91 protein-coding genes, 1 tRNA gene and 1 pseudogene are annotated in these 115,343 nt (G+C 73.7%); 51 read left to right on the forward strand and 42 right to left on the reverse strand.

Features of this window, described 5'->3' with window-relative positions; translation table 11 throughout:
• Positions 1 to 185: 185 nt before the first annotated feature.
• A complete protein-coding gene (locus tag BUE45_RS15950) occupies positions 186 to 1,934 on the reverse strand; it encodes a GAF domain-containing sensor histidine kinase (protein ID WP_073380127.1) in 1,749 nt (582 codons plus the stop codon).
• 330 nt (positions 1,935 to 2,264) lie between these two features.
• Here BUE45_RS15950 and BUE45_RS32555 point away from each other — a divergent pair, with 330 nt between their 5' ends.
• Both BUE45_RS32555 and BUE45_RS15960 read left to right on the forward strand, forming a co-directional pair.
• Complete coding sequence (locus BUE45_RS32555) at positions 2,265 to 3,080, forward strand: hypothetical protein (RefSeq protein ID WP_073380128.1); 816 nt, start codon at positions 2,265 to 2,267, stop codon at positions 3,078 to 3,080.
• Between the two features lie 270 nt (positions 3,081 to 3,350).
• Positions 3,351 to 4,499, forward strand: coding sequence for a hypothetical protein (locus BUE45_RS15960; RefSeq protein ID WP_073380129.1), 1,149 nt, complete (start codon positions 3,351 to 3,353; stop codon positions 4,497 to 4,499).
• Between the two features lie 203 nt (positions 4,500 to 4,702).
• Here the strand turns inward: BUE45_RS15960 and BUE45_RS15965 are convergent, their stop codons facing one another.
• The 3 genes from BUE45_RS15965 to BUE45_RS15975 form a co-directional block, all read right to left on the reverse strand.
• A complete protein-coding gene (locus BUE45_RS15965) occupies positions 4,703 to 6,616 on the reverse strand; it encodes an LCP family protein (protein ID WP_073380130.1) in 1,914 nt (637 codons plus the stop codon).
• Between the two features lie 432 nt (positions 6,617 to 7,048).
• Positions 7,049 to 7,720, reverse strand: a complete 672-nt coding sequence (locus tag BUE45_RS15970) for a hypothetical protein (protein WP_073380131.1) — start codon at positions 7,718 to 7,720, stop codon at positions 7,049 to 7,051.
• 190 nt (positions 7,721 to 7,910) lie between these two features.
• A complete protein-coding gene (locus BUE45_RS15975; protein WP_073380132.1) occupies positions 7,911 to 9,101 on the reverse strand; it encodes an ROK family transcriptional regulator in 1,191 nt (396 codons plus the stop codon).
• A 206-nt stretch (positions 9,102 to 9,307) separates the two neighbouring features.
• Here BUE45_RS15975 and zwf point away from each other — a divergent pair, with 206 nt between their 5' ends.
• The 3 genes from zwf to eda are packed head-to-tail and all read left to right on the forward strand — an operon-like array spanning position 9,308 to position 13,274.
• Positions 9,308 to 10,795: a glucose-6-phosphate dehydrogenase gene (gene zwf, locus BUE45_RS15980; RefSeq protein WP_073380133.1), complete on the forward strand. Its 1,488-nt coding sequence runs from the start codon at positions 9,308 to 9,310 to the stop codon at positions 10,793 to 10,795.
• Positions 10,792 to 12,615, forward strand: coding sequence for a phosphogluconate dehydratase (gene edd, locus BUE45_RS15985; protein ID WP_073380134.1), 1,824 nt, complete (start codon positions 10,792 to 10,794; stop codon positions 12,613 to 12,615). Before zwf ends, edd begins: the two co-directional genes overlap by 4 nt.
• 26 nt (positions 12,616 to 12,641) lie before the next feature.
• The gene (gene eda / locus BUE45_RS15990; protein WP_073380135.1) at positions 12,642 to 13,274 is read left to right on the forward strand and encodes a bifunctional 4-hydroxy-2-oxoglutarate aldolase/2-dehydro-3-deoxy-phosphogluconate aldolase; all 633 of its coding nucleotides are present in this window, start codon (positions 12,642 to 12,644) and stop codon (positions 13,272 to 13,274) included.
• A 242-nt stretch (positions 13,275 to 13,516) separates the two neighbouring features.
• Here the strand turns inward: eda and BUE45_RS15995 are convergent, their stop codons facing one another.
• Positions 13,517 to 14,227 (reverse strand): class I SAM-dependent methyltransferase, encoded by a 711-nt coding sequence (locus BUE45_RS15995; RefSeq protein WP_073380136.1) that lies wholly within the window; start codon positions 14,225 to 14,227, stop codon positions 13,517 to 13,519.
• A 173-nt stretch (positions 14,228 to 14,400) separates the two neighbouring features.
• Positions 14,401 to 14,997 (reverse strand): DNA-3-methyladenine glycosylase I, encoded by a 597-nt coding sequence (locus BUE45_RS16000; RefSeq protein ID WP_073380137.1) that lies wholly within the window; start codon positions 14,995 to 14,997, stop codon positions 14,401 to 14,403.
• 495 nt (positions 14,998 to 15,492) lie between these two features.
• On the opposite strand from BUE45_RS16000, the gene BUE45_RS16005 reads away from it, so the two are divergent.
• Complete coding sequence (locus BUE45_RS16005; RefSeq protein ID WP_245833266.1) at positions 15,493 to 15,972, forward strand: HD domain-containing protein; 480 nt, start codon at positions 15,493 to 15,495, stop codon at positions 15,970 to 15,972.
• 200 nt (positions 15,973 to 16,172) lie between these two features.
• On the opposite strand, the gene BUE45_RS16010 is transcribed toward BUE45_RS16005, so the two are convergent.
• The 5 genes from BUE45_RS16010 to BUE45_RS16030 all read right to left on the reverse strand — a co-directional run bounded on the left by BUE45_RS16010 (position 16,173) and on the right by BUE45_RS16030 (position 22,698).
• The gene (locus BUE45_RS16010) at positions 16,173 to 17,927 is read right to left on the reverse strand and encodes an ABC transporter ATP-binding protein (RefSeq protein WP_342746026.1); all 1,755 of its coding nucleotides are present in this window, start codon (positions 17,925 to 17,927) and stop codon (positions 16,173 to 16,175) included.
• Positions 17,924 to 20,101 carry an ABC transporter transmembrane domain-containing protein gene (locus BUE45_RS16015; protein WP_143173378.1) on the reverse strand — a complete coding sequence of 726 codons (2,178 nt, stop codon included), beginning with the start codon at positions 20,099 to 20,101 and terminating at the stop codon, positions 17,924 to 17,926. Before BUE45_RS16015 ends, BUE45_RS16010 begins: the two co-directional genes overlap by 4 nt.
• A 397-nt stretch (positions 20,102 to 20,498) precedes the next feature.
• Complete coding sequence (locus tag BUE45_RS16020; protein ID WP_073380140.1) at positions 20,499 to 21,158, reverse strand: hypothetical protein; 660 nt, start codon at positions 21,156 to 21,158, stop codon at positions 20,499 to 20,501.
• Positions 21,155 to 21,775 carry a hypothetical protein gene (locus tag BUE45_RS16025; protein WP_073380141.1) on the reverse strand — a complete coding sequence of 207 codons (621 nt, stop codon included), beginning with the start codon at positions 21,773 to 21,775 and terminating at the stop codon, positions 21,155 to 21,157. The genes BUE45_RS16020 and BUE45_RS16025 overlap by 4 nt, the downstream gene beginning before the upstream one ends.
• A 350-nt stretch (positions 21,776 to 22,125) precedes the next feature.
• Positions 22,126 to 22,698: a TetR/AcrR family transcriptional regulator gene (locus BUE45_RS16030; protein ID WP_245833269.1), complete on the reverse strand. Its 573-nt coding sequence runs from the start codon at positions 22,696 to 22,698 to the stop codon at positions 22,126 to 22,128.
• Between the two features lie 107 nt (positions 22,699 to 22,805).
• Between BUE45_RS16030 and BUE45_RS16035 the strand changes: the two genes are divergently transcribed.
• From BUE45_RS16035 to BUE45_RS16045, 3 genes are all read left to right on the forward strand, one after another.
• Positions 22,806 to 23,243, forward strand: a complete 438-nt coding sequence (locus tag BUE45_RS16035; protein ID WP_073380142.1) for a DoxX family protein — start codon at positions 22,806 to 22,808, stop codon at positions 23,241 to 23,243.
• Positions 23,244 to 23,324: 81 nt separating this feature from the next.
• On the forward strand, positions 23,325 to 24,707 hold the full coding sequence (locus tag BUE45_RS16040) for a sensor histidine kinase (protein ID WP_073380143.1): 1,383 nt from the start codon (positions 23,325 to 23,327) through the stop codon (positions 24,705 to 24,707).
• Positions 24,704 to 25,390 carry a response regulator gene (locus BUE45_RS16045; RefSeq protein ID WP_143173379.1) on the forward strand — a complete coding sequence of 229 codons (687 nt, stop codon included), beginning with the start codon at positions 24,704 to 24,706 and terminating at the stop codon, positions 25,388 to 25,390. Before BUE45_RS16040 ends, BUE45_RS16045 begins: the two co-directional genes overlap by 4 nt.
• Positions 25,391 to 25,400: 10 nt before the next feature.
• Here BUE45_RS16045 and BUE45_RS16050 read toward each other — a convergent pair whose 3' ends face one another.
• The 3 genes from BUE45_RS16050 to BUE45_RS16060 all read right to left on the reverse strand — a co-directional run bounded on the left by BUE45_RS16050 (position 25,401) and on the right by BUE45_RS16060 (position 29,864).
• On the reverse strand, positions 25,401 to 27,842 hold the full coding sequence (locus tag BUE45_RS16050; protein WP_073380144.1) for an ABC transporter permease: 2,442 nt from the start codon (positions 27,840 to 27,842) through the stop codon (positions 25,401 to 25,403).
• Positions 27,842 to 28,591, reverse strand: coding sequence for an ABC transporter ATP-binding protein (locus tag BUE45_RS16055; RefSeq protein WP_073380145.1), 750 nt, complete (start codon positions 28,589 to 28,591; stop codon positions 27,842 to 27,844). Before BUE45_RS16055 ends, BUE45_RS16050 begins: the two co-directional genes overlap by 1 nt.
• A gap of 283 nt (positions 28,592 to 28,874) precedes the next feature.
• Positions 28,875 to 29,864 carry a TetR/AcrR family transcriptional regulator C-terminal domain-containing protein gene (locus BUE45_RS16060; RefSeq protein ID WP_073380146.1) on the reverse strand — a complete coding sequence of 330 codons (990 nt, stop codon included), beginning with the start codon at positions 29,862 to 29,864 and terminating at the stop codon, positions 28,875 to 28,877.
• Positions 29,865 to 30,044: 180 nt separating this feature from the next.
• Here BUE45_RS16060 and BUE45_RS16065 point away from each other — a divergent pair, with 180 nt between their 5' ends.
• From BUE45_RS16065 to BUE45_RS16075, 3 genes are read left to right on the forward strand one after another with little or no spacing between them, the layout of a single operon-like run.
• A complete protein-coding gene (locus BUE45_RS16065) occupies positions 30,045 to 31,274 on the forward strand; it encodes an FAD-dependent monooxygenase (protein WP_073380147.1) in 1,230 nt (409 codons plus the stop codon).
• 29 nt (positions 31,275 to 31,303) lie between these two features.
• Positions 31,304 to 31,768, forward strand: coding sequence for a VOC family protein (locus BUE45_RS16070; RefSeq protein ID WP_073380148.1), 465 nt, complete (start codon positions 31,304 to 31,306; stop codon positions 31,766 to 31,768).
• Between the two features lie 56 nt (positions 31,769 to 31,824).
• The gene (locus BUE45_RS16075; protein WP_073380149.1) at positions 31,825 to 32,865 is read left to right on the forward strand and encodes a hypothetical protein; all 1,041 of its coding nucleotides are present in this window, start codon (positions 31,825 to 31,827) and stop codon (positions 32,863 to 32,865) included.
• A gap of 50 nt (positions 32,866 to 32,915) precedes the next feature.
• Here BUE45_RS16075 and BUE45_RS16080 read toward each other — a convergent pair whose 3' ends face one another.
• The 4 genes from BUE45_RS16080 to BUE45_RS16095 all read right to left on the reverse strand — a co-directional run bounded on the left by BUE45_RS16080 (position 32,916) and on the right by BUE45_RS16095 (position 36,827).
• Entirely contained in the window at positions 32,916 to 33,380 is a 465-nt protein-coding gene (locus BUE45_RS16080; protein WP_073380150.1) for a hypothetical protein, read from the reverse strand.
• The gene (locus BUE45_RS16085) at positions 33,377 to 35,662 is read right to left on the reverse strand and encodes a molybdopterin oxidoreductase family protein (RefSeq protein ID WP_245833306.1); all 2,286 of its coding nucleotides are present in this window, start codon (positions 35,660 to 35,662) and stop codon (positions 33,377 to 33,379) included. Before BUE45_RS16085 ends, BUE45_RS16080 begins: the two co-directional genes overlap by 4 nt.
• Before the next feature lie 468 nt (positions 35,663 to 36,130).
• Positions 36,131 to 36,219: transfer RNA gene (locus BUE45_RS16090), tRNA-Ser, on the reverse strand.
• A gap of 89 nt (positions 36,220 to 36,308) precedes the next feature.
• A complete protein-coding gene (locus tag BUE45_RS16095; RefSeq protein WP_073380152.1) occupies positions 36,309 to 36,827 on the reverse strand; it encodes a SigE family RNA polymerase sigma factor in 519 nt (172 codons plus the stop codon).
• A 362-nt stretch (positions 36,828 to 37,189) separates the two neighbouring features.
• On the opposite strand from BUE45_RS16095, the gene BUE45_RS16100 reads away from it, so the two are divergent.
• Both BUE45_RS16100 and BUE45_RS16105 read left to right on the forward strand, forming a co-directional pair.
• Positions 37,190 to 38,161, forward strand: coding sequence for a hypothetical protein (locus BUE45_RS16100; RefSeq protein WP_073380153.1), 972 nt, complete (start codon positions 37,190 to 37,192; stop codon positions 38,159 to 38,161).
• 1 nt (position 38,162) lies between these two features.
• The gene (locus BUE45_RS16105) at positions 38,163 to 39,173 is read left to right on the forward strand and encodes a MauE/DoxX family redox-associated membrane protein (protein ID WP_073380154.1); all 1,011 of its coding nucleotides are present in this window, start codon (positions 38,163 to 38,165) and stop codon (positions 39,171 to 39,173) included.
• A 185-nt stretch (positions 39,174 to 39,358) separates the two neighbouring features.
• On the opposite strand, the gene BUE45_RS16110 is transcribed toward BUE45_RS16105, so the two are convergent.
• Positions 39,359 to 40,126 (reverse strand): hypothetical protein, encoded by a 768-nt coding sequence (locus BUE45_RS16110; RefSeq protein WP_245833272.1) that lies wholly within the window; start codon positions 40,124 to 40,126, stop codon positions 39,359 to 39,361.
• Positions 40,127 to 40,234: 108 nt separating this feature from the next.
• Between BUE45_RS16110 and hisC the strand changes: the two genes are divergently transcribed.
• Complete coding sequence (gene hisC, locus BUE45_RS16115; protein ID WP_073380155.1) at positions 40,235 to 41,317, forward strand: histidinol-phosphate transaminase; 1,083 nt, start codon at positions 40,235 to 40,237, stop codon at positions 41,315 to 41,317.
• A 108-nt stretch (positions 41,318 to 41,425) separates the two neighbouring features.
• Here hisC and BUE45_RS16120 read toward each other — a convergent pair whose 3' ends face one another.
• From BUE45_RS16120 to fbaA, 7 genes are all read right to left on the reverse strand, one after another.
• Positions 41,426 to 42,676 (reverse strand): transcriptional regulator, encoded by a 1,251-nt coding sequence (locus BUE45_RS16120; RefSeq protein WP_245833275.1) that lies wholly within the window; start codon positions 42,674 to 42,676, stop codon positions 41,426 to 41,428.
• 266 nt (positions 42,677 to 42,942) lie between these two features.
• Positions 42,943 to 44,238, reverse strand: a complete 1,296-nt coding sequence (gene murA / locus BUE45_RS16125; RefSeq protein WP_073380157.1) for a UDP-N-acetylglucosamine 1-carboxyvinyltransferase — start codon at positions 44,236 to 44,238, stop codon at positions 42,943 to 42,945.
• A 385-nt stretch (positions 44,239 to 44,623) separates the two neighbouring features.
• Complete coding sequence (locus BUE45_RS16130; RefSeq protein WP_073380158.1) at positions 44,624 to 45,529, reverse strand: phosphoribosylaminoimidazolesuccinocarboxamide synthase; 906 nt, start codon at positions 45,527 to 45,529, stop codon at positions 44,624 to 44,626.
• A gap of 39 nt (positions 45,530 to 45,568) precedes the next feature.
• The gene (purD, locus tag BUE45_RS16135) at positions 45,569 to 46,819 is read right to left on the reverse strand and encodes a phosphoribosylamine--glycine ligase (protein ID WP_073380159.1); all 1,251 of its coding nucleotides are present in this window, start codon (positions 46,817 to 46,819) and stop codon (positions 45,569 to 45,571) included.
• A gap of 52 nt (positions 46,820 to 46,871) precedes the next feature.
• On the reverse strand, positions 46,872 to 48,155 hold the full coding sequence (locus BUE45_RS16140; protein ID WP_073380160.1) for an adenylosuccinate synthase: 1,284 nt from the start codon (positions 48,153 to 48,155) through the stop codon (positions 46,872 to 46,874).
• A 525-nt stretch (positions 48,156 to 48,680) separates the two neighbouring features.
• On the reverse strand, positions 48,681 to 49,097 hold the full coding sequence (locus BUE45_RS16145; protein ID WP_073380161.1) for a DUF3151 domain-containing protein: 417 nt from the start codon (positions 49,095 to 49,097) through the stop codon (positions 48,681 to 48,683).
• 182 nt (positions 49,098 to 49,279) lie between these two features.
• Positions 49,280 to 50,302, reverse strand: a complete 1,023-nt coding sequence (gene fbaA / locus BUE45_RS16150; RefSeq protein WP_073380162.1) for a class II fructose-bisphosphate aldolase — start codon at positions 50,300 to 50,302, stop codon at positions 49,280 to 49,282.
• A gap of 407 nt (positions 50,303 to 50,709) precedes the next feature.
• Between fbaA and BUE45_RS16155 the strand changes: the two genes are divergently transcribed.
• Positions 50,710 to 51,093, forward strand: coding sequence for a RodZ domain-containing protein (locus tag BUE45_RS16155; RefSeq protein WP_084737396.1), 384 nt, complete (start codon positions 50,710 to 50,712; stop codon positions 51,091 to 51,093).
• 129 nt (positions 51,094 to 51,222) lie between these two features.
• Here BUE45_RS16155 and pyrE read toward each other — a convergent pair whose 3' ends face one another.
• Positions 51,223 to 51,756 (reverse strand): orotate phosphoribosyltransferase, encoded by a 534-nt coding sequence (pyrE, locus tag BUE45_RS16160; RefSeq protein WP_073380164.1) that lies wholly within the window; start codon positions 51,754 to 51,756, stop codon positions 51,223 to 51,225.
• A 68-nt stretch (positions 51,757 to 51,824) separates the two neighbouring features.
• On the opposite strand from pyrE, the gene cutA reads away from it, so the two are divergent.
• The 4 genes from cutA (at position 51,825) to BUE45_RS16180 (ending at position 53,957) form a co-directional block, all read left to right on the forward strand.
• Positions 51,825 to 52,193, forward strand: a complete 369-nt coding sequence (cutA, locus tag BUE45_RS16165; protein WP_073380165.1) for a divalent-cation tolerance protein CutA — start codon at positions 51,825 to 51,827, stop codon at positions 52,191 to 52,193.
• A complete protein-coding gene (locus BUE45_RS16170) occupies positions 52,190 to 52,780 on the forward strand; it encodes a hypothetical protein (RefSeq protein ID WP_073380166.1) in 591 nt (196 codons plus the stop codon). Before cutA ends, BUE45_RS16170 begins: the two co-directional genes overlap by 4 nt.
• Before the next feature lie 93 nt (positions 52,781 to 52,873).
• Positions 52,874 to 53,533 (forward strand): GNAT family N-acetyltransferase, encoded by a 660-nt coding sequence (locus tag BUE45_RS16175; protein ID WP_073380277.1) that lies wholly within the window; start codon positions 52,874 to 52,876, stop codon positions 53,531 to 53,533.
• A gap of 103 nt (positions 53,534 to 53,636) precedes the next feature.
• Positions 53,637 to 53,957, forward strand: coding sequence for a hypothetical protein (locus tag BUE45_RS16180; RefSeq protein ID WP_073380167.1), 321 nt, complete (start codon positions 53,637 to 53,639; stop codon positions 53,955 to 53,957).
• A 20-nt stretch (positions 53,958 to 53,977) separates the two neighbouring features.
• Here the strand turns inward: BUE45_RS16180 and BUE45_RS16185 are convergent, their stop codons facing one another.
• The 4 genes from BUE45_RS16185 to BUE45_RS16200 form a co-directional block, all read right to left on the reverse strand.
• Positions 53,978 to 54,568, reverse strand: coding sequence for a hypothetical protein (locus BUE45_RS16185; protein ID WP_073380168.1), 591 nt, complete (start codon positions 54,566 to 54,568; stop codon positions 53,978 to 53,980).
• 48 nt (positions 54,569 to 54,616) lie between these two features.
• On the reverse strand, positions 54,617 to 55,981 hold the full coding sequence (locus BUE45_RS16190; protein WP_245833278.1) for an RDD family protein: 1,365 nt from the start codon (positions 55,979 to 55,981) through the stop codon (positions 54,617 to 54,619).
• 16 nt (positions 55,982 to 55,997) lie between these two features.
• The gene (gene eccCa / locus BUE45_RS16195; RefSeq protein ID WP_073380169.1) at positions 55,998 to 59,975 is read right to left on the reverse strand and encodes a type VII secretion protein EccCa; all 3,978 of its coding nucleotides are present in this window, start codon (positions 59,973 to 59,975) and stop codon (positions 55,998 to 56,000) included.
• A 121-nt stretch (positions 59,976 to 60,096) separates the two neighbouring features.
• On the reverse strand, positions 60,097 to 61,620 hold the full coding sequence (locus BUE45_RS16200; protein ID WP_245833281.1) for a DUF6177 family protein: 1,524 nt from the start codon (positions 61,618 to 61,620) through the stop codon (positions 60,097 to 60,099).
• Positions 61,621 to 61,974: 354 nt separating this feature from the next.
• Between BUE45_RS16200 and BUE45_RS16205 the strand changes: the two genes are divergently transcribed.
• The 7 genes from BUE45_RS16205 to BUE45_RS16235 all read left to right on the forward strand — a co-directional run bounded on the left by BUE45_RS16205 (position 61,975) and on the right by BUE45_RS16235 (position 69,173).
• Complete coding sequence (locus BUE45_RS16205; protein ID WP_073380170.1) at positions 61,975 to 62,253, forward strand: hypothetical protein; 279 nt, start codon at positions 61,975 to 61,977, stop codon at positions 62,251 to 62,253.
• A gap of 108 nt (positions 62,254 to 62,361) precedes the next feature.
• Positions 62,362 to 62,733: a DUF6507 family protein gene (locus BUE45_RS16210; RefSeq protein ID WP_073380171.1), complete on the forward strand. Its 372-nt coding sequence runs from the start codon at positions 62,362 to 62,364 to the stop codon at positions 62,731 to 62,733.
• A gap of 185 nt (positions 62,734 to 62,918) precedes the next feature.
• A complete protein-coding gene (locus BUE45_RS16215) occupies positions 62,919 to 65,471 on the forward strand; it encodes a hypothetical protein (protein ID WP_073380172.1) in 2,553 nt (850 codons plus the stop codon).
• On the forward strand, positions 65,471 to 66,124 hold the full coding sequence (locus tag BUE45_RS16220) for a hypothetical protein (RefSeq protein ID WP_073380279.1): 654 nt from the start codon (positions 65,471 to 65,473) through the stop codon (positions 66,122 to 66,124). Before BUE45_RS16215 ends, BUE45_RS16220 begins: the two co-directional genes overlap by 1 nt.
• Before the next feature lie 69 nt (positions 66,125 to 66,193).
• Positions 66,194 to 67,348, forward strand: coding sequence for a hypothetical protein (locus tag BUE45_RS16225; RefSeq protein WP_073380173.1), 1,155 nt, complete (start codon positions 66,194 to 66,196; stop codon positions 67,346 to 67,348).
• Positions 67,349 to 67,418: 70 nt separating this feature from the next.
• Positions 67,419 to 68,255 (forward strand): immunity 49 family protein, encoded by an 837-nt coding sequence (locus BUE45_RS16230; RefSeq protein ID WP_245833284.1) that lies wholly within the window; start codon positions 67,419 to 67,421, stop codon positions 68,253 to 68,255.
• Positions 68,256 to 68,294: 39 nt separating this feature from the next.
• Entirely contained in the window at positions 68,295 to 69,173 is an 879-nt protein-coding gene (locus tag BUE45_RS16235; RefSeq protein ID WP_073380175.1) for an immunity 49 family protein, read from the forward strand.
• 55 nt (positions 69,174 to 69,228) lie between these two features.
• Here the strand turns inward: BUE45_RS16235 and BUE45_RS16240 are convergent, their stop codons facing one another.
• Positions 69,229 to 70,278 (reverse strand): glycoside hydrolase family 26 protein, encoded by a 1,050-nt coding sequence (locus BUE45_RS16240; RefSeq protein ID WP_073380176.1) that lies wholly within the window; start codon positions 70,276 to 70,278, stop codon positions 69,229 to 69,231.
• Positions 70,279 to 70,520: 242 nt separating this feature from the next.
• Between BUE45_RS16240 and BUE45_RS16245 the strand changes: the two genes are divergently transcribed.
• A complete protein-coding gene (locus BUE45_RS16245) occupies positions 70,521 to 71,543 on the forward strand; it encodes a LacI family DNA-binding transcriptional regulator (RefSeq protein WP_073380177.1) in 1,023 nt (340 codons plus the stop codon).
• A 430-nt stretch (positions 71,544 to 71,973) separates the two neighbouring features.
• On the opposite strand, the gene BUE45_RS16250 is transcribed toward BUE45_RS16245, so the two are convergent.
• Both BUE45_RS16250 and BUE45_RS16255 read right to left on the reverse strand, forming a co-directional pair.
• Positions 71,974 to 72,300: a hypothetical protein gene (locus tag BUE45_RS16250; RefSeq protein WP_143173380.1), complete on the reverse strand. Its 327-nt coding sequence runs from the start codon at positions 72,298 to 72,300 to the stop codon at positions 71,974 to 71,976.
• Positions 72,297 to 72,509, reverse strand: a complete 213-nt coding sequence (locus BUE45_RS16255) for a hypothetical protein (protein WP_073380178.1) — start codon at positions 72,507 to 72,509, stop codon at positions 72,297 to 72,299. The genes BUE45_RS16250 and BUE45_RS16255 overlap by 4 nt, the downstream gene beginning before the upstream one ends.
• Before the next feature lie 946 nt (positions 72,510 to 73,455).
• On the opposite strand from BUE45_RS16255, the gene BUE45_RS16260 reads away from it, so the two are divergent.
• On the forward strand, positions 73,456 to 74,007 hold the full coding sequence (locus tag BUE45_RS16260) for a hypothetical protein (protein WP_073380179.1): 552 nt from the start codon (positions 73,456 to 73,458) through the stop codon (positions 74,005 to 74,007).
• Between the two features lie 598 nt (positions 74,008 to 74,605).
• On the opposite strand, the gene BUE45_RS16265 is transcribed toward BUE45_RS16260, so the two are convergent.
• The 4 genes from BUE45_RS16265 to BUE45_RS16280 all read right to left on the reverse strand — a co-directional run bounded on the left by BUE45_RS16265 (position 74,606) and on the right by BUE45_RS16280 (position 79,507).
• Entirely contained in the window at positions 74,606 to 75,391 is a 786-nt protein-coding gene (locus BUE45_RS16265; protein WP_073380180.1) for a S1 RNA-binding domain-containing protein, read from the reverse strand.
• Between the two features lie 520 nt (positions 75,392 to 75,911).
• Entirely contained in the window at positions 75,912 to 76,343 is a 432-nt protein-coding gene (locus BUE45_RS33415; protein WP_143173381.1) for a hypothetical protein, read from the reverse strand.
• A 20-nt stretch (positions 76,344 to 76,363) separates the two neighbouring features.
• Positions 76,364 to 79,048 carry a hypothetical protein gene (locus BUE45_RS16275; RefSeq protein ID WP_073380182.1) on the reverse strand — a complete coding sequence of 895 codons (2,685 nt, stop codon included), beginning with the start codon at positions 79,046 to 79,048 and terminating at the stop codon, positions 76,364 to 76,366.
• Between the two features lie 78 nt (positions 79,049 to 79,126).
• Entirely contained in the window at positions 79,127 to 79,507 is a 381-nt protein-coding gene (locus BUE45_RS16280; RefSeq protein ID WP_073380183.1) for a DUF6507 family protein, read from the reverse strand.
• 581 nt (positions 79,508 to 80,088) lie between these two features.
• Here BUE45_RS16280 and BUE45_RS16285 point away from each other — a divergent pair.
• The 6 genes from BUE45_RS16285 (at position 80,089) to BUE45_RS16310 (ending at position 86,685) form a co-directional block, all read left to right on the forward strand.
• Positions 80,089 to 80,418 carry a hypothetical protein gene (locus BUE45_RS16285; RefSeq protein WP_073380184.1) on the forward strand — a complete coding sequence of 110 codons (330 nt, stop codon included), beginning with the start codon at positions 80,089 to 80,091 and terminating at the stop codon, positions 80,416 to 80,418.
• A 34-nt stretch (positions 80,419 to 80,452) separates the two neighbouring features.
• Positions 80,453 to 80,746 (forward strand): pore-forming ESAT-6 family protein, encoded by a 294-nt coding sequence (locus tag BUE45_RS16290; RefSeq protein WP_073380185.1) that lies wholly within the window; start codon positions 80,453 to 80,455, stop codon positions 80,744 to 80,746.
• Positions 80,747 to 80,807: 61 nt separating this feature from the next.
• Positions 80,808 to 81,785 (forward strand): TNT domain-containing protein, encoded by a 978-nt coding sequence (locus BUE45_RS16295; protein ID WP_073380186.1) that lies wholly within the window; start codon positions 80,808 to 80,810, stop codon positions 81,783 to 81,785.
• 105 nt (positions 81,786 to 81,890) lie between these two features.
• Positions 81,891 to 83,216, forward strand: a complete 1,326-nt coding sequence (gene eccD, locus BUE45_RS16300) for a type VII secretion integral membrane protein EccD (RefSeq protein WP_073380187.1) — start codon at positions 81,891 to 81,893, stop codon at positions 83,214 to 83,216.
• A gap of 11 nt (positions 83,217 to 83,227) precedes the next feature.
• Positions 83,228 to 84,109, forward strand: a complete 882-nt coding sequence (locus BUE45_RS16305; RefSeq protein WP_073380188.1) for an ATPase — start codon at positions 83,228 to 83,230, stop codon at positions 84,107 to 84,109.
• A 1,055-nt stretch (positions 84,110 to 85,164) separates the two neighbouring features.
• The gene (locus tag BUE45_RS16310) at positions 85,165 to 86,685 is read left to right on the forward strand and encodes a hypothetical protein (RefSeq protein ID WP_073380189.1); all 1,521 of its coding nucleotides are present in this window, start codon (positions 85,165 to 85,167) and stop codon (positions 86,683 to 86,685) included.
• Positions 86,686 to 86,940: 255 nt separating this feature from the next.
• On the opposite strand, the gene BUE45_RS16315 is transcribed toward BUE45_RS16310, so the two are convergent.
• Positions 86,941 to 87,651 carry a nucleotidyl cyclase domain-containing protein gene (locus tag BUE45_RS16315; RefSeq protein ID WP_073380190.1) on the reverse strand — a complete coding sequence of 237 codons (711 nt, stop codon included), beginning with the start codon at positions 87,649 to 87,651 and terminating at the stop codon, positions 86,941 to 86,943.
• A gap of 190 nt (positions 87,652 to 87,841) precedes the next feature.
• On the opposite strand from BUE45_RS16315, the gene BUE45_RS16320 reads away from it, so the two are divergent.
• From BUE45_RS16320 to BUE45_RS16345, 6 genes are all read left to right on the forward strand, one after another.
• The gene (locus tag BUE45_RS16320) at positions 87,842 to 90,655 is read left to right on the forward strand and encodes a sigma-70 family RNA polymerase sigma factor (RefSeq protein WP_073380191.1); all 2,814 of its coding nucleotides are present in this window, start codon (positions 87,842 to 87,844) and stop codon (positions 90,653 to 90,655) included.
• 195 nt (positions 90,656 to 90,850) lie between these two features.
• On the forward strand, positions 90,851 to 92,500 hold the full coding sequence (locus BUE45_RS16325) for an NYN domain-containing protein (protein ID WP_073380192.1): 1,650 nt from the start codon (positions 90,851 to 90,853) through the stop codon (positions 92,498 to 92,500).
• Positions 92,501 to 92,532: 32 nt separating this feature from the next.
• Positions 92,533 to 93,096: a hypothetical protein gene (locus BUE45_RS16330; protein WP_073380193.1), complete on the forward strand. Its 564-nt coding sequence runs from the start codon at positions 92,533 to 92,535 to the stop codon at positions 93,094 to 93,096.
• Between the two features lie 291 nt (positions 93,097 to 93,387).
• Positions 93,388 to 93,663: a hypothetical protein gene (locus BUE45_RS16335; RefSeq protein WP_143173382.1), complete on the forward strand. Its 276-nt coding sequence runs from the start codon at positions 93,388 to 93,390 to the stop codon at positions 93,661 to 93,663.
• A 933-nt stretch (positions 93,664 to 94,596) separates the two neighbouring features.
• Positions 94,597 to 97,158, forward strand: a complete 2,562-nt coding sequence (locus tag BUE45_RS16340; RefSeq protein ID WP_073380195.1) for a ribonucleoside-diphosphate reductase subunit alpha — start codon at positions 94,597 to 94,599, stop codon at positions 97,156 to 97,158.
• A gap of 117 nt (positions 97,159 to 97,275) precedes the next feature.
• The gene (locus BUE45_RS16345; protein ID WP_073380196.1) at positions 97,276 to 98,358 is read left to right on the forward strand and encodes a ribonucleotide-diphosphate reductase subunit beta; all 1,083 of its coding nucleotides are present in this window, start codon (positions 97,276 to 97,278) and stop codon (positions 98,356 to 98,358) included.
• Between the two features lie 384 nt (positions 98,359 to 98,742).
• On the opposite strand, the gene BUE45_RS16350 is transcribed toward BUE45_RS16345, so the two are convergent.
• Complete coding sequence (locus BUE45_RS16350) at positions 98,743 to 100,107, reverse strand: NsdA family TPR-like regulatory protein (RefSeq protein WP_084737379.1); 1,365 nt, start codon at positions 100,105 to 100,107, stop codon at positions 98,743 to 98,745.
• A 198-nt stretch (positions 100,108 to 100,305) separates the two neighbouring features.
• On the opposite strand from BUE45_RS16350, the gene BUE45_RS16355 reads away from it, so the two are divergent.
• From BUE45_RS16355 to BUE45_RS16370, 4 genes are all read left to right on the forward strand, one after another.
• The gene (locus tag BUE45_RS16355; protein WP_073380197.1) at positions 100,306 to 102,072 is read left to right on the forward strand and encodes an asparagine synthetase B family protein; all 1,767 of its coding nucleotides are present in this window, start codon (positions 100,306 to 100,308) and stop codon (positions 102,070 to 102,072) included.
• A gap of 47 nt (positions 102,073 to 102,119) precedes the next feature.
• On the forward strand, positions 102,120 to 102,533 hold the full coding sequence (locus tag BUE45_RS16360; protein WP_073380198.1) for an NUDIX domain-containing protein: 414 nt from the start codon (positions 102,120 to 102,122) through the stop codon (positions 102,531 to 102,533).
• A 42-nt stretch (positions 102,534 to 102,575) separates the two neighbouring features.
• On the forward strand, positions 102,576 to 103,895 hold the full coding sequence (locus tag BUE45_RS16365; RefSeq protein WP_073380199.1) for a UDP-glucose dehydrogenase family protein: 1,320 nt from the start codon (positions 102,576 to 102,578) through the stop codon (positions 103,893 to 103,895).
• A gap of 575 nt (positions 103,896 to 104,470) precedes the next feature.
• Positions 104,471 to 104,674 carry a DUF397 domain-containing protein gene (locus BUE45_RS16370; protein WP_084737380.1) on the forward strand — a complete coding sequence of 68 codons (204 nt, stop codon included), beginning with the start codon at positions 104,471 to 104,473 and terminating at the stop codon, positions 104,672 to 104,674.
• Between the two features lie 23 nt (positions 104,675 to 104,697).
• On the opposite strand, the gene fxsT is transcribed toward BUE45_RS16370, so the two are convergent.
• Positions 104,698 to 107,232: an FxSxx-COOH system tetratricopeptide repeat protein gene (gene fxsT, locus BUE45_RS16375; RefSeq protein ID WP_073380200.1), complete on the reverse strand. Its 2,535-nt coding sequence runs from the start codon at positions 107,230 to 107,232 to the stop codon at positions 104,698 to 104,700.
• A gap of 246 nt (positions 107,233 to 107,478) precedes the next feature.
• Here fxsT and BUE45_RS16380 point away from each other — a divergent pair, with 246 nt between their 5' ends.
• The 6 genes and pseudogenes from BUE45_RS16380 (at position 107,479) to BUE45_RS33425 (ending at position 113,885) form a co-directional block, all read left to right on the forward strand.
• Positions 107,479 to 108,117, forward strand: coding sequence for a putative glycolipid-binding domain-containing protein (locus BUE45_RS16380; protein WP_073380201.1), 639 nt, complete (start codon positions 107,479 to 107,481; stop codon positions 108,115 to 108,117).
• A gap of 38 nt (positions 108,118 to 108,155) precedes the next feature.
• Positions 108,156 to 108,986 carry an ammonia-dependent NAD(+) synthetase gene (gene nadE / locus BUE45_RS16385; RefSeq protein WP_073380202.1) on the forward strand — a complete coding sequence of 277 codons (831 nt, stop codon included), beginning with the start codon at positions 108,156 to 108,158 and terminating at the stop codon, positions 108,984 to 108,986.
• A 292-nt stretch (positions 108,987 to 109,278) separates the two neighbouring features.
• Positions 109,279 to 110,604 (forward strand): acyltransferase family protein, encoded by a 1,326-nt coding sequence (locus BUE45_RS16390; protein WP_073380203.1) that lies wholly within the window; start codon positions 109,279 to 109,281, stop codon positions 110,602 to 110,604.
• Positions 110,605 to 110,701: 97 nt separating this feature from the next.
• Positions 110,702 to 111,538 carry an alpha/beta fold hydrolase gene (locus BUE45_RS16395; RefSeq protein WP_073380204.1) on the forward strand — a complete coding sequence of 279 codons (837 nt, stop codon included), beginning with the start codon at positions 110,702 to 110,704 and terminating at the stop codon, positions 111,536 to 111,538.
• A gap of 166 nt (positions 111,539 to 111,704) precedes the next feature.
• Positions 111,705 to 112,916, forward strand: a pseudogene (locus tag BUE45_RS33420) (AGE family epimerase/isomerase); the annotation flags it as partial.
• 45 nt (positions 112,917 to 112,961) lie between these two features.
• A complete protein-coding gene (locus tag BUE45_RS33425; RefSeq protein WP_084737398.1) occupies positions 112,962 to 113,885 on the forward strand; it encodes a carbohydrate kinase family protein in 924 nt (307 codons plus the stop codon).
• On the opposite strand, the gene BUE45_RS16410 is transcribed toward BUE45_RS33425, so the two are convergent.
• Positions 113,880 to 115,016, reverse strand: a complete 1,137-nt coding sequence (locus tag BUE45_RS16410; protein WP_073380205.1) for a carboxylate-amine ligase — start codon at positions 115,014 to 115,016, stop codon at positions 113,880 to 113,882. The genes BUE45_RS33425 and BUE45_RS16410 overlap by 6 nt on opposite strands.
• Positions 115,017 to 115,343 lie beyond the last annotated feature (327 nt).

A 115,343-nucleotide genomic window follows, 5' to 3' on the forward strand; every position in this document is an offset into this window, starting at 1 on the left:
GCCCCCCTGCGGTGCCCCGCAGGCGGACCGGCGCGAAGCGGGCACGGCGTCCGCGACGGGACCCCGCCCGCCCCCGCCCCTCGGAGGACGCTCCGCGACCGTGCCGTGGGCGCGCCGCCGGCACGGTGCGGGGCCCGCGGCACCGGAGGGCGTGCGAACGGCGGGGCCCGACGGCCCGGCCCCCGTCACTGGAAGGTGTCGAACGGCGGGGTCCCGTCGTCGGGCACCGGAACCTTCCAGGTGAGCACCGTGCCCCCGGTCTCCCCGCGCCGCGCGGAGAACCCGCCGCCCAGCGCCCTGGCCCGGTCGTCCAAGTTGCGCAGGCCGCTGCGCCGCCCCTCCTCGGGCAGGCCCACGCCGTTGTCGGTGACGGTGAGCGCCAGCGTCGTGGGACGCCCGGTCGTCGCCGTCTCCTCCACCGAGACCGACACGTGCACCTCCGTGGCGTGCGCGTGCCGGGCGACGTTGCTCAGCGCCTCCCCGAGCACGGCGAGCAGCTGCTCGCCCACCTCGTCGGGGACCGAGGCGTCGATCGGCCCGTCCAGGCTCACCCCCGGGTGGCAGCCCAGGCTGTGCGCGGTGTTCTCCGCCAGCTTGAGGATGCGCCCGCGCAGCGAGGTGTCCTGGCGGCTGGGCGGGTTCTGGAGCGCGAAGATCGTCGAGCGGATCTCCCGGATGGTCGCGTCCAGCTCGTCTATGGTGCGCTGCACCCGCTCGCCCGCCTCCTGCGAGGTGATCAGCCGCATCGTGCTCATCAGCGTCATCGCCGACGCGAACAACCGCTGGATGACCACGTCGTGCAGGTCCTTGGCGATCCGGTCGCGCTCCTCCAGCACCACCAGCCGCTCGGTGTCGCGCCGCGCCTCGGCCAGCTCCAGCGCGATGCCCGCCTGCACCGAGAACGAGTGCAGCATCCGGCGGACCGCCGCCGGGAACGGCGCCCGCTCCGACAGCTTGCCCAGCAGCAGTACGCCCCTCGTGTTGCCCGGGGTGCCCAGCGGCACCAGCAGCCCCGGCCCGTAGCCGCGGTGGGTGAGCATCGGGCAGTTGGCCTGGCGCAGGTCGGGGACGCTCATCGGCTCACCCGACTCGTACACCTGCCCGCAGGCCGACGTGTGGATCTCCACCGGTGTGCCCAGGATCTCCTGGGCGACCGGGCCGTCCGCGATCTCGGCGAACAGGTGGCCCCGGGCGCGCGGGTCGGGCAGCAGCACCACCGCGGTGTCGGCGCCGCCGATCTCGCGGGCCTGTTCGGCCAGGTAGGCCAGCACCTCGTCGGCGGCCGCACCCGACAGCAGGCGCGTGGTGATCTCCGTGGAGGCGGTCAGCCACCGCTCGCGCAGCCGGGCCTCCTCGTACAGGCGCGCGTTCTCGATGGCGACCCCGGCCGCGGTGGCCAGGGCGGTGACCACCGCCTCGTCCTCCTCGTCGAACTCGCCGCCGTCGGTCTTCTCGGTGAGGTAGAGGTTGCCGAACACCTCGCCGCGCACCTGGATCGGCACCCCGAGGAAGGTGGACATCTGCGGATGGCCCTCGGGAAAGCCGCCGAAATCGGCGTGGTCGCGCAGGTCCGACAGCCGCAGCGGGGAACGGCCGTACAGCGGTGCGGCCAGGACGCCCTTTCCGTGCGGGAACCGGGCGATCTGCTCGCCCTGCTCGCGGGTGATCCCCACGGGGATGAATTCGCTGAAGCCGCCGTCCTCGTCGACCACCCCCAGGCCCGCGTACCGGGCGCCCGCCAGCCGGGCGGCCATCTCGGTGAGCCTGCGCAGCACGGTCGCCAGGTCGAGGTCGCCCCCGATGGTCAGCACCGCCTGGAGCAGGGAGCGCATCCTGGCCTGGTCGGACATGCCGGGGCTCAGGCCGTTGACGTCGGTGAGGAGGTCTTCCAGACGGCCGGGGGACAGCCGGGGACTCTGGGGGAGCTCGGTCATGTGTCGGTCAACCTCCGCAGAGCCGGTCGGGCGGTCTCGCAATGCGTGCTTTTCCTTGGGTGTATATAGGTGAATTGTCGTTGTTTTTTTGCCGGTTTGCCACATCTGTTCGTGGAAACATGGCTTCACCTGGTCCGGAATTCCCGCGGAATCGCTCCGCGGCCGTCTCAATTCATGCTAACGTCGCCGTCAGTCGACGCAGGAAGGACCGGCGAGGTCCCCGCGTCCACCACATCCCCTCCGGGCCCCGCTCCTCGCGGCGCCCCCGCGCCGGCGGCCTCCCGCCCCGGTCGCGTCGAAGCCTCCCGACCCACGGTGGAAGGATCCCCGGTGTTCACAGTCCACGGTAGTGCGAGCGCCGGTGGCGCCCGTACCGCCGTGTGCCCGGCACCGGTCCGGCGGGCGCTGCTGCTCGCCGCCCTCGTGGCCGGCGCGCTGTGCGCCCTGTGGCTGGCCGGGGCCGCCCCGGCCGGGGCGGCCGAGGGGTCGGGCGCCGGCATCGCGGTGCCGGCCGGGCCCCTGGACCCGCACGCGGGCGCGGTCGCCGGACTCGGCGGCCCGCTGGCCGAGACGGTCGCCACCGTCGGCGGCGGGGTCGACCAGGCCCGCCGGACGCTGGAGGAGCCCGCCGCCGCGCAGGCACCCGCCGACCCCGAAGAGGTGGCCCGCCACCTCGACGAGACCGTGCGTCAGGTCGTCACCGCGCCCGTCGCGGAGACGGTGCGGCTTCCCGAGCCCTCCGAGACCACCGTGCCGGAGCCCGCATTGCGGGCCCCGGAACCCGACGACGCCCCGCGTCCGGAACCCGGCACCCGCGACACCCGGGTCGAGCCGGCCACGGCCCCCGCCTCCGCGGCGGAGCCCGCGGTCGCCGCTCCGCCCGCCGCCGGGCACCCGGCGGCCGAGGCCGAGCGCGCCGCCGACACCGAGGACGCGATCGCCGCGTCCGCCCTCGGCTCCAGCGCCCCCACCGCCGCGCCGACCGCCCCCTCGGGCACCGCGGCGCAGGCCGGCGGGTTCATCGCGGGCTACCTGCCCGTCGCCGCGGCCCCCTCCCCGGCCCCCGGCCTGTTCCAGGCCGCCCGGCACGTCCTGCGCTCGGTTCCGGCCGAGGACGCGGACGAGCCGACCTTCTCGCCCGACTAGGGCGGCGTTCCCGGTCGCACTCCGACCGCTCTCCTGGCACACCCCTCCCAGCCGCGGAACGCCCGGATCCACTACTCCGAGTGATCGCTTCCGCACCCTCTGGGGATTGATGTGAGCAGCCGCGCCCGCCCGCGGCGTTCACATCAGTCGACGGCCCGCCAGGTCGCCCGCTGAGAAACCGAGCACCTCCCTCGTGGCCAGGGGAGAGGCTCCCCTGAACACAGAGACGGACCAAGCGCCGCGCAACGCGGCAACTCCGGAAGGACACCCATGAACACCACCGCCCGCACTTCCGCCAAGACCCTGCTCGTGGCAGCCGGCGCGGCTGGATTCATCGCCTTCGGCTCCGGGTTCTCCTGGGCCGACACCCTCGGCGGTGCGACCGACGGCCTCCCCCTGAACGACCTGGGCGGCCAGGTGCCCGCGGTCCTGACCGAGGGCATCGGGTCCCCGGTCGGCGAGCTGGCCAGCGTCCGGCCCGGAACGATCTCCGCCGCCCCCGAGGTGCAGCACAACTCCGCCCCGACCGGCTCGCTCACCGACGCGCTGCCCGTCGAGGCCCCGCTCGCCCTCGACGGCAACAGCACCGACGTGGGACTGGACACGCTCGCCGACTCCCTGACCGGTACCGCCCCGGCCGTCCCGCAGAGCGGCGCCCTCGACCCCGTGACCGGTGCGGTCGGCGGGCTGGGCCTGCTGGACGCGGTCGGCCTGGGCACCGGTGGCGGCACCCTGCCGCTGAGCCACTCCGCGCGCAGCCCCCTGCCCCTGGAGGGCACCGTGACCGGGCTGGGCACCGGCGTCGGCCAGGGGGCCCACGAGGTCGGCACCGGCCTGACCGAGCTGGACGCCGCCGACCTGGGCGCCACCCTGCCCATGAACGGCCCGGTGATGCCGGTCAACGGCCGGAACACCGACATCAGCGGGGGCGCCGCCGGCATCGTCTCCGACCTGGTCCTGGGCGAGGGCGCCGCCACGCTGCCCCAGTCGGCGCCGGCCGACGCGCTGCCCGTCGGCGGGCTGGACACGGTCACCGGGGCGCTCTCCCAGGTGGCCCCGGCGGACGCGCTTCCGGAGCTGCCCGCGGCGCTGCCGCTGTCCACGGACGTGCTGCCCCAGGCGGCCCCGGCGGACGCGCTGTCCGCGGACGCGCTGGGCGGCGTCACCGACGTGCTGCCGGTGTCCGCCCCGACGCTGCCCCAGGCCGCGCCGGTGGACGCGCTGCCCGTCGGCGGGCTGGACGGCGTCACCGACGTGCTGCCCCTGGCCGCGGCGTCCGACTCCCTGCCCGGGCTCGGCGACGTGACCTCGGCCCTGCCCGCCACCGACTCCCTCGGCGGCGACCTGGTCGGCGTCAACGGCCTGCCCACCGTGGGCGAGCCCACCGTGGACGGCGCCCCGCTCGGCGCGCTGGTCTAGAGCCTCACCGGGAAGTGCGCCCGCAGGTCGTGGCGGGCGCACACCGCCCGGGACGGCGGGGCCGATCCGCGCCGGCGGCACCGAAGGACTGTGGGGGTTCCTCGGCGCACGCGGCGCGGTGAACGGAGGGCCCCACCGCCCCGGGCGCACCGCGGCCCCGGACACCGACGGGTGTCCGGGGCCGTTCTCCGTGCTCCGGCGCGTCAGTACGCCTCGTCGCCGGTCCCGAAGCCCAGGCCGTCCGAGCACGGGTTCGAGGTGGCGTCGCGCCCCTCGCCCGGCAGCGCGGCGGGTGCGTCGTCCGACGGGGAGGCCGCGTCGGTCGGGCTGTCGACCGGGCTCGGCGAGGCGCCCGGCGGCTCCATCGGCGCCGCCGCCTCGTCGGCCGCCATCAGCGGCGGCAGCGGGCGGTCCTCGCGCACCGCGGCGAACAGCTCCTCGGCCCGGTCCTCGTACCAGAGGATGCGGTTGGGGTCGAAGGGCGCCTGGTACCAGGGCACGGTGTGGAACTCGATGTCGCCCAGGTCCACCTCGGACAGGGACACCGCGATCGACAGCATCCGGTCCAGGGTGAGCCCGCTGTCGGTGGCGCTGTGCTCGGCCACCGCGCTCAGGAGCCCGTGCAGCCGCGAGGGGTTGCCGAGCACCTCGGGGCGCATGGCCTGGTCGGCCAGCGCGGCCATGAACATCTGCTGCCGGTCGATGCGGCCGATGTCGCCGCCGTCGCCGATCTCGTAGCGGGCCCGCACGAAGGACAGCGCCTGGTCGCCGGTGAGCGTCTGCTCCCCGGCGGGGATGTCGAGCTTGGAGCGCTCGTCCTTCATCGGCTCGGGGACGCAGATGTCCACCCCGCCGATGGCGTCCACCACGTCGCGGAAGCTCATGAAGCTCAGGTGCACGAAGTGGTCGACGCGGACGTCGGTGAGCGACTCGATGGTGCGCACCACGCAGGGCGGGCCGCCGTGGTACATGGCGGCGTTGATCATGCCGAAGTAGCCGTAGGTGCCCTCGGCGGTGCCGTAGGCGTCGCACTCCGGCAGGTTCACCAGGGAGTCCCGGGGGAAGCTGATCACCGAGACCCGGTCGTCGGGCGAGATGTGCGCCAGCATGATCGAGTCGGAGCGCTCGCCCTCGAACTCGCTGCTGTAGGCGGTGCTGCCCTCCTCGTAGCCGTCGGAGCCCATGAAGAGGATGTTGACCGCGTCGCTGATCTTCTCGGGCCGCTCGCCCTCGTCGAGGGCGGCCTCCAGGTCGTGCTGGACCATGCCCGAGCGCAGCGACTGGAAGTAGACGTAGCCGGTGGCGATCCCGGCGGTCAGCACCAGGGCCAGGCCGGCGGCGGTCCAGACGGCGATCCGGCGCAGGCGCCGCCGCTTCCGGCCGTCTCCACCGGAAGCACCGCCCCCGCCGGAAGCGCCGCCCCCGCCCGAGCCCCCGGAGCCGTCCGAGCCCCCGGAGCCGCTCCCGGCGGCGGAGTCCTCACCGTCCCCGCCCGCGCGGGCGGCGAAGGCCGCGGTGCCGTCGGCCGCCGCCGCGGCGGCCGGTCCCGGACCGTCGCCGGCGTCCGCGGAGCCCTCGGCGGGCTCCGCGCCGCCCTGGGAGTCCGCGGCCTCTGCGGCCGTCGTGCCGAAGGCCGTGGCAGCCCCGTGCGCGTCCGCGCGCTCGTCCGGCGTGTCCGGGGAGGCCGGGGCCGCACCTTGCGCCCCGGCGGGCGCGGCGGCCTCCGGGGCGCCGCCCGTGTCCCGCGCCTGCTCCGCGGCCGTGTCCGCCGCCTCGGCGGGCTCGCCGCCCTTTCGAGCGTCCATGGTGTCCTCCGACGTCTGGTCGGTCGCGTCGTCCGCGGTGCCGGCTCCCGTGGCGGGCCGGTCGGCGTCCGGTGCGGCGCGGGGCGGCGTGACGGCGTTGACCAGTGCCATCACGTCGTCCTCGTCCTCCGCGGCCGGCTCCTCGCGGCCGACGCGTTCCAATCGGCCGGACCGGCCGATGCGCCATACGGGTTCGGTGCGCCCCTGGGCGCCCGCCTCCCGTCCGGCGGTGTGCTCCGGGCCTCTCGCGGGGCCCGGTTCCGGTGTGGTGTCCGCTCCTGCTTCGGTGGCGGCGTTCTCGTCAGCGGGCATCGTGCAATCTCGGTGAGTTCGGACGGCGGGACGTGCCAACGGTCGGACACCGACCCGGAGAAGGGGCCATGGGTCCGTGCTCGGGGGAGGGTGGCGGTCGCGCACGCTGGGGACGCGGGGTGCCATGGGGTACGGCATCGTGACGTGCGGCGCCCTCGGGGGACGGGGATCTGCGGCACGGAGGGCACGAACGACGGGGAAACCCGCGCGTGCTGGAGATCCTAGGTGAAGTTCTCGCGGAGTGCGCGCTCGAGATGTCCGAGCGCGGGGCTGGTGACCACAATTGCGCCGCACAATTCCTTCGCCGGAGCACGACGTCGGTCGACGTTCGCATGCCCGACTTTCTCATTTTTGTCCGTAAAAAGCACTTATGACCCGCCGTCCTGGCCGGGACTCGGCGCGGGGCGGCGGGCCGCGGCGGCCCTCAGGGACTCAGTCGTCCCAGAACGCGCTGCCCTCCTTGGCGGGCTGCTCCTCCGCCTTGGCCCCGGACTTGGCGGTGCCGCGCCCGGTCGCCTTGGTGGTCTTGCGCGCGGTGGTCCCGCCGGAGGCCTTGGTCCCGGTATGCCGGGGACGCGCCGTGACCTGGCTCTTGGTGATGGGCTCGGACGGGACGGCGGGACGCGGCTTGTCGCCGGAGCGGATGCTCAGCGCCTCCTCCTCCACCCGGAGCATCTGCTTGACATCGCCGGGCACCTCCGGCAGCCGCTCCGAGCGCAGGTGGGCGCCCAGGACCTCCAGGGCGTGCTCGCTCAGCAGGCGGCGGGCCCGCTCGGCCTTGACCCCGCTCAGCTCCTCCAGTTCGGGCAGTGCCCGCTCGCGCAGCAGGCGCAGCACGGAGGCCAGCCGCTCGCGGGTCTTGCGGTCGGTCATCGACATGACGGTGATCTCGGCCTCGGCCAGGAACCCGTCGGCGGAGTCGTCGGAGTCGCGCTCGGAGATGAACGCGCTGGTGAGCCTGCGGGCCGATGCCCGGGACGCCTCGCGGACGTCGTTCCTGCGCAGCAGGCGGGCCTGGACGCCGGTCACGACGACGCTGGTGGCCAGGCTGATCACGGCGCCGATCAGGATGAGGAGGATCGGGTTCTCTAGGAGGGCTGGCACGGTTCGAATGACCTTTCCGGGCGGGGGTCCGCACGGTGGGGAGTCAGGGAGTGTGCGGGGCGGGGGCCGGGTGGTGGGTGACTATTCGGTACGGGAGGGGTGCTTGTCAAGTGGCGCCGCGGGCACGCGGCGCGACCGCGACGGCGTCGTCGCAGGTGGGCCGTGAGGGTTGTTCCCCCCTGTGTGGGATCTATCCCGCCAGGTATTTGTTCACGGCCTCGGGGGAGAGGATCTCCTCGGCGACCATGGCGGCGCAGCCGCGCACGCCGGCGTCGTCCCAGAGGCTGCTGGCCACCACCCGCAGCTGCCGGGTGGCCAGCGCGGTGCACCGCTGGAACACCATCTCGCGCACGCCCGCCACGAGGTGGTCGTAGGCCTCGGACAGGTCGCCGCCGAGCACGACGACCTCGGGGTTGAGCAGGTTCACCGCCCCGGCGAGCGCCTCGCCCAGGCGCCGCCCGGCCCCGCGGACGAGGGTGACGGCGACGGGGTCCCCCGCGGCGGCCAGGGCCACCAGCTCCTTGACCCCGGAGACCTCGCGCCCCTCCTCCGCGGCGAGTTCGAGCAGCCGCGGCCCGCCCGCCACGGCCTCCAGGCAGTCGGTGTTGCCGCAGCGGCAGGGCAGGCCCTGGCCGTCGCGGACGGGGATGTGGCCGATCTCCCCGGCGGCGCCCAGGGACCCGCGCAGCAGGCGTCCGCCGGAGATCAGCCCGGCGCCGATCCCGGTGGACACCTTGACGAAGACCATGTCGGAGGGGTGCCCGTGCCCGCCCGCCAGGTGCTCGCCCAGGGCCATCACGTTCACGTCGTTGTCGACCATGACGGGGACGGGGAAGCGCTCGGCGACCAGCGGCGCCAGCGGCACGCCCGCCCACTTGCCGAGCAGGGGGCGGTCGTCGGCGCGCCCGGCGTGGAACTCCACGGTGCCGGGGAGCCCGATGCCCGCGCCGCGCACCTCGGAGGGGGCGCGGTCCAGGGAGGCGAGCTGCTCGGACCAGGTCTCCAGCAGCCAGGGGACGGTGGCGTCGGGGCCGGAGGCGATGTCGGGGGAGCCGGGGGTGCGGACGAGGATCTCACCGGCCAGGTCGCAGACGGCGGCCTGGCTGCGCGCCATGCCCAGGGCGGCGGTGAGCAGCAGCCCGTTGTCGGCGTTGAACTCCAGCAGCGACGGGGGGCGCCCGCCGGTGGAGGTGCTGCCGGTGCCCTCGACCACCAGGCCGCTGTCGACGAGTTCGGCCAGGCGCAGGGCGACGGAGGGGCGGGACAGGCCGGTGGCGCGGGAGAGCTCGGACCGGTTGGTCGCCGTCCCGGTGCGGATGAGCTCCAGGATGTGGCCGCTCGTGGTGGCAGCGGAGGACAGGCGTCCCGGGGTTCTGGCCATAGCTCATTCAACCACTCAGTCAGGTTTCCGAACATGGGATCTTATGTAAAGAAGTGTTCGGAAGTGTGCTTGGTTTTTTACCATATCCGGCCTTAAGGTCGAAAGGGACGAACGGACCACGCTTCAGGGGAAACCCCCGCACCCGGCGTACCCCGCACCCTCCGCAGTCCCTTCCGTCATTCCCCGCCACGCTGGAGCACTCCGACATGCCGCAGCAGTCCGCGCCCCGCCCCACCGACCTGGTGGTCTTCGGCGGCACCGGCGACCTGTCCATGCGCAAACTCCTGCCCTCCCTCTACCTCCTGGACCGCGACGGCCACCTCGACCCGGGGACCCGTGTCATCGCCGTCTCCCGCGACGGCCTCACCGACGCCGACCTGCGCGGCAAGGCCGAGGCCGCGGTCCAGGGCCACCGGGCCGTCCGCGTCGCCGAGCCCGCCGTGCTGCGCCGCTTCCTGGGCCGCCTCTCCCACATCACCGTGGACGTCGGCGGCGACGCCTCCGGCTGGGCCGACCTGGCCGCCTCCCTGGCCGGCCCCCCGGAGCCCGGCCGCGACCGCGTCTTCTACCTGGCCGTTCCGCCGATGATCTCCGGCGCCATCTGCCGCGGCCTGGCCGACGCCGGGCTGGTCACCCCGGACTCCCGGGTCGTCATGGAGAAGCCCCTGGGCCGCGACCTCGCCTCCGCGCGGGCCGTCAACGCCGAGGTCGGCGAGATCTTCTCCGAGGAGCAGACCTACCGGATCGACCACTACCTGGGGAAGGAGACGGTGCAGAACCTCCTGGTGCTGCGCTTCGCCAACGTCTTCCTCGAACCCCTGTGGAACTCCCGGTGGATCGACCACGTCCAGATCACCGCCGCCGAGACCGTCGGCGTCGGCGGCCGCAGGGGCTACTACGACACCGCCGGGGCCATGCGCGACATGGTCCAGAACCACCTGCTCCAGCTGCTGTGCCTGACCGCCATGGAGCCCCCCGCCAGCTACGGCCGCGAGGCCGTGCGCGACGAGAAGCTCAAGGTCCTCCAGGCCCTTGAACCGCTCACCGGGGACCGCGTGCGCCAGGACACCGCGCGCGGACGCTACGGGCGCGGCACCGTCCAGGGCTCGGAGGTGCTCGGGTACCTGGAGGAGCCGGGCGGACCCGCCGACGGCACCACCGAGACCTACGTCGCCCTGCGGGCCGAGATCGCCAACTGGCGCTGGGCGGGCGTGCCCTTCTACCTGCGCACCGGCAAGCGCATGGACCGCGCCCGCTCCGAGATCGTGGTGCGCTTCCGCGACGTCCCGCACACCATCTTCCCGGGGGCCGCCACCGGCGGCGGCAGCCTCGTCATCCGCCTCCAGCCGGACGAGGGCATCCACCTCACCATGCTGGCCAAGGTCCCCGGCGCGGGCGCGCTGCGGCTGCGGCCGGTCCCGCTGGAGCTGAGCTTCGCCGACACGTTCGCCACCCGCTCGCCCGAGGCCTACGAGCGGCTGCTCATGGACGTGCTGGCCGCGGACTCCACCCTGTTCATGCGCCGCGACGAGGTCGAGGCGGCCTGGCGCTGGACGGACCCCGTCATCGCCGCCTGGGCCGACCCGGACCTCGTCCCCGAGACCTATCCGGCCGGAAGCGCCGGCCCCGCGGGCGCCGACCGGCTCATCGGCCGCACCGGCCGCACGTGGTACGAAGAGGAGCAACCCCGATGACCGCGCACGCCCCCGCCGTCCACCCCGTCGTCGCCGAGGTCACCCGCGGCCTTGCCGAGCGCAGCGCGGCCTCCCGCGCCGCCTACCTGGAACGGGTCCGCTCCGCCGTCGACCCGGCCCGGCCCGCCCGCACGGCCCTGGGCTGTGCCAACCTCGCCCACGGGTTCGCGGCCTGCGGCGTCTCCGACAAGCTCGCCCTGGCCGGGGACGTCACCCCCAACCTGGCGATCGTCTCGTCCTACAACGACATGCTCTCCGCGCACCAGCCGCTGGAGGCCTACCCCGCGATCATCAAGGCCGCCGTCGCCGAAGCGGGCGGCACCGCCCAGTTCGCGGGCGGGGTGCCCGCCATGTGCGACGGCGTCACGCAGGGCCGGGCGGGGATGGAGCTGTCCCTGTTCAGCCGGGACGTCATCGCGATGGCCACCGCGGTCGCGCTCTCCCACGACATGTTCGACGGCGCGCTCATGCTCGGCGTCTGCGACAAGATCGTGCCCGGCCTGCTCATCGGCTCCCTGTCGTTCGGCCACCTGCCGGTGGCCTTCGTCCCGGCCGGCCCGATGCCCTCGGGCCTGCCCAACAAGGACAAGGCACGGGTGCGCCAGCGCTTCGCCGAGGGCAGGGCCGACCGGCGCGAACTCCTCCAGGCCGAGTCGTCCGCCTACCACTCGCCGGGCACCTGCACGTTCTACGGCACCGCCAACTCCAACCAGATGCTCATGGAGGTCATGGGCCTGCACCTGCCCGGGGCCAGCTTCGAGCAGCCGGGGACGCCGATGCGCGAGGCGCTCACCGCGGAGGTCGGCCGCCGCGTCCTGGCCAACACCGGCCTGGGCGACTCCCCCGTCCCCCTGGGCGAGCAGGTCGACGAGCGCGCGGTCGTCAACGCCGTGGTTTCCCTGCTCGCCACCGGCGGCTCCACCAACCACACCCTGCACCTGGTGGCGATCGCCCGTGCCGCCGGGATCGATCTGACCTGGGACGACTTCGCCGCCCTGTCGGAGGTCGTGCCGCTGCTCACCCGCATGTACCCCAACGGCGCCGCCGACGTGAACGCCTTCCACGAGGCGGGCGGCATGGCCTTCCTCATCGGCTCCCTGCTGGACGCCGGGCTGCTGCACGAGGACGTGCACACCGTCATGGGGCGCGGACTGAGCGCCTACCGCCAGGTCCCGCAGCTGAACGACGGCGTCCTGACCTGGGTGGACGGCCCCAAGGAGAGCGGGGACACCTCCGTGCTGCGCGGCGCCGGCGACCCGTTCGCCCCCGACGGCGGCCTGCGGATGCTCCACGGCAACCTGGGCCGGGCCGTCATCAAGGTGTCGGCGGTGGACGCCTCCCGGCACGTGGTGGAGGCCCCCGCGCGGGTCTTCGCCGACCAGGCCGAACTCCAGGCCGCCTTCACCGCGGGGGAGCTGACCGGCGACTTCGTCGCCGTGGTCCGCTTCCAGGGCCCGCGCGCCAACGGCATGCCCGAACTCCACAAGCTCACCCCGCCGCTGGCCGTCCTCCAGGACCGCGGTCAGCAGGTCGCCCTGGTGACCGACGGCCGCATGTCGGGTGCCTCGGGCAAGGTGCCCGCCGCCATCCACGTGTCCCCCGAGGCCGAGGCCGGGGGGCCGCTGGCCTACGTCCGCGACGGCGACACCGTCCGCCTCGACGCCCGTGCGGGCACACTGGAGGTGCTCGCCGACCTGTCCGGGCGCGAGCCCGCCCGGCCGAGCGTCGACTCCTCCGCGGGGACCGGACGGGAGCTGTTCGCCGCCCTGCGCGGAGCCGTCGGCCCCGCCGAGGCCGGCGCCGGGGTCTTCGGCCACTGACCGCGATCGAACAGGAGAACCTCCCCATGACGACGACACCCCGTACGGGCGGCGACGTCCTCGCCCTGGCCCCGGTGATGCCGGTGGTCGTCCTGCACGACGCGGAGGCGGCCGTGCCGCTGGCCCGCGCCCTGGTGGCGGGCGGCCTGCCCGGCATCGAGGTGACGCTGCGCACGCCCGCCGCGCTCGACGCCATCGAGCGGATCGCCGCCGAGGTCCCCGAGGCCGCGGTCGGCGCGGGCACCGTGGTCACGCCCGACCAGGCCGAGGCCGCCGCAGAGGCGGGCGCCCGGTTCCTGGTCAGCCCCGGCTGCACCGCCACCCTGGCCGACGCCATGGCCGGCACCGGACTGCCGTTCCTGCCCGGGGTGTCCACGGTGTCGGAGGCGCTGGCGCTGCTGGAGCGCGGTGTCACCGAGCTGAAGTTCTTCCCGGCCGAGGCCGCGGGCGGCGCCGGGTTCCTGAAGTCCCTCACGGGGCCGCTGCCGCAGGTGCGGTTCTGCCCGACCGGCGGCATCACGCCCGCCTCGGCGCCGTCCTACCTGGCGCTGCCCAACGTGGGCTGCGTGGGCGGCAGCTGGCTGACCCCGGCCGACGCGGTCGCCGCCGGGGACTGGGACCGGATCACCGGGCTGGCGCGGGAGGCCGCCGCGCTCTGACGGCCCGCGTGCGACGCCCGCCCCCGCCGCGCGGGGGCGGGCGTCCTGCTTTCCGGGTCCGGGCCGCGGGTCCGGGCGTCGCGCGTTCCGCGGTGAGACCGTGCGTTCCGCGGTGAGGACGCGCGGCCGGGTGTCGCGCGTCCCCGCCGCCGCGGGGCCGGGCGTCCTGTGTTCCGGACCGGGGCCGCGGGGGCGGGTGCCGCGCGCTTCGGGCTCAGGCCGCGCGGCCGGGTGTTCCGGGTTCAGGCGGCGGGCATCCGGAAGTAGATCATCGGGTTGCGGGTGCTGTCGCGCACGGGCTCGTCCAGCCCCAGTTCCTCGCGCAGCTCCAGCAGCGCGGTGTAGGGGGCGGGGGCGCGCCTGCGGGAGACGGTGAGGTACTCCGTGCCCGTCCGGCGCAGCCACGACAGCACGACGGCGCCCTCGGTCAGGGGCAGCGCCCGCCTGCCGTGGAACACGTCGTGGACGCTCACGGGGGTGCCCGCCGCGACCCGGGGGAAGAGCTCGGCCAGGTACCAGCGCGCGAACCGGGCGTTGTGGGCGGCGTCCACGAACAGGTAGCCGATGTCGCCGGGGACCTCGCCGAGGTTCTCCCGCACGTCGCCCCGGTGGAACCGCCAGCGCCCCTCGGACAGGGACGCGGGGACGTTGGACACCACGTTGTCGACGATGTCGAAGGAGTGCAGGGTGCCCGTCCCGTTGTCGCGCAGCGCCGACAGGATCCAGGTGGTGGACCAGCCGTGGAAGGTGCCCAGCTCCATGACGGTCCCGGGCCGGGTCTCCCGCAGCAGCAGGTAGGTGATCTCGGCCTCCAGGTCGTCCAGCTGGGGCGTGAGCCTCCCCCGGGTCTCCCGCAGGAACTCGCGCTGCGCCTTGCGCACCTGTGCCAGCGGCTCGCGGTACTTCCGGTACAGGTCGCCGACCAGTGACAGGTCGATGCTGGCTTCCCCCATGGCCGTCCCCTTGTCGTTCACCGGCGCCCGGTCACCGCGTGTGAGGGCGCGCCCCCAGTATCCAACGGAGCGGCGCGCGCCGCCGCGTCCCGTCCTCCCGGCGATTCCGTACGTATTCACCGCCCGTCCCTCCCGGCGGGCCGGTCAGGCGGGCGGGGCCGACGGGCGGACCGTCAGGCGGGCGGGGCCGCGGGGGACCCGGCGTGCCCGACGGGTTTGGCCGGGCAGCCCACCAGGTGGTCGTCCACCACCCCTGCGGACTGGAGGTAGGAGTAGACGATGGTGGTGCCGACGAAGGAGAAGCCGCGCTTCTTCAGGTCCCTGCTCACCCGGTCCGACAGCGGCGTGCTCGCCGGGACCTGCGCCGGTTCGGTGAAGTGGTTGACCAGGGGCGTGTCCTCGGTCCAGGACCACAGGTAGGTGGCGAACGTGCCGTACTCTTCGCGGACCTCCAGGAACGCCCGGGCGTTGCGGGCCAGCGAGGCGACCTTGAGCCGGTTGCGGATGATCCCGGGCTCGGCCAGCAGCTCCTTCTCCCGCTCCGCGCCGTAGGCGGCGATCCTGGTGTAGTCGAACCCGTCCAGCAGGGCGCGGTAGTTCTCGCGCTTGTTGAGCACCGTGGCCCAGGAGAGCCCCGCCTGCGCGCCCTCCAGCACGAGCATCTCGAACAGGTGGGAGTCGTCGCGCGAGGGGCGTCCCCACTCGGTGTCGTGGTAGGCGGTCATCGCCTCGGACGCGTTCCGCGCCCAGGCGCAGCGCCGGTCGGTCATGGGTGCCCTGCCCTTCTCGTGGGTCTGTTCCGGTCCTGGGGCCGCCCGGGGGCTCCCGGGACGCCCGGCCCCGCGGCGCCCCGGCTCGGGCGCGACGCCGCCCGCCGCGGGCCATCGTCCCCTCCCGCACGGACGTTCGGCCGGGTTCCCGGCCCGCGTGCCCGCCCCCGCACCACCGGTGCCCTCGCCCGCGGCCCGGTAGCGCGCGGCGCCGGTCTCGGCAGCCCCTCCCGCCCGGCGTCCGGCCGGGTTTCCGACCCGCGTGCCCGGGGATACGGTGGCAGCCTTCGCCCCACGGCGGTCCGGCCGCACGCGGGCCCCCGGCCGCGGCGCGTCCCGTGAACGGGACCGGACCGCGGCGGTGCCGCGGCGGCCCGGCCGCCGCCCCCGCCCGGAAAGAGGTGCGCCATCATTCCACGTCCCCTGCCCGCCCGTGCGGAGGAGCTGTTCGACGCGTTCCGTGCCCCGGCACGGCTGGTCGCCCACTGCGCCCTGGTGCACGACACCGCCGCCGACCTCCTCGACCGCCTCCTCTCCGACCACCCCGGCCTGCCGCTGGACGCACCGGCGGTGCTCTTCGGGGCGGCCGTGCACGACATCGGCAAGACCGTCCACCCCGAGGAGCTCACCGGTCCGGGGAACCGGCACGAGGAGGCCGGACGGCGCCTCCTCCTCGACCACGGCGTCCCCGAGCACCTCGCCCGCTTCTGCGCCACCCACGGCGACTGGGCGGCCCCGGACCGCACCCTGGAGGACCTCGCGGTCACGCTCGCCGACAAGGTGTGGAAGGGCGCCCGCGTCGGCGACCTCGAAACCCTGGTGGCGCGCCGGATCGCCGCCGCCGCGGACCTCGCCGCGTGGGAGGCGTACGCCTCCCTGGACGACCACCTCACCGCACTGGCCGAGGCCGCCGACCCGCGCCTCGCCCACCAGAACTCCCACCCCCTCACCCCCCGCGCGGGGGAGCCGTCCTGACCGCGCCGGTTCGCGCTGTGGGCGCAGGCCTTCACCGCTCCGGAGGGGCTTCCCACCCGGCCCTGCACGCCTCCTGCGCGGGGAGCCGTCGTGACGGCCCCCGCCCCGCCCTCACTCCCGGGTCGGCCCCCGGCCTCCACCGCACAGGATGGGCCCGCGGGGCCGTGGACGGCCCGAGCCTTCTCACACGGTCACCGCTCTCATCCCGCCCGGTCCCCGTGCCAGGACCGCCACAGCGCCGAGTACGGCCCGCCCGCGTCGACCAGGTCGTCGTGCGAACCCGACTCGGTGATGCCGCCGTCCTCCACCACCGCGATCCGGTCGGCGTCGTGGGCGGTGTGCAGCCGGTGCGCGATCGCGATCACCGTTCGCCCGGCCAGCACCGCCGCCAGCGAGCGCTCCGCCTGCCGGGCCGTGGTCGGGTCCAGCAGCGAGGTCGCCTCGTCCAGCACCACCGTGCGCGGGTCGGCCAGCACCACCCGGGCCAACGCCACCTGCTGGGCCCGGGCGGGGTCCAGTGCGACCCCGCCCGGGCCCAGTGGTGTGTCCAGACCGAGCGGCAGCCCGGCCGCCCAGCCGGCGTCCACCGCCTCCAGTGCCGCCGCCAGGACGTCGTCCCCGGCCTCCTCCGCCGCGATCGCCAGGTTCTCGCGCAGCGTCCCCGCGAACACGTGGTGCTCCTGGCTCACCAGCACGATCCGCTCGCGCAGCTCCCGCGGTCCCAGGTCCGCGACCGGCACACCGCCCACCAGCACCCGTCCCGAACGCGGTGTGTCCACCCCCGCCAGCAGCCGGCCCAGCGTGGTCTTGCCCGCCCCCGAAGGCCCCACGACCGCCCACCGCTCGCCCGGCCGCACCGTCAGCGTGATCCCGCGCAGCACGTCCCGCCCGTCCACGTAGGCGTAGTGGACGTCGCGCACCTCGATCCGGTCGTCCACCGGCACCGGGCCCGGCGGAGGCGGTGCCGCGGCGGCCGACCCCACCCCGAACACTCGGGCGAACGAGGCCCCACTGCGCTGGAGCAGTTCGATCCAGACCATGATCCACCCGGCGCCGTCCTGCACCCGCAGCATGTACAGGCAGCAGGTCACCACCACGCCCAGGTCCGCCCGGCCGTCCAGGTACAGCAGCCCGCCGACCAGCAGCACCACCACCGCAGGCAGCGCGAACGCGAGGTCCGTGACCGGGTACAGCACCGACCGCAGGTACAGGGTGCGCCGCCGCGCCCGGTACACCTCCACCGCGTCGAGGTCCGCCCGCTCCACCCGCCGCGCGCCCAGCGCGAACGCCTCCACGGTGCGTCCGCCCCGCACGGTCTCCGTCACTCCTTCCACCGACGCGGAGGTGGCCGTGCCCTCCGCGAGGTAGGCGTTCCGCGACCGGCGCAGGTACCAGCGCACCGCCAGCCAGGCCGGCGGCACCCCCAGCAGCACGGCCGCCCCCATCGGCGGGCTGAGCCAGAACACCGCGGCGAGCAGGAAGAGGATGCGCAGCGCGGACGGCACGATGTCGGGCACCGCCGTCCGCAGCGTCGCTCCGGCGGTGGCGACGTCCGCCGTCACCCGGGTGGTGAGGTCACCGGTCCCGGACCGCTCCACCACCCGGGTCGGCAGCGCCAGCACCCGGTCGACGAACTCCTCCCGCAGCCGTGCCAGCGCACGCTCCCCGAACCGGAAGGCGCTCAGCCTGGCGTACCGGTTGAGCAGCAGTGTGGCCAGTGCGCTCCCCACGGCGGCCAGCGCCAGCCCGTCCACCGCCGCGACCGTCGCGGTGCCCTCCTCCAGCAGGTCGACGATCCGTCCCACCAGGTAGGGGGACACCAGGCCGACCGCGGCGGCGGTGCCGCCGAGCAGCACCATCCGCAGCAGCGGACCGCGTTCGGCCTCCATCAGCCTGCGCAGCTCCCACCGCACCCGGCGGCGCCCCGCCACGGGCAGCGTCCCCGTCCCGCTCACCGGCCACCCCGCTCTTCGGTCCCTGCTCCGTCCCCACGGCGCCCGTCGCCCCGGCCGTCCTGCCCGCCGGTCCCCGCCCCGCCCGCGGTGCGGTCCCCGGGCGGGAGGTCTCCTCCCGGTACCGTCCCCGGGCCGCCCCGGCGGTGTTCCCCGGCGGGCGGCCGCCCGCCCCGGCCCGCCCCTGCGGCAGCCGCCGCACCGTCCCGACCGCCCGGCCCGCCGGTACCTGTACCGGGACGTTGCGGTGTGCGCCATTCGCTTTGTGCCGTTTCCGCGTTTCCCGCCGTGGGCGTACCGCCCGGCTCGTCCTGCCCGATGTCCCTGCCCGCTGTTTCTGCCGGTCGTTCCCGGTGCGGTGCCGTCTCCACGGCTCCCGCGGCGTGCCCACCGCCCGGCCCGCCGGTACCCGTACCGGGGCGTTGCGGTGTGCGCTCCCCTCCCTCGTCGGCGCCGCGCAGCACCAGTGCCCGGTAGTCGGCCCGCTCCGCCACCAGCTCCGCGTGCGTGCCCTCCGCGGCCACCCGGCCGCCGACCAGGAACAGCACCCGGTCCGCGCGGTCCGCCACCAGCGGTGAGGCCGTCACGACCAGCGTGGTCCCGCCGCGCCGTTCGGTGCGCAGCCGCTCCGCGATCGCGGCCTCGGTGTGCGCGTCCACCGCCGAGGTCGGCTCCACCAGGATCAGCACCTCCGGATCGGCCAGCACCGCGCGGGCCAACCGGATCCGTTGGCGCTGCCCGCCCGACAGGTCGCGTCCCTGCGACTCCACCCGCGCGTCGAGCCCTTCCGGCAGGGCCTCGGCCACGTCCGCAGCGGCGGCGGTGCGCAGCGCCAGGTCGACCTCGACCCCGCTCCGCTCTCCGCGCACGTCCACGACCTCGCGCAGCGTCCCCGCGAACAGGTGCGCGTCGTTGTCCGACACCAGGATCCGCGCGCGCACCACCGCCGGATCCACCTCCCGCAGTGCCGTCCCGCCCCAGGTCACCGCCGAGCCGACCCGGCCGCCGAGCCGGTCCGCCACCAGCGCCGCCGCGGCCGGGTCGGTGGCCACCAGCACCGTCAGCGCCCCCGTCGCCACCCGCGCCCCCGACTCCGGGTCGGCCAGGTCTCCCGGCCCCGTCGGCGGTGGCGCCTCCCCGCCCCCGTGCCGCTCCGGCTCCACCCGCAGCAGCGCCAGCAGGCGCAGCAGCGACACGTGCCCCCGGCTGAAGTCCGTGGCCGCCTCCACCAGGAAGGCCACCGGCACGATCAGCGCCGCCACGTACCCGTACACCGCCACGGTCTCGCCCGCTGTGAGCTCGCCGGCCACCGCCAGCCGGGCCGCGATCCAGGTGACCACCGCCGTGAACACCAGCGGCGCGCACTGGCTGACCTCCTCGAACCAGCTGGTCACCGATCCCAGCCGGTACCCGTCGCGCACCAGCTCCCCGGACCGCTCGCGGTACCGCCGTGCGAACCGCTCCTTGCCGCCGATCCCGCACAGCACCCGCAGCCCGGACACGATGTCGGCGGCCAGGGTGGTGACCTCCCCCTCCCGGTCCCGGTAGGTGTTCTGCCGGGTGTGCATCCGCCGCAGCAGCGGGGCCAGCACCAGCGCGGTCACCGGCAGCCCGAGGACCACCACCAGCGCCAGCACCGGCGCGAAACCCCACAGAACCACGACCACGGCGACGCATCCCAGCACGCTGCCCACCCCGGGGCCGAACAGGGTGAGGATCTGCCCGATGCGCCCCACGTCCGCGGACTGCACCACCGACAGGTCGCCCGAGGAGGATCCCCGGGCCAGCGGAGTCCCCGCCCGGACGGCGTGCCGGGCCAGCGTCCGCGTGCAGTGCAGGGAGGCGTGCGCCCGGACCATCGTCATGGTGCGGTGCCGCATGATCGAGGCGAGTGCGGTGAGCGCCAGCACCCCGGCGAACGTCCCTGTCCACCCCAGCAGCGCGTCCCGGTCGCCCGCCCGCAGACCCTCGTCGACGGCCCGGGAGAGGAGGTAGGGCGGGACCAGCACGCCGGTCATCCACGCGATGCCCCAGAAGGAGCCGAGTGCGACCCGCCGCGGCTGTGCCCGCACCAGCCACCAGAGGAAGCGCACCGGCCCCCGGGTGTCGGGGACCCCCACGTGCGCCGGAGAGGGGCGGTCGGCCTCCGGGAGCGGCCGACCGGGTGTTCCGCTCATGGGCGGTCGGGAGGATGGGACGTCGGTCTCCGCCATGGGGCACCTCGTTCCAGGGGCTTTCCACCATCAAAGCAGTGCCCCCGTGCCGCGGGAAGGCACTTCGTTCTTCTGTGGAAAACCCCTGTCCGGGCTGCGGAGAATCCCCCTTTTTTCCTGTGATACCCGGAATGCACTTTCGCACCACAGGTCACGCCTTTTACGGAAAAGCGGTGCTACGCCTCGTCCCCATGCCGCCGAGCAGCCCGCTCACCACGGAGAGGGCGAGCGCCGGCCCCGGTATCGCCGCCCCGCCCCCCGGTCGCCGGGCCCGGCGTCAGCGCCGACAGCGCGCACAGGCCGAGGGCGGCCCCGAAGGCCACCGCCCCGGCCGGGCGCAGGGCCGCCGCGTCCGCCCGGTTCACGGCCCGCCCCGGGGCGGGCGGACCCCTGCGGCCCGTTCCGGGGCCCGCAGGAACGCGTGGGCGTTCCGGCGGTCCCGCACCCCCTTCGGCAGGACCACGGTCAGCAGGACCGGAAAGAGGACGAGCCCCGCGAGGTTGGGCCAGGGAACGGCGAGGAGCCCGTCCGGCCACGGGAACCGCTCCAGGACCGCCCAGGCGTTCGCGGCGAATCCGAGCAGGAAGACGCCCAGCGGCAGGTACAGCGTGAACCACGGCGGCTGCCGGAGGAGGTGCAGCGCCAGGCGCCGTGCCGTCTCGTCCACCAGCGGATCCCCGGTGGGGCGGCGGTGCTGCAGTGCCCGGTACGCCTGTCGGCGGGTCGCCGCGGTCGTCCCCGGCGGCGGTGCCGGGACACGGCTCCCGGTCGCGAGCCGCAGGAACAGGCCGAACCCGATGGCGCTCACCGGCGCCAGGAAAGCTCCCAGCGCCGCCAGCCGCGCCACCGGAGTCCGCTGGTCGGCGGGGACCCCGGTCTCCACCGAGTACAGCGCCAGGGGAAGGACGAGCCCCATGGCGAGCCCGAACACGGCCGCGCCGATCCACAGGCGGCGTAGGGCCCTCCTCCGTTCCAGGGCGTCCTGCTCCGGTCCCGGGGCGGCCGGTGCGTCGTGCGTCAAGGGTGCTCCTCGGTGTCCGGTCCCGGGAGGAGGGACAGCAGGGCGCGGGCCCGCCGCCTCCGGTGTTCGATCACCGGCAGGGCCACGGCCAGGTACAGCAGGGACACCGCGGCGACGGTCGCGTGGAAAACGGCGAAGGAGGGTCGGCCACCGGTGATCTGGAGCCCGCCCGAGAGCAGGGAGAGCGCCAGCAGGGCCGCCATGAGCAGGCTCTGGGCGTGCAGCCCCAGCGGCGCCTCCACGACCAGCCGTGCGTACCGCAGCGCAGCCCGGTCGGTCGCCGCCTCCCCGCAGGGCCGCCCCTCCCGGACCAGCCGCTGCGCTTCCCGGAACCTTGCCCGGTCCACGTCGGGGACGGCTCCCCGCAGGTCCCGCCGCACACTCCACGCACCGAGGGCGAACAGGGCGACGGCGGTCAGGGGCATGAGCACCCACAACACCGTGGAGAGGAGCCCCGACGGGTCGTCGAGCAGTACCGCGACCGATCCCGGCAGCACCGCGGCCCCCGCGAACGCGCCTGTGATCGCGCCGTACACGCGCGGGTGGTCCTGGGCGAACCACTGCACCGGCAGCGGGAACAGGTGCCCGGGCAGCGGCCGGGGCGGAGCCCCGCTCACCGGCCGGCCCCGTACGGGTCGCCGTACACGGTCCGGCGCAGCCCCGAAAAGCCGGCGGTCCACCGCTCACACCGCTTCCCGTAGAACCACTCGGGGGTCGCGGCGGGCGTGAAAGCGCGCGCGGTCGGCAGGGGGTGTGCCATGGGGATGTCCCTCCGGGCCCGGGGTGGGGGCGGCCGGGCCGTCGCCATTCTACGGAATCCGGAGTGGGAATTCCGTACCGGTTCCGCGGATATCCGGAAAACGCCTGTTCGGCGGCCGTATTATCGCGGAACGGAGTGAGGTTGACTCGGTAAACGGATCCGGTGCGTCCTTTCCGGCCCCGCCCGGCCCTGCCCCGCCCCCGGCCGTCACCCCTCCCGGCCGAAGAGCACCCCGATGACCGACCGGGCGACCTCCTCCGGGTCTTCGGCGGCGCTCTCCGGCAGGGAGCCGCTGAGCCACAGTCCGGCGAACCCGTGCGCGAACGACCAGGCGCCGATGGCGGTCGCGCGCGCCCGGGCGGGGTCGGCGGCCAGCGCGCCGCCGCTGTCGGCGAGGACCGCTCCGGCGCGCGCGCGGGCGGCCAGCAGCCCGGGGTCGTCCAGCCGGTACAGCTCGGGGCGGAACATCACCTCGAAGTGCGGCCTGTGGGCGAGGGCGAAGCGGATGTAGGCCAGGCCGGTCTCCTGCGGTCCCCCGGACGCGGCGGCCTCCAGGGCGTCGGCGAACAGCCCGAACCCCTCGGCGGCCACGGCGGCGAGCACCCCGGCCTTGTCGCCGAAGTGGTGGGCGGGGGCCGCGTGGGAGACCCCCGCGCGGCGGGCCAGCTCCCGCAGGCTCCACCCGGTCGGCCCGGACTCCCGGGTCGCCTCCAGTGCGGCGTCGATGACGGCGCGCCGCAGGTCGCCGTGATGGTAGGGCTGTCCGGCGATCCTTCCCACCTCCCCGTTCCGGGTCCCGCTCGGGGCCCCAGTTTATCTTTCCATTGACAAGATTCAAGTCGTGCCGCAATCTTGGCAGTGGAAAGATTCGACGATCGGAGATCCGCATGGCACCCCTCATCGCCCTCGTCGGCGGTACCGCGCTCCTGTGGCTCCTGGGCCTGGCGGGCGTGGAGGCGCTGGACTGGCAGACCTCGCTCCGGGGCGGACTGGCCCTGATGTTCCTCCTCACCGGGGTGGTGCACTTCCTGCCGTCCTGGCGCCGCGACTTCGCCGCGATGGTCCCCCCGGCGCTCCCGTTCCCGTACCTGCTGGTCACGGTGACCGGCGTGCTCGAACTGGCGGGGGCGGCCGCGCTGCTGTTCCCGCCGACCGCGCCGTTCGCGGCGGCCGGTCTGGCGCTGCTGCTGCTCGCCATGTTCCCGGCCAACGTCTCGGCGGCCCGTCGCGGCGTGCCCCTGCGCGGCGCTCCCGCGACCCCGCTGCCGTGGCGGACCTTCGAGCAGGCCGTCTTCGTCGCCGCGGCCGTGCTCGCCGCCCTCTGAGGCGCGAGCGCGGTACCGGCCTCCCCGCCCCTGACTTTCGTCGGATGTCCCGCGGGGCCGCACCGGGCTACCGTCCGGAGTATGCGCATTCCCCGGATCCCGGCCGGCCACGCGGCCCTGGCCTGCGTCGCCGTGGCCGCGCCGCTCTGCGCGGTGCGGCCGTGGCTGCTCCTGCTGCTGCCGGTCCCCCTGCTGCTCACCGGCCGCCTGTCCGGGGACCCGCGCCCGGCGGCCGCCGTGTACGCGGCCCTCGCGGCGGCCGGGGCGGCCTGGCTGCTGTGGACGGACCAGCCCGCGGGGATGTGGGTGACCGGCGCGGGGCTGACGCTCTTCGCGGTGCCGCTTCCCTGGCTGGTGGGCCGGTACCTGCGCAGCGCCGCCGCCCTGGAACGGGCGGGCTGGGAGAGGGCGCGGATCCTGGAGAACGAGGCCGGGCTGGTCGCCGACCGGGCCCGGCTGCGCGAGCGCTCCCGGATCGCCGGGGAGCTCCACGACGCCGTCGGCCACGAACTGGGCCTGCTCTCCCTGCGCGCGGGCGCCCTGGAACTCGCCGGGGACCTGCCCGGGCACCGGCGCGCCCAGGCCGCCGGGGTCCGCGAGGCCGCGGCCCGCGCGGCCGACCGGCTGGCCGAGTCGGTCGGCGTGCTGCGCGCCGACGGGGAGCCCGCCCCGCTCCGGCCCGCCGACGAGACCCCCGAGGACCTGGTGTCCCGGGCCCGGGACGCGGGCATGGACACCGCCCTGGTCCGGACGGGACCGGAGCAGCCCCTGCCGGTGCTCGTGGACCGGGCCGTGCACCGCGTGGTGCAGGAGGCGCTGACCAACTCCGCCCGGCACGCACCGGGGGCGGCCGTGCGCGTCCGGCTGGAGACCTCGGCCGACGCCGTGACGGTCCGGGTCGCCGGGACCGCCCCGCGCGAGGGGGAGCCGCCGCCCGCGGCCCGGGGCGGTACCGGGCTCGTCGGCCTGCGCGAGCGCGTCCGGCTGGCCGGGGGCACCCTCCGGGCGGGACCGTCCGGCCCCGGCTGGACGGTCGAGGCCGTTCTGCCGCTGCGCGGGGGAGCCTCCTCCGGAGGCGCCGGGCGGGAGGAGGCGCCCGTGCCGCCCCTGGACCCGCACCGGCGGCTCCGCAGGCGCACCGCGTGGGCGCTGGGCCTGCTCGCCGGGATCCCCGCCGCCGCGGCCTGTGCCGGGTACGGACTGCTCCTCGTGCTCACCGTGCACCAGGCCGCGACCGCCACCCTGGAGCCCGCGGTCTTCGCGCACCTGCGCCCGGGACAGGGGCGGGCCGAGGTGGAGGCGCTGCTCCCCGAGTCCCCGCTCACCCGCCGCACGGACGGCGCGACCGGGCGGGAGTGCCTGCTGTACCGGTCCAGCGCGCAGGTGTTCGACCCGGGGTCCGACCGGTACCGGCTGTGCTTCGACGAGGGGGAACTGGTGTCGGCCGAGGCGGTGCGGCGGTGAACGCGGGAACGGAGCGCCCGGTGCGCGTGCTGCTGGCGGACGACGAGGCGGTGATCCGCGCCGGGGTGCGCGCGATCCTCGCCGAGGACCCGGGCATCGAGGTGGTGGCGGAGGCCGCCGACGGCCGCGAGGCGGTGGGCAGGGCCCGTGCCCACCGTCCCGACGTCGCCCTGGTCGACATCCGCATGCCGGTGATGGACGGGCTGTCCGCGGTCGCCGAGATGCGGCGTGCCGCACCGGCGACGGGCGTGCTCGTGCTGACCACCTTCGGCGAGGAGGAGTACGTGGCGCGCGCCCTGGCCGGGGGAGCCGCCGGGTTCCTGCTCAAGACCGGCGACCCCCGCGAACTGCTCCTGGGCGTGCGCGCCGTGGCCGGGGGCGGCGCGTTCCTCTCCCCGCGGGTGGCCCGGCGGCTGCTGGACGGGATGGAGCACGACCGCTCCACCCGCCGGCTGGCGGTCGCGGGCCGGGTCGGCGACCTGACCGCCCGCGAGCGCGAGGTCCTCGCCCTGCTCGGTGCCGGACTCTCCAACGGGGAGATCGGCCGCAGGCTCTTCCTCGTGGAGGGAACGGTCAAGGGCCACGTCAGCGCGATCCTCAAGCGCCTGGGCGTGCGCAACAGGGTCGAGGCCGCCGTGCTCGCCTACGAGGCGGGCCTGGTGGACCGAGCCGGGGGCGGCTGAACGGAGCGGGTCAGTCAACGCCCAGCCCCTGGGCCGGGGCGATCCGGGCCGCCCGCCGGCCGGGGAGCAGCGTCGCCGCGATCCCGATGAGCAGGGCCGCCGCGAGCACGAGCGCCGTCCCGGACCACGGGACCGCCACCACCAGGGGCGCGGTCCCCCCGATGACCGCCTTCACCCCCACCAGCCCGTAGGGCACCCCGATCAGCAGCCCGAGCAGGGCGCCCACAGCGGCGATGACGGCCGCCTCGACCGCCAGGGTCGCCCGGAGCCCGCCCCGGGTGAGGCCCAGGGCCCGCAGCAGGGCGAGTTCGCGGGTCCGCTCCAGGACGGACAGGCCCAGGGTGTTCGCCACCCCGAGGCCGGAGATGACCACGGTCACCAGCAGCATCGCCAGCGCCAGGCCGACCAGGACGTCGAGGACACCGGTGAGGTCCCCGCGTTCGGCGAGGGCCCCGTTGACGGCGATCCGCGGGTCCGCCCCGGCGATCCGGGCCATCCGCCCCGCGAGGGCGTCGGTATCGGCGCCGTCCGCCGCCACGCCCCACACCACGCCGCGTTCACCGCCCGGGGCCAGGGAGTCCAGGACCTCCTCGCGCACCACCGGCCCCGGGGAACCCGAGACGGTCGCGAGGGCGGACACGTGCAGGGTGAAGGGGTGCGGCCGGCCGTCGACGGCCAGGTCGACGGTGTCCCCCGTCGCGGCGCCCAGGGCCCGTGCCTGGTCCGCCGACACCAGCAGGGCGGGCGGCCCGGGGCCGTCCTGCGCCACCGCGGCGGAGCCGGCGGCCCGAGCCATCTCCGGGGAGACCCCCACCAGGGTCGTCCCGCCCAGACCGGCGATCTCCACCCGGGCCGTCCGGGGGGCCTCCACCAGGGCCAGCCCGTCGATGCCGCGGATCAGGTCCACGGTCCCGGGGTCGACCGAGCCCTCGTCCACCCGCGCGCTCACGTCCACGGGGAAGCGGGCGTCCAGGTCGCCGTCGATGGTGGCGCGCCCCGTCTCGGCGGCCGTGAGGAGCGCGGTGATCAGCCCCAGCCCCAGCACCAGGGTGAGCGCGGCCGTGGCCGACCTGCCGGTGGCCCGCCGCAGGTTCGCGCCCGCCAGCTCCGGTACGCCCCGCCGACGCAGCAGCAGCCCGCCGGCCGCCCGGATGAGCCGGGAGAGCGCGTAACGCAGGAACACCAGCAGGCCGACCGCCCCCAGGGAGCCGCCCGCGATGGCCGCGGGCAGGTCGTCCGCCCAGGCCCCGAACACCGTTCCCGCCGTTCCGAGCACGGCCAGGGCGAGCCCCGCCCCGTGCACGGCCCGGAAACGCACCCCTCCCGGGAGGGACGCGGACCGCAGCGCCTCGACCGGTGCCGTCGAGGCCGCCCCGCGCGCGGGGAACCACGCGGCGCACAGGGTCGCGGCCACCCCCGCCAGGAACGACCCGGCCAGTGCCGGGACGCCCACGTGCAGGCCGTCCCCGGCCAGGCCCGCCAGCGACGCGCCCGCGTATCCGACGCCCACCCCCGCGGCCACGCCGAGCGCCGACCCGACGGAGCCGACGACCAGCGCCTCCGCCAGGACCAGGTTCCGCACCTGGGAGCGGTCCGCCCCCACCAGTCGCAGCAGCGCGGTCTCCCGGCGCCGCTGCGAGACCAGGATGGTGAAGGTGTTGGTGATGACCAGCGAGGCCGAGAGCAGGGCGATGAGGGCGAACACCAGCATGATCAGCTCCAGCTGCCGGGAGCCCCCCGCGAACCGGTCCGCCGCCAGCCCGGCCTGTTCCCGGGCGGTCATGGCGTGGAGGCCGCCGGGCAGCGACGCGGTCAGGCCCGCCACCGCCTCCTCCGGCGAGGTCCCCGCCCCGACCCGGGCCGTGACGCTCTGCGGGCTCTCCCCGGCGAAGAAGTCCTCGGACGCGTAGAGCCGGTACACGACGCCGGTCAGCGGCCGGAACCCCAGGTCCGCCGCGCCGACCACGGTCACCTCGGCCTCCTCTCCGTCGGCGAGGAGGCGTACGGTGTCGCCCACCGCCAGACCCGCGGACTCCAGGGTCGGACCGTCCGCGACCACCTCGCCGGCGCCCGTCGGCCAGACCCCCTCCGACAGCTCGAACCAGCGCAGCTCGGGTCGGTCGGAGACGGAGTAGACGTTGGTGGTGGCGCGCGCCTCCCCGGTGACGAGTTCGACGGTGGCCGCGTGCACGGGAGCGGTGGCCGTGACGCCGGGGTGCCCGGCGACGTGCGCGGGCCAGTCCGCCCCGGGGTCGGGCGCGTCCGGGTCGCGGTCCACGATCACGTCGGCCGCCGTCAGCGGCGCCGCGGCGACCAGGCGCATCCCGGCGGCGGACGTGGCGGTGAAAACGGCCGTCGCCGCGAGGAAGAGCGTGCCCAGGACGATGGCCGCCAGTACCGCGGCCAGGCGGGCGGGGCGGGCGGTGATCCCGGACAGGGCGTGGGCGAACATCACGCCTCCGCCCGGGCCATGGCCGCCAGCACCGTGTCGGCGGTCGGCCGCTCGACGACGCCGTGGAGCGCACCGTCGGACAGCAGCAGCACCCGGTCGGCGAAGGCCGCGGCGACGGGGTCGTGCGTGACCATCACGACGGTGCGCCCCTGCCGGTCGGCCGCATCGCGCAGCCGCTCCAGCAGCCCGCGGCCCGCGGCGACGTCCAGGGCCCCGGTCGGCTCGTCGGCGAACACCACCGCGGGCCCCGTCACCAGCGCGCGGGCGACCGCCACACGCTGCTGCTGGCCGCCGGACAGCTCCGCGGGCCGGTGCCGCAACCGGTCGCCGAGCCCCAGCGACTCCACGAGGTCCTCCAGCAGGGCCCGGTCCGGGCGGCGTCCGGCCAGGGCCAGGGGGAGCAGGATGTTCTGCTCCGCGGTCAGCGTCGGCACCAGGTTGAACGCCTGGAACACGAACCCGATCCGCTCGCGCCGCAACCGGGTCAGCCCCCGGTCGTCGAGCCCGGAGAGGTCGGTCCCCTCGATCAGCACCCGGCCGGACGTAGGGGTGTCCAGCCCGGCCAGGAGGTTCATCAGCGTGGACTTGCCCGAGCCCGAGGGGCCCATGACCGCCACGAACTCGCCGCGGTCCAGGGCCAGGTCCACCCCGGCCACGGCGGTGACCGCGGCCTCGCCCGTGCCGAACCCCTTCACGAGGCCGACCGCCTCCAGGGCGGGCCCGTGCCGCCCGCCGTCCGTCGTGCCCATGGCAGCCTTCCCTTCGCCGTGTACGGGAAGGCCCACGCTAGGAACGGGCGGGGGCGCGCGGACAGTGTCGACCGGCGGGGCCCGGCCCCGACGATCGTCAGGGTCCGCGCCGACCGCCGGACGGCCCGCACGAAGGACTCCGGGCCGGTGCGCGGTGACGGCACGGCGCCGCCGCCCCGGTCCCGTCCGCCGCCCCGGCCGACGTGGAACGGGTCCCGGTGCCGCGCGGCGCCAGGCATCCGGGGCGGCCCCGGAGCGACCCGTCCGGACCGCCCGGCACCCGTCAGCCGTCCGCCGCCCCGTCGCGGTCGGCCGTCCGCGCCACCAGGACGGCGAGCCCGTCCAGATGGCGGGCCAGCCCGTACTCGAACAGGTCCTCCAGGTCCGCCGGGGCCAGCTCCGGAACGCCCGCCAGCAGCGGGAACCGCCCGCCGCCGAGGATCTCCTCGGTGCGCGACCGCTCGGCCCGCCGCCAGCCGGCGAGGGTGACCCCGGTGTCCTGCTCCGCCTCGGCCTCGTCGGCCAGGGAGAGGGCGACGCTGTGGACCAGGGCGTGCAGGGTGAGGGCCTCGTGGAACCGGGTCGCCGCGGGCAGCCCGAGCCCGTCGAGTGCGCGCAGCACCGCCTCGGTGTGCGCCATCATGTTGGGCGCCAGCGAGGGGCGGGTGAACGACACGGCCCTGGTCAGCCAGAGGTGGCGGCGGCACAGCCGCCACTGCTCGCGGGCGTTGCGCTCCAGCTGCGCGCGCCACCCGTCGGTCCCCGGTTCGAGCGGACCGACCTCGCCGAAGACCTCGTCGGCCATCAGGGCCACGAGTTCGTCCTTGTTCGCCACGTGCCGGTAGAGCGACATCGGGCCGGCGCCCAGCTCCGAGGCGAGCCTGCGCATCGACACCGCGTCCAGGCCCTCGACGTCGGCGATGGCGATGGCGGTCCGCAGGATGCTCGCCCGGCTCAGCGGGGGAGGGGACACCCCCGGCCGCCGCGCCGCCGCCACCGGGGCGGGGGTGTCCGGGCCGCCCGCCGCCTCCCGTACGCCGGGATCGCCGACCACCGTCCCCGAACCGACCCGCGACTCGACCAGCCCCTCCTCGCGCAGGACCGCCACCACCCGGGTGGCGGTCGCGATCGCGACGCCCCACCGCCGGGCGATCTGGCGCACCGAGGGCACCCGGTCGCCGGGCCGCAGGGCGCCCGTCGTGATCCAGCCGCGTATCTCGTCGGCGATCTGCCGGTAGGGCGGCGGGGCCGACGGAGGCGTCGACGGTGGCATGGGGGTCCTCCGATCCCTGGGTCGGCTCCAGCGTAACCGTACTAGGTCACTTCTGTAGTACTAGAACACTTCCCATGGCCGGTTCGCCGGTGATCAGGGCTTTTGAGTGCCGTCCCCGGGTGGGCGTGGCTAGCGTGGGCGCATGCGCTCGATACGGCGTACGCACCCTCAGGAGGAGACATGAACAACCGGAGCGTCCTCATCTCCGGTGCCGGTATCGCCGGGTCCGCCCTGGCCCACTGGCTGCACAGGTTCGGCTTCCGGCCCACCGTCGTGGAGCGCGCGGACGCGCTCCGCACCGGCGGCCACGCGGTCGACATCCGCGGCACCGCCCGCCGGGTTGCGGAGCTGACGGGCATCGTCCCGCAGGTCCGCCGGGCGCACACCGGCGCCCGCGGCATGGCCTTCGTCGACCGCCGCGGCCGGCCGGTCGCGAAAATGGGCACCGACGTGTACGGGGACTCCGGCGGGCCCATCGCCGAGATGGCGATCCTGCGCTCCGACCTGGCCCGGATCCTCTACAACGCCACCGGCGACCGCGTCGAGTACGTGTTCGGTGACTCCATCACCCGCGTCGACCAGGGCGGGGACGGCGTCGTCGTCGAGTTCGAGAAGGGCGGGACCCGCCGCTTCGACCTGCTGGTCGGCGCGGACGGCGTGCACTCCAACGTCCGCCGCCTCGTCTTCGGCCCCCACCGCGACCACGTCCGCGACCTCGGCTGCTACGTGGCCCTGTACACCATGCCCGCGGAGCTGGACCTGGACGGCTGGCAGCTGATGTACACCATGCCGGGCGGCAACGGCCGCCCCGGCAGGACGGCCGCGCTCTCCCCCGTGCGCGCGCCGGGCATGGTCCGGGCCGGGTTCTTCCTGCGCTCCGAGCCGCTGCCCCTGGACCGGCGCGACACCGAAGGGCAGAAGCGGACCGTGCTCCGCGCCTTCGAGGGCGAGGGGTGGGAGATCCCCCGGATGCTCTCCGGCATCGCGGACACCGACGACTTCTACTTCGACAGGGTCGGCCAGGTCGAGGTCGGCACGTGGGCGCGGAACCGGACCGTGCTGCTCGGCGACGCCGGCTACTGCGCCTCCCCGATGTCGGGCATCGGCACCAGCCTGGCGCTCGTCGGCGCCTACGTCCTGGCGGGCGAGCTCGCCGCGGCCGACGGCGCGCACGGACCCGCCTACGCCGTCTACGAGCACCGGATGCGCGGCTTCGTCGACCGGGCGCACGAGTTCGCCCGCGGCGCCGGGGACGGCGGCCTCATGCCGGCGTCCCCGGCCCGGCTCTGGATGCGCAACCAGTCCGTCCGGATCCTGCCCTACCTGCCCGGGAACCTGGTCGGCCGGGGCATGGACCGGGTGGCCCACACCGTCCGGCTCCCGGACTACACCGCACCCCTGCACCGATAGAACACCCCACCACCACAAGGAGACCGAACATGCGGGTCAGCACCTTCCTCTGGTTCGACGGCCCGGCCGAAGAGGCCGCCGAGTTCTATACCGGCCTCTTCGCCGACGCCACCGTCCTCGACGTCCAGCGCGACGCCGACGGCGCCGCCCGGATCGTCGTCTTCGAGATCGCCGGGCAGCGCTGCATCGCGCACAACGGGGGGCCGGGGTACACCTTCGGCACCGCGATCTCGATGTACATCGACTGCGACACACAGGAGGAGGTGGACGACCTCTGGGCGGCGCTGACCGAAGGTGGGGAGGAGGGCCCCAGCGGCTCGCTCACCGACCGGTACGGGGTGACCTGGCAGATCATCCCCAGGGCGCTGGAAACACTGCTCGCCGGTGCCGGGCCGGACGCCGCCGAACGGGTCCTCGCGGCGCTGGGCACGATGACCAGGATCGACATCCAGGGCCTGGCCGACGCCCGGGACGGGGGAGGCGATCCGGTGTGAGGCGGACACGAGGCGGAGGCGGCGCCCCGCCGCGGGGCGCACGGAGAGGAGCGGCGGTGGCACGCACGGGGGCCGCACCGGGCCGGGGACGGCTGCGCGCCGCGTGGACGCTGGCGCTGCTGGTCACGCTCTGCGCCGAGCTGACCTTCACGGCGGTCGCCGTGCCCGAGGCCTGGCTGCTCCTGCCGCTGCTCCTGGTGATGTACGGGGCCGGGGTCCTGGTGGTGCGGGAGGCGGTCGTGCGCTCCGGGGCGGGCTGGCCCGGCCTGGTGCTGCTCGGCCTGGCCTACCAGCTGGCAGAGGACGGGATCGGCCTCCAGGCCCTGACCAGCCCCCGGATCTACGGCGCGGCCGACTGGGGGTGGCGGGCGCTCGGGGCGAACTGGACCTACTGGGAGTCCCAGATCGGGGTGCACGTGGTCTTCAGCGTGCTCGTTCCGGTGATGCTCGCCGACCTGCTCTTCCCGGACCACCGCGACCGCCCGTACCTGCGCACCGGCGGCCTCGCCGGGGTCGGCGCGCTGGCGGTGGTCGGTGTCCTGGGCCTGCGGGTCTTCATCTCGGGCACCGAGGACCCCGGCTACCTGGCCCCGTGGGGCTGGACCGCTGGCTTCCTCGCCGCCATCGCCGTACTGGCCGTCCTGGCGCTGCGCGTGGCGCCCCGTCTCACACCGCCGGCGCCCGCCCCGCCGGGGTCCGCGCCGGCCCCGCCCGCGGTCGGCCTCGCGGCGGGGGCGGCGACCGCGCTGTTCCTGGTCCTGCTGCTGCCCCTGGGGCTGGGGCCCGTGACGGTGTTCGGCGGCGTCCTCCCGCCACCGGTCCCGCCGGCCCTCGCCGCCGCGGTGGCGCTCGCCTCCGGCCTGGCGGTCCTGCGCTGGCGCGGGGCGCCGGACTGGGGCGACCGGCACCGGATCTGGCTCGCCGGCGGCATCCTGGTGGGCCACACCGCGTTCATGATGCCCGGTTCGGCGGTCACCGCCGCGCTGGGCGCCGTGACCATCGTCGCGGAGGTGGTCCTGCTGGCGCTGCTGGCCCGGCACGTCGCCCGGCGGGGGAGCGCGGGCACCGTGTCCGGTGCGGACCCGTACCGGCGCTGACCCCGCCCGCGGCCCCGGGGGTCCGCACGCCGCGCGGGCCCCCGGGGCCCTCAGCCCGCCAAAATCTGCGGGGAGAGGGCCCTGAGCATCCCCCGCGCCCAGCGCATCCGGCGGACCGAGCGGGGCGCGCACCGCCGGGTGACCTCGATCAGACCGGAGTCCCCGACGACCCGGGCCCCCTGCCCGAGCAGGTCCCAGTCCAGCGCCACCCCCGCGCTCATCCGGTACAGCCGCCTCAGGTCCGCCAGCAGCAGCAGGTCCGCGTCGGACTCCTCCCCGGGGAGTTCACGCCCCTCCCCGGACGGTTCGGGGGATCCCGGCCCGTCGGGCTCCACCCCGTAACGGGGCGCGATCCCGGCGATCGTGAGCACGTGGTCCCGGGACCACGCCGCCAGGTCCCCGGCCACGTGGCGGACCTCGTGCTCCTGCGGGTGCCGGCCGGCCACCCGCAGGAACTCGGCGGACAGGGCGCTCTCCGAGCGGTGCAGTTCCCGCAGGGCGACTCCGATCCTCATCGCGTCCCTCCCCCGGGGTACGTCTCCCGGGTGTCCGGTTCGCCCCGCGTGCGCGCCACCTCCGCGCCGACGGGGGCGGACGCGGTCGTCGTGGGCGCCGGGGACGGCCGTCCGTCGCCCGGCCCCAGGGCGCGCAGCCGCGCGGCCGCGGTCTTGTACAGGGGCTGCTTGGACACGGGGTCCCAGTCGGTGGCGGACAGCTCGTTGGCGGCCCGTCCCCCGGCCCCGCCGGCGTCCGGCGCGCCGGTGTCCCAGTAGCCGTAGTGGAAGGGGACGAACAGGACCCCGGGGCGGATCCCGCTGACCCTGGCGCGGGCGACGACCGCCCCGCGCGCCGAACGGACCTCCACCGGATCGCCCTCGGCGATCCCCGCCTCCCGCGCGTCGGAGGCGGAGACCTCCACCCATACCTCGGGGGCGGCCCGCTGGAGCTCGGGTGCGCGCGCCGTCTTGGTGCGCGTGTGGAAGTGGTAGAGCGTGCGGCCGGTGATCAGAGTGAAGGGGTACTCCCCGCTCGGCTCCTCGTGCGGTGCGACGTACTCCGCCGCCTTGATCATCGCCAGCCCCCCGGGGTTGGCGGCGCGGTACTCGGCCTCCTCCAGCGGCGCCCCCGTGACGAGGTCGCGGCCGTAGCTCTCGCACTCCTCGGGGGAGGCCCAGAACCGGCCGTCCGCGTAGAGCCGCTCGGTGCCCTCCGGGCGGTCCGCGTCGCAGGGCCACTGGATGCCGCCGGCGTCGCGCAGGAGGTCGTAGGTGAGGCCGGAGTAGTCACAGGGGCGGCCCGCACCCGCCCGCTTCCAGGCCTCGAAGGCCGAGGCGGGGTCGTGCCACTGGGGGAAGGGCCGCCCGTCCCTGTCCCGGAAGCCCATGCGCCGCGCGTAGTCCAGGAAGATGTCGAGGTCCGGCCGCGCCTGGCCGGGCGGCTCCACGGCCTTCTCGGACAGGTGCACGGTGCGGTCGCTGTTGGTGAACGTCCCGGTCTTCTCCCCCCAGGTCGCCGCGGGCAGCACCACGTCGGCGAGTTCCGCCGTCTCTGTCATGAAGACGTCCTGCACCACGAGGAACAGGTCCCGGTGCGCGAGGACCTCGCGGATCCTGCGCAGTTCGGGCAGTGACACCGCCGGGTTGGTCGCACTGACCCAGAGGAAGCGGATCGAGCCCTTCTCCGCGTAGCGCATGATCTGCATGGCGTGCGTGGGCGGGGCGTAGTGCGGGATCCGCGCCGGGTCCAGGTTCCAGGCCGCGGCGAGGTCGGCGACGTGCCGGTCGTTGTTCCAGTTGCGGAACCCCGTCATGTCGCCGTCCGCACCGCACTCGCGGGTGTTCTCCGCGGTGGGCTGGCCGTTCATCTGGAGCACGCCCGCCCCGGGGCGGCCCAGCATGCCGCGCAGCAGGTGGACGTTGTTGACCTGCACCGCGGCGGCGGTGGCCTGGTTCGACTGGTAGAAGCCCTGGAGCACGGTCGACAGCAGCCGCTCGGCGCCGCCCAGCAGTGCGGCGGCCTCCCGGATGCCCTGCGCGGGCAGGTCGCAGATCTCGGCGGCGCGCTCGGGCGGGTAGTCGGCCGTCAGCCGGACCAGCTCCCCGTAACCGACGGTGTGGGCCTCCACGTAGGCGTGGTCCACCCGGTCGGTCCGGATGAGCTCGTGCAGGATCGCGTTCATGAGGGCCACGTTGGTGCCCGGACGCGGAGCCAGGTGCAGTGCCGCCTCCCGGGCCACCGGTGTCGGCCGGGGGTCCACGCACAGCAGCCGGGGCGGGTTCGGCCCGGCCAGCCGGTCCAGGACCCGGGTCCACAGCACCGCCTGCGTCTCGGCCATGTTGTGGCCGTACAGCGCTATGACGTCGGCGTGGTCGATGTCGGCGTAGGAGCCCGGCTGCCCGTCGCAGCCGAAGGACTCCTTCAGGGCGGCGGCGGCCGTGGCCGTGCACAGCCGCGTGTTGCCGTCCAGGTGGTTGGTCCCGATCGCCCCGTGGCAGAGGGCGGCGAGGGTGTGGTATTCCTCCAGGAACAGCTGGCCGCTGGTGTAGAAGCCCAGGGCGGAGGGGCCCCGCTCGTCGAGCAGCCCCCTGCTGCGTTCCACCACGAGGTCCATCGCGGTGTCCCAGTCCGTCTCGACCAGCTCCCCGCCGCGGCGCACGAGCGGTCGGGTGAGGCGGTCGGGGGAGTGGCCGGCCTGCCAGCCGTAGAGGTCCTTGGGGTCCAGGCGCCCCCGGTTCACCCGGTCCTCCGCGCGGCCCCGCACCCCGACGATCCGGCCGTCCTTGACCGCGATGTCCATCGCGTCGCCGTTGGAGTGCAGGAGCGACGCGGACCGGACCCACCGGTCGACCTGGTCGGGTTCCACGCCCTCGGCGAGGTGGAGGTCGACCCTCGCCGGCCACGGATCGCCCGGACCGTAGGGGGTCCGTGTCCCCCAGGGCTCGGCTATCGGATCCCTCGACGGCACAGGAGACCACCCCTCTCGTCACGGCGCGGCGCGGACGCCGCCCCCGGCGCGCCGGGCGGCCGATACCGGCCGTCCGGCCCGGACAGATGGCAGACAGTATGGGTGCTGACCTGCGAAAAAACGGGCGGCACACGCGGGCCGGTGCGAGAGGGGGAGGGTCCGGCGGCGGTTTCGCCGACCCGGCCCACGGGTCCAGCCCGACGGGAGGGCGCGGCGGGGCGCGCGGGCCGGGAGGCCCCGGACACGAAAGAACCCGGGGCCCCTCCCGTTTGCGCGTGGGAGAGGCCCCGGGCCGTAGCGCGGAGGATCGGGGATTTGAACCCCGGATGGGCGTAAACCCAAACCGCATTAGCAGTGCGGCGCCATAGACCTGACTAGGCGAATCCTCCTGGCTGCCACAAGGGTACAGACACGGGGGCCCGCTGTGCAAAACGAATGCCGCGAGGGGTCGGTCCCACCGCCCCGCGGGCCGTCCGTGTCAGCCGGTGGTGCGCTCGATGATGAGGTCGGCGTCGCGCCGCAGCCGGTGTACGGCGCGGGAGAGGGTGCTCTTGACCGTGCCCAGGGTCACGCCCATGCGCTCGGCGATCTGGGCCTCGGTGAGGTCGTCGTAGTAGCGGAGGATGACCGTGGTGCGCTGGCGCGGGGGGAGCCGGTCGATGGACCGGCGCACCACGTCGGCGAGGTCGCTGCGCCAGGTGGGGTCGTCCACCCGCTGCTCGGGGATCTCGTCGGTGGGGTAGACCTCCAGGCGGTTGCGCCGCCACTCGGAGATGCGCGCGTTGACCATGGCCCGGCGCACGTACCCGTCGCGGGCGCGCGGGTCGTTGATGCGGTCCCAGGACAGGAAGGTCTTGACCAGGGCGGCCTGGAGCAGGTCCTCGGCGTCGTTGTGGCTGCCGGTGATCGAGCGGGCCATGCGCAGCAGCGCGGGGCCGCGCTCGGCGACGTAGCTGCTGAACTCCTCGTACCGGGGCGTCTGCTTGGTGCCGGCCACACGACCACCGCCCTTCGCCCTGCTCGGAAACGGCTTGTGGCCTCAACTCTCACACAAAGAGCGCAAACTGCCGGGAACCTGTGCCCCACGCGCCGACAAACGGCGCGATGGGGACATCGCGTTCACCGCCGGGTGCGGTGCCGGGGGTCGAGCGGGGTGGGAGTAGGGGTTTCTCTTGGCAGGCGGTTGGCGCGGATTTCTACTTTGATCACATAGAGTGTCTTTTTTGTCGCCCTCGGCAATGCCCGGGGCATGCGGGCGACATGAACCGCCGCGTTGCGGCGTGTGCGCCGCCGGTCGGCCCGTCGATCGGCAGAATGGTCACCGTAGGACGAGTCGGGCGACAGGGGGACGCGAACGACATGTCAGTGATCACGGACAAACACCGAAGTCGCGCGCGGTTCACCGCAGCGCTCCTGGGTCCCGCGGCCGTGCCCGAGCCCACGCCGCCCAGCACCCGGGTGGCCCGCGGCGTCGTCGTCGACGCCACCTCCGACATGCTCTGCCTGGCCACGCCCGCGGGGGAGGAGCGCTTCCTCTACGAACGCGTCACCTCCTTCTGGCGCGGCGGCGAGGCCCAGGCCTCCGAACTGCGCCCCGGGGACGACGCCGTCGTCCTGTGCTCGCACGACGGCCGGCTGGTCGCCGAGCGCGTCTGGGCGCAGGCCGCGCGCGCCACCGGCGTCATCACCGCGCGCCACGACGACACCCTGGAGATCGACCCCGGGCACGGCCGTCCCCGCCTCACCGTGGTCATCCCCTACCGCACCTCGGGCCGCATCACCGTGCGCCACCCCAGGCTGGAGCCGGGGTACCTGTTCGACGCCGTCGGCGTCTGGCGCGAGGGGGCCGTCTGGACGGTGCGCCCGGCCACGACCCAGCCGCCCTACCCGCTGGCCGCCACGCCCCGGCGTCCGCCCGCGCAGCGGTACTCCGGCACCCTGAACGGCATCGCCACCTGGTACGACCCGGCCTGGGGGCGCGCGCCGCACCTGGACCCGCGCGCGCAGGCCACGGGCCTGGCCTACCCGGCGATCGACCGCGCCGGCCACACCGGGGAGTGCGACCGGCGCACCTCCTGCGTGCCGTTGCCGCTGCTGTCCACCGGGGCCGTGGTGAGCCTGCGCAACGACTGCACGCGCGCGTCCGCCGCCCTGCCCGTCATCGACTGCGCCGCGGCCGACAGCTGGCCGTGCGACCTGTGCCCCGCCTGCGGGGGACAGGGCGCCGGGCGCCTGGCCTCCCTCACCATGACCTCCTTCGTCGCCCTGGGCGGGCGGCTGGAGGACGGCTGCTTCAACGCGACCGTCACGGTCCACAACGGAGAGGTGTGACATGGCGTCGGAGATCTGGGAGGCGCTGAGGGAGGTCCAGCTGCCGCTCCTGGCGGTGCTGCTCCTGTTCGGCGCGTTCGCCAAGCTCGGGTCCCGGGACGCGTCCTCGGGGCTGTCGGTTCTGCTCCCGGCGCGCCTGCACAGGCCCGCCGCGAGGGGCACCGGCGTGCTGGAGGCCGCACTGGCGGCGGGCCTGGTCCTGCTCTCCGGGGTGCCCGGAGAGGCGGCCCGGCTGCTCACCGCCCTGGTGTTCGCCGCGTCCGTCGCCGTCCTGCTGCTGGTCCGCCGCCGCGACCCGGAGGCGGGCTGCGGCTGCTTCGGCGGACTCAGCCGCGCGCCCATCGGATGGCGCACCCTGGTCCGGGCCGGGCTGCTCTCGGCCGCGGCGCTGGCCACCCTGGGCCTGGAGCCGGCCGGCTGGCAGGTGCTCGCGGGCCCGGGCCCGGTGCACGCGGCGGTGCTCGCCGCCGAACTGCTCGTGCTGGCCCTGCTCAGCCCCGAACTGCGCGAGGCCGCCGCCCGGCTGCGCCACCGCGAGCCCTGCGAGCTGCGGGAGGTGTCCGAGCGCTCGGTCGCGCGCAGGCTCCGCGCCAGCGACGTGTGGCGCACCAACAGCCCCCTGCTGCTGGGCACCGAGCCGCTCGACGTCTGGCGCCACGGCTGCCACCGCTTCCTGCGCTACGACGGGATGCGGCACGGCACGCGCGTGGACGTGGTGTTCTCGGTGCGCGTCGGCGGGCCGCGGCGCACCGCCGTGCGCGCGGCCGTCGTGGCCCGGGACAGCGGCGCGTCCGTGGCGTCCTTCGGCACGGTGTCCGCCCGCGCGCTCCAGGGGCCGCCGCGCCGTCTGCCCGCCCCGCGCCGGGCGGCGCTCCTGGACGACCGGCGGCGCGACGAGGCCCGTGAGGCGGCGACCCTGGGCGAGGCCAGGGAACACCCCTCGGCGCGCTCCGACGCCTGGCCCAGCGAGGACCTGGAGGCCGAGGCGACCGGCGGCCGCGGCGGGGCCTAGGACCCGCTCTCCCGGCCGCCCTCCCGCACCACCGGGGGCGGCCGTCCGGGCGCCGGCGGGGATCGGACGGCCCGCGCCGGCGGGGCCTTGGCGGAGTCCGCGGTCCCCGCCGCCCGTGGGCGGGGGCCGCGGAAGCGGGCCGCGGCGGGCGGCCGGGGCACGGCGGCGGCGCACGGGAGCACGGGCTAGCCCAGCTTGTCCTGCTGGCGCTCCACGGAGGCGCGGGTGAACTCCACCAGCATCTCCTTGTAGTCCTCCAGGGCCCCCGGGCCCATGATCGACGTGGTGCCGACCAGGTCGCCGTTGCGGTACATGACGCTGTACATGTGGTTGCTCTCGCCGTCGGTGTCCACGTCGACGGCGAAGCCGCGCGACTCGTCGCCCAGCGCGGGCAGCCCGGAGAGGTCGCGCACCTCGTAGCCGGAGGAGGTCCCGTCCTCGTAGGTCGCGGTGTAGGTGGCGCAGTCGGCGGGCGGACGCGAGGAGACCGCCGAGGCCGCCCCCTCCTCGTCCAGCCGGACCAGGAGGTGGGTGAGGGAGCCCCGGTCCCACTCGTAGGAGGTGAGGGACGCGGGGGCCCCCTGGACGGCCTCGGCGTCGGCCCACCGGTTGGCGGCGTCCAGGCAGTCGGGCTTGTCGATCTCGGTGGAGGCCCGCACCTGCTCGCTGTACTGCACGGTGACCAGCTCGGAGTAGACGCCCGCCTCGCTGCCCTCGGGCATGATCTCGGCGCCCTCGAACGAGAGGAGCTGGGACTCGTGGAGCAGCGCGGCCTCCTCGGCCGCCTCACCGGTGCCTTCCCCGGTGGGGCCTCCGCAGGCGCTCAGCGCGAGGACGACGGGCAGCCCCGCAAGGAGGACCGATGATCGGACGGCCCTCCGGCCGTTGCCGCGAAAGCGGCTCTGACCAGCGGTGATCCGAGCCGTTATGGCGGTTTCCGGACGCGAGCGCATGGTGTTGTCTCCTCGTTTGTGCGATATTTCCGCTGGGAGCGGTGACCGGCCCGGACATGCTGTAGCTGAGCGTGCCGCCGGGTTAGCACAAAGTATTGAGGAAGGACAATGGTGTCGGAGTCGAAATCGCCATATCTGCGGTCGGTGCTGGAGGGCATCCCCGCCTACAAGCCGGGCGAGAAGGTCACCGGGCCCGACGGGCGATCCATCAAGCTGTCCTCCAACGAGAGCCCCTACGGGCCGCTCCCGTCGGTGCGCGCCGCCATCGCCGACGCCGCCGCCGACCTCAACCGCTACCCGGACCCGGGTGCGGCCGGGCTCACCGCGGCTCTGGCCCGCAGGCTCGGCGTCCCCGAGGAGCACATCGGCCTGGGCGCGGGCTCGGTCGGCCTGCTCCAGCAGCTGCTGGAGGCCGTCGGGGAGCCCGGAGCCGAGGTCGTCTACGCCTGGCGCTCCTTCGAGGCCTACCCCCTGCTCGCCGAGCTGTCCGGGGTGACCTCCGTCCGGGTGCCGCTGCGCGAGGAGACCCACGACCTCGACGCGCTCCTCGGCGCCATCACCGGGAACACCCGCATGGTGCTGGTCTGCAACCCCAACAACCCCACCGGCACCGCCGTGGGCGAGGCGGAGCTGACGGCCTTCCTGGACCGGGTCCCCGACCACGTGCTGGTCGTCCTCGACGAGGCCTACCGCGAGTACGTGCGCGACCCGCGGGTGCCCGACGGCGTCGCCCTGTACCGCGACCGGCCCAACGTGGCCGTCCTGCGCACCTTCTCCAAGGCCTACGGCCTGGCCGCGGTGCGCCTGGGCTTCCTGGTCGGCCACCCGCCGGTGGTCGCCGCGGTCCGCAAGACCCTGGTGCCGTTCGCGGTCAACCACCTCGCCCAGGCCGCGGGGATCGCCTCCCTGGAGGCGGAGGACGAGCTGCTGGAGCGGGTGGCGGCCACCGTCGCCGAGCGCGGGCGCGTGCGCGACGCCCTGCTGGAGGCCGGCTGGACCGTGCCGCCCACCGAGGCGAACTTCGTGTGGCTGCGCCTGGACGGGGACACCCTCGACTTCGCCGCGGCCTGCGCCGGGGCCGGCGTGTCCGTGCGCCCCTTCGCCGGGGAGGGCGCCCGCGTCAGCCTGGGCACCCCGGAGGAGAACGACGCCTTCCTCGCGGTGGCCGTGGAGTACCCCGGACGCCGCTGAGCCGGAGGGCTGCGGGTGGGGGCGCCGTCCGCCGGGACGGTGCCCCGCACACGGCGAGGGGCGCCTCCCAGGGGGGAAGGCGCCCCGGATGTCGGGTGCGGGCCGCGGCTACTTGCCCGCGGCGTCCTTGTCGAGCTTCTCCACGATGAGCCGGTACAGCTGGCGGGGGCGCCCCGGCTGGAGGGTGCGGTTGGGGGGCAGCGGCCAGGCGAGCCCCTCCTCCACGAGGGTGCGCAGGAGCCGGCGCGCGGTCCGGGAGGTGACGCCGAGCATCCGCCCGGCGTTCTCCGCGTCGACGACGAGGGGGCCGTCCTCTTCCGCGATCTTCTCCGAGAGCCGAATCAGGGTCTCGCGGCCCTTGGTCCGCAGCGGTTCGGAGGACTGCCGTGAGGGCGCGCGCTGGGCCGGGACCAGGGAGCGACCCTCGCGGTCCACCGCGAAGCTCTGACGGGACGCCTGAGCGCGGTTCAGGGCCGCCCGTGCGTGCGCCTCGGCGTCCTGGGTCGTGCGCCCCATGCCGATGCCCACCTCGATGGCGATCCCGAGCTCCGCCTTGATCCGTTCGACGAACGGCGGCTGCCGGAACCCCTCGGTCGCCGTCACGAGCGAACCCCGGGTCGCGGTGATCATGAACGAATGGTCGTCCAGACGGTGCGCCGTGGCGTTGATCCGGTGGGCCTCCTGGAGCAGCAGCCGGTGCAGCGACAGCCGCAGCTCCTCCCGCCAGTAGCGGGGGGTCGAGCGCCGCGAGGAGTCCCGCAGCGTCGGCACGTCCACCACGACCACGCCCAGCTGCGCCTCCTCCAGCCGGTGGTGGGCGCCCAGCAGCCCGGCGGTCTGCAGCGCGCTGCGCACCCCGGCGTTGGTCGGCCGCAGCCGGATGACCGGGACGCCGATGGCCTCCAGCCGCTCGGCGACCCCGCGCACGCACGTGATCGCCATCTTGGTGGCCTTGCGCCGCCACAGGCCCTCGTGGAACGAGGTGAGCTGGGCGGTGTTGGTCAGTTCCTCGTGGACGTGGATCCCGTCCACGGGGAGGTCGACCTCGGAGTAGGCCTCCACGACGTCGGCGCGGCTGAGCACGTCCAGACTGGCTCTGGTCGGGTCGTAGCGCTCGTCCAGGGTGGCGCGCAGCAGTGCCTCGTGCAGGCTGGCGCCCCCGAGCGGCACGTAGGTGGCGGGCATCGTCAGGACGCCGGCCTTGCGCGCGAACTCATAGGGGACCGGGCTGGCGAACAGGTACGCGTCGATCGCCGAACCCAGCCTGACGACCTTGTCCGTCGCCTCTTGCTCATCTCGGTATGCGGCGGCGATGAGTCTGGCGTTCAGTGGTCCTGTGGACCCAGGACCCATGAGCATGACCCGTTCGACCACCTCATGGGGCCCTATGACGCCGATCGTCAAATCGCCAGTACGCTGGGCACTCACCTCGGGTTGCTCCCCGCTACCATTCCACGCTCTTCACTATGTGCGCCCACTGGTTTCCCGACCCGATCTCTGTCACGGCATGATTGCCGAGATCGTACCCATTGTGCGGGGCCAAAGAAGATCGTTTTGCATATCAACGCCGAAAGCCCGGGTGGGAGGCGGGCTCCCACCCCGGCTTGAACTGCGCTTACGACTCGCTACGAGACGACGACGCGCTCCACGTCGGCACCGAGTGCGGCGAGTCGCGTCGCGAACTGAGCGTGACCGCGGTCCACCAGATAGCCAGGCGCCACGATTGTCTCACCTTCGGCGACCAGTCCGGCGAGCACCAGGGCCGCGCCGGTCCGCAGGTCGTGCGCGATCACCTCGGTGCCGCGCAGGTCGGTCGGCCCGTGCACGATGGCGCGGGTCCCCTCGACCTCGATCTTCGCACCCATCTTGTTGAGCTCGTCGGCCAGCGCGAAGCGGCCGTCGTAGATCGCCTCGTGGATGTAGCTCTCACCCTCGGCCAGGGTGGCCAGGGCCATGAGCGGCGACTGGAGGTCGGTGGCGAAGCCCGGGAACGGCGAGGTGACCGCGTTGATCGGGCGCAGCGGCACGGAGGGGTCGCGGGTCACGTGCAGGACCGCGCCCTCCTGCGAGAACTCGACGCCCATCTGCTCCAGCTTCCACCGGGCCACGCCCAGGTGGTCCAGGTTGGCGCCGACCAGGCTGACCTCGCCGCCGGTGGCCGCGACGGTCATCGCGAACACGCCGGCGTCGATCCGGTCCGACATGATCGTGTGCTCGACCGCGGTGAGCTCCTCGACGCCCTCGACCGTGATGAGGCCGGTGCCGCCGCCGCTGATCTTGGCGCCCATGGCGCTCAGGAAGCCGATGACGTCGAGGACCTCGGGCTCCAGGGCCGCGTGCTCGATGACGGTGGTGCCGGGCGCCAGGACGGCGGCCATGATGAGGTTCTCGGTGCCCGTGTGGGACGGCGTGTCCAGGTACAGGCGCCCGCCGCGCAGGTTCGAGGCCTCGACGTTGATGTGGTTGCGCTCGGGGTCCTCGGTGACCTCGGCGCCCAGGCGCGCGAAGCCCCGGTAGTGGAAGTCCAGGTTGCGGCTGCCCAGGTTGCACCCGCCGACGCCCTCGATCCGGGCGCGCCCGGTGCGGTGCATCAGGGCCGGAACGAAGAGCACCGAGCCGCGAAAGCGCGCGGCGATCTCGGCGGGGAGAACGGCCAGCTCGGGGTCGTTGAGCCCCGAGGCGTCGATCACGACGGTTCGCTCGGCCTCATGGAACTCGACCTTGGCGCCGATGTGCTCGGCGAGTTCGAGGGAGCGGTAGACATCCTCGATGACGGGGACGTTGCGCAGCACCGTACGACCCTTGGCCGCGAGAAGAGCGGCTCCGATCATCGGCAGGACGGCGTTCTTCGCGCCCTGGATGAACGCCGTACCGCTGAGGGGGCGTCCGCCGCGGACGCGGTAACGAACCTCCTGGCCCATGCTCATGTGCTCCTTTGTGAGGCAGATGTGAAAAAAGGTCACCCTCGTCGGGTTTCGCCTATGTGCGTTGAGACGCGGGTTTCCCCCGGAACGTTCGACGAACTCGTGTGTGACCTGCACGGCCAGCGAACCGGTGTGTTCGCGATGACTCTATAGCACTCACCGGCCCGGACCGGTCCAGAACGTGGTATACCCGCGGTTCGGGGAGGGAGTCCCGCGAAACGGCCAAAGAGGTATTCGTCCAAGGGAAAGGACCAGGGTGGGTGTGGGGAGGCCGTATGCATGGCCGGGCACCTTTCGGGTACCGCACACGGCCCCACCACCATACGCGCTCCGGGCCGCCTTTCCGAGACAGGCGTGCCCGGAATCACGTCCCCGGACCCCGTCAAAGTTTGGGTTCGGATCCGGTCAGCCGCCGGAAGATCTCCGCGTAGCGGTCCATCGTGTGCCGCACCACCGACTCCGGAAGCTCCGGCGGCGGGGCGTCCGCGGCCCGGTCCCAGCCCGACGCCGCGGACGTCAGCCAGTCCCGGACCACCTGCTTGTCGAAGGACGGCTGCGGCCCGCCCGGCGCCCACTCGTCCGCGGGCCAGTACCGGGACGAGTCCGGGGTGAACACCTCGTCGGCCAGCACCAGCGAGCCGTCGGTGTCCCGGCCGAACTCGAACTTGGTGTCGGCCAGCAGCACCCCGCGGTCGCGCGCCACCTCGCGCCCGCGCGCGTACACCCGCAGGGTGAGGTCGCGCAGCTCCCCGGCCAGCCCGGCCCCGTGCCGCTCCACGACCGTCTCGAACGACACGTTCTCGTCGTGGTCGCCCACCTCGGCCTTGGTGGCCGGGGTGAAGATCGGCTCGTCCAGCTCGGAGCCGTCCTCCAGGCCCTCCGGCAGCGCCACCCCGCACACGGTCCCGTCCACCCGGTACTCGGCCAGGCCGGAACCGGTGAGGTACCCGCGCGCCACGCACTCAACCGGCACCATGTCCAGCCGGCGGCACACCAGGGTGCGCCCGGCCCAGTCGGCGGGCGCGCCCGCCGGGGGCTCGTCCGACACCACGTGGTCGGGGACCAGGTCGGCGACCCGGTCGAACCACCACAGGGACAGCTGCGTCAGCAGCCGCCCCTTGCCGGGGATCTCGGTGGGCAGCACCCAGTCGAACGCGGAGATCCGGTCGCTGGCCACCATGACCAGGTCGCCGGACCCGGTGGCGTACAGGTCGCGGACCTTGCCGGTGTGCAGGTGGGTCAGGCCCTCGACGCGCGCCGGCTCGGGCCGGACGACGAAACCGCTCATGGTGGGGTGTCCTTTGCTTCTACGGGGCGGCGTCCGCCGCTACAGCTCGGCGGCGGCCCGCTCGGCGATGTCGGTCCGGTGGAACGAGCCGCGCAGCTCGATCCGCGACACCGCGGCGTAGGCGCGCTCGCGCGCCTGCGCCAGGTCGGTGCCGGTCCCCACGACGCTGAGCACCCGGCCGCCGGACGCCACGACGTCGCGGCTCCCGCTCCAGGAGGTCCCGGCGTGCAGCACGTAGGCGCCCTCCAGGGCGTTCGCCTCGGCCAGGCCGCCGACGGTGTCGCCCCTGGCCGGGTCGCCCGGGTAGTTCTCGGCGGCCACCACCACGGTGACCGCGGCGCCCGGCTTCCACTGGAGGGAGCCGATGCCCTTGAGCCCGGCGGTGTCGGTGGCCTGGAGGACCGCCCCGATCGGGGTGGCCAGCCGGTCCAGGACCACCTGCGTCTCGGGGTCGCCGAAGCGGGCGTTGAACTCGACCACGCGCGGTCCCCGGGAGGTGAGCGCCAGGCCCACGTACAGCAGGCCCTGGTAGCGGGTGCCGCGGCGGTTCATCTCCTGGAGGGTCGGGCGCACGACCGACTCCATGACCTCGTCCACCAGCCCGGCCGGGGCCCACGGCAGCGGTGCGTACGCGCCCATCCCGCCGGTGTTGGGTCCCTGGTCGCCGTCGTGGGCGCGCTTGAAGTCCTGGGCGGGCAGCAGCGGCAGCGCGTGCACGCCGTCGCTCAGCACGAACAGCGAGACCTCCGGGCCGTCGAGGAACTCCTCGATGACGACCCGGCCGCACTCGCGCGCGTGCCGCTCCGCCAGCGCGCGGTCGTCGGTGACCACGACGCCCTTGCCCGCGGCCAGGCCGTCGTTCTTGACCACGTAGGGGGCGCCGAACTCGTCCAGCGCCTCGGAGACCTGGCTCGCCGAGCGGCACACCCTGGCCTTGGCGGTGGGCACGCCCGCCGCCTCCATGACCTCCTTGGCGAACGCCTTGGAGCCCTCCAGGCGGGCCGGCTCCCGGTCCGGGCCGAACACCGGGATGCCGCGCTCGCGCAGTGCGTCCGCGACCCCGGCGACCAGCGGCGCCTCCGGCCCGACCACGACCAGCTCCGCGCGGATGCGGGCGGCCAGCTCGGTCACCGCCAGCCCGTCGGTCGCGTTGATCACGTGGTTCTCGGCCAGCTCCGAGATCCCCGGGTTGCCCGGGGCGCAGTGGATGTCGGTGACACCCGGGTCGAGGGACAGCGCGCGGACGAGGGCGTGCTCGCGGCCTCCGCCGCCGAGGACGAGGGCTTTCACTACTGGGGGCCTCTTCGTGTGGGAGGAAGGACAGCGGACAGGCGCGCGCCGGTCAGACCAGCGAACGCAGTTGGAGCGTCTGGTCGCGGCCGGGGCCCACGCCGATGGCGGAGATCGGGGCTCCCGCCATCTCCTCCAGGGTACGCACGTACGCCTGGGCGTTCTTGGGAAGTTCGTCGAATTCCCCGACTCCGGTGATGTCCTCCGACCAGCCGTCGAGGTATTCGTAGACCGGCGTCGCGTGGTGGAAGTCGGTCTGGGTCATCGGGATCTCGTCGTGGCGGACCCCGTCGACGTCGTAGGCGACGCAGACCGGGATGCGCTCCAGGCCGGTGAGCACGTCGAGCTTGGTGAGGAAGAAGTCGGTGATGCCGTTGATCCGGGTCGCGTACCGGGCGATCGGGGCGTCGAACCAGCCGCAGCGGCGGTCGCGGCCCGTGGTGACGCCGTACTCGTGGCCCTGGGTGCGCAGCCAGTCGCCCTGCTCGTCCAGCAGCTCGGTCGGGAAGGGGCCCGAGCCGACGCGGGTGGTGTAGGCCTTGAGGATCCCCACGACCTTGGTGATGCGGGTGGGGCCGATGCCCGACCCGGCCGCGGCGCCGCCCGACGTGGGCGAGGAGGACGTGACGAACGGGTAGGTGCCGTGGTCGATGTCCAGCAGGGTGCCCTGCGAGCCCTCCAGGTAGACGGTCTTGCCGTCGTCCAGGGCCTTGTTGAGGATCAGCGAGGTGTCGGCCACGAAGGGGCGGAGCTTCTCGGCGTAGCCGAGGTACTCCTCGATGATCGGCTCGGCCTCCAGGGCGCGCCGGTTGTACACCTTGGTGAGGAGCTGGTTCTTGTCGTTGAGGGCCAGTTCGATCTTCTTGCGCAGGATCTTGGCGTCGAACATGTCCTGCACGCGCACGCCCTGGCGGGAGACCTTGTCGGCGTAGGTCGGGCCGATGCCGCGCCCGGTGGTGCCGATTTTGCCCTTGCCCAGGAAGCGCTCGCTCACCCGGTCCAGGGCCCGGTGGTAGGGCATGATCAGGTGCGCGTTGGCCGAGATGAGCAGGCGGGAGGTGTCCACGCCGCGGGCGTCGAGCCCTTCCAGCTCTTCGAAGAGCACGCCCGGGTCGATGACGACGCCGTTGGCGATCACCGGGACCACGTTGGGGGAGAGGATGCCCGACGGGAGCAGGTGGAGGGCGTATTTCTGGTCGCCGATGACCACCGTGTGCCCGGCGTTGTTGCCGCCCTGGTAACGGACCACGTAGTCCACGCGGTCGCCCACAAGGTCGGTCGCCTTGCCCTTGCCCTCGTCGCCCCACTGGGCACCCACGAGCGTGATCGCCGGCATTGGTCTCTACCTCTTCGCTCGACACCTGACCGGGGTGCTCCCGACCCCGAACATGGATGAACCCCTGGCGCAAGGCAGCGACAGGGGCCGTTGCGTATTGAGGGTACACGACCCGTCAGTTCCGGTTGAGTGCCGCCCACGAGGGGGTTTCCTCACGTCGGACCGGGGCGGTCGGCGGCGCCGGATCCACGGGCGCCCGCTCCCGCACACGCGGTACGGCGGGTGCGGGAGAGGGGGTGGGGCGCGTGCCCGTCGGCGGCCCTCCCCGGGGTGCGGCGGGGGCCGCCCGCGGGGCGTGCGCCCGGCCGGGCGCACGGGCGGGGCGGACGGACCGGACGGTGACGGGGCCTTTGGCCGGGGGCTCCGCCGACGGCCGGGCGCCCCTGAGGCCGCGGCCCCCCGGTCGGCCGCGCGTGCGGCGGCACCGCCCGGCGGGCCGGCGCTCCCCCGTCGGCACGGCCGGGGCGCCGGTCGGGCGGCGGGTCGGGCGGCGGGTCGGACCCGCGGGCGGCGCCGTCCCCGCCGTCAGGCGTTGAGGACCCTGGCGGCCTCGGCGCTGGAGTCGCGCAGGAAGGTGGCGCAGCGCTCGGCCTCCGCGGTCTCCCCGATCCGCCCGGCGGCCTCGCCCAGGGCGTGCAGCGCGCGCAGGAAGCCCTGGTTGGGCTCGTGCTCCCAGGGGACGGGCCCGTGCCCCTTCCACCCCGAGCGGCGCAGCTGGTCCAGGCCGCGGTGGTAGCCGGTGCGGGCGTAGGCGTAGGCCGCGACCGGCTCGCCCGCGGCGAGCGCGTTCTCGGCCAGGCGGGCCCAGGCCGCGGAGTACTCCGGGAACCGCCCGGCGACCGGGGTGGGGTCGTCGGTGGAGGCCAGCGCCTCGCGGGCCTCGGGGGAGTCGGCCAGGCGGGTCTCGGGCGGCTCGTTGAGCAGGTTCTTGTGCAGGTTCATGGATCCCATCCTGCCACCGCGCCGGGGTCCGGGGCCGCTGTCCACAGCCCCCGCCCGGGGGCGGAGCACGCCGCCGGGCGGGGGTGCCCGGCGGAGCGCGCCGCGCGGTGCCCGGGCCCGGACGGCAGGGCGCCCGGCGGCCGGACCGGCCACCGGGCGCCACCCCGCATCCGACGCGTCGGCTACTTCATCTTGTTGCCGGCGGACTTGAGCTGCTGGGCGGCCTCCGCCACGCGGGCGGCCATGCCGGCCTCGCCGGCCTTGCCGTAGGCGCGCGGGTCGTAGGCCTTCTTGCTGCCGATCTCGCCGTCGATCTTCAGCACGCCGTCGTAGTTCTTCAGGATGTGGTCCACGATCGGGCGGGTGAACGCGTACTGCGTGTCGGTGTCGATGTTCATCTTCACCACGCCGTACTCGATGGCCTCGTGGATCTCCTCGAGGGTGGAGCCGGAGCCGCCGTGGAAGACGAAGTCGAACGCCTTGTCCCGGCCGTGCTTCTCGGCCACGGCCTCCTGGGCCTTCTTGAGGACCTCCGGGCGCAGCTTCACGAAGCCCGGCTTGTAGGAGCCGTGCACGTTGCCGAAGGTCAGGGCCGTCATGTAGTAGCCCTTCTCCCCGAGGCCGAGGACCTCGGCGGTGCGCAGGGCGTCCTCCGGGGTGGTGTACAGCTTCTCGTTGATCTCGCCGACGATGCCGTCCTCCTCGCCGCCGACGACGCCCACCTCGATCTCCAGGATGGTGCGGGCCTCCTTGGAGGAGGCCAGCAGCTCCTCGGCGATCCGGAGGTTCTCCTCCAGCTCCACGGCCGAGCCGTCCCACATGTGGGACTGGAACAGCGGGTCCTGGCCCTTGGCCACGCGCTCCTTGGAGATCTCCAGCAGCGGGCGGACGAACCCGTCGAGCTTGTTCTCGGGGCAGTGGTCGGTGTGCAGGGCCACGTTGACCGGGTACTTGGCGGCGACCACGCGGGCGAACTCGGCGAAGGCCACCGAGCCGGTGACCATGTCCTTGATCGTGGAGCCGGAGAGGAAGTCGGCGCCGCCGGTGGAGATCTGGACGATGCCGTCGCTCTCGGCCTCGGCGAAGCCCCGCAGCGCGGCGTGCAGGGTCTGGCTGGAGGTCACGTTGATGGCCGGGTAGGCGAAGCCCTGGGACTTCGCGCGGCTCAGCATCTCGGTGTAGACCTCGGGGCTGGCGATGGGCATGCTTGACTCTCCCTGGAATCGGACCTGGAGCGAGCGGCCGCCGGTCGCGCCGACGGCACCCCACGTGCGTTGCCGGTGGACGTCCGGGCGGCGGGGGAGCCCGCAGCTCGGTCCACACGTCCGGACGTGTCCACCAGGTGTCACACAAGTATCCCGAACGCGCGGAGCCGATGGAAAGGTCTAGACCAAATTCGGTGGGGGGTCGCCCACGCGGCAGTGCCGACGATATGGGCGCCCGGCACGGTTCTCTACCCCATTCGGTTTTCTTGTGAAGTTTCGTGCGCTCGTGACCGAATTGTGGGAAGCCGAGATGTTGCGTGCGATCGCTGTCGCTTTTTGTCGTGATACACGCTACATTCAACGCCGTGGGAAGGCATAGGAATGATCCTCGCGGCGTCGGCCAGGTGGTGGCCATCGTCGGGGCAGTCGTGCTCCTGGTCACGATGCTCGCACTGGGCGGGTTCTTCTTGTACCGCTCGCTCCCCGGCAACTCCGGCTCCAGCGTGAGCGCCAACGCCTCCGGTGCCGCGGCCGAGGACGCGACCCCCGAGGGCGCCTTCTACGTGCGCGTCATCGGCGAGTCCAGCCGCGTCTTCGTCAGGGTTCCCGGCGGCGACGTCCTGCACGACCAAGAGGTCCGCCAGGGCAGCTCGATCACCTACGCCGAGATCCCCGAGGGCGGTATCGAGGTCACGATAGGGGACCCGTCCGCCGTGGAGCTGTTCGTCAACGGCAGCGAGCGCGACATCGCCGACCGCGGTGCCGACTACAGCTTCACCGTCAAGGGCTGACCCTTCCGGTCCCCCTTTTCCCCCGGCCCGCGCGGCCGGAACAGCACCGGCCTCTGCGCGCGCACCCCGTACGGCGCACGCCCCGTACGCGGCGGCGGGACGACGGCCCCGCCGCGCCGCTCCGGCCCCCTAGATCTCCAGGTCCGACACCTGGAAGACGGCCCGGTACTCCAGGCCCTCCTTCTCCACGCGCTCACGCGCCCCGCGGTCGAGGATCAGCGCGACCGCCACGACCTCCGCGCCCGCCTCGCGCAGCGCCTCCACCGCGGTCAGCACCGAGCCCCCGGTCGTGGAGGTGTCCTCCAGCGCCAGCACCCGGCGGCCCCGCACGTCCGGGCCCTCGATGCGCTTCTGCAGGCCGTGCGCCTTGCCCGCCTTGCGCACCACGAAGGCGTCCAGCCTGCGCCCGCGCGCGTGCGCGGCGTGGACCATCGCGGCGGCGACCGGGTCGGCGCCGAGCGTCAGCCCGCCCACCGCGTCGAACCCCAGGTCCGCCACGGCGTCCAGCATGACCGGCCCGACCAGCGGGGCGGCCTCCCCGTCCAGGGTCACGCGGCGCAGGTCCACGTAGTAGTCGGCCTCCTGCCCGGAGGACAGGATCACCTTCCCGCGCACGACCGCCTTATCGTTGATCTGACGCAGGAGTTCATCACGTTCGCTCATGATCCATGAGCGTAGAACACCGGGCGATACCGCACGTCACCGCGGAGCCCGGAGGGAGGCGGAGCGCCGTGCCGAACACCCCGGGGACCGTCCGGGTCGAGACCACCGTGGACACCCGAGAGGGGGCCGAGCGCCTGGCGGACTCCGCGGTCGGGCGGCGGCTGGCCGCCTGCGCCCAGGTCGGCGGCCCCGTCACCAGCCACTACCGCTGGGAGGGCGAGGTGCACCGCGACCAGGAGTGGACCGTGGTGTTCAAGACCGCCCTGGACCGGCTGGACGACCTCACCGCGCACCTCGTCGCCGAGCACCCCTACGACGTCCCCGAGGTGGTGGCCGTGCCCGTGGCCGGCGGCAACCCCGCGTACCTGGCCTGGGTGCGCGACGAGACCCGCGGCGCCCCCGGCGCGGACGGCGGGGAGCGGGGCGGCGCCGGGTGATCGCCGTCCTGCTGCCCCCCACCCTGGGACGCCCCACCCGCCTGCCGGCCCTGGACGGGGGCCTGCCCGCCGCCGGGGTGACCCCGGTGCGGGTCGCCGTGGCCGGCGACGGCCTGCCGCCGCACGCCGCCCGCTACGTGGCGGCCGCCAGCCTGGAGATCCGCCGCCTGGTCCCCCCGGACGCGCCGACCGCCCTGGTGGCGGAGGGGGACGCGGGGCCGCTGGCGGGGGCCCTGGGCGCGGCCCAGCGCGCCGCGCACCGGCCGGTGTTCGGGTACGTGCTGGTGGACGCCCTGCTGCCACAGCCCGGCACGGCCACCCGCGCCGACCTGGACCGCACCCAGAACCCGCAGGGCACGCCGCCCCCGCCCGTCGCCGACGGGGAGCCGGCGGGCTACCGCACCGAGACGCTGCCGCCCTCCGCGGACTGGCCGGACGCCCCCTGCGGCTACCTGCTCACCGACCCGGCCCGGGCGCACGCCGCCCGGCTGGCCCGGATGCGCGGCTGGGCGGTGCGCGAGTGCGCGCCGCGGGAGGCCTCCGGGGCCCTGGCCGCGCTGCTCCTGGAGCTGCGCGGCATGGCCTGACCGGGGCCCGCGGCTCCGGGCCGGGGTCGGGGCCGTCCACAGGCTGTGGAAAACGAGATGACGCGAGCGGCCCCGGTCCGGGACCATCGGACCATGGCCACCGACCACTTCCCGGTCCTGGGGCTGCGCGTGCGCACCCCGCGGCTGGAACTGCGCCCGCCCTCGCTCGACGACCTCTCGGCCCTCGCCGACGTGGCCGCCCGCGGCGTGCACGATCCTGCGGAGATGCCGTTCGTCGTCCCGTGGACGGACCGGCCCCCGGCCGTGCGGGCGCGGTCGGTCTTCCAGCACAACCTGGGCGCCTACGCGCGCTGGACGCCGCAGGACTGGCACCTGCCGCTCGTGGTCGTCCACGAGGGCGCGGTGGTCGGTGTCCAGGACATGGAGGCCGCGGACTTCGGGATCACCCGCCGGGTCGCCAGCGGCTCGTGGCTGGGGCTGGGGCACCAGGGGCGGGGGATCGGCACGGAGATGCGCGCCGCCATGCTGCACCTGGCCTTCGAGGGGCTGGGCGCGCGGGAGGCAGCCTCGGCGGTCATGGAGGGCAACGTGCGCTCCGAGCGCGTGTCCCGCGGGCTCGGCTACCGCGACGACGGTGTCGGGGTGCAGGCGGTGCGGGGCAGGGCCGTCCGCGAGCTGCGGTTCCTGCTGACCCGCGAGGACTGGGAGGCACACCGCCCGGACACCCCCGTCGAGGTCTCGGGACTGGCGCCGTGCCTGCCGTTCTTCGGACTGGGAGAACTTCCCGAGTGACGTACAGGGACGAACCGGTCACGCGTCGGGTACGGTTCTGAGCCGACGGAACCCTCGCGGCCGCCTCGGGCGGCCACCGGTGACGAGTCGGAAGGAACCCCCGTTGAACGACCACCGTCCCACGGCCGATCCGGGGCCGGGCTTCGCCCTGCCGCCGGGCCTGCGGTTCCCGTACGCGATCGGCAGGCCCGGACCCGACGAGTCCACGGGGCCGCGGGCGGGGCTGTTGCGGGGTGGCGGGGAGGGGGCGTCCGTGCGGCGGACGCCCCCGCGCGGGCTGCCGGGCTCCCGGCCCGGTTCTTCACGGACCCGTGCGGTGGACTCCGTCGCCGCCGCGTTCCTGGCGGGGGAGCCCCGGCCGGGCGCCGTACCCCGGGGGGCGCGCCGCGCCTGGTTCGACGTGCCCGCCCCGCGGCACCGCTGACCGTTGTCCGCGCAGGACCGTCAGGGGGCCGGGGCGGTGCCCGCCGCGGGGGCTCCGTCGGCGCGGGAGGCGCGCAGCATCCCGACCAGCCCCGCGAGGATGCCCGCCAGCATGCCGAGGCCGGTGACCGTGCCGCTGACGAACGGGATCCACTCCACGGCGCCCAGCCCCGCCATCACCAGGCCGGCCGTGCCCAGCGCCGAGATGTACAGGGCGGCCCCGAGGATCTCCCGCATCCGCCAGTACCAGGCCAGCGGCAGGAAGTGCAGGCCCACGACCAGCGCGATCCAGGCGACGTTCACCTGCCAGGGCGCCTCCAGCAGCCGCAGCACCTGGATGCCGCCGAAGATCAGCGCGACCTCGATCAGCACCACGATCCCGTAGAACGGGCCGAACCGGAACAGGGGAGCGGGCCCGGTCCCCGCCGCCTCCGCCGCGGGGGCGGGGCGGCGGGAGAGGATCCCGAAGAGCACGACGATCGCCACCAGCGCCGCCACGGCGAGGACGCGCAGCACCACCCCGACCGGGGGCGGCACCGGTGGCCCGGCGTTGGCGAGCACGAAGGCCAGGCCGAACCCGGCGCCGATGAGGAAACCCGTGAATCGACCCATGATGTGAACATACTGCCCGTACGGTGCCGGACGGGGCCCGTGACCGGATCAGGCCGCTGAGCCCGGGAACCAGGGCACGTGGACGACCACCGACCGCGCCGCCCTGTCGTGCAGGCAGCGCCGGAGCCGCTTGTCCGGCAGCGACCAGAGCACGTTCGCCAGCGACCACGGCAGCAGCCAGTTGACGGCGTTGGTGAACCCGGGGGCGAAGCACAGCGCGCGCACCAGGGCCCGCCCCGCGGGCAGCCGTCCGCCGCCCTCCGCGCGGACCACCCACAGGCCCAGGAGCATCTTGCCGACGGAGCGCCCCCACAGGCCGACCTGGAACCACTCCCAGAGGATCGGGAACAGCAGGAACGAGAAGACGGCGCCCACCTGGAAGGCCAGGCCGGAGCCCTCTCCCATGACGATGTCCCCGCCGCCGATGATCACGGCGGTGAAGGTCGTGGCCAGCATCGACAGGAACCACAGGACGCCCGCGACGACCGTGTCGAGGACCCGGGCCAGGAAGCGGTACCCGGGCTCGGCCAGGCCCCGTGCGGGCTCCTGCGGGTTCCAGTGGGTGTGGTGGCGCAGACCGGGGCGCGGCGGTGGAGGCCCGGCGTACGGGGAGGGGTGCCCCGGCGGCGGGTACCCGTGCGCGGGGGCCGGCGCGCCGAGACGCGGCCGCCGGTACCCCGGCGGGGGCGGCGCGTACGGTGCCGCGGGCGCGGGTGCGGGTGCAGCGGGGGATACCGGGCCGCCCGCGGGAATCGCCCCTCCGGGCGGCGCTCCTCCGGGCGGGGGAGCCGGGGGAGCGGAGAGCGCGTACGCGGCCGACGGGTACAGGGGGGTGTCGGCCCGGGGCACCGGGTCCGGCCGCGCCGGTGCCCCGGGGGCCGCCGACACGGCCGTGCCCCCGGCGCCGTCGAGCGCGTCGAGTCCGGCGTCGGTCTCGGGGGCCCGGGGCTCGTCCCCGAGGTGGTCGAGCAGGGTGCCCCGGTACAGGCTCGCGGCGCCGACGTCGATCGTCCCGGTCGTGGACAGCGAGAACCCCCCGCCGCGCTCGTACATCCGGATCAGCGGCTCGAACGGATCCGGAAGGCCGGGCAGCGCCGCCCCCGCGTCACGGGCCGCCGCCAGGTGCAGCGCCCACACGCACGACCTGCCCACCAGCGGATACCGCTCGGCCACCACCGGGCTCTCCAGCACACCCGCGACCACCTCGGGCGCCGCGCGCACACCCGGGGCCGCGGCCTGCGCGATGTCGTGGAACGGCCACCCCTTCGCCCCCAGCGCCCGCGTCCACAGCGCGGAACGGCGCAGGTACTCCCGCATCAGCGCCACCCGCGACCGCGTCCGCCCCGGATCCCCGTCCCAGTCGATCGCGTGGATCCGCGCGGCCAGGGCGTCGACCCCGGTGGTGGTACTCATCAGTGCCCTTCGCCCCTCAGTCCCTCAGCGCCGTCTGGACCAACCGCGTCGATCCGCCGCGGGTCACCCACTTGCCGCGCCCGGGCGGCTGCGCCGCCGCGTACACGCGCGGCAGGATCTGCCCCTCCGACCGGTCGCCGGCCATGACCAGCGCGCTGGTCCCGATCTCGCGGATCGCCTGCACCAGGGGCTCGTACATCCCGCGCCCGGCGCCGGCGACCCGGCGGGCCACCACGAAGTGCAGCCCGATGTCGCGGCCGTTGGGAACGAACGGCACGAACGGGGCCAGCGGCTTCTGCCCGGCGGTGGTGAGCACGTCGTAGTCGTCGGCGAGCACCACGATCCGCGGGCCCTTGATCGTCCCGGGCTCCAGCGAGTCGAGGTCGCCGTCCTCGGGGATGCGCGACTCCACCTCCTTGGCCACGCCCCCGGCCAGCCCGGCGCACACCTTGGGGGTGCTCGCGTACCCGCCCATGTACTCCTCGGGCACCACGTTGCGCAGCGTCCGGCGCGGGTCCATGACCGCGAACACCACCTCGTCGGGGGTGTACCGGGCCACCAGCCCCTCGGCCACCAGCCGCAGCAGGTTGGTCTTGCCGCACTCGCCGTCGCCCAGCACCAGCAGGTTCTGGTCGCGGTCGAACAGGTCCAGCAGCACCGGGTCCAGCGCCCGCTCGTCCACCCCGACCGGTACCAGCCTCGGCTCCGTCTCCGGAGCGGGCAGGGTCCGCGCCGACAGCCGGTGCGGCAGCACCCGCACGTGGGGCGCCCGGCGCCCGCCCCAGGCGCCGTCGATGGTCCGCACCGCCTTCTCGACGGCCTCGCCCAGGTCCTCGCCGGAGTCCACGCCGTCGATGCGCGGCAGCGCCACCTGGGCGAACAGCTCGTCGTCGGTGAGCGCCCGCCCGGGGGTCTTGGCGCTGATCGTCTCGGCGAGCTTGCGGTCGATGGTGGACTCGGACGCGTCGTTGAGGTGCAGCTCCACCTTCTGCCCGAAGTTGGACTGCACGGCGATCCGCACGTCGTTCCAGCGCAGCATGCCCGCCACCACGTGCACGCCGAACCCGCCGCCGCGCTGGAGCAGCTCGCTGACCATGCCGTCGATGTCCTCGAAGTCCTTGCGCAGGGCTCCGAACCCGTCGATGACCAGCAGGACGTCCGCGCTGGCCAGCTCGGGCACCTCGCCGCGCGCGTGCATGCGGCGCAGCTGGTCCACCGAGTCGATGCCCCGGTCCCGGAACACCTCCTGGCGGTGGTCCAGCATGCCCCGGACCTCCTCGACGGTCCGCCGCACCCGCTCGATGTCGGTGCGCGCGGCCACCCCGCCCACGTGCGGGAGAGACGCCAGCGACTGGAGGCCGCCGCCCATCAGGTCCAGGCAGTACACCGCCGCCTCCTGCGGGGTGTGGGTGAGCGCCAGCGACATCACCAGGGTGCGCAGCAGCGTGGTCTTGCCGCTCTGCGGGCCGCCGATGAACGCGACGTGCCCGCCCGAGGCGGTGAGGTCCAGCCTCCACACGCCCTGCCACTGCTTGGTGGCGTCGTCCAGCAGGCCCACGGGGACGCTCATCCGCGCGTGCCCGCCGGGCAGGCGCAGGCCCCGGTCGGTCTTCTCCAGTGCGCCGGCCATGGTGTCCAGCGCGGCGGCCGTGGGCAGCGGGGGCAGCCAGATGGACCGGGTCCGCTCGCCGTGCCTGTCGAACTGGGACACCATCACGTCGAGCAGGGTCGGGCCGACCGTCCGCGAGGGCATCGTGGACTCGCCGCCCCCCGAGCCCGCGGTCGCGCCCGGCTCCTCCGGAACCGTGTTGTACGCCGTGTAGGGGCGCACGCCCACCGCGCCGTCGGACTCCGACTCCTCCGCCACCGGGCCCCGGTAGGGGCCCGACACGTACCCGGCCTTGAACCGCTGGTACACGCTGGTGTCGACCTTCAGGTACCCGAACCCGGGCAGCGACGGCAGGTGGAACGCGTCGGGGGTGTTGAGGACGGTGCGGCTCTCCTCTTCGGAGAACGTCCGCAGGCCCAGCCGGTACGACAGGTACGTCTCCAGGCCGCGCAGCTTGCCGCCCTCGATGCGCTGGCTGGACAGCAGCAGGTGTACGCCGATGCTGCGGCCGATGCGGCCGATCGACAGGAACAGCTCGATGAAGTCGGGGCGGGCGGTCAGCAGCTCGCCGAACTCGTCGATGATGACCAGCAGGTGCGGCAGCGGCGGCAGGCTCGGGTCGTGCTGGCGCTTGTAGGTGTAGTCGCCGATGTTGGGCACGTTCCCGGCGTCGCGCAGCACCTGCTGCCGGCGCTGGACCTCGCCGGACAGGCTCGCGTAGACCCGCTCGATGAGCGCGGCGTCGTCCTCCAGGTTGGTGATCACCCCGGCGACGTGCGGCATGTCCTCGAACGGCGCGAACGTCGCGCCGCCCTTGTAGTCGACCAGCACCATGCTCACCCGGTCCGGCGAGTGCCCCGCCGCCAGCGCCAGCACCAGGGTGCGCAGCATCTCGCTCTTGCCGGAGCCGGTGGCGCCCACGCACAGCCCGTGCGGGCCCATCCCCAGCTGCGCCGACTCCTTCAGGTCCAGGACCACCGGCTGGCCCATGTCGTCCATGCCGATGGGCACCCGCAGGAACGCCCGCTCGCTGCGCGGCGCCCAGAGCCGCTGCACGTCCATCGCGCCCGGGTCCTGCACGCCCATCATCGAGGTGAAGTCGACGGCGCCGCCCTCCTGGGCGGTCTCCTCCACCGACTCCGGGGACAGCCGCAGCGGGGCCAGCATGCGGGCCAGGCCGCCGAGGGTGGCGGCGGGCACGTCGTCGACGGTGCCGAGGGTGACCACCGGGTCGGAGCCGCGCAGCTCCTCGACCCTGACCAGGTCGCCCTGGACGGTGATGCGCACGTTCACGTCGCCCGGCTCGTCGACCTGCCGCGACACCAGGTGCAGCACGGTGACGGCCAGTGCCGCGGGGTCCACCGCGTCGTCGGGGCGGACCAGCTCGGCGGCCACCTCGCCGTGGGTGTCGTGCACGACGAGCAGGCGGCGCAGCATCTGGTACGCCTCGCGCTTGCCCATGCCCCGGCGCACCTCCGACGCGAAGTCGGTGCGCGCCCGCAGCTCGTCGGCGAGCAGCCCGCCCAGTTCGGCGGGGGTGGGGGCGATGAGCCGCACCGCGGCCCCGCCCTCGCGCCGCTGCGGGTCCAGCACCTGCGGCAGCCAGGGCAGCCACGCCCAGTCCTGCGCCCGCTCGGCGGGATAGGAGACCGCGAGCCCCGCGTCCTCGGGGGCGTGGAACGCGCCGAACTGGGCCACGAGTGCCCTCACCAGCCGCATCACGTCGTCGCGCTCGCCGACCACGCTGACGTTCCCCGCCATGTCCAGGGGCAGCGTCAGCGGCATGTCGGGGATGGTGGCGAACCGGCGGATCGCCGCCTGCGCCTCCGACAGCATGAACGGGTCGGTGGGGGTGAGCGCGGTGCCCTGCTCGGCCAGCCGCAGCGGCCGGCCCCCGGTGAGGCCGGTGCCGACCCGCACCCGCAGGAAGTCGCGGTGCCTGCGGCGGCGCTCCCACAGCCGGGTGGGGTCGCGCACGACGTCGTACAGGGCCTCGGGCGGCGGGTCCAGCAGGCGGGCGTGCGAGCGGGTGGTGTCCTCCCACTCGGTCAGCTCCTCGCGCAGCTCTTCCAGGTACTGGAGGTAGAGCTCGCGCTGGTTGCGGCGCTGGCGCCCCACCTGGCCGCGCCGGGAGAACAGCATGGCCAGCGCCGCCAGCAGGGCCACCACCAGGATGACGCCGCCCAGCGCGATGAAGGCCGGGTTGCGCATGACCATCATGATGGTCATCGACGCCATCATGCCGACCATCGGCAGGATCGTCATGAGGGGGTTGCCCTGCGCCTTGCCGTCGGGGAGGGTCGGCGGGGCCTCCACCTCGTGGGGCTCCTGCGCCGGTGCGGGGTGCACGGTCCTGGTCGGGCGGTGCACGACGCGAAGGCTCATCGAGGTTCCTCTCGGCGGTGCAAGGGGGTGGCGGGGAGGAGGGGGGCGGGGCGCCGGTGACTCGCAAGAACCCTACCGAACAGGATTCCCGCGACCATTCGGTGCGTGCGGTCGCGATGACTCACGGAGACGGTGCGGTGCCGTCGGCGGGGACCCCGCCGACGCCGCCTCCGGGGGAGTCCGCAGGGGCGCCGCGCCCCTCCCGCGGTCCGGACCCGTCCCCGGCGCCCGCGTCCCCGCCGTCGGGGTGCAGGTGGGCCATGAGCTCGCGGAAGCGCACCCAGGAGTCGTCCTCGACCCCGGTGCCCACCTGGTACCAGAAGGCCGGGGTCATCGGCGGGCCGAACGGGAGGGGGCGCACGGGTGCGCCGAGGGCGCGGCCGGTCCCGATGGCGGCCACCGCCTCCTGGCCCACCGCCATCCCCACCGGCAGCGGCAGCCCCGCCCAGTGGGGCGCGTAGGTGAGGTCCGCGCGTCCGCCGGACCGCCGCACCGTCATGGTCCGCAGCACGTCCCGCTCGGTGAGCTCCCCGACCAGGGGCGGCAGCGCCGACAGGTCCGGCTCCTCCCCCTCGGCGAAGCCGACGGCGAACGTGATGGCCTCGCGCACCCCGAAGGCGGTGCGGCTCACCCGCACCGTCCCGGCGAACGGCCGCACACCGTCCTCGCGCAGGCCCTCGGCCGGGCCGGAGAACGCCGCCCAGGTCTGCCCGGGGGCGCGGTTGCGGGCGGTCCGGGTGAACACGGCCCGCCTCCACTCCTGGGCGAAGGGCTCGGCGGTGCCCCACACCGCGGGCGGGGCCCCGCCCAGGCGCTCGGCGAGCAGCTCCACGGAGGCGCCCAGGACCAGGCCGTTGTCGGCGGGGTGTTCCACGTTGAGGTCCACGTGCAGCTGGTGGCCGCGGTCGGCGTCGTCGGCCCGGAACGCCTCCGGCGGCCCGCCGGCGCGGGCGTCCCCGTCCACGGTGAAGGCCTCGCGCCCGTCCCAGCGCAGCGGGACCCCCGAGAAGCCGTCGTAGTAGGAGCCCTCGGGGGTCTGGACCACCCAGCGGGCGGCGGCGGAGCGCAGGACCGAGTGCAGGGCGTGGGTGAGGCGCGAGGTCGAGGGCGTCACCACCTGGAGGCGCAGGCCGCGGCGGCCGTGGCGCGCCATGGCGTCCACGATCCAGGGGGACATCGGCACCAGGGGGCGGTCCTGCACCACGACCGCCGCCCGCTCGGTGAGCGCGGTGACGGCGGGGTGGTCGGTGGTGCCCTCCAGGAAGGGGGCGCCGCGCACCAGCGCGGAGTCGGGCTCCCACACCTCGCCGCCCAGCCGCCCGGCGAGGTCGCGGACGAACCGGCCGACCACGCCGGCGGTGTCCGCGTCGGGAAGCTCCGCGCCGCGGGCCTCCACCCAGTACGGCTGGGCGGGCAGGTCGTCCGCGATGCCGTCGGACAGCAGGCGTTCGGCCTCGGACGACAGCGCCAGCCGCTGGGCGGCCTGGAGGGAGGCGACCACCCGGTCGTCGCCGTCGCGGAGTTCCACCACGGCGCCGTCGGCCACCAGCCTGACCCGCAGGTCGGGGCCGGCCGCGGCGAGCGCGGCGATGAGGGCGCGCCGGTCGGGGGCGTCGGCCAGCAGGGCGACCGCGTCGTGGCTCAAGGGGTCTCCTCAACACTCGTGGGTACCGGACGGGCAGGGCGTACCGGGTGGGATACGCGCGGTGTCCGGAAGGTTCACGTTGCCGTGTCCCCGCGGCGGGCCGGCACGCGGGGGTGCGCACCCGCGGTGCGCGGCGCCCCGCGGGAACTCCGTTCCTTGAGGGACGCTCGTCACGGACCCCGGTGTCACCGCAGGTCACGAGAGGCCCGCAAAACCGTCGGGCGTAAACGGTTTCCTTTCGTGCGCGGCCGGTGAAACCATCAACGCCGAACGGACATCAGATATCAGTGTCCGCCTCCAGCGGCGGACGCGAACACGTACGAGAGGCCCTGTACCGCCGTCGGAGGAACCACCGTGAAGTTCGATCTGGTCGAACCCCTCGACTGGGAGGACCCGCCGCAGACCGTCCAGGACGGGGACGAGCAGCCGCTCCCCGCCGCCGGACCGGTCCGCGCCGCCGCCGACCACGCCCGCGACCGCTTCCGCACGGAGGCCGGGAACCTCCAGGCGGCCCTGGGCCACATGTGGCACGTGATCACCTCGTCCCAGGCCGGGGAACCGGTCGTCCCGACCGCCGGCGCCGCGGCCCCGGCCAACTTCCGGCCGGGCGCCTTCTCGTCCCGCGACGCCTGACCCGGGCGCCGACACCCCCGTCCGACCCCTCCGACCCGAATCCGGGACCGACAGGTCCGCACCACGCCGGCCGCCCGCCGACCGGCGCACACGCGAAAGGAACAGTCCGTGTCGCAGTGGAACATCCAGCCCGCGGCCGTGGGCGGTGTGCTCCAGTCCGTCGCCGGCCACCTGGGAGAAGAGGGCAGCGGCGAGGGCCTGGTCGGCGTCATGGAGAGCGTCGAGGAACACCTGATGGACTGCGGTGAGTACGCCAAGAGCGGCATCATCGGGATGGCGCTGGGCGAGTTCGCCGGGCACTACTTCGGGATCATGGGCGACATCGCGGGCCTGACCATGGCCGCCGTCACCGGCGCCAGCGAGGCCACCACCCACTACATGAACGGCAACCTGGAGATGGCGGAGGAGTCGCAGGCCAACGCCGGCGTCATCCCCGAACCCGAGCCGCCGCCCGTGTACGGCCCCAACCAGCCCGTCTGACACCTCCTTTCGCAGCCCGGTGCCAGCCCCCACCGGCCACCCGGACCCGCACCGTCCGCCCGGCGCCCCCGCCGGGCAGCCCCCGGACACGTCGCGGATCCGTGCCCGCAGACACGAACCCCGGGAAGAACCGCGGCCCCGTACCGCCAGCGGACTTCCCCCGGCACAGGTAACGGTGGTCCCCCTTGTCCGACCTCATCGACCCGAGCGGCTTCCCCGTTCCCGAGACGCTCACCTACTCCCTCGACCTGGTCGCCGCGAAGCTGAAGACCGACGGCACCGACCTCACCGACACCACCGCCGACATCACCGGCGCGTGGGGCGGGCTGGAGGGCATCTACTCCGCGCCCGAGGACCAGGACCTCTTCACCGTCCTCAGCCCGCTCACGGGTGACGCCGAAGAGGTCTCCACCGCGCTGTCCACCACCTCCGACGCCCTCAGCGCCTTCGCGGAGACGGTCCGCGACATCAAGGCGCGCTGGGCCACCCTCAAGACCGAGTCGTACGCGTTCCTCAACAAGATCGAGGGCGACGACGACTGGCGCGACGGCGGCGGCTTCCTGTTCTGGAAGTCCGAGAGCCCCGAGGTCGCCGAGCACAACGCGTTGCTCGACCGGGCCGCGGGGCTGCTGCACGAGTACGAGGAGGCCGAGCGGACCTGTGCCAACGCCATCACCGTGCAGTTCGGCGGCACCACGTTCATCGCCCAGAGGGCCGACGGGTCGGTCACGGCAGGCTCCGGCGAGTACGTGTACGGGTTCGACGCGCCCCTGGAGGGCGTCCCCATGGAATGGGGGGCGCCGCAGACCACCGACCACGCCTGGTACAACGACTTCGGCGACGCCGTCGGCGACTTCTTCGTGGGCATCGCCGAGGACGTCGGCGGCATGGTCGGCGCGCACGGGCCGAACGGGTGGTTCTCCGGGGACTGGGGCGACAACCTCTGGGACTACTGGGGCGGCACCGTCGAGGGCCTGGCCGGACTGGTGGGAGTAGGCAAGGACGAGAACGGCGAGTGGGGCTGGTCCCTGGACACCGCGGGCAACGCCTGGAAGGAGGCGGCCCACGCGGTCGTGCCGTGGGAGGAGTGGGGAGACCGGCCCTGGTACACCATCGGCACCGCGCTGCTGAACGTCGGCGCCGTGGTGGGCGGCGCGCTGCTCACCGCCACCGGAGTTGGCGCGGTCGTGGGCGTGCCGCTGATGGCCTGGCGCGGTGCCAAGATCCTCAACTCCGTCGGCGGCAGCCGCACCCCGGACGTGCCCGACCTCGCGGACTTCCCCGGCGGCATCGACCCCTCTCTGCTGTCGCGGATCCCCCGGTTCGGCGACGGGTCCTTCCGGCCGCTGGACCTGAGCGACATCGACGGCCTCGACATCGACAGCGCCGACCTCGGCCGGATGAACGCGGCCCTGGAGCGGCTCAACAACGCCGACAACGGCTCGGGGCTCCCCGACGGGAGCGACGGCCGGCGCACCACGGACACCGGCTCCGACGGAGAGAACGGCTCCGTGCCGCGCGGTGCCGCCAACACGAACCCGGAACCGGAGGCGGAGAACACCGGAAACCGCCGCAACGGCGACTCCGACTCCGATGAGACGGTCGACCCGACCGCCGACCAGCTCGATGCCGGCCAGGAGTTCCTGGACGGTGTCGATCCCGAGTCCCGCCGCCGGCTGGAGGAGGGGCTGAACGGCGAACAGGACCGCTGGGTGGCCTCGCAGGAGGTGCCCGACGACGCTTCCTCGCTCAACGACACCCCGGTGCAGCGGTACGAGAACGAGCCCTCCCGCGTGGAGGCCGACGCCGAGCAGCGGGTCGAGGTCGACAGCGCGGGCAACGAGATCAACGCCCGCAACGACGGCACCGTCAACAACAGTGTGGGCGACGGCGGCACCCCGCAGGACACACCGCGCGGCGGTACATCCGGTACGCACATCGACTCCGATACGGGGCGTGGTGCAAGCGCCGGCGGTGGCGGCGGTGGCGGAGGCGGGAACGGTGGTGGAGGCGGCGGTCTGCCGGACGGGCCCGACGACCGCGGCTCCATCGCCCGGACGGACACGAACCGGCCGGAGTACCTGCCGCACCGGAGCGACAAGATGGACCCCGACCTGCAACCGCAGGTCCTGGAGGCCATCAAGGACGTCCCCGGCGTGCGTCAGCTGAGCCTGAACAACGCCGAACTCGAACGGATCCTCGGCAACCTCACCCGGCGCCCCGGCGGACAGCAGATCGCCGACATGATCCTTGACGGACGTGTCACCAAGATCGATGGCTTCAGTGATATCGTCTCCAGCCTCAAGAACAGCCGTGACATCGAGTCCAAGAACCAGGAGATCCGCCTGGCCTTGGACATCCACGAGTCCGGTGTTCCCCTGGACCGGATCGAGTTCCGGGGCAAGGACCTGAAGACGGGCGAAGACCTGGATGTGGCCGTGCTGGATGAGAACGGGAACGTCCTGCGGGGATACCAGGCCTACCTGCCCGAGCCCGAGAGCACCAATCCGCTCCGGTCGGCGATGAGGAAGTTCAACAAGCAGCTTCCGTTCGGTACCGACACGCAGCACCGTGTGGGCGTGGTGGAACTGCGGATGAACAGGTCTGACGTCTCCCCGGAGGACCTTCTCTCGGTGGAGAGGTACACCGAGGAACGGGGCGTCAACATCCAGTTGCATTTCCAGGACCAGACCGTTCTCTACCCGAACGGCACGCGGATTTACCAGGAGGGTATGTGATGGGCGACCTGCAGAGGGCCCCCGAGAGCGTCGGCGCGTGGCTGTGGTTCGTCGTACCGGACGGAGCACCGGACACCGCCGCGGTCCTGGCCCCGCTGGCGGAGGCCGCCGCCGTGCTCCGGGAACACGGGCTGCTCCACCTGGAATCGGTCGACGCCGTCTGGGAGCACCCCCGCGGCGGTCGCATCGACGACCTTCGCACCGTGCCCGTGCCGGGTGGGGCGATCACCGAATCGCTCGTGCGAGACATCGAGGAGACACGTCCTTCGGAGTCCTCTGAGGCACGGCTGAAGCTGGTGCGAACCCATGGGTCCGGGACCTGGGTCGACGGCTCCGGGACCGCCCGCACGGAGGACGACCTGGTCGTGCTGGAGTCAATGCCGGTCCTCGATGAGATCTCGCTGGAGGCGGCGGTCCACCATGACGTCTGGGCCCGCTACGCCTTCTCCGGAATCCCGCACCCGCAGGTGTACGACGCGAACGCGCCGCGCCTTGCCGCGGCCCTGCAAGGCATCGAAGCCGCCGTGGGCACGAAAACCGAGCCCGGGGACTCCACTGGCTTCGGTCGGGTGCAGGGCTACGGCATCCAGGACCCCGAGCCGGACGACATCGAGGACGGCCGCGCACCGGATCTCACCTACTTGCTCTCCTGAAGAGGGCATCGACTCCGAGTACCTGTCCGAGCACATCGTCGAGGCCACCTGGTACGGAGAGTTCCCCGTGTGAGTCCCGGCCCCGTCGACGGGGCGCCCGCACCCGCCGACGGGTCGAACACCGACTCCGGCTGGACCGGTGAAAGGCCCAAGAACGGTTACGGGCTGAGTAACGAGCAGCGGGTCCGGCTCGCCGATCCCTACCTGCGCGACCTGGACATGTGTTCCGGCAGGAACTTCGTCCAGGACTTCATGGACCGTGTCAACAACCACCCCGAGCTGCTCGATACCTTTTACAAGGAGGGGAACGGGTCCAAGTGGAGCGCCGACGATGTGATCGGCGAATACGGGATCCCCAAGATCGAGCAGTTGAGTGACGGGACGTGGAGGGCTAAGAGTGACCTTCCCACTCCGCCCAAGCCCGACTATCTGCTTCCTGATAAGCAGGAACTGTTCCCGAGGCGTGACGGGAATGCCGATAATGCGAAGCTCGACCTCATGGCCGGTGTCCGCAGGGATGAAATAGATTCCTCCACTCGGATCCGCGAAGCAATGCAGACGAAGAAGGACGAGAACGGCTGGGACGACGACCATCCCGAGATCGTCAAGCTCGACGAGGAGAGGAACCAGGTCCTGGGCCGGATCAGCCGGGCGGGCGAGTACTACGGGGAAGAGGTCGCCAGGTCATACGTGCCGGAGATCTTCGACGGTTCCAGGAAGGTCCAAGTTCGGAGTCTCGATGCCGACGGCAACGTCACTCTGCAGGAGATGACCCTTCCGGAAATCAAGGGAGGGGACCTCCTGGACAAGGTCGAGACCGCTCCCAACAGCGGGAACTACCAGTTCGACCTGGTTCACGCCACCACGGACGGCGGCTTCGTCGTCACCGAGGCCAAGGCCGATGTCCAGACCGAGCTCGGAAATCGCAAGGTCGGTGTGGGGGACAGCGAGAGGAGGGTGTCCCAGGGGACGGAGGATTACCTCCGCGCGACCTTGACCGATATGATCAGGCGCGGAAATGCGGACACGAGGGCAAGCGACATACCCCTTGGCTCCGGCTACGTCAACGAGCTTGATCTGGCCCAGGAAATGCTCGCAGCCCTGGCAGAGGACCCGAGCAAGCTCCACTACGCTGAGATCAAGGGCGTCTCTACAGCCACGGGTGCACACGGGGGCGTCAGTTTCGGCCTGTATGACCTTTCGCCGAAGCTCCCAAGGAATTAGAAAGAAGGTTTTCTCGATGATTTCCGACATTCCCAGGCACGATGTGGGCATGCCGCATTATCGCCAAAGGATGCAGCAGTTCCCGGATAAAATCGAGAAGCAGGTGTCGTGGATCGTCGGCAAACCCTCGATGGCGGGTATGGCCTTGGACAACATCGCTTTGGAGGCCCAGGTCTGTCTGGCGGTGGACCCGCGGGCCGCGGAGCTGTTGACCTGGGAGGCGTGGACCACGTGGATGCAGGTGGCCGAGGCGCCGTTCGCGATGTGCGTGCTGGAGCCGGGGCAGACCACCGAGCGGATGATCAACCAGAAGGTCCGCACCCTGCACCACCTTCCGCCGGGGCCGGAGTGCGACGCGGGTACCTGGCTGACGGCGTTCTTCCTGGCGGTGACCTGCCGCGACGAGAAGCGGGTCGCCTCCCTGTGCGGGATCACCCCCGAGTTCCTGCGGGAGGCGAGCGAGGCCAGGGGCGGGGCGTTCGACGACTACGTCTACCCGTGGATCGCCGCGATCCAGGACTTCATCCTCAACCGTCCCTCGCTGGGGGACAACCTCTACCGGGCGATGGAGCTGTCCAAGCCCGAGAACACCACGATCAGCACTCCTGAGAACCTGGACCGGCTCGTCTTCCCGGTGATGAACGCCTTCTACCGGCTCGTCGAGCAGGACACCGCCGAGTTCGACGGGGCCATGGAACAGGGCGTCCGACTGTTCCGGGAGCACTACACAGAGAACGACGAACGCGCTAAGGACACCGAGGGCGCGGTGCCGCTGCGGCTCCTCGGGGTGGCGTGCATGGCCTACGACCTGGCCCGGGTCGTTCCGGATTTCCACCCCGACCTGGACTCCCCCTACTTCCCCGTCCACATCCTGGAGCGCACCCGACACGACGACATCCCCCTCTGAAATCGATGCCCCCGAGGAAGCGGGGCGAGAGCGTTGCGAGTGGAGCGCCACGAGATCGGGTTCGTGGTCGACGACTACCGGCGCGAGGCCAACGCCAGGGGCAGGCAGATGGCGCTCCAGACCCTGGTGGGGAAGCCGTGGTTCCTCCTGAGGAGGGTGGATGCGGCTGTGGACACGGCTCGTCAGGAGCTGTTGGTGGATCCCCCGGCCTCGCGGTTGGAGACGTGGGAGGCGTGGGTGTTCGTGAGGCAGATCGCCAACGCCGCCTTCCAGCTCTCCGAGGTGGAGCTGGGGCAGGAGGCGGTGCTGCGGGTCGACCACGAGGACCGGCGGATCCGGATGGGCAGGCGCGTGCCGGTGGCGCGGCCCGCGGACTGGGAGACCGCGTTCCATCTGGCGGTGACGTGCCGGGACCACGAGCGCGTGCGGGCGCTGTGCCGGATCCCGGTGGAGGGGTTGCGTGCGTCGGCGGCCCGGGGCGGGTCGGAGTACCTGGAGTTCACCTGCCAGTGGATCGACACGCTCCAGGAGTTCGTGACCGGCGGTCCGGACCTGGTGGGCAAGCTGACGCGGTCGATGGAGCTGTGCGACCCGCTCGCGGTGCCGTTCGGCGCGCAGAGCGTCGAGGCGCTGTCGTTCCCGCAGATGGAGGTGTTCCGACGGCTGCTGACGGGCGATCCGGAGGAGTTCGTCAAGGCGCTGGTCCAGGCCCTGGAGGACCACAAGCGCTTCTACGGACCTCGCGGACATGAGTCGCGGAAGCCGGACGGTGTGGTGCCGCTCAGCCTGCTGTCGCTGGCGTGCCTGGGTGTCGACGAGTTCGGTCGGCAGGACCCGGGTTTCACCCTGGGCATCGACTCCGAGTACCTGCCCGAGCACATCGTCGAGGCCACCTGGTACGGAGAGTTCCCCGTGTGAGCCCGGCCCCGTCGACGGGGCGCCCGCACCCGCCGACGGGCGCGGGCGCGCGGGGTCACGGCATCTCGCGCAGGACCAGGACCCGGCCGTCGTAGTACGTCCGCTGGACGTGGGAGTCCGGGTTGAGGTCCTTGTCGTCGAGGTACTCCGGCCAGGTCATGAAGTACACCCAGTCCGGCTGCGCCTCCAGGGTCTCCACGCCGGGCACCTGTCCGACCTCGCCCAAAGCGATGGGGCGGCCTCCGGCGACCTCCCGCATCGCCGCGTAGTCCTGGGCGGAGGGCTGGTTCTTCATCCAGATGTCGATGCTGGCGATGTCGACGTACTCGTCACCGGGCCAGTAGTCGCCGATGGAGTCGACGTCGACGTCCTTGACGTTCCAGTTGGAGACGAGGTTGGTCAGCCCCCGCTCTCCCGTCAGGTGGTCGTGGGTGATGCGGAAGAGTTCAGCGCTGCCGTCCTCCCCGGGACGGCCGCCCCACCAGGCCCAGGGGTCGTTCATCTCGTGGAGCGGGCGCCACACCACCTCCACCCCCTGTGACTCCAGTTGGCGCAGGTAGGGCACGGCCTCGTCGAGCCGCGCCTTCCAGGCCCGGTTGAGCGGGCTGCCGTCGGTGATCAGCTCCGCCCACTGCCCGTCGTCGAGCGAGGACATCACGCCGTCCTCCCACGAGCAGGAGGAGCCCTGCGTGGGCGGGCACACGTGCCAGGTGAGCGTGACGATCGCACCGTTGCCCCACTGGTGGGCGGCCTCGTCCACCATGGTCTGCCGCGCTTCCACGTCCGAGGAGGCGAAGAGGAAGTCGCCTCCCCACAGGCCCGGGTACTCGCCGGTGATGTCGAAGACCCGGCGCGTGTGCCGGGCTGGGTCGGAGTTGGGCTCCTTGTTGTGCTGCCCGCTGACGGTGGAGGTCCCGGAGATGCCTTCCAGGAAGGCCAGCGTGTCGTCCACCCGGGCGGTGCCGGGGGCGGCTCCTCCGGGCGGGGCCGCGGCGGTCCCCGCGGCGGACGGGGCCGCGGTCAGCAGTGGGGCGGCGACCAGCAGGGCGGTCGCCACGCGGACGGCGTTGCGGCGAAGACCCTGGTAGCGGGGGTGTCCGGTCACTTCTTCCTCCTGGGGGAGACTCTGGGCGACGACAGGGGTGTCAGGGCGCGCTCGACAGGAACTTAAGCGCTTAAGTTCCCAGATTCGGTACTCCTCCGTGATTCGTCAACCCCGGTAAGTGACTCTTTTCGCCCGGGTGCGGGCCGCGGACGGCCCTGTGCCCCCGCACCCCGTGTCCTAAGCTCGGACCCGACGGCCGGGGGCGGGACCCCCTCCGCAGACGGACGACGCAGGGGGAGCGGGTGCGACGGCTCACGATCGCGGACATCGCCCGGGAGGCGGGCGTGTCCACCGGAGCGGTCTCCTACGCCCTGAACGACAAGCCGGGGGTCGCACCGGGGACACGCGAGCGCATCCTCCGGGTCGCCGCGGAACTCGGATGGCGCCCCAGCTCCGCCGCCCGGGCGCTGACCGGCGGCGGTGCGGGCGCGATCGGACTGGTCGTGGACCGGCCGGCCCGGGTGCTCGGCAGCGAACCGTTCTTCACGCACTTCCTGTCCGGGGTCCAGGTCGCCCTGCAAGCGCACTCGGGGACCTCGCTGATGCTCCAGATGAGCGACGACCAGGAGGCCGAGCTGGACACCTACCGGTCGTGGTGGGCACAGCGCAAGGTCGACGGCGTGCTCCTGGTGGACCTGCGCGTGGCGGACCCGCGCGCGGGACTCGTGCGCGGGGCGGGCCTGCCCGCGGTGGCCGTGGGGCCCCCGCAGGAGGCATGGGGCGTGCCGTCCGTCTGGACCGACGACGCGGCGGGGGTGGCGCAGGCCCTGGAGCACCTGCACGGGCTCGGGCACCGGGACGTCGCACGGGTATCCGGCCCGGAGCATCTGCTGCACACGCGGGTCCGCGACGAGGCGTTCTCGCGGGTGATGGAGCACCGCGGGCTACGGCCGGGGATCCTGCACACCGACTACACCGGTGACCAGGGAGCGAGCGCCACCCGCCGCCTGCTGGCGCGGACCCCGCGCCCGACCGCGATCCTGTACGACAACGACGTGATGGCCGTCGCCGCGATGGGTGTGGCGCGGGAGCTGGGGCTGGACGTGCCCGGGGACCTGTCGGTCATCGCCTGGGACGACTCGCCCCTGTGCGGGATCGTCCGCCCGGTGCTCACGGCGGTGCGCCGCGACATCGAGGAGCACGGCCGGATGGCCGCGGAATCGCTGCTGCTGGCCGTCGCCGGCGAGGAGGTCCCGGACCGCAGGACCGGGGACCCCGAACTCATCGTTCGGGGCACCACCGCGGAGCCGCGCGGCACGGGATGAGGGGGTACGGGCGGCGGTGCCCGCCGCGGTGGCCGGGCCAAGGGCCGGTGGTGTTCGGGCAGGCGTGGGCGCGGCCGGGGTCGGAGCCGGGGAGACGGGTCGCGGCGGGGGAGGGGCCCGCCGGGGTCCGGGGCGGGGGACCGGCCGGGGCGCGGTCGGGAGTTCGGGGCGGTACGGGAAGCGGCCGGCGCGGCAGGGGAGTGGGACGATCCGGGATCAGGCCGCGGGCCGGGAGTGAGGGCCGGGGCGGGGTCGTCCACAGCTCGGGGACGGGCGATGGCGGGGCGGGGAACCGCGGGTTAGCGTTGATACCGGGGGAGCGTGGCCCCGCGGCGGACGGGTACGGCCCCCCGATCCATTGTCCGCCGCGATGCGCACCCCCGTCGACCGCCTTTCGCGGCCTGTGGAGAACCGGGGACGTTCACGCCCCTCACCCCACGGTGTGGGCGCGCAGCCGCTCCTCCAGTTGCTCCGGTGTGGGTTCCACCTCCGTCCGCCACGGCGCGTCCGGGTTCCGGTGGGTCGCCATCCACAGCGATCCCGTCCAGGCGATGCGGTGCGTCGTGCCCCAATCGGACCGCAGCCGTTCGAGGGTCAGCTCCGGCGGTTCCCAGGCGTGCCCCTTGGCGTCCTCGTGCGGTCCGTCGTGCCCCGCCTCCAGCAGGCACACCCTACGGGTGCAGGCCTGGTCGAGCCGGGCCTCCCCGCACAGCGGCGCGACGTAAGGAGTGGAGAAGTGGGGAGGGGTCGTTGTCATCGAGCGGCCTCCTTGGCGTCGCAGAGCCTCCGGTCCAGGAACGTGACGGCGGCGTGGGCGTCGTCGGTCTCCCGTGCGTGGCGCAACGCGTCACGCACGGCACGGACCCACCGTTCGTCATCGGTCCCCGCACCGTTGCGGCCACCGACACGGTCCAGTGCGTCCGCGGCGGTGTCCAACAGGTCGTCGAGATAGATGCCGTTCATCATGGAAGCAGTTCCCTCTTCGGCGATGAAAATTCGGATGTGCCGCGAGTGGGTCCGTGAGGTTTCCCACGCGACTACTGTGACCTGCGATATCGGCTTACGGTCAGCACCTTTGGGGCTTTCGGGAAGAAAGGCGGGGCGTACCGGTTTCCTTGGGATTCCTCCGGCAACGCGCGAGGGGGAGCCGGAGGTTCGGGGCGGTCCGCCGCGGGAGAACGGACACGCGCGGCGGGCGACGGGACGGGGGCGGGCTTGGCCGATGCCATGGCGGTTCCGGGTGTGCCGAAGGGTGTCATCCCCCGGATGGCACGCGGTACCGGACGCGGGGGTCCTGGGGTGCGCGGTCTCCGTGTGGGCGGTGCCGGAGCCGCGCTTGCACCGGCCCGTGCGACCAGGGGCTTTAAAGTGCGACACCTTCCTCGGATAGGTTCAGTCCTTTTCTGAGAGGGCGGTTTCCAATAAAGCTCTCTAAATCGGACTAAAGCCTTACTTCGGGCTCATATCTTTGGTCGGTGGGGGTTCTCCTGTGCGCCTCTGAACTGCGAAGACGGCGAGGTTCGCAACTCTCTTCGAATTCGTTACGGAAAAACGGGGTTCGCTGTCCACCCGGTGCCCTAACCTGGCCGCATAAACGCATAGAGAGACCTCGCGGTGTTTAAAGAACACCCGAGGCCGTGGCCGGCAACTTCTACTTTTCACAGACAGGATTGCCAGCGTGCGCCAGTTTAGCGCTGCGCTCCTTGAGCCTGCCCTCGGGCTGCTCGGAGCGCTGTTCCGCTCTCCCCGCGGTCGGCATGCCCGAACCGCTGGTCCCCTCGCCTTCCGCCGCAGGTCACGGCGTGTTCGCCGCTGCACCGCCGCCCCCGGTCCCGCCTCCGGGAACGGCTCTGGCCCTCCGGTCCGGCCGCCTTCCCCGACCCCCGCCGAGCCGCGGACCCGCGAGTCGGCCATGCCCAGGGAGACCTTCCCGGCCGACGAGATCCCGATCGTGCGCCCCTACTTCGCGGCCCACGAACAGGCCGCCGACCGCCTTCGTGCGAGGCCCGCCCTCGTGGGCCCGGGGCCCGACGAGCACGAACTCGACCGCATCCAGGCGCAGGCGCTCGCCCGCCTGAGCGAATGGACCGCACCGCGCGCCCCGAAGGCCCCCGTGCTCGCGCCCGCCGGGGGAGGGGCCCCGGCCGGCGTCGACGCCGTTCCGATCGCCTCGGCGGCCTGGGCCCGTGCCTGCGCCGCCTCGGTGGTCTCCCCGGGCGTCCCCCGCCCCGCCCCCGCTCGGCCTTCGATCCCCGCCGTACCGCCCGTTCCGAGGCCCCGGCCCGGTCTGCCGGGCGACCTGCTCGCTCCGGACGCTCCGCGGACCGCGGCCCCCCGGGTCCCCCGGCACCGGCGGGAGTCCGCTCCCGTCGGCCGGTCCGGTCCCGGCGATGAGCTGGAGGAACGGGCGACCGTCACCCGCAGGTGGCTGGCGCAGCAGGGGCGGCGCGGGGTTCCGGCGTGAAGCCCGCACCGATCCGGACATGGCCGCACCGCGTCTTGCCGGGGTTCCCGGCCTGACCGGCCGCCGTCCGTCACGACCTCGCCGGGTGCGTTTCCGATCGGACCGAAACCCGGGCCCGGTGGGGGAGCGGCTGTGCTCCAGCGCCGTCGAGTACACGGCCCCGCGGGAGTGCGGTGGTCGCGTCGTCCGCACCCTGTGGACAACGGACGGCGGCGGGACCCGCCTCGGGCCCGTCGCCGTGGGGTGAGGTGAGGCGATTTCGCGGATCCCGACCACCCACAGCGGCGGTGGAGGGAGTCGGGCGGCGCGTATCGCTGTTCACGGAAAAGTTGTCCACAGGCTGGGGATATCTTCCGTCGCACCCGTGGGTCGAGGTCGGCCACCGCGTCCGGGCCGGAGCCGGGCCGACCGGTCCCCCCGGGACCACCCTGGCCGCAATCGCCGTCCGACCAAGGACGATGATGGGGGACGCCGCCCGTTCGGGCCGCGTCCCCCACGCGTCGGGAGTGTCGCCCCAGGGCCGGATACCTCCGCGGAGAACACCCGAAAACCCGCGTTTCCCGTACGCGAGTCCGGGCCCGTGGAACGCGACGACGCCTCAGCCGGAGGAGAGGACCAGGAGCAGCTTTCGACCGGCCCGGTCGATCTCGGCCACGGTCACCGGAACCTCTTCTCCCAACGCGGGGCGCCCGGTGCCCCCGGGTGCGTGGATCAGGCCCTCGATGCCTGGTGCCAGTCTGACGAAGACCCCGAACGGCACCTCCCCGACCACCTCGCCGTGCAGTCGGTCGCCGACCGCCGTCCGGTCCGCGAAGTCCTTGAAGGGGTCGGGTGCGGTGGCGCGCAACGACAGGCGTGCCTCGCCGTTCGTGGTGTCGAACTGGAGGAAGAGGCAGGTCACACGTTGGCCGACCCGGACAGCCTCCTCCGGGTGCCGGAGAGACGACCAGGACAGCTCGGGGACGGTGACGAAGCCGACCCCGGGAAAGGAGGGGTGCGGCGGGCCGTCGTCCAGGGCCACGAACACGCCGAAGTCCCGGATGAGGGCGACCGTGCCGGTCAGGGGCTGGTCCGGAGAGAGGGAGGACAGGAACTCCCACAGCTCGGGGTGCGCGGTGGCGGTGGCGGACAGGCGGACCCGGCCCTGCCGGAGGGCCGCGGAGGTGACGGCCGCGGCGATCCGCCGGCCGGGTTCGGCCCCGGGGCGGGCGCGGGAGAAGTCCCAGGTCAGGTCCGAGGAACCGACCTCGCCGCGCGGTCCCTCGGGAAAGGCGTCGAGTGCGACCTCCCAGGCGCCGGAACGCGTCGTTGCGAGGACGGTGCCGTACAGCACGTCCCCCACCCGCACCCCTGCGGGCAGTTCGCCCGTCCCGTCCTTGCTCATTGCGTCTCCACACGGCATCTGTTCCCGGATGTACAAGACCTTCCCAGGCCCCGGCGACGGGCTCCGGTCTCGGCGGGCCGGGCCGGCCGTCCGCCCGCCCGCCCGTGGGCTTCACCAGGGCCCACAGCACGAGCAGTCGAACCCGACACGAATCGGAACCATCCGTGCCTTCGGCCGGCGGGAACGGCCGACACGATCGCACCCGGAGGTAGCGGGCTCCGAGGTGCCGGGGCCTACGCGGCGGCCTCCTCCCGAACGGCGGGTGCCACCTGCCGGAGCCCCAGGCACCGCATCCGCGGAACGGCTCCCTGCCGCGCCTGTTTCCTCAGAGGGGGATGTCGTCGTGTCGGGTGCGTTCCAGGATGTGGACGGGGAAGTAGGGGGAGTCCAGGTCGGGGTGGAAATCCGGAACGACCCGGGCCAGGTCAATGGAGTGAGTGGCCTAGGGCTGTGCGGTGGCATGTCCGGCCCGTAGGTCGAAGAGGCTTTCCTTTCGATTCCTTGGGCGACCCTTCGAAATTCATTCCCCCCTCTCGGCCTTCTTTATCTCCTCTTGCAGCCACTCTGGAATCCTGTCGGGACGGCGAGGGTATTTCTTCATTTCCTCTGCGTAGTCCTGCGGGGTTGGGGGGAATGTGAAATCAGGCCTCTCGTCATAATTGAAATCAACGCTGTATTTCCCGGGAGGAGTAATGGTGTATTTAAGTGAGAACCAAGTTCCCTGGCCTTCGGTGTACATCCCGTGCCGCAGGTTCCTTGAATGGCTGAATGCCTCCTTGGAGGATCCGAAAGGCTCGGCTGTTCCGTCTTCTCGGAACACGACGATGCCACCCGTTGCGGCTCCGCCGACCTTCTTGTAAGTGAACTCTATTCTGGCCCACCCTTCTGGGTGCTGTTCCAAGATGGAACGCCCCACGGAATTTAGTGCTTCCTGCTGCTCCAGAGGGCTCATTCCGCCAGGCTGGTGAAACATCATTCCTCCCATTTCGGGTGGTTATCGTACTCCAGGGGATCCTGGCGCACTCCGTTGATTGACCATTCAATGTGGACTATGGCGGGCGGTGGATAGAATACTTCACCTGTTGCCGGATCGCTGATGGGCTTCATGGTGGAGTCATCTTCCAGGGATATTTCTACACGCACTTTCGGTGGGTTGGGGCCTGCTGAAAGGATGGGTTTCCATGCCGCCATCTGGGTGTCGTAGCCGTCCCCCAATCCTCTTCTGAGGGAACTCTCATTATTTTTGATAAGGCCGTACCATGTCCATTCGGCCCGACGGAAGCTGCCGGATATACCTGGTCGGACAACGCGTTCCTGATTAACGATGTCCATCATTGGAGCCTGATTTAGGCGCTCTCCGGGGCCCATGAACTCCGACGATCCAAAAAGGTGTCCTCCGTTCCATTTTCCCACATCCAGTAGCTTTACTTCGCCAGGCTCCGGATCCCGGTCGTGGATCTCCCGAAAATCATTTTTGATCTGTTCATTGAGGAGTTCGAAATACCTCCTCCCCATCCTGTTGACTTTATCCTGTTCGTTCGTATTTCTTTTTTGATTACCGTATTCCAGCTCACCTTCCGCGTAGACGGTGCGACGATTGGCGTCTGTTTTGAATGTATACTCAGCCTTCCCTGTGTTGACGATGTAGGTGGCGTTCGGGTGGGGATTCAACATCTCTGGGTGCCGGGATTTCGGGTGTTGCGACTCCAGTCGCACTTCAACGATATCCCCGTGTGAATCTGTTCGATATGTACTTTGAAGTATACCGGCCGAATCGAACAAACGATACGTTGTGTCCGGTTGTAGCGCTAGGCCATTGTCTCCGAAGCGTTCCTTGGGACCCGGGTATCCGTCCTGTCCCGGTTCGATCCTGATTGGCCCGCCCCCTGTTGCAAGGGAAGGCGGGTTCGGCCCATTTCCTTCATTGCTCCCTCTGGAGGGGGCGCCAGAAGAGGCTGCACTGTCGGGACCAAAGCTGATCGTTCCGCCGCGGTTGGTGAAACCCGGGTGCGGGTCGGTGACGGTGGTGGCGCCGCGGGGGGTGTCACGGGGGTTGGAGCCGTCGCCGGTGCTGTTGGTGACGGTGGGAGTGTCGTGGCGGGCGGTGATCTCGTTGCCCGCGCCGTCGACCACGACGCGCTGGCCGTCCCGGGCCTCGATCAGGGACGGGTCGGTCTCGTAGCGCCGGACCGGGGTGTCGTGGACCGCGGACGCGTCGTCGGGGACCTGGGAGGCCACCCAGAGGTCCTGCTGGTCGCGCAGGCCCTCCTCCAGTTCGGCGCGGGACCGCGGGTCCACGCCGTCCAGGAACTCCCGGCCCGCGGCCAACCCGGCGGCGGTCGGGTCGGCGGGCCGCTCCGGGGCGGCGCCGTCGCCGGAGGGGGAACGGGTGTCCTGCTCGCGCAGGCCCTCCAGGCCGGTGAGCAGGCCGCGCAGCCTCTGCGGGTCGATCCCCAGCGCCCGCAGCGTGTTGTCGGTCAGGGAGACGACAGGGGTGGCCTGGCCGGAACCGCCGCCGGAGATGGCGTGGCGTCCGGAGGCCGCGCCGTCGACCAGGTTCTGCAACGCGTCGGTCGGCCCGCGGGTGCCGCCGCCGATCCCGTCGAAGATCTTCAGCCCCTTGTACGCCAGCAGCGGCACTCCGACCACCGCGCCCACCCCGGTCGCGGACAGCGCCACCCCCACCGCGATCGTGCCCGCGTTCAGCGCCGCGGTCGCGATCACGTACCCGGGCCGCTCTCCCCACTCCCGCCAGGGCACCACCGCGTGCGCAGCCTCCACCGCGGAGTCCCACGCGATCTCCCGGCTGCGCTCCCAGCTCTGGAACCCCCAGTGGTCGATCTCGGCGTCGTACAGGCCCACCACGGCGCCCGCGCCCTCGACCACCCCGCGCCAGTGGTCGCCGGCGTTGGTCCCCCACTCGAAGTCCCAGCCCCCCGCCCCGTACATCCCGGTCATGCCGCCGGCGTTCTCGACGATCCCGGAGCCGAAGTCCCAGACGCCGTGCTGGACGTCCACCCACCAGTAGTGGTCGACGCCGATCCCGGGCCCGCCCCAGGCGCTCTCCAGCTCCTCGGTGACCTCGGTGAACCCGTAGGCGATCTCACCCCCGCGCAGCTCTGTGGACCCGTCCGGGTCCACCGCCGTGTACCGGCGGGCGCTGAACAGGGCGTTGACGGCGTTGGCGCACGCGGCCTCCGCCGCCATGAAGTCGACCTGGATGCGGACCTTCTCGGAGTTGATCCGCGTGTACTCGGTGTACTCCTCGCTCTCCCCGCCCCACAGGGTGCCCTTGGCCCAGTCCTCGTCGTCGGCGACCCGTTCGTTGAACCGGCGCGCATCCCCTTGGAGCGCCCAGGCTTCCTTGCGGAGCTTGCGGGCCTTCTCCGCGAAGGTGTCCAGGGCGGTGGCCGCCGTGCCCAGGGCGCCGCTCACCTCCTCGGCGTCGTCGGGGACCGAGTCCACCGCCGAGAACAGCACCCCGGACTCAGGGGCGCTGTAGCAGGAGGCCAGCCCGCCCCAGGCCGCGTGGATGTCGCCCGCGCTCTCGGCGATGTCGGCCCCGTCGCCCCGCAGGTCGCCCGCGGTGTACTCCAGCCGGTCCGGGTCGGTGCCGGGGACGAAGAAGGAACTCGGGTCGAAGGGGGCTGGGCTCACGGGTCACCGCTCCGGAGGGTGGGGGAAGGGGTCGGGGCCGGTCGGGGGGCAGGAGACGGGTGGAACAGGGGTGCCGGGTCAGCGGTAGTGGGGCCGCTGCCCGCCGCCCGCCGAGGGGGTGGCCTCGGTGGCGGGTTCGCGTCCGGCGTTGAGCTGGGCCTGGGCCGCCATCTCCAGGTTTCCCGCCACGTAGTGGTTCGTGGCCTCGTAGGCCCCGCCGACCGCGCGCAGGGTCGTCTCGGCCATGCCGCCCAGGACGCCGAAGTAGTGCTCGGCGAACCGTCCCAGGGCTTCGGAGACGATGCCGCTGCCGCTCTCCTCCACGGCGTTGCCCAGATGCGTCTCCAACCGGGTCAGACCACGGGTCAGCCCGGAGCCGCCCTCCTCGTCGCCCAGGTGGCCCAGAGTGGTCTCCAGGACCCCGCCGACCCGGGCGGGATCGATATCCCAAGCGCTCACGGGTGCTCGCTCTCATCGTCGGAGGGGACAGAAGGGGCAGGGGGTGCGGGGGAGAAGGCGCAGGGGCGGAACTCCGCCGGGGGAGCGTCGGCCCCCGACTCCTCGATGTGACCAGAGTCACTCTCGGGCGTATTCGTGGCGGCGACCGTCGCCCACAGTTTTCCGAGAGCGGCGCGCGTTGTTGCGATATCCGCTTTGACCTGCGAATTCACGTGCTCCGCAATACGTTCGATCCGATCTCGGGCGGGATCGCCCGCGCCGGGTCCGCCTTCTCCGGTATCCGTCGGGGGGGAGGGATCGGCGGACGGCTCCGCGCCCCCGACCTCCGGTACCCCGTCCCAGTCCTCGGACTCCACGACCTCGAACTTCACCGAGCGCCACCCCTTTGTCCACAGGTTGCCGACATGACTATTTCTCGGACCGTGACCGCTTGTAGTATGCAGTTCCTCCCTTTCGGGGTCATCGGGTCTCTTATGCGACTCCGCGGGCCCTCTTTCGAACTGTCGGCACCCCCTGTGCATCCTCCTTCTACGGGAGGCGACAGCCTCGCGAGGACCCCCGAGAAAGAAGCAGGTGAACGGATGTCACGTTGGGAAGTCGGCGACACGACGCTGGCCACTCTGGGGCAGAGCACCTCGGGCTCGGGCGATGAGCTCAGCTCGCTGATCCAGCAACTCGTCCAGGCGGCCGAACCGCTCGTCGGCAAGTTCGACGGTGCGGGCAAGGCCGCCTTCGACTCGTTCAAGACGCGGGCCGACGGGATCACCGCCGACCTGAGGGCCGGCCTCGGCTCCATCCAGGTCGGCCAGGAGGGCATGAACACCGCGTTCGTCAGCGGTTCGGACACCATGGCCGACGACGCCAACGCCAGCATGGGCGCGGCCAACTTCGACGCCGCCAAGTTCCGCTGACCCTTCGGCCACCGCACCCCCGAGGAGCTTCCAGATGAAGAACGCGTACGACGTCGGGGCCTCCCAGGAGGCCCAGGGCAACATCAACACCATCATGAACCGGCTCGAGGGCATCATCGGCGAGCGCGACACCGACGTCAGCTCCGCCATGGCCGAGTTCGAGGCCACCGGTGTCTCCGAGGAGTACAGCGCCAAGGAACTCAAGTGGCACAACGCGGCCAACGAGGTCCGTGAGATCATCCGGCTGGTCCGCGAGACCCTGGAGACCAACGACTCCACCGCGCAGGAGACCCTGAGCCGCGCCAACTCCGCGGTCCAGAACATCTGACGCCGCGTCCGGCGCCCCGGACGGGGCCCGGTACGGGAACGAGAAGCGACGAGGAGCACGGGTGGCACGCGACTACGACAGCCAGCTGCTGGAGTCCGTCGCCGTACGCCGACAGCGGCTGCGCGAGGCCGTGCTCTTCGGCGGGCAGCGCACCCGGCGCCGCCTCGACGAGAACATCGCCAAGGTGCTGATCAGCGCCTGCCTCGCCGCCGTGGTCTGCGGCGGGACGGTCGGCTGGTCCTTCGTCAGCCACCAGCTGGGCTCCCAGCGCATCGAGCAGGAGCAGGCGGCGTCCGGTCCCGCCGACCGCGCGCTCGCCTCCACCCCCGGCGACTGGGTGGGTGCCGAGGTCACCTTCGACCACCTGCGGGCCGAACTGGACGCGGCCGGGGTCCCCGAGAGCCTGTACGTGCTCCCCGGGGACCCCCGGCCCGAAACCGGCACCGTCGACGGCTACTACCTCGTCACCGCGGACGGGGAGGGCTACCTGTCGGTGTCCGTCATGGACTACGACCAGGGCCGCGCCGGGCCCGAGTTCAGCACCGAGGACGAGACCGTGCGCTGGCTCCACCGCGAACTGGCCACCACCGAGGCCGCCCCCGAGCGGCTCGGCACCGCCGAGGAGGCCGAGGTCGCCGAGAACACCGCCGCACTCGTCGACGACGTCCGCGGAAACCTCGAACAGCGCAGCGGCGGCTCCTACCTGCACACCCTCGAACCCGGCAACGTGGTGGACGCCTTCGGCCAGGAGAGCGGCCGCCGCCTCTACCCGGACGGCACGCCCTTCGACGAACGCGGACTGCCCGGGTACGCCCGCACCGACGCCGACGGGAACACCCTCTACCACCGCTACCGGGTGATCCACCCCTTCCAGGTGACCGCCACGACCGCCCCGGCCGACGGGGACTCCCCCGGGGGCGCCGTCCGGTTCACCCTGGACACCGCCGGGTTCGGCGAGGTGCCGCCCGTGCCCACCCTCCGCTGGCTCATCGGCAACGGCTACGTCGAACGCGTCGCCGTCACCGACGCGCCCGCCTGACCCGCCGGCCCCGCGGGCCCGGCACAGCGAAGAACGACCGCGCACCGCGCAACGGCGGTGCGGCGAAGAACAACGACACGGCGAACACGGCAGGATGGGAAGGCAATGACCGCTTGGAGCCGCGTGACTCTCGTCGGCGAGGAGCGCAGGGTCGACGCGGTCCTGCCCGCGGCGGAACCCGTGGGCGCGCTCATGCCGGAGGTGCTCGAACTCCTCGGCGACCCCGTCGAGAACCCGGCGCGCCTGCGCCACCTGGTCACCGCGTCCGGGGCCGTCCTGGAGGGCGACACCACCCTCGCCGACCGGCAGATCGCCGACGGGGCGGTGCTGCGCCTGGTCCGGGCCGAGGAGCCGGTCCCCGCACCGGTCGTGCACGAGGTCCCCGAGGCCGTCTCCAAGGCGATCGACGACCACGCCGGCCGCTGGAACCCCGTGGCGGCCCGGTGGACCGCCACCGGTTCGCTCGTCGCCCTCGCCCTCACCGGTGCCTGGACCGCGCACCTGTACGCGCCCTCCACCGGCGGCATGGTCGGCCTCGCCGCGGTCGCGGCGCTGCTCATGGTGGCCGGGGCCGCGCTCGGTCCCACCTGGCGCGAGCCGCTGGGCACCGCACTCTCCATCGCCGGGGCCGCCGTCGGCGGTCTCACCCTGTGGCTGGCCAGCGATCTCTTCGGCTGGCCGGAGTGGGCGCGCTGGGGCGGGCTCGCCGCCCTCGTGGCCCTCCTCGTCCTGCTGCTCGGCCTCACCTCCGGCCTGGGCCGGGGCGGGCTCACCGGCGGCGGCACCGGTCTGGTCCTGGCCGTGGTCTGGTCGGGGGCGGCCGCGCTGGGACTTCCCGCGTACCAGGTCGCGGCCGTGATGACCGTGGCGTGCGTGGTGCTGCTCAGCATGCTGCTGCGCCTGGCCCTGATGTTCTCCGGGCTGGCGGTGCTGGACGACAGGCGCAGCTCCGGGGACTCGGTGGCCCGCGGCGACGTGCTCGCCTCCGTCGCCGGCGCCCACCGCAGCCTCGTCATCGCCACCCTCGCCGTGGCGGTGGCCACGGCCACCGCGGGCATCGGGCTCGCCACGCACTTCGACCCGTGGACGGCCGGGCTGTCCGCGGTGCTGGCCATCGTGGTGGCCAGCCGGGCCCGGCTGTTCCCCCTGGTGGCGCAGAAGGCGGCGCTCACGGCGGCGAGCCTGGTGGTGCTGGCGGCGTTCCTCTTCTCCTGGACACAGGCGTACTCGTGGGGGGTGTGGCCGGCACTGGGCGTCGCCGCGGCCGCCGCCGCCATTCCCGCGGTGGTGCTGTCCGTGGAACAGCCCGAGCACGTGCGGGCCCGGCTGCGCGGGATCACCAGCAGGTTCGAGGCGGTCGCCGTCGTGGTGCTGGTGCCGCTGGCCATCGGCGCCTTCGGCACCTACCAGCGCCTTCTCGACACGTTCTGAGCGGGGGACCGATGAACACCGAACAGGTCGGGCAGGCGGCGCCGGTGTCCGGCGACCCGTGGGTGCGCCGGGCCGGGCGGGCCGTGCTGCGGCCGTTCCGGCCGGTGGACGAGATGGCCCGCGCCATCGAACTGGGCGCCGGGTTGCAGCGTTCCACGTCCACCGGGCGGCGGATCGCCGTCGACGACCTCGGGACCGGCGCCGACGCCGCGGTCGTGACGGCGCTCATGGCCCGGGCCCTGGCCCACTTCCGCCACGACCGGGTGCTGGCGGTGGACGCCATCGGCCGGGAGCCCTCGCTGGCCGACCGGCTGGGTGCGGCGGGGCCGGGGGACCTGGGGCGGGCGGACGCCGCCGTGTTCGAGACGGTGTGCGAGGGCCTGGGGGAGGTCACCGAACGGCTCTGGACGGCGCGGACCGACCCGGCCGACACCCGCGCTTACACTTTGGCGCTGCTTCCGGTGTCCCGGTTCTTCGGGGTGACCCTGGTGGCGGGCGAGCACGGCGGCGGGTTCCTGGAGACGGTGGCCCGGGGAGCGCACGCGCGGGTCCGCGTGGTGCGGGCGACCCGCGACGCGGTGCTGCGGGTCGGCCGGGAACTGGACGTGATGGCGGCCCAGGGGCGCGAGCAGGAGGCCGGACGGACCGTGGTGGTGGTCCTGGACCAGGAGCGCGGCGAGGACCGGGGCCTGGACGTGGCGCGCACGGCGCGGATCATCGCCGAGAGCGGCGCAGAGGTGGTCGCCCTGCCGCACGACCGCCACCTGGCGCAGGGGACGGCGGTGCTGCCGCGCCGGATCGCCGAGAGCACGCACCGGCTGGTGCAGGCGGTGGCGGTGGCCGCCCTGGACCGAGCGATCGACGGCGGCCCGAGCACGGGGAGCGGACGATGAACCGGAACGAGAAGGACCGGGAGCCGGTCGACGGGGAGCCGTACGTCCCGGAGGGCGAGATCCCGCCCCCGGCGTACGCCCGGCCCGACCCGAACACGCCGCCCGGCGGCCGGCCGGGGTGGACGGAGCCGTCCGGCGGGCACCCCGCCCCCGGAGCGGAGGCGCCGGGGCGCGCCCCCTCCGGTGCGCACCAGGGGTGGTTCCCGACATCCGGGCACGTGGACCGGGGTGTGTCCTCGGGCGGGCAGTGGGGATGGGGCACGGATCCGGGCGCACGGTACGGGGACGGCGCCCCGGGTGCGCCGTCCGGAGGCCGACCGGGGTGGGAGGAGCCCTCGGGGGGACGGACGGGCCCGGGCACCCCTCCCGGCGGACGGCACGGGCACGGCGCCCCCTCGGGAGGACGGCAGGGCGGCCCGCCCGGAGGAACCCCGGCGCGGGGCGGACCGCCCGGGGGGCGGCCCGGGTGGGCGGCGCCCTCCGGCGGGCAGCCGCATCCGAACGCGCCGTCCGGGGGGCGGCCCGGGTGGGGTGCGCCCTCCGGCGGGCAGCCGGATCCGCACGTCCCCTCCGGCGGACACCAGGGCTGGGGGCCTCCGCCGGGGGACGGCCCGCAGCCGGACCAGCCCTCCGACGGTCGGCCGGGACGGGGCGGCCCCCCGGCCGGGCGGCCGGATCCGCACGCTCCCTCCGGTGACCGGCAGGGGTGGGCCGCCCCTTCGGGCGGACGGCCGGATCCGCACGCTCCGTCCGGCGGACAGCAGGCGTGGGGGCCGCCACCGGGGGGCCGACCGGAGCAGGGCGGCCCGCACGGGAACGGTCCCGCCCAGGGCGGGAACCCCTCGTCGGGCGGGCAGCCCGGGTGGGGCGCGCCGTCCGGCGGACAGCCCGCCCCGGGATACCGCGACCCGGCGCGGCCCGGACACCAGGGCTTCGTGCCGGGGCGGCGGCCCCACGAGCACGACCGTCCCCGGGAAGGGCACCCGCCCGGCCCGCAACCGCCGCGCCCCTACGCCCAGGACTCGGTCGTCGAGGCCTTCCTCAGCGGTACGCCCATGCCCCAGCGGGAGGCGCCGCCCTGGTTCCCGGAGCCGGAACCCCGGCACGACGTGTCCGGGCCGCAGGCCTCCGCGGCTCCGCCGGCGGCGCCCTGGGCCCCCGCTCCGGAGCGGGGGCGCCCCGAGCCGCCCGCGGCCCAGGGCTGGACCCGCGCTCCGCGGGTGGTCGGCCAGCCGCGTCCGGCGGATCCGAACGTCATCAACGTGTGGGGGCAGGAGGAGCCGACCGACCCGGACGCCGAGGAGACGGACGTCTTCCTCGTGATGGGCTCCGACCGCCGGGCCCGCGCGGAGCTGAAGGAGGAGGGAGAGGAGAGCCCTCCCGGCCGGGAGGCGGAACCGTCCGTGTCCCCGGCGGCGGAGACGGCTCCCGAGCCCGCCCCCGAACCGGAGACCGGGCCGGAACCCGGGGACGAGGGTGCCCTGCTGTACCGGGGGGTGTCGCTGTTCTCCCCGGAGACGGAGGCGCGGCCCCGGCCCGATTCCGCTCCCGACGCGGCTCCGGCGGACCGCGCGCACGACGTCCGCGGGGCGGACGGGGGGCCCGCGGACACCGAAGCGCAGACCGGGGCCGCCCTCGACCCCGCGGGGGACACGGTGCGGCTGGACGCGGAGGCCGCCGCCCCGGCGGGCGCCGCACGCGCGGCGGCCGGGGAGGCCGAACCGCCCGCCGCGCCGCCGGTGCGGGAGGAGGCCGTCGGCCGTGTCGACGCTGCGGCGGCCGGGTCGGACGGGGCGGACGACCGGGGCGGTACGCCCGGGCCCGAGGGGGCCCGGTACTCCGGCCTTGCCGTCGGCGGGGTGGCCGGGGGGCCGGCCGCTGCGCCTGACGGCCCTGCCGATGCCGGGGCTTCCGGGATGCACGGGGCGGACGCCGCCGCCGGTGCGTCCGAGACCGGTGCGGTTCCGCACGCCGGCGTCGCCGGCGGCGGGGTGTCCGGGACGCGGGTGGCCGCTGCGGGCGGGGATGCGCCCGACGGTGGTGCGGACGCCGTGGTGGTCGAGGCGCGGGAGACGGGCGACGGCTCTGCCGGCAGCGGGGTGGCCGGAGGGCGGGCCGCTGCGGCGGCCGACGCCGAGCCCGCAGCTACCGAGCCCGCAGACGCTGTGGCCGGGGAGCCGGCCGACGCCCGGGGTGCCGGGGCGCGGGCGGAAGGGGTCCCGTACGCCGACCTCTACGCCCCGCCTACCTCCGAGCAGCCCGCGACCGTCGACCGGCGGGGGCCGGACGCCGCCGGAGACCCCCACGAGCGGGCCGCGCGGCACACCGGCCCCGCCCCCTCCGGTGTCGTGTCGGAGCGCGGGTCGGTGACGGCCTCCGCCGGTGCGGCCTCCTACTTCGGCTCGGGGGACGCCGCGTCCGCTTTCCTCTCCGGCCGCGCCGCGGACTCCTTCGCCCCGGCCTACGCCGCCCCCGGCGGCTACGAGCAGCGCCTCGCCGAGGTCAAGCCCGTCCCGGACTCCGTGTGGAAACGCGCGGTCTTCACCGTCACCCGCGGCCGGGTCAACCCGGGCTGACATCCCGTCATCGGTTCACAGGAGGAAGGAGGCGCGCCCACCTCCCCAGCGGACGCGCCTCCCGGGGCGCCGTGACGGCGCCCCCTCTTCACCGGGCGGCGCGGACCGCCCCTCGGGGCCAGAAGGTCCGCGGGCGTCGCCCGGCGGGGCCGATCCGGTCCGTCCCCTCGGCGGAACCCGGTCGGCCCTACCGCCCGGCACCGGGCCCAGCCCCCCTCAAGGCGGGCCGCGCGGTGCCGGGCGGCGTTCACGGGGTCACGGCGACCGCCCTTCGAGGAAGCCGATCATCGACAGGGCCTCGTGGTGGGTCTCCGGCAGCGGCGTCGCCCACACCGCCGCCCCGTGCTCCCAGCCGGGACCTCGGCGCAGCAGGTCCAGTTCGCCGTCCAGCTCGGGGACCTCCGGGGCCAGCACCGCGATCCGGCCCCGCCCCAGCACGCAGACGGACTCGCCGCGGGTGAAGAACCGGGACAGCTCGTACGCGAGCACGATCATCCGCGCCGCCCGCCGCCACGGGTCCAGCGCCGGGTCGAGCAGCAGCACGACCAGGCGGTGGCCCACGTCCTCCGCGCCGCGGTACAGCTCGCCCAGCCGGGTCCTCAGGTACGCCGGGGTGCCCAGCCCGGTCAGCGGGTCCAGGCACGTGTCGCCGTGGTCCCGGCCCTCCTCGGCCCAGCCCTCGGCCAGCGCCCGGACCAGGTCCATCGGCGGATCGCGCCACCCCGCCACCTCGGTGAACGCGGCCATGTCGGTCAGGCTCTCGCCGATCCCCAGGCCGGCGCGCGCCCGGGCCCGGCCCAGCCGTTCACAGGCCTGCGGCAGGTCCCCGCCGACGAGGAACGCGGCGCACACCAGGTCGACGGCCGGCGTCCACCACTCGTCCGGCGACGCCCAACCGGTCTCCCGGCTCCTGCGCTCCCATGGAGCGCGCAGCCCGTGAACTGCTACGGTGCCCGTCTCCGCCATGTTTCCTCCCTTCCCGGCGCGCGGTCGGGCCCGTGCCCCCGCAACAGGCCCTCCCGCGCGCGCTCACCCTGATTACGGAGATCGGTGGCGGCCATGACGCGGATACGGGATATTTCTTTGACGTGTTTCTCCGCCGGCCGGAAGCCCCCCTTCCCCGGCTCCCCCGCACATGCGAGAAAGGGACGTTCGGGTGTCCGACGCCGAGGCTGACCACACTGAGGTACTGACGGGTGACGCCGAGTACATCCGGCGTGTGCGCGACGGCGAGACCGCCGCCTACGCCGTGCTGTACGAGCGCCATGCCGCCTGTGCCCGCGGCCTCGCCCGGCAGCTGCTCCGCGGTGACGCGGAGGTGGAGGACGCGGTGGCCGAGGCGTTCACCCGGGTGCTCAGCGTCATCCAGCGCGGCAAGGGCCCCACGGACTCCTTCCGGCCGTACCTGCTGACCGCGGTCCGCAACGCCGCCTACGACCGCGGGCGCGGGGAGAAGCGCCAGGTCGTCACCGACGACATGGACAGCCTGGACCCGGGCGTCCCCTTCGTGGACCCCGCGCTGGAGGGCCTGGAGCGCTCGCTGATCGCCCGCGCCTTCCTCTCCCTGCCCGAACGCTGGCAGGCGGTGCTGTGGCACACCGAGATCGAGGGCGCCAAGCCCTCGGAGGCCGCCGCCATCCTGGGCCTGAACCCCAACGGCGTCGCCGCCCTGGCCTACCGGGCCCGGGAGGGCCTGCGGCAGGCCTACCTCCAGATGCACCTGGCGGGCGGCGCCGTCGCCGAGGCCTGCCGGCCCACGGTGGGGCTGCTCGGCGGTTACGTCCGGGGCGGCCTGTCCAAGCGCGACACCGCCAAGGTCGACAAGCACCTGGACGGCTGCGCGGACTGCCGCGAGGTGTACGCGGAGCTGATGGACGTCAACGTCGGCCTGCGCGGCGTGATCCTGCCCATGGTGGTCGGCGTCGGAGCCACCGGCTACCTCGCGCTCACCCCCGGCGGCGCGGTCACGGGCGCCTGGTGGAACCGGATGTCGCGCCGTCAGCAGCAGGCCACGGCGGGCGGCGTCGCCGCGGCCGGGGTGGCGGTGGCGGTCGCGCTGGCGCTGGTGGGCGGCCAGACGCCGGTGCCCCCCGCGAACGAGGCGGCCCCGGCCCAGGTCCCGCCGGCGGTGCCGCCCGCGCCGGGCGCAGACCCGGACTCCCCGCAGGGCGCGCCCCCGCTCCCGGGCGCCCCGCCTGCGCGGGACCCGGAGGCCGGCCCCCCCGATCCCGACCCGCAGAACCGCCCGAGACCGGACGACCCGGCCCCGGCGGTGCCCCCCGCCGACGTCCCCGAGGAGGAGGTCCCGGCCGAGGAGGCGCCCGAGCCGCTGTTCGCGGTGGGCATCGACCCGGTGGGGGCCCTGGTCCCGGGCGGCTCCGGGATCATGGTCCTGGACGTGCGCAACCTGGGCGCGCCCACGCTCGTCGAGGTCCTCGCCATGATCACGCTGCCCCCCGGCGTGGAGATGGCGGCCTCGGGCGGCGCGGGCAACGCGGTGCGGATGGCCGACGGCGAGGGCGACTGGAGCTGCGCGGCGGGTTCCGGCGGCGGCGAGTGCGCGCGCCCGGCGATGGGCGCGGGCGAGAACAGCACCTACTTCTTCGACGTGACCGTGTCCCCGGACGCCGAGCTCGACGTCCCCGCGACGGCGACGGTGTCCTCGGGCGCGGTCAGCGCGGCCGCCACCGGGGAGCGCGGCGTCACCGCCGAGGGGGTCCCCGCCCGGTACGCGACCGCGGGCCGGGTGGCGGTGGAGACCGTCGGCAACTCCCTGATGACCTGCACCGAACCCGAGGGCACGTGGCCCTGGCCGTGGTGGGGCCGCCCCGGGGTCCCCGGGGCCCCGGGTGCGTCGCCGGGAACGGAGCCCTCTCCGGCCCCGCCCGCGGTCCCGGGATCCCCGGAGCCGGAGGAGGACGCCGACCTGTCCCGCGCGCCCCGCGACCCGGACCCGGTCGTGCCCGGCCCCGGGCCGGACGGGATCCTGCCCGGTACCCCCGTGTCCCCGGAGGAGGAAGGGGGCGCTGAGCCCTCCGAGCCGGAGGGGGCTCCGCCGGTCCCCGAGGCCGGTCCCGATGACGATGCGGTCACGGAACCCGGCGGCGCGACCCCCCGGGGCTACGACCCCGAGCCCTCCCCCGAGCCCGGCCCCCTCTCGGACGGCCCGTGCGCCCAGGCGCGCGAGCGTCAGGGGGACGCCCGGGACAACGACAACTGGGTCATGGCCCCGCGCGACGACGACGCGAACGAGGGCACCGCCTCCTCCAGCTCCGCCGTATGGAACCTGCCCGAGGGCGGCCGGGTCCGCTGGGCGGGCCTGTACTTCTCGGCGGCGGGCTCCCACGGCGCGCACACCGCGCGGATCAAGGGCCCGGCGGAGGACGTCTACCACACGGTCACCGCCACCGACGTGCGCTCCGCCGAGCTGCCGGGCTTCCCGGCCTACCAGGCCTTCGCCGACGTCACCGGCCTGGTGCGGGCCCAGGGCGGCGGGCAGTGGTGGGTCGGCGACATCCCTGCCCTGGAGGGGCGCGCCCTCTACGCGGGCTGGAGCCTGGTGGTCGTGGTCGAGGACCCGGCGATCGGCTCCTACAACCAGGCGATGGTGCTGGACGAGACCGGTGCGGTGTTCCACGACTCCACGGGGCTGCGCTTCCCGGTGTCCGGCCTGCTGCCGGCGTCGGTGGCCGCACAGGTGGACGTGGTCGCCTGGGAGGGGGACGCCGACCTGGGCGGCGACCGCGTGACCGTGGACGGGGCGGTGGCCGCCCCGGTCGCAGGGTACGGCACCGCCGACAACGTGTTCGTCGGATCGGCCCGGGGCGCCGTGGGGGACCCGATGGCCTTCGGCACCGACGTGGTCCGATTCGCTCCCGTGCTGGGCAGGGAAACGGACATCCGAATCCTGTCGGAACAGGACGCGGTCCTGGCCGGGGTGGTCGCCCTGGTGGCACCGATGCGCACCTGAAACCCCGTTCCCACCAAGGGGGTCCGGGTTTCGGGGAGGCGCCCGCCGTGCCGCCCCACCGCGGTTCCTCACGGTGGGTTCTCCGAACCGTGACTGTCCGTGTTCGCAAGGGCCACGCAAAACCAGACAGACTTGGCTAGGCTGTGGCCCGGTCATGGATATGGCCCCAGAGTCAACAGGGAAGGGGGCGATGTCGTGGACCGTTGCGCGTTGTTCGTCGACGCGGGATACCTTCTCGCGGACGGCGCGATGGCCGTGCACGGAACCCGCAACCGGGACTCCGTCTCCTGGGACTACTCCGGTCTCGTGCAGTTCCTCAACGAGGTCGCACGCGACCGCACCGGCCTGCCCTTGCTGCGCTGCTACTGGTACGAGGCGGTCTCCGACGACCGCCGCACCCAGGAGCAGGAGGGCATCGCGGACATCCCCGGCGTGAAGTTCCGCGCCGCGCGGATCAGACCGGGCCGGCGCGAGGGCGTCGAGAGCTACGTCCAGCGCGACCTCGCCAACCTGGTCCGGACCGGCGCCCTGTGCGACGTGGTCCTGGTCAGCGGGGACGAGGACATGGCCCCGGTGGTCGCCGAGGTCCAGGACGCGGGTGTGCGCGTCACCGTCGTGCACGTCTCGGTCGAGGGCAACTGGACCATCTCCCGGGCGTTGCGCCGCGAGTGCGACGACCTCATCGAGATCGGCGCCGGCCACCTGCGCCCGCACGTCAGCCTGCTGTCGGGCGGCGCCGCCCCGCAGGAGACCGCGGCCAAGACCACCACCCCGTTCGCGAACGGGCGCGGGCGCTCCGCCCCCGAGACCCCGCGCCGGCCCGTCGCCACCGCCCAGCCCGGGGGATCCCGGGTGGAGCCGGTCGACACCTCCACCGGCGGCCTGGAGGCGATGTTCGCCGGGACCGGCGAACAGGCGGTCGCGCAGGGCACCGCCATGGAGCAGCTGCGCGCCATGCGCCGCACCCTGGCCCAGCAGCGCGGCGGGGACCACCTCGCCGGGCCGGGCGGCGAGGCCCGCGGCGGTGGCATCGACGCCAACGGCTTCCCCTCGGGGGGCCAACCGGCCGCCAACGGCACCGGCGGGTACCCGCCGCAGGCCGGGGGCTACCCGCCGGCCACGGGGAGCCACCCCTCGCTCCGGCCGGAGCAGGGCGGGTACGGCGACCAGGGCGGGTACGGGGTGCCCGGCCGGCAGGCGCCGCCGCCGATGACCGGGCCGCAGCAGGCGTTCACCGCGGGGACGGGGCCACAGCAGTCCTTCGCGGCGGGCACCGGGCCGCAGCAGTCGTTCGCCAACGGGACGGGGCCCCAGCGCTCCTTCGCCGAGGACGGGCGGCCGGGGCACGCGCCACCCAGAGGCGGGCAGCCACAGGACCCGCGGTTCCCCGGAGGGAACGAACCCGGGTACGGGGGTGCGAACGACGCAAACCCTACCTATGGGACCAGTACGGCAACTGACGCCGCCTCCCACGGCGGGGTGGGCCCCTACGGGGGCGCACCGCCGACTGGTCCCGCCCATGAGACCGGGTTCGGGACGTCCGGATACCGCGAATCCCGGCCCGGTCCCGGATATCCCCAGCAGATGCCCTCCGGCGCGCATACCGTTGACGAAGCGGTGCATGTCGCGCGCCGGGAGGGGAACGACTTCGCGGAGTCGATCGCACGCGAGGCTCCCGCCCTGTGGGTCGAGGCCGTCCTCGCCCGCAGGCCCCGGATGCCCTCCGACCTGGAGGCGCGTCTGCTCCAGGGGTCCTCACTGCCGATAGACCACCTGTTGCGCGACGAGGTGCGGGACGGACTGCGCCAAGGGTTCTGGCACGCACTGGAGCGTGCCAGGCGCTAGCGCCGCGTGCGAGTCGGAAGGTGGAGGGGACGATGCGGGTGACCCGCGTGACGACGGCGGAACTCGACCGCCTGGAATTCCACGCCGTCCGTTCGGGCGAACACGGCGAGGTCGCCGCCCGGCTCCTCGACCTGGCCAACCGGGTCGACGCGGGAAGCGAGATCTCCCGCGCGGAGCTGTTCGTCAGGGCGGGTGAGCAGTGGGAGATCGCCCAGGAGTACGAGCGCGCCTGCGCCGCGTACCAGCGGGCGATCGACGACGGCGGGGCCACGGTCATCGACGCCCGCGCCCTGAGCGCGGGGGCCCTGCTCCAGCTCGACGAGATCGACCGGGCCGGCGCGCAGCTCAAGCGGCTGGAGAGCGAGGAGCCGCGCGGGCTCCAGACCTACCTGCACGTCGCCGAGGCCCTGTACGCACACGACGACCTCGCGGGCGCCGAGCGGTGGGCCACCGAGGGGGCGCGGCGGTTCCTCGGCCGCGACCTCACGCCCTACGTCAACGACCTGCTGTGGGAGCTGCTGCGCATCCGCTTCCGCATCCGGGCCGACCTCGGCCTGCCCGAGGACGACCTCGACCGCCGCCTCGACGAGGAGTGACCCGGGGGCGCGCCCGCCGCCCCCCGCGAAGGCGGGCCCGCGGGGCGGCGTGTGCGCTCCGTGTTCGATGGACGTCGATCAATGTGAGAAAACAGCGGCACACGACCATTTTGTGGCGGTTCCTCAGAAGAGGCCTGGGATGTACTCTCTTGGCCGGCCTCGTGGAGAAGCGCCCGAGGCGGGCCGGCCCCGCGCACCGCGGGCCGGCCGAAGAGGAGCGCCCCGCCTTCGTGCGAGGAAGAGCGGGGCACCGAGGCGATCCTGTGCTGGGATCTGATCGAGGACGACACTATGGCATCTGAGACGAGCCCGTCGAACCGCGCGCATCCGGTGGACGCGTCCGGGGCGGGCGGCGCCTGCACGGCGCCGGCGCACACCCTCCCCCCTCCCGTCATCAACGGCGACAACAACCGGGTCACCTACAACTTCGCGGGCCGGGACCTGGAGTCCGCGGTCCCGGACCCCTCGCCGCCGCGGGGCGGAGCGGCTCCGCGGCGGGGGTGGGGCTCCCTCCTGGGGGCCCTGCCCGTCCTCGGCGCGCTGTTCAAGGGCTCCCCGGACGACTGACCGGTCCGACCGCCGTACGGCGCCCCCCGTCCCCGTGTGGACGGGGGGCGCCGTGCTCACCGACGGCCTCCCGGCCCGGGAGCCCGCGCGGGCCCGCCGGCACGCGCCGGGACCGCCCCGGCCCGGATCCGCGCCCCGGCCCGGGCGTGTCGCGGGGCCGGGTGTCCGGGGATGTCCGGGTCCGTGTGCGACACGCCCGAGAAGAAGGTGACCGAGGTCGCTCCGGGCCCCGGCGGGCCCCGGCGGGACCCGCGCGGACGCCCCGCGTCGACCGGGTACACCAGGTTCTCGGAGCCCGTCCGGCCGCGCGGTACGGGGCTTGCGGGGCCCGCCGGACCCGCTCCGGGTCGGGGTCGGGCGCGAACCGCTCCGCGAGAGTCTTAGGCTTGCCACGACCGCCCCTCCGACGGGCCGCCCGGGTACCCTTCCCGGGCCCGTTCCGGACCCCCGGCGATGCCGTTCCACGTGCCCGGACGTGTGTCCCCATACCACGTCCCGAGGGCGAGTTCGACGATCATCGAAGAACGTGAAAAATCAACGACACGCCATTATCTTGCGGTGGTTCCTAGCACTAGCCCCTAGATGTAGTATCTACTCCCGCTGGTGCTTCACCTTTCGGGGTGGCAGGGAACGCCGGAGAGATCCCGGTCCCGACCCTGCCGGATCAGTGTGACGCGACCGCCGCGACCGGCCCGGAACCCCCGAGTTCCCGGGCGGCCGGACGACGGCCCGCGCGAACGAGAACCGAACACCGGCGCGCACGCATAGCCGTGCTGCGCTTGCAGGGAACGGGGGCTTGGGAGAGGGCGACCCGTGACACGCCGCGACGACCGCACGCACCCGGTGCGTCGGCCGCCCGGCGGGCGCCGCACGACCCTGAGACACCGTCCCCACCCCGCCGGGACTTCTTCTATTCGAGGTTGGAGCCGCTTTATGACCCTGGACGTCGAGGCAGCGCCCGCATCCGTTCGGCCCGAGCCGACCACCGAGGGCGCGCCCCCCGCCGCTCTCGACCGGATCGAGCGCGTCGTGACCGAGGCCTGTGCGCGGCTGGACGGTGTTTCGGCGGACAAGGTCCTGGCGGAGGCCCGTCGCGGCCTGTACCCCGGCATCCCCGACTCCGAGGTCGAACTGGCCCTCATCATGGCCGCCCGCAGCTACGTCGAGGTCGACCCGGACTACTCCTACGTCGCCGCCCGCCTGCTGCTGGACAAGCTGCGCAGCGAGGCCCTGAGCTTCGTCTCCGGGGTCCCCGAGGCCGCCACCCAGACCGACATGTCCGAGCGCTACGCGACCTACCTGCCCGCGTACGTCAGCCGCGGCATCGACCTGGGCCAGCTCGACCCGGCCCTGGCCAAGTTCGACCTGGGGCGCCTGGGCAAGGCCCTGCACGCCGACCGCGACGAGCAGTTCACCTTCCTCGGGCTCCAGACGCTGTACGACCGCTACTTCCTGCACAGCGACGGCACCCGCTACGAGCTGCCGCAGGCGTTCTTCATGCGCGTCGCCATGGGCCTGGCCCTCAACGAGGACGACCGCGAGGCCCGCGCGATCGAGTTCTACGAGCTGCTGTCCTCGTTCGACTTCATGGCCTCCACGCCCACCCTGTTCAACTCCGGCACGGTGCGCGCCCAGCTGTCCTCCTGCTTCCTCACCACCATCGGTGACGACCTCCAGCAGATCTTCCACGGCATCAGCAACAACGCGATGCTGTCCAAGTACTCCGGCGGGCTCGGCAACGACTGGACCCCGGTCCGGGGCCTGGGCTCCCACATCAAGGGCACCAACGGCAAGAGCCAGGGCGTCGTCCCGTTCCTGAAGATCGCCAACGACACGGCGGTCGCGGTCAACCAGGGCGGCAAGCGCAAGGGCGCCGTCTGCGCCTACCTGGAGACCTGGCACATCGACATCGAGGAATTCCTCGACCTGCGCAAGAACACCGGCGACGAGCGCCGCCGCACCCACGACATGAACACCGCGAACTGGGTTCCGGACCTGTTCATGCAGCGGGTCGAGCAGGACGGCCAGTGGACGCTGTTCTCGCCCAACGAGGTCCCCGAGCTGCACGACCTGTACGGCACCGCCTTCGCCGAGGCCTACGCCGCCTACGAGAAGGCCGCCGACGAGGGCCGCGTCAAGGTCTTCAAGCGGGTCCGCGCCGTCGACCTGTGGCGCCGCATGCTCACCATGCTGTTCGAGACGGGCCACCCCTGGATCACCTTCAAGGACCCGTCCAACCTGCGCTCGCCGCAGCAGCACGTGGGCGTGGTGCACTCCTCCAACCTGTGCACCGAGATCACGCTCAACACGAACTCCGAAGAGGTCGCGGTCTGCAACCTGGGCTCGGTGAACCTGGCCCAGCACACCGGCCCCGACGGCATCGACGTCGAGCGCCTGCGCCGCACCGTCCGCACCGCCGTGCGGATGCTCGACAACGTCATCGACGTGAACTTCTACACGATCCCCGAGGCCGAGCGCGCCAACATGCGCCACCGCCCCGTGGGCCTGGGCCTGATGGGCTTCCAGGACGCGCTGTTCAAGCTGCGCCTGCCCTACTCCTCCCAGGGAGCCGTGGAGTTCGCCGACGAGAGCATGGAGCTCATCAGCTACCACGCCATCGAGGCCTCCGTGGAGCTGGCGGCCGAGCGCGGCGCCTACGAGAGCTTCGAGGGCTCGCTGTGGAGCCAGGGCATCCTGCCCATCGACTCCGTGCGCCTGCTCGCCAAGGAGCGCGGCGGCGACCTCGACATGGACCGCGGCCAGACCCTCGACTGGTTCTCGCTGCGCGAGAAGGTCAAGAAGACCGGTATGCGCAACTCCAACGTGATGGCGATCGCGCCCACCGCGACCATCGCCAACATCACCGGCGTCAACCAGTCGATCGAGCCGGTCTACCGCAACCTGTTCGTCAAGTCGAACATGTCCGGCGACTTCACCGTCGCCAACGACTACCTGGTCCGCGACCTCAAGGCCCGCGGCCTGTGGGACGAGGACATGGTCTCCCAGCTCAAGCTGCACGACGGCAGCCTCGGCCGGATCGACCGCGTGCCGGACGACCTGAAGGCGCTGTACGCCACCGCGTTCGAGGTCGACCCCGACTGGCTGGTCGACGCCGGCGCCCGCCGCCAGAAGTGGATCGACCAGGCGCAGTCGCTCAACCTGTACATGGCGGCCCCCAGCGGCAAGAAGCTGGACGCCCTGTACCGCCGCGCCTGGCGCTCCGGTCTCAAGACCACCTACTACCTGCGTTCGCAGAGCGCCACCCACGTGGAGAAGAGCACGATCAAGGGCACCGACGGCCGCCTCAACGCGGTCTCGGCGACCCCGGTCGCCCCCGCCCCCGCCCCGGTCCCGGTCCCGGCCCCGGTCCCGGCGCCCGCCCCGGTGGCGGCCGAGCGCCCGGCGCCCGTCGCCGAGCCCGTCGAGGACGAGTTCGAGATCGTCGAGGGGCAGGCCTGCTCCATCGACGACCCCGAGTGCGAGGCCTGCCAGTAGGACCCGCGGCCCCCGCGGGCCGCGACGCGACCTCGGCCGCCCGCCCCCACCACGGGCGGGCGGCCACTCTCAAGCCCCACGAAGCGCTTCCGGGCCCTCCCGGATAAGGAAAGACACATGACCGCGACCTCTGAGAACACCGCGAGCGCCGCCAGCGGCCTGGGCGAGATCGAGCGCGACGCCGAGCGCGTCAACGTCGACGACAAGGCGATGATCAACGCCCGCGCCGACGTCAACCAGCTCCTCCCGCTCAAGTACACGTGGGCCTGGGAGAAGTACCTCTCCGGGTGCAACAACCACTGGATGCCCACCGAGGTCGCCATGCAGGCCGACATCGCCCTGTGGAAGTCCCGTGACGGGCTCACCGAGGACGAGCGGCTCATGCTCAAGCGCAACCTGGGCTTCTTCGCCACCGCGGAGTCGCTGGTGGCCAACAACATCGTCCTGGCGGTGTACCGCCAGCTCACCAACCCCGAGTGCCGCCAGTACCTGCTGCGCCAGGCGTTCGAGGAGGCCGTGCACACGCACACCTTCCAGTACATCTGCGAGAGCCTGGGCCTGGACGAGGGCGAGCTCTTCAACATGTACCGGGAGATCCCGTCCATCACGGCCAAGGACGCGTGGGCGCTCAAGTACACGCAGAACCTGGAGGACCCGGAGTTCAGCACCGGGACCCCCGAGGCCGACCAGGCGTTCCTGCGCGACCTGGTGGCGTTCTACGTGATCTTCGAGGGCATGTGGTTCTACACCGGCTTCGCCCAGATCCTGTCGCTGGGCCGCCGGAACAAGATGGTCGGCATCGCCGAGCAGTACCAGTACATCCTGCGCGACGAGTCGATCCACCTGAACTTCGGCATCGATGTGATCAACCAGATCAAGATCGAGAACCCGCACCTGTGGACCGAGGAGTTCCAGGCCGAGGTCCGGCAGATGCTGACCGACGCCTGCGCGCTGGAGGTCGCCTACGGCCGCGAGACCATGCCGCGGGGCATCCTGGGCCTCAACTCGGAGCTGTGCGAGAAGTACATGCACTTCATCACGGACCGCCGCGCCGAGCAGATCGGCCTGGCGCCCATCTTCGGCGAGACGGAGAACCCGTTCCCGTGGATGAGCGAGATGATGGACCTCCAGAAGGAGAAGAACTTCTTCGAGACCCGCGTGATCGAGTACCAGACCGGTGGCGGTCTGGACTGGGACTAGGGAGCGTTCGGCGGGCGCCCCCGTGCGCTCTCCCGCCGGGCGGCGGGTGAGGGCCGCCCCGGCCTGACGGCGTCGGTGCGACGGGGGCCGGCCGCGGACCGCGGCCCGGGATGATCCGCCGGGCGGGGCCCGTCGGAGTGATCCTCCGCGGCCCCGGGGCGGTCCCCGGGGACCCGGCCCCCTCCCCCGTCGGCGGCGGGGGAGGGGGCCGTTCTCGCGAAATACGGGAGACGGCCTCGGAGTCCTCACCGCCGGCGTTCCACCCCCGGTGGCCGTCGGTACTTCGTCCAGGACCGCAGCGGCCCGAGAAGCAGGTGCGGCCCTCCAACGACGCCTCCCCGCTCATGTGGGGACACCGGTCACGGGCGGCGGGAGACCCCGGAATCACACCGAGGCGCGCGGAGGGCAGCCCGCGCCGATCCGCTCCGCCAGACCCTGTACCCCGGGCTCCGAACGCCACCGGTCGAACCGGCCGACCAGGTCGTCCAGATAGTCGTGGGCCCGTCGGCTGGCCACGCGTCCGAGGATGTCCACGCTGGTGTGCGCGGTCGGTAGCGCGGCGTCCAGGTCCCCGGCCTGGAGGTGGGCGGAGGAGACCACGGCCATGCGGATACCGTAGGAACGGGCGAACCGATCGGCCGGCATGGTCGCCTTCTCGTTCCAGCGCAGCGCAGCGGCGGGGCGGCCGAGATCACGGTGGATCTCCACGGCGTCGGCGGCCAGGCGGGCGCCTGTGTAGAAGTCGATCCAGGTCGGATCGTCCCCGGTACGGGAGTCGGCCTGTTCCAGCAGCCGTTCGGAGGCGGCCAGCGCCTTCCCCGCCGCTTTCGGACGATGCGCACGGGCGTGCACACGGGCCTCGACGAGGGAGAGGAACGCTCGTACCCGGGGCGGGGTGTGCGGAGTGGCGGCGTTGGCGGCCTCGATCATGTCCAGGGCATCGTCTCGGTAGCCGCGCAGGCACGCCTGCAACGCCATGCACGAGAGGACGTAACCGCCCAGGGCGACGTCTCCGGCGGCCCGGGACATGCGCAGCGCCTGGATGAACTGGCGTTGGGCACGGGCGTGGTGGCCGGCGTCGAAGTCGGCCCACCCGGCCAAGCGTCCCAGTACCGCGGTGGCGGAGAACAGTTCCTTCCCGACGTCGTCGGTGTAGGTGCCCTCGAGCATGGGGGCGGCCACGTCGCGCAGGCACACCGCCACCGCCGACACCCCGGCGCTGGCGCCCCCGAACCGGGAGTCGCTGTGGCGGGCCTGCTCGGCGAGTTCGCTCAGTTCGGTGATGTCGGCGCGGCCGATGCGCCGCCCGCCGGTGTGGGCGGCGGTGCCGTCGGTGCTCTGGGAGAGCCAGCGCAGAGTCGGGGGCCCGAAAGCTGCGGCGCTGAAGGCGGTGAGGAAGTGGCGACGGTCCATGGTGCTCCAGAAGGCTCCCGCCGTCTGGAGGGCGGCGGGTAGGGATCGCGGGAAGGCCAGCCCCACATGATCGTCGGTCGGCTCGGTGCCGGCCAGACCGATCTCGGACAAGGTCACCCGTCGGCCCAGCCGCTCCGAGAGCGCGGTGGCCAGAAGCTGCGGCGCGGGCGGTTTCGGCCTCATGCCGCGCTCCACCCAGTTCGCGATCGAAGTGTGGGTGTAGGCGGTGGGGGAGTCGTGCGGCGCCAGTCGGTTGATCCGGTGTGCCAACGCCTTGTGGCTGGCACCGGAGCGTTGGATCATGTCGCGCAGCGCCGTATTGGGGGAACGGGCCATGACGGGTCCTCCTACGGTGTGTACCGACCGTAGCGCCGTCGGGTGCACCTGTGAAGCCGAACGCATGAGCCCTCCCGTGAGCACCCTCCGTGATCCGTGAGCCCTCCCGTGAGCCCTCCCTCTACCGTTCGGACCTGTCTTTCCTGGAAGTCCTGGCCGTTCTATCGGACGGCCTCGGCACCCGAACGGGGAGGTTCCATGTGCGGAGTCGCCGGACTCGCCGGTCCCGACGCCCACCTGCACACCGACACGGTCACGGCCATGAGCGCCACCCAGCGCCACCGCGGCCCCGACGGTACCCGGACCGCCTGCACCGGCGACGGCCACGCGGTCATGGCCATGAACATCCTCAAGATCGTCGACCCGACCGCTGAGAACGGCCCCTACTCCGACCCTGCCACCGGTCTGATGCTCGTCGTCAACGGCGAGGTCTTCAACCACCGGGAGATCGTCCGTCAGCGCGACATCGCCCTGGGCCCCGGCGAGACCGACGCCCATGTGCTGCTGCGGGCTTGGGCCCAGGCCGGCCCGCGGGTCTTGGAGGAGGCCGAGGGCATGTTCGCCTTGGCCGTCTACGACCCACGTCGCCGAACACTCCACCTCGCTCGAGACCGCTTCGGTGAGAAGCCGCTGTACTGGCGCGCCGACGGCTCCCGCATCGCCTTCGCCTCCGAGGTGGCCGGCCTCATCGGATACGGACCCGCCCCGGTGGTCTACCGGCCGGAGATGGCGGCCCTGGAAACCCCTATCGGCACCGACACCCCTTACCAGGGCATCCAGTTGCTCCCGCCGGGGAACCTGCTCACCTTCGACCTCCGTAGCGCCTCCATCACCCACACGCGCTGGTGGGACCTGGCCGCAACCGAACCGGCCACCACCACTTACACTTCCGCCCTGGACCAGGCCGTGGACCTGCTGGAGAGCACCGTGGCCGGTCGCGCCCACTCCGGCCGCTCGGCCCTGTTGCTCTCCGGCGGCTTGGACTCGGCGCTGCTCGCTCACCTGCTGCGGCCCGAGGTGTGCGTGACCGTGCGCTACCCGGGCCGAGAGCGCTTTGACGAGTCGGCCACCGCCGCCCGTGTCGCCCGTACCATCGGCGCCGAACTGCTCGTCGTCGAGCCCGGGCCCGGGGACCTGCGCGCCGAGCTGGGGCGGATCGTGTCCGCCCTGGACTACCCCGTCGGCAACGCCTCCCTCCTGTCGGAGCACATGGCCTACCGGGCCATCGCCGATGCCGGGATCCGCGTCGTCTACGGTGGGCTGGGCCCTGACGAACTGCTCATGGGCTACGCCCGTCACGCCCTTACCCTGTTCGGGCCCCGTGCGGTGGAACAAGGACTGGACGCCTACCGGCCGCTGGCCGCCAAACTCCTGCACGACGCCGGTCCAGACCGGGGGGAACAGGAAACCGTCACTCGCCTGATCGCCCGGGGCCCTGATCCCCAGAACCGGGTCTCCTCCCTGGTCGCGGACTGTTTCGAACGGGCGGGCGGTGACACCTCCCGCGCCCTCACCCTTGTCGAGCTCGCCACCGCCTGGCGGCCCCTGGTGAGCACCAGCGACAAGCTCGCCTCCGCTTTCGGTCTGGAGCGCCGCTCGCCATACCTCGCCCGAGGCTTTGCTGAGTTCTGTTACTCCCTCCCCGTCTCCCACAAGATCACCCGACCCGCCCTGGGCAAGCGCATCCTGCGCGACGCCGCCAGGGAACTGGGAGTGGGTCAGGAGGTATGGGCCGCCACCGACAAGAAGGGGTTCGCCTCTCCGGTCCCAGCCTGGTTGAACGACCCGGGCCTGCTGTCCCCCTGGTGTGAGGAGAGCATCCGAACCGCCCTCACCACGGCGCCGTCGGCCCTGCTCCCACTGCTGAAGGCGGGGCTCGAACCGGCGGCCCGCTTCGATCGCACCCGGGCCCAAGCACTGCTCACCGCCTACTGGGTCGCCGGATCCCAGCGCCACGCCGCCTGACGTCGGTAGATCTCTCATCAACACCAGGAGGCGCCTACTGTGGCCGCATGCGAGTCGACGACCAGCCCCGCGGTGCGGTGGCCATCATCGCCAACGCCCGCGGCGACCTCCTCCTGCACCTGCGCGACGACGTTCCCCACATCGCGTGGCCCGGCCACTGGTCGGTACTGGGCGGCGGGTGCGATCCGGGGGAGAGCCCACACCAGGCGATCGTGCGCGAACTGCACGAGGAAGCCGGACTGGCCGTCGCCGACTTGGACGAGCTGTTCGAGGTCCCCGACGTTCACGGATCCGGCCAACTCATCACCGTCTACTCCGGGACCTGGGAAGGCGAGGCCGCCGCCCTCGCCCTGACCGAGGGGACGAAGCTCGACTGGGTCGCCCCCGACCTACTCGACATCCTGCTGATCCCGCCCTTCATCCGTACCGCCCTCCACCGCTATCTGGCCGACCGCCCCTGACCGTTCCCCCTCTCCGAGGCGGCGGCCCCGGAAAGGAAACACATGCGCGTCAGCGTCATCGGCTGCGGCCACCTCGGTGCCGTCCACGCCGCCTGCCTGGCTGAAACCGGCTCTGAGGTGATCGGCATCGATGTCGACCGGGCCAAGGTCGACACCCTGGCGGCCGGCCGGTCCCCGTTCCACGAACCGGGCCTGGACGACCTCCTGGCCCGCAACATCGCAGCGGGACGGCTGCGCTTCACCACCGACCACGGTGAGGCCGCTGCCTTCGCCGACGTCCACTTCATCTGTGTGGGCACACCACAGCTCGACGACTCCGGCGCCGCCGACCTGAGCCACGTCACGGCCGCCCTGGAGGAGCTGGGCCCCCGGCTGGAACGCCCGGTCGTTGTGATCGGCAAGTCCACGGTGCCGGTCGGCACCACCGCGGCCCTGTCCGAGACACTGCGCGCGCTGGCCCCGGCCGGAGACGGCGTCGAACTCGGATGGAGCCCGGAGTTCCTGCGCGAGGGTTTCGGCGTCCCCGACACCCTGCGCCCCGACCGCATCGTCCTGGGCACCGACTCGCCCCGGGTGGAGGAGGTGATGCGCGAGGTGTGCGTCCCGCAGATCCTCGCCGGTGTCCCGTTCCTCGTCACCGACCCCGCCACTGCCGAGCTGGCCAAGGCGTCCGCGAACGCCTTCCTGGCCACCAAGATCTCCTTCATCAACGCTGTGGCCGAACTCGCGGAGGCCACCGGTGCCGACGTGCATCGCCTCGCCGCCGCCATCGGTCACGACGTACGCATCGGCGCCGCAGGCCTGCGACCCGGCATCGGCTACGGCGGAGGCTGTCTGCCCAAAGACGTGCGCGCCCTGCGAACGATCGCAGCCGGCTACGGGGCGGAGACGCTGAGCGGGCTGCTCGACGCGGTGGAGACCACCAACGAGGCCCGCCGACTGTGGGTCATCGAGGCGGCCGAGCAGATGTGCGGGCCCCTGACCGGCGTCCGGGCCGCTGTGCTGGGGGCGGCGTTCAAGCCGGGTACCGACGACATCCGTGATTCCCCGGCGCTGGACATCGCTTCCCGACTCCAGAACCGGGGCGCTCGTGTGACCGTCTACGACCCCGAAGCCATGGACAACGCCCGTGCCGTGCACCCGGAACTGGCCTTCGCCGCGTCGGCGGCCGAAGCGGTCACCGACGCCGAGGTGGTGCTGCACCTGACCGAGTGGCCGGAGTTCCGCGACGCCGATCCAAAGCAGCTCGGCAAGGCGGTGCGCGCCCGGAGACTGATCGATGGTCGGGGCGGGCTGGACCATGCCCGGTGGGAAACGGCCGGTTGGGAGGTGGCCGTCCTCGGGCGGGGCCCGTCGGAATGATCCTCCGCGGCCCCGGGGCGGTCCCCGGGGACCCGGCCCCCTCCCCCGTCGGCGGCGGGGGAGGGGGCCGTTTCGCGCGGGGCGCCGGGCCCGGCGGTGAACAGAGGGTGTCGGAAGTGCGCGAACCGCCCCCCGCGGGCGGTCCGGACAGTACCGTTCTTCCAGGGGAGGCCGTCCTCCCCGCTCCGGTGGCCCGGGTCGAGGCGCGCGACCCGGGCCGCTGCCGTTCCCGGGGGCGGGCGGGCCCCGGCGGTGCATAGAAGTCAATCAGCGGATGTATAAAAAGACACTCGGGCACGAAGTGCTCTGGGCTTCAGGGCCGTCTTTCGGCGCCCGGTATGCCGTTCGCAACGTTATCCAAAAGCGATCACGTCTTTCCCCTGTGTCACTTGCGCCCCATGGTGAACGCGTGGAAGAAAGAGGTGTTCGCTGTGCCCGGTGTCGGGGCCGTGCGGCGGAATCCCATGCGAGTCACCCCTTTCGGGGTGTTCTCTTGTTGCATTCGTCCACTTTTCGGCACTGGGTGCATAAACTTTCCTTGGCCAGTATGGCATATCAGTCAGAGTGGACGGATAATGGTCAGTCGTTCGGAAAACGGTTCGGCGTTCTTCGGGGAGTGGCGGAAGTCGCGCTATTCCTATGACGTGGGGGCGTGCTGTGAAGTCCTGAACCTGGAATCCGGGAATTCATTCTTCCGGGACTCGGTCAACCCGGACCTCGTGCGGCTCGGATTCAAGAACGATGAATGGACCACCTTCCTGGCCACCACCAAGGGGTAGCGTCCGCCCGGCCCCTCCCTCCCCTACACCGCCACGACCGGCGGAACGTCGCAGTCCTGGCGGGTGTAGGAGGTCATGGAGGCCACCGAGGGGTGGGCGGGACCGAACCGGGACACGAGGACCCGGAACAGCTCCGTCCACTCCTCCTTCACGTCCTCGCCCAGCGCCTGGCGGCTCACCAGGTGGTTGCGCCGCGCCGTCAGCAGGATCGGGTGCTCCTCGCCCAGGATCGCCCGGCAGTCCGCCTCGGTCAGGGCGTCCAGGGCGCGCGCCTCCTCGTGGCGCTCCAGCCCGTACAGGTCCGTCGCCAGGTTGAGCGCCGCGGCCAGGGTGTTGAACGACCCCGCCCCGTAGAGCGACCGCAGCCGCTCCAGCGCCGCCCGGTCCAGCTCCGCCGCGGCGGCGAACGCCCCCTGCGAGCGCAGGGCGATGCCCGCGCCCACCCGCGCCCACGCCGGGAACGGGTGGTCGGCCGGGAACCGCTCGTCGGTGGGCGGCAGCAGCAGCCGGGCCTCGGAGGCCGCCTCGTCGCCGCGCCCGGCGCGGGCGAGGGTGACCATGTGCACGACCCGCCCGTACAGCGTCTGGCGCACCGTCGGCGGGTAGCGCCGCCGGTACAGCGCCAGAGCCCGGGTGGAGTGCTCCAGTGCGGCCCCGGTGTCGCCCAGGCCGCGGTACACGGCGGCCAGCACCAGCAGCCCCTGGAGCGCGTGCGGGGTCTCGGAGGCCGCCTGCGCCGCGAACCGCGCCATGCAGTCCTCCAGCCGGTCGCGCGCCTCCTCCCAGCGCCCCAGGAACACCAGGGTCAGCCCCAGGTGCAGGTCGGTGCGCAGGGTGGACACGCTGTCCCGCCCCAGCAGCGCCGCCCGCTCCCGCAGGTTCCGCTCGGAGACCTCCAGCGCCTGGGAGAACCGCCCCTGCTCCAGCAGTACCTGGGCGTAGTTCTGCGCCGCCTCCAGGGTGTGCTCGTCGCCCGGGGACCGCGCGCGCCGGTGGTCGAGGATCTGCCGGAAGAGGCGCTCGGCCTCGTCGAACCGGGCCAGGCCGCTCAGGGCGATGGCGACCGCGCGCAGGGCCTCCAGCGCCTCGTCGGAGTCGGGGCCGCCGCGGGCCGCCTCGCCGGAGTGGATCTCGCGCGCCTCGGCCAGGGCGGTCGCGTACTCGCTGTGCACGCGGCGGATCATGTTGCGCTGCAGCCGGGCGTGGAGCAGCCTGACCGGGTCGTCGCCCCAGGCGTTGACGGCCTGGTCGGCGACGCCGATGGCCTTGGGGTACTCGCCGGACTCGGTGAGGAAGTCGATCACGTCGAGCACCAGGGCGCGCACCCGGGGGTCGCGCGCCGACCAGGCCTGGGAGGCCTTCACGTGGGCGTGCATCAGCAGGTAGCCGTGGCGGTTGGCGGGGTCGGTGGGGTCGCCGGGGTCGTTGCGGGCCAGCAGCCGCCGGGCCAGGTCGCGGTAGCGCACCTTCTCCACCAGCGGCATCGAGTCGCGGATGACCTCCTGGAACAGTTCGTGGAGGTGGAAGGTGCCCGGCCGCACGGAGGCGAGCCGCCGCCGCCCCATGAACTCCAGCACCCGGTCCAGGTGCGCCCCGTCGCCGAACAGCCCCGCCTGGTCCGGGGGCGCCTGCGGGTCGCGGCTACGGGAGAAGAAGGACCGCGACAGCGGCAGCGGGGCCAGGAACGCGCACAGGCGCACCAGCTCGACCACCGCCCGCGAGGTCGCGTCCCCGGCGAGCAGCTCCTCGGCCTGGATCTCCCAGGCCGCGGCCAGCGGGGCGGTGTGCTCGTCGTCGGTGCCCATCCGGGTGACCTTGTCGGTGAAGCGCTCCTGGAAGCGGTCCAGGAACTCCTCGGTCCCCAGCGGGGACTCCCGCAGGAACGCGCCCACCTGGGTCAGGGCCAGCGGCAGGTGCTCCAGGTGCTCGGCCAGGCGCTCCCCGGTGCCGATCGGCTCCAGGCGCTCGGGACACAGCCGGCGCAGCAGGGACAGGCTCTCAGCGGTGTCGAGCCGGGGCACGATGCGGCCGTCGAAGAGGCGGCCCGGGACGCCCCGGGGCGGACGGCGGCGGTCCTGGCCGGTGATGAGGATGCGGCCGCCGCCCCGGGGCATGTGGTCGGCGGACAGGGTCTCCAGGTCCGTCGCCCCGTCGAACACCAGCAGCCAGGAGCCGATCGCGGGGTCGCGGGCCAGGGCCCGGCGCACGCCCTGGACCGTGCGCGCGATGTGGTCGTGGGAGACGGTGAGGCCGATCTGCTCGGCCAGGCGCAGGTAGGACCCGTTGACGTCGGTGTCGGTGGCGGCGGGCACCCACCAGATGAGGTCGTAGTGGTCGGCGTAGCGGTGGGCGTACTGGCTGGCGACGAGGCTCTTGCCCACGCCGCTGCCGCCCCCGATGAGGTAGCGCGCGCCCTCGCTCCGCTGCAGGGCCTCGTGGATCTGTTCGAGGATCGCCTCGCGGCCGGTGAAGTCGGGGTCGGCGGGGGGGACGCCGCCCATCACCGGGGGGTGGTCGGGGCGGCGGCGACCGCCGGCCGGACCGGTTCCGCTCGTCATGGTCCTCCCGCTTTCTGTAAGGCGGCTCGGGAAGGCCGTTCGCCCTCGCTTCTCGGACGGGGGTCCTCGCGGAGCGGGGCGCGGGGTGACCGGCCCCCGCCCTGATTCCAGGCTAGGCGGCGGCCACGGGGATGTCGATACTCGCCCGCGGTCCGCCGCCGGCGGCGGACCGCGGGCCCGGGGCGGAGGCGGTCCCGGCCGGAACCCGGCCTGGCGCCTGTGTCCCGGGACCGGTAGAACGGTGACATGTCGTCACCGAAGGAACACCCGGCCGCCTGGGCCCGCACCGACGTCCCCGACGGACTCGGCCTGGGCACCCTCGTCCCCGAGCCCGACGGCTACCGCCTGGAGGCCGGGGAGACCGTCGTGGACGACGGCGGCGCCGGGTACTTCGTGCGCTTCGGTGTGCGCGCCGACCTCGCCTGGGCCACCCGGGAGGTACGGGTGGAGGTGATTTCGGCCCGGGGGCCGTCCATGGTGATCCTCAACGCCCAGGGCGGCCACTGGACCGACGCCGAGGGCCGCCCCCTGCCGGAGCTGGTCGGCTGCCTGGACGCCGACGTGGCCGCCACCCCGCTCACCAACACCCTGCCGATCCGCCGCCTGGGCCTGCGCCCGGGGGAGTACCGCGACATCGCCGTGGCCTGGATCGACGTGCCGTCGCTGCGGGTGCGCCGGGTACGCCAGCGCTACACCCGCCACCCCGCCGAGGGCGGCCTGGAGGTGTACACCTACCGCGACCCGCTGCACGGGGAGTATCGGCTGACGGTCGACGGGGACGGGCTCGTCGTGGACTACGAACGGTTCGCCCGGCGGCTGCGCGGGGGAGCGGAAGCGGACGAACCGGCCTCCGATGTCCCATCCGGTGTTGCGGACAGGCGATAATCGGCCGGTAGCCGAACCGCATTCCCGGGGGATACCACGTGACCGACACAGAGCCCAGCCCGGAACGGCGCGGGATCATCCGCGACCTGGAGGTCGCCGCGGCGTTCGACGCGGACACCGAGATCGAGCGGCGGGTCGCCTTCCTCGCCGAGCGCCTGACCACGACGGGCGCCGCCGCGCTGGTCCTGGGCATCAGCGGGGGCGTCGACTCCCTGACCGCCGGGCGGCTGTGCCGCCTGGCCGTCGACCGCGTCCGCGCGGCCGGGGGCGACGCCGAGTACATCGCGATGCGCCTGCCCCACGGCGAGCAGCGGGACGAGGCCGACGCCGCCCGGGCCACCGCGTTCACCGCGCCCGACCGGCTCCTCACCGTCGACATCCGCCCCGCCACCGAGGCCATGGCCGCGTCCCTGCGCGAGGCCGGGACGCCCTACCCCGACGCCGGCACCGAGGACTTCGTCCTGGGCAACGTCAAGGCCCGCCAGCGCATGATCGCCCAGTACGCGGTCGCGGGCGGCCTGCGCGGACTGGTGATCGGCACCGACCACGCCGCCGAGGCCGTCACCGGGTTCTTCACCAAGTACGGCGACGGCGGCGCGGACCTCGTCCCGCTCACCGGGCTCACCAAGCGCCGGGTGCGGGCGGTGGCGGCCGCCCTGGGCGCCCCCGACGACCTCGTCCGCAAGGTCCCCACCGCGGACCTGGAGTCGCTGGCCCCGCAGAAGCCCGACGAGGAGGCCCTGGGCCTCACCTACGAGCAGATCGACGACTTCCTGGAGGGCCTGCCCGTCTCCGCGGAGGTCGAGGAGTCCCTGGTGTCCCGCTACCGCGCCACCGCGCACAAGCGCGCGCTGCCGACCGCTCCCTGAAGTCACGGGGGCGGGACCCCCGACCGTGGTGGTGCACGCACCACCATCTCCGGTCGGGCGAACCGCCCCGGGTAAAGAGGCGTCAGATCCATCGCGATCACAGGCGGATCGCACCTATGGTCGTTGCAAGCACAGCGTCCGATCCGGTGGCCGATCCCCCCGCGATCCCTGGCGCGATCCCTTCGACGGGGCGCGAGTGTGAGCGTCCTCCCCCCTGAAACCGGCCGGCAGGCCCTCCCGTGGACACCCGCGTGTCCGGGCGCGCCGGCAGGAAGATCCAAGGAGTGATCGGATGACCGTGACCGCAGGCCCCGAGGGCCCGCCGACCCCGACGACGGCCCGGACCCTCACGGGCGTCGAGTCGCGCAGCGTCCCGGCCGCCGGCCGGGACCGCTTCCTCGACGTCCTCCGCCTGCTGGTCATGGGACTGGTGGTGGCCCAGCACTGGTGGCTCCCCGTCCTGGCGCAGAACCAGGGGATGCTCGACGCCGGGAGCGTCCTGTCCACCGAGGGCGGCTTCGCCCTCACCTGGGTCTCCCAGGTCATGCCGCTCATCTTCTTCGTCGGCGGCGCAGCCAACCTCATCAGCTGGCGGGCCGCCTCGGGCCGCGGCGTCACCGCGGCCACCTGGTACGCCAAGCGGCTGCGCAGGCTCGCCTGGCCGGTGGTGCCCCTGGCGGCGCTGTGGATCGTGGCGTCCCACGTGCTCGTGCTGGGCGGCGCGCCCGCGCAGCCGGTGCTGGTGGGGGCCGGGGCCGCGGGCATGGTCCTGTGGTTCCTGGCGACCTACGTCCTGGTGGTGGTGTGCACGCCGCTGCTGGCACGCGCCCAGGAGAGGTTCGGCGCGTGGGCCGCGGCGGGCCTGCTCGCCGGGGCCGTCGCCGTCGACCTGGTCCGGTTCGCCGGCGGTGTCGAGTGGGCGGGCTACCTCAACGTCGCGTTCGTCTGGCTGGGCGTGCACCAGCTGGGCTTCCTCTACGTCTCCGGGCGTATCCGCCGCCTCCACGCGGGGCTGCTGGCCGGCGCGGGCGCGCTGACCGCGCTCACCCTGGTGGCGTTCGGCCCGTACTCGGTGAACATGACGGGAGTGTTCGCCGCCGAGACCTCCAACGTCGCCCCGCCGACCCTCGTGCTGGCCGGCCTGGGCGTGGCCCAGATCGGCCTGGCGCTGCTGGCCCGCGAGGCGATCGGGGCCTGGGCCGACAAGCCCGGACCCGCGCGCCTGCTCGACCGGATCTGCCCGCAGCTGATGACGGTCTACCTGTGGCACATGCTGCCGATCAGCGTGGTCGCCGGGGTCGTGGTGTTCGGCCTGGGGATCGACACCCCGGAGCCGATGACCGGCCTGTGGATCGTGTGGGGCGTCCTGGGCCTGGTGGTGCTGGTACCGCTGATCCTGCCGCTGGCCCACTGGGCGGTGCGGTTCGAGAACCCGCCCAAGGTGCTCTCCGGCTCGCCCGGCCTCGTCCAGGTGCTGGCGGCCGCGGCCCTGATCGGCGGCGGCCTGCTGACGCTGACGGTGACCGGCCTGGGGCTGGGCCTGGGGCCGCTGCTGGGGCTGCTGATGGTGCTCGGCGGCGTCGTTCTCACACGGTCACCCGAGGGTCGCCGTCCGTAGAAGTCCGGTGGGGCCCGGGTGAGAATACGACAGATTCCGTCCAGAATCCGTCCATGGACGCCGGGGCGGGTCCCCACCCGGGGGTAGACAGGTCCTCATGGACCCGACTCGCATCGCCTTCGAGAAACGGGGGACCGGCCGACCGCTGGTCCTCCTCCACGGACTGGGCGACCGCCGCCAGAGCTGGAGCGCGGTCGTTCCCCGCCTGGCCGGCGACTACCGGGTGTTCTGCGTCGACCTCCCGGGGTTCGGCCGGACGCCGGCGCCGCGGCCCGGCGAGCCCTACGACATCGTGTCGATGACCGACGCGGTGGAGTCCTTCTGCCGGTTCCACGGGCTGGAGCGCCCACACGTCGCGGGCAACTCGCTGGGCGGCTCCATCTCCCTGGAACTCGGCGTCCGGGGCGTCGCCGGATCGGTGACGGTGTTCTCCCCCGCCGGGTTCTCCGACAGCCTGGGCCGCTGGGGGCTGCGGGCGGTGGGCGCGTTCGCCAACCTCGCCGCCCGCGTCCCCATGCCGGTCAAGGAGCGGCTGGCGAGCACGCGCCCGGCCCGGGCGCTGGCCCGGGTCGCGCTGCGCGGGGACCCGTCCTCGCCGCAGGCCAAGGCCACGCACTTCAGCGTCCGCGGGCTCCAGGAGGGCGCGCCCTTCATCCGGATGATCCCGCGCATCGCCGAGTACGACTTCACCGCCAGGCCGATCGACTGCCCCGTCACCATCGCCTGGGGCGACCACGACCGCACCCTGCTGCCGTCCAGCGCGGAGCACGCGCACCGGCGGGTGCCCACGGCGCGCATGGTCTCCCTGGTGGGCAGCGGCCACATCCCGATGACGGACGACCCGGTCTCGGTCGCCGAGCACATCAAGTGGACCTGCCGCTCGGCGGACCTGGGCCACCGCCGGCACGCGCACCTCGCCGGGGGACGCGCCTGAGGTGGCGGCCCGCCCGTCCGGCCGCCGGACGGGGGCCGGGGGAGGGCCCGCGGAACGCTGACGGGGGGACGGGGTGGTGCCCCCGGGACGCTTGTGTCAACGTTGTCTCCAGTCCATGTCGGCGGCCCGTCCACGAGGATCCGGGCGCTGGAGGAGGCGAGGGAATGTGACTGTGACGCAGCGGCCCCCGGGCGACCCCGGTCGGTTGAGGGAGGAGGAGGCGCGCCTGCTCGGCTTCGCCGCGGCCTCGGTGGTGCCGGACGGGTTCGGCGCCCTGGACGCGCACGGCCGGGTGGACCCGGACCGGCCGGTGGAGACCTGGATCAGCGCCCGGATGACGCACGTGTTCTCCCTGGCCCACCTGCGCGGCGACGCGGGCGCCGCCGAGCGCGCCGACCACGGTGTGCGCGCGCTGGCCCGGGGCCCGCTGCGCGACGGGGAGCGGGGCGGGTGGTTCGACGAGGTCCCCGCGGAGCGCGCGCGGGGCCGCAAGTCCGCCTACCCGCACACCTTCGTCGCGCTGGCCGCGGCCTCGGCCGCCGTCGCGGGCCGGCCGGGCGCGCGGGAGCTCCTCGACGAGGCGCTGGCCGTCATCGAGGAGCGCTTCTGGGACGAGTCCGCGGGCGCCCTGCTGGAGAGCTGGGACGCGGACTGGAGCGAGACCGAGGACTACCGCGGCGCGAACAGCAACATGCACGCGGTCGAGGCGTTCCTGGCCGCCGCCGACGCCACCGGCGACGCGGTGTGGACCCGCCGGGCCCTGGCGATCGCCGAGCGCCTGGTCCACGGGGTGGCGGCCGGCCACGACTGGCGGCTGCCCGAGCACTTCACCGCCGACTGGAAGCCGCTGCCGGACTACAACCGCGACCACCCGGACCACCCGTTCCGGCCGTTCGGGAGCACCACCGGCCACCTGCTGGAGTGGGCGCGCCTGCTGGTGCACCTGGAGATCGCCCTGGACCGGGCGGGGGAGCCCGCCCCCGCGTGGCTGCGCGAGGACGCCGGGGCCCTGTTCGGGCACGCGGTCCGGCGCGGCTGGGACGCGGACGGCGCCGAGGGCTTCGTCTACACCCTGGACTGGAGCGACCGGCCGGTGGTGCGCGAGCGCATGCACTGGGTGGCGGCCGAGGCGACCATGGCGGCGTGGGCGCTGGCCCTGCACACCCGGGACGGGTCCCTGCTGGAGCGCTACGAGCAGTGGTGGGACTACGCCGAGCGGTACCACCTGGACCTCGAACACGGCAGCTGGCACCACGAGCTCGACCCCGGGAACCGGCCCGCCGCCACGGTGTGGTCGGGCAAACCGGACGTGTACCACGCCTACCAGGCGACCCTGCTGCCGCAGCTGCCGCTGTCGGTCTCCCTGGCCGCGGCGGTGCGCGAGCACGCGGCGCCGCACCTGGTGGTCGTCGGCGAGAACGTCATGGACCTGCTGCCGGTCCCGGGCTCTCCGGGGCTGCTGCGGGCGGCCCCGGGGGGCGGCCCGGCGAACACCGCGGTGGCCGCGCGCCGCCTCGGGGTGCCCACCCGGTTCCTGTCCCGGATCGGCTCGGACGGGTTCGGGCGGACCATCCGGCACCGACTGGCCGCGGAGGGGCTGGACCCGGACGGGCCGCTGACCGCCGGGGAGCCGTCGGCGCTGGCGCTGGCCCGCCTGGGCGTGGACGGGTCGGCGGTGTACGACTTCCGGATGGACGAGGCCGCCGACTGGCGCTGGCGTCCGGGCGAGCTGCCCGAGGAGCTCGAACCGGGGGTGCGCGCCCTGCACGCCGCCTCCCTGGCGCTGTTCCGGGAGCCGGGCGCGACCGCGGTGGAGGAGCTGCTGCGGCGCGAGCACGCGCGGGACCAGGTGACGGTCGGCATCGACCCGAACATCCGGCCGGGCGTCATCGGCGACCCGGGGGCCGCGCGGGAGCGGGCCCTGCGCGACGCGGCGCTGGCGCACGTCGTGAAGGCGAGCGACGAGGACCTGGCGTTCCTGTACCCGGGCCGGGACACGGAGGAGGCCGCGGCGGAGCTGGCCGGGCTGGGCCCCTCGCTGGTCGTGGTGACCCGCGGGGCCGAGGGCGCCTTCGCCCTCGCCTCCGGGGCGCGGGCCGAGGTGGCCGCGCCCCGGGTCGGGGTGGTGGACACGGTCGGCGCGGGCGACACCTTCATGGGCGCCCTGCTGTCCTGGCTGGACGGCCGGGGCCGCCTGGGCGACGACCCGCGCGGACGGCTGGCCGGGCTGACGGAGGGGGAGCTGGAGGAGATGCTGTCCTTCGCCGCCCGGGCCGCGGCCGTCACCGTCACCCGCGAGGGGGCGGACCCGCCCACCACCGCCGACCTGGAGCGCGACGGGTCATAGCCCTTCGAGGGTGTGGTCGATGAGGTGGTCCACGACGTCGGTGAAGCGTCCCCGGCGGTCGTGGGCCGCCCGCTGGCGGGCCGCCCCCGAGCCGCGGCCGCGCAGCCGGTCCAGCAGGTCGGCCGCCAGGTCGGCGTCGCCGTTGTCGAGCAGCCCCGGCAGCGCCGCCGCCAGCAGCCGGTCCATGGCCACCGCCGCGGGCAGGGACTCGCCGGTGAGCGGGTCCGGGACCACGCCCTCCAGCCCGTCGCGGGACGCCCGCCACAGGGCCGCCCGCAGGGCGGTGTCGCCGACCTCCGGGGCGGGGACGCCGTGTTCGACGTCGGTCAGCACGCGGGTGGCCAGGCCCCGGGTGAGGGTCGCGAACAACAGCGCCTCCTCCGCGGTGGCCGCCACGTCGCCCACCCGGATCTCCAGGGTGGGCAGGTGGTCGGAGAGCCGGACGTCCCAATAGACCATGTGCCGGTCCAGGATCGCCCCGGCGTCGGCCAGGGCGCGCACCGCGCGCTCGTGGTCGGCCAGGGAGCGCAGGCTCGGGGGCGGCCCCGCCGAGGGCAGGCGGTTCCAGGCGACGGTCCTCCAGCTGGCGTGGCCGGTGTCGCGGCCGTTCTGGAAGGGCGAGTTCGCCGACATCGCCACCAGGAAGGGGAGCCAGCGGCGCAGGCGCCCGGCGGCGAGTACCGCGCTCCCCCGGTCGGGGACCCCCACGTGGACGTGGCACCCGCACACGACGTGCGACTCGCGCAGCGCCCCGAAGTGTGCGGCGATGTCGGCGTAGCGGGCGCCGTCGCTGACGTCGGCGGACGCCGGGTCGCCCAGGACCGCGGTCCCCGAGGCGACCACGGCGAGCCCGGCGACGTCGGCGGCGCGGGCCAGCTCGCGCCGGGCCGCGCGCAGGAACCGGCGCGCGTCCGCGGCGTCGCCGCACACGGGGCTGTTGGCCTCCACCTGGACCCGGGTGAACTCGCCGCACAGGCGGTCGGACATCCGGGCCCGGGCCAGCAGGTCGGGGGCGCGGGACACGATGCGGCGGGTCCGGGGGTCGACGACGAAGAATTCCTCCTCGACGCCGAAGGTGGGCGGGGCGACCCGGGGGCGCGGGTCGTGTTCGATGAGCGGGTGGTTCCGCATCGAGGTCGTTCCCTCCTGCCGTCGGAAGCGTCCCCGCACTGATATCCCGGGCGGGACGGCCGCGACAGTGTCCGGGAGAGGACAAAAAACTATCCCGTGGCACATGTGTCGTTTTTGTCTGCTTCGCGGGGTCGGGTTCCCGCCGCGTTACGGCTTGATAACCGCGGTGTGCGCCCGGACGGCCGCGCGCGGCCGTCCGGAGGGTGATCCGTGTCACCTTTTGGCGGATCGGAACCCCAGGTGAAACGGGGGGAACAGGCGCCACGGGAGAGACGCGCCGGAGCCGCCGGCCGTCCCGTGCGCACGCGCGTGCGGCTCCGCGCGGGT

The organism is Nocardiopsis flavescens (assembly GCF_900141985.1).
GTDB classification, from domain to species: Bacteria; Actinomycetota; Actinomycetes; order Streptosporangiales; family Streptosporangiaceae; genus Nocardiopsis; species Nocardiopsis flavescens.

Excerpts from the sequence above, each read along its gene's own strand:
- BUE45_RS16255 (WP_073380178.1), bottom strand. The coding sequence starts at position 72,509 with ATGATGAACGGCATCTATCTCGACGACCTGTTGGACACCGCCGCGGAC.
- BUE45_RS16110 (WP_245833272.1), bottom strand. The coding sequence starts at position 40,126 with ATGCGCTCGCGTCCGGAAACCGCCATAACGGCTCGGATCACCGCTGGT.
- BUE45_RS16220 (WP_073380279.1), top strand. The coding sequence starts at position 65,471 with ATGGGCGACCTGCAGAGGGCCCCCGAGAGCGTCGGCGCGTGGCTGTGG.
- BUE45_RS16410 (WP_073380205.1), bottom strand. The coding sequence starts at position 115,016 with ATGCGGAACCACCCGCTCATCGAACACGACCCGCGCCCCCGGGTCGCC.
- BUE45_RS15995 (WP_073380136.1), bottom strand. The coding sequence starts at position 14,227 with ATGGGGGAAGCCAGCATCGACCTGTCACTGGTCGGCGACCTGTACCGG.
- edd (WP_073380134.1), top strand. The coding sequence starts at position 10,792 with ATGACCGCGCACGCCCCCGCCGTCCACCCCGTCGTCGCCGAGGTCACC.
- BUE45_RS16065 (WP_073380147.1), top strand. The coding sequence starts at position 30,045 with ATGAACAACCGGAGCGTCCTCATCTCCGGTGCCGGTATCGCCGGGTCC.
- BUE45_RS16265 (WP_073380180.1), bottom strand. The coding sequence starts at position 75,391 with ATGAGCAAGGACGGGACGGGCGAACTGCCCGCAGGGGTGCGGGTGGGG.
- hisC (WP_073380155.1), top strand. The coding sequence starts at position 40,235 with ATGGTGTCGGAGTCGAAATCGCCATATCTGCGGTCGGTGCTGGAGGGC.
- BUE45_RS16340 (WP_073380195.1), top strand. The coding sequence starts at position 94,597 with ATGACCCTGGACGTCGAGGCAGCGCCCGCATCCGTTCGGCCCGAGCCG.
- BUE45_RS16000 (WP_073380137.1), bottom strand. The coding sequence starts at position 14,997 with ATGACCGACCGGCGCTGCGCCTGGGCGCGGAACGCGTCCGAGGCGATG.
- BUE45_RS16050 (WP_073380144.1), bottom strand. The coding sequence starts at position 27,842 with ATGTTCGCCCACGCCCTGTCCGGGATCACCGCCCGCCCCGCCCGCCTG.
- BUE45_RS16370 (WP_084737380.1), top strand. The coding sequence starts at position 104,471 with ATGGTCAGTCGTTCGGAAAACGGTTCGGCGTTCTTCGGGGAGTGGCGG.
- pyrE (WP_073380164.1), bottom strand. The coding sequence starts at position 51,756 with ATGAGCGAACGTGATGAACTCCTGCGTCAGATCAACGATAAGGCGGTC.
- murA (WP_073380157.1), bottom strand. The coding sequence starts at position 44,238 with ATGGGCCAGGAGGTTCGTTACCGCGTCCGCGGCGGACGCCCCCTCAGC.
- BUE45_RS16310 (WP_073380189.1), top strand. The coding sequence starts at position 85,165 with ATGCCCCAGCGGGAGGCGCCGCCCTGGTTCCCGGAGCCGGAACCCCGG.
- BUE45_RS16105 (WP_073380154.1), top strand. The coding sequence starts at position 38,163 with ATGGCGTCGGAGATCTGGGAGGCGCTGAGGGAGGTCCAGCTGCCGCTC.
- BUE45_RS16395 (WP_073380204.1), top strand. The coding sequence starts at position 110,702 with ATGGACCCGACTCGCATCGCCTTCGAGAAACGGGGGACCGGCCGACCG.
- BUE45_RS16250 (WP_143173380.1), bottom strand. The coding sequence starts at position 72,300 with ATGACAACGACCCCTCCCCACTTCTCCACTCCTTACGTCGCGCCGCTG.
- BUE45_RS16355 (WP_073380197.1), top strand. The coding sequence starts at position 100,306 with ATGTGCGGAGTCGCCGGACTCGCCGGTCCCGACGCCCACCTGCACACC.
- BUE45_RS15950 (WP_073380127.1), bottom strand. The coding sequence starts at position 1,934 with ATGACCGAGCTCCCCCAGAGTCCCCGGCTGTCCCCCGGCCGTCTGGAA.
- BUE45_RS16285 (WP_073380184.1), top strand. The coding sequence starts at position 80,089 with ATGTCACGTTGGGAAGTCGGCGACACGACGCTGGCCACTCTGGGGCAG.
- BUE45_RS16305 (WP_073380188.1), top strand. The coding sequence starts at position 83,228 with ATGAACACCGAACAGGTCGGGCAGGCGGCGCCGGTGTCCGGCGACCCG.
- BUE45_RS16380 (WP_073380201.1), top strand. The coding sequence starts at position 107,479 with ATGTCGTCACCGAAGGAACACCCGGCCGCCTGGGCCCGCACCGACGTC.
- BUE45_RS16145 (WP_073380161.1), bottom strand. The coding sequence starts at position 49,097 with ATGAACCTGCACAAGAACCTGCTCAACGAGCCGCCCGAGACCCGCCTG.
- BUE45_RS15960 (WP_073380129.1), top strand. The coding sequence starts at position 3,351 with ATGAACACCACCGCCCGCACTTCCGCCAAGACCCTGCTCGTGGCAGCC.
- BUE45_RS16365 (WP_073380199.1), top strand. The coding sequence starts at position 102,576 with ATGCGCGTCAGCGTCATCGGCTGCGGCCACCTCGGTGCCGTCCACGCC.
- BUE45_RS16035 (WP_073380142.1), top strand. The coding sequence starts at position 22,806 with ATGGCACCCCTCATCGCCCTCGTCGGCGGTACCGCGCTCCTGTGGCTC.
- fbaA (WP_073380162.1), bottom strand. The coding sequence starts at position 50,302 with ATGCCCATCGCCAGCCCCGAGGTCTACACCGAGATGCTGAGCCGCGCG.
- fxsT (WP_073380200.1), bottom strand. The coding sequence starts at position 107,232 with ATGACGAGCGGAACCGGTCCGGCCGGCGGTCGCCGCCGCCCCGACCAC.
- BUE45_RS15965 (WP_073380130.1), bottom strand. The coding sequence starts at position 6,616 with ATGCCCGCTGACGAGAACGCCGCCACCGAAGCAGGAGCGGACACCACA.
- BUE45_RS16190 (WP_245833278.1), bottom strand. The coding sequence starts at position 55,981 with ATGAGTACCACCACCGGGGTCGACGCCCTGGCCGCGCGGATCCACGCG.
- BUE45_RS16070 (WP_073380148.1), top strand. The coding sequence starts at position 31,304 with ATGCGGGTCAGCACCTTCCTCTGGTTCGACGGCCCGGCCGAAGAGGCC.
- BUE45_RS16350 (WP_084737379.1), bottom strand. The coding sequence starts at position 100,107 with ATGGCCCGTTCCCCCAATACGGCGCTGCGCGACATGATCCAACGCTCC.
- BUE45_RS16260 (WP_073380179.1), top strand. The coding sequence starts at position 73,456 with ATGCCCAGGGAGACCTTCCCGGCCGACGAGATCCCGATCGTGCGCCCC.
- BUE45_RS33425 (WP_084737398.1), top strand. The coding sequence starts at position 112,962 with ATGGACCTGCTGCCGGTCCCGGGCTCTCCGGGGCTGCTGCGGGCGGCC.
- BUE45_RS16185 (WP_073380168.1), bottom strand. The coding sequence starts at position 54,568 with ATGGGTCGATTCACGGGTTTCCTCATCGGCGCCGGGTTCGGCCTGGCC.
- BUE45_RS16040 (WP_073380143.1), top strand. The coding sequence starts at position 23,325 with ATGCGCATTCCCCGGATCCCGGCCGGCCACGCGGCCCTGGCCTGCGTC.
- BUE45_RS16085 (WP_245833306.1), bottom strand. The coding sequence starts at position 35,662 with ATGGACATCGCGGTCAAGGACGGCCGGATCGTCGGGGTGCGGGGCCGC.
- eccCa (WP_073380169.1), bottom strand. The coding sequence starts at position 59,975 with ATGAGCCTTCGCGTCGTGCACCGCCCGACCAGGACCGTGCACCCCGCA.
- BUE45_RS16055 (WP_073380145.1), bottom strand. The coding sequence starts at position 28,591 with ATGGGCACGACGGACGGCGGGCGGCACGGGCCCGCCCTGGAGGCGGTC.
- eccD (WP_073380187.1), top strand. The coding sequence starts at position 81,891 with ATGACCGCTTGGAGCCGCGTGACTCTCGTCGGCGAGGAGCGCAGGGTC.
- BUE45_RS16290 (WP_073380185.1), top strand. The coding sequence starts at position 80,453 with ATGAAGAACGCGTACGACGTCGGGGCCTCCCAGGAGGCCCAGGGCAAC.
- BUE45_RS15975 (WP_073380132.1), bottom strand. The coding sequence starts at position 9,101 with ATGGCCAGAACCCCGGGACGCCTGTCCTCCGCTGCCACCACGAGCGGC.
- BUE45_RS16175 (WP_073380277.1), top strand. The coding sequence starts at position 52,874 with ATGGCCACCGACCACTTCCCGGTCCTGGGGCTGCGCGTGCGCACCCCG.
- BUE45_RS16015 (WP_143173378.1), bottom strand. The coding sequence starts at position 20,101 with ATGAGCGGAACACCCGGTCGGCCGCTCCCGGAGGCCGACCGCCCCTCT.
- BUE45_RS16080 (WP_073380150.1), bottom strand. The coding sequence starts at position 33,380 with ATGAGGATCGGAGTCGCCCTGCGGGAACTGCACCGCTCGGAGAGCGCC.
- eda (WP_073380135.1), top strand. The coding sequence starts at position 12,642 with ATGACGACGACACCCCGTACGGGCGGCGACGTCCTCGCCCTGGCCCCG.
- BUE45_RS16140 (WP_073380160.1), bottom strand. The coding sequence starts at position 48,155 with ATGCCGGCGATCACGCTCGTGGGTGCCCAGTGGGGCGACGAGGGCAAG.
- BUE45_RS16130 (WP_073380158.1), bottom strand. The coding sequence starts at position 45,529 with ATGAGCGGTTTCGTCGTCCGGCCCGAGCCGGCGCGCGTCGAGGGCCTG.
- BUE45_RS16230 (WP_245833284.1), top strand. The coding sequence starts at position 67,419 with ATGCAGCAGTTCCCGGATAAAATCGAGAAGCAGGTGTCGTGGATCGTC.
- BUE45_RS16060 (WP_073380146.1), bottom strand. The coding sequence starts at position 29,864 with ATGCCACCGTCGACGCCTCCGTCGGCCCCGCCGCCCTACCGGCAGATC.
- BUE45_RS16335 (WP_143173382.1), top strand. The coding sequence starts at position 93,388 with ATGGCATCTGAGACGAGCCCGTCGAACCGCGCGCATCCGGTGGACGCG.
- zwf (WP_073380133.1), top strand. The coding sequence starts at position 9,308 with ATGCCGCAGCAGTCCGCGCCCCGCCCCACCGACCTGGTGGTCTTCGGC.
- BUE45_RS16315 (WP_073380190.1), bottom strand. The coding sequence starts at position 87,651 with ATGGCGGAGACGGGCACCGTAGCAGTTCACGGGCTGCGCGCTCCATGG.
- BUE45_RS16100 (WP_073380153.1), top strand. The coding sequence starts at position 37,190 with ATGTCAGTGATCACGGACAAACACCGAAGTCGCGCGCGGTTCACCGCA.
- BUE45_RS16390 (WP_073380203.1), top strand. The coding sequence starts at position 109,279 with ATGACCGTGACCGCAGGCCCCGAGGGCCCGCCGACCCCGACGACGGCC.
- BUE45_RS16360 (WP_073380198.1), top strand. The coding sequence starts at position 102,120 with ATGCGAGTCGACGACCAGCCCCGCGGTGCGGTGGCCATCATCGCCAAC.
- BUE45_RS16345 (WP_073380196.1), top strand. The coding sequence starts at position 97,276 with ATGACCGCGACCTCTGAGAACACCGCGAGCGCCGCCAGCGGCCTGGGC.
- BUE45_RS16330 (WP_073380193.1), top strand. The coding sequence starts at position 92,533 with ATGCGGGTGACCCGCGTGACGACGGCGGAACTCGACCGCCTGGAATTC.
- BUE45_RS16120 (WP_245833275.1), bottom strand. The coding sequence starts at position 42,676 with ATGCTCATGGGTCCTGGGTCCACAGGACCACTGAACGCCAGACTCATC.
- BUE45_RS33415 (WP_143173381.1), bottom strand. The coding sequence starts at position 76,343 with ATGAGCCCTCTGGAGCAGCAGGAAGCACTAAATTCCGTGGGGCGTTCC.